General features: G+C 68.6%; 89 protein-coding genes, 1 tRNA gene, 1 other RNA gene and 1 pseudogene (1 of these 92 running past the window's edge). 57 read left to right on the plus strand and 35 right to left on the minus strand.

The window, feature by feature from the left end:
- Window positions 1–511: 511 nt before the first annotated feature.
- The 7 genes from B2515_RS09890 (at window position 512) to B2515_RS09920 (ending at window position 6,576) form a co-directional block, all read left to right on the plus strand.
- A complete protein-coding gene (locus B2515_RS09890) occupies window positions 512–2,683 on the plus strand; it encodes a sodium-translocating pyrophosphatase (RefSeq protein WP_293876049.1) in 2,172 nt (723 codons plus the stop codon).
- A 473-nt stretch (window positions 2,684–3,156) separates the two neighbouring features.
- Window positions 3,157–3,402 carry a translation initiation factor IF-1 gene (gene infA, locus B2515_RS09895; RefSeq protein ID WP_017977808.1) on the plus strand — a complete coding sequence of 82 codons (246 nt, stop codon included), beginning with the start codon at window positions 3,157–3,159 and terminating at the stop codon, window positions 3,400–3,402.
- Between the two features lie 32 nt (window positions 3,403–3,434).
- On the plus strand, window positions 3,435–4,004 hold the full coding sequence (locus B2515_RS09900) for a Maf family protein (protein ID WP_293876370.1): 570 nt from the start codon (window positions 3,435–3,437) through the stop codon (window positions 4,002–4,004).
- Entirely contained in the window at window positions 3,997–4,938 is a 942-nt protein-coding gene (locus tag B2515_RS09905) for a ribonuclease (RefSeq protein ID WP_293876050.1), read from the plus strand. Before B2515_RS09900 ends, B2515_RS09905 begins: the two co-directional genes overlap by 8 nt.
- Complete coding sequence (locus B2515_RS09910) at window positions 4,935–5,108, plus strand: DNA gyrase inhibitor YacG (RefSeq protein ID WP_293876051.1); 174 nt, start codon at window positions 4,935–4,937, stop codon at window positions 5,106–5,108. Before B2515_RS09905 ends, B2515_RS09910 begins: the two co-directional genes overlap by 4 nt.
- Before the next feature lie 41 nt (window positions 5,109–5,149).
- Window positions 5,150–5,225, plus strand: a tRNA-Phe gene (locus B2515_RS09915).
- Window positions 5,226–5,331: 106 nt separating this feature from the next.
- Entirely contained in the window at window positions 5,332–6,576 is a 1,245-nt protein-coding gene (locus B2515_RS09920) for an NAD(P)/FAD-dependent oxidoreductase (protein ID WP_293876052.1), read from the plus strand.
- Here B2515_RS09920 and B2515_RS09925 read toward each other — a convergent pair.
- Window positions 6,573–8,372 (minus strand): YhjD/YihY/BrkB family envelope integrity protein, encoded by a 1,800-nt coding sequence (locus B2515_RS09925; protein WP_293876053.1) that lies wholly within the window; start codon window positions 8,370–8,372, stop codon window positions 6,573–6,575. The genes B2515_RS09920 and B2515_RS09925 overlap by 4 nt on opposite strands.
- A 248-nt stretch (window positions 8,373–8,620) precedes the next feature.
- Between B2515_RS09925 and B2515_RS09930 the strand changes: the two genes are divergently transcribed.
- Entirely contained in the window at window positions 8,621–9,970 is a 1,350-nt protein-coding gene (locus B2515_RS09930; protein ID WP_293876054.1) for a DUF418 domain-containing protein, read from the plus strand.
- A gap of 9 nt (window positions 9,971–9,979) precedes the next feature.
- Here B2515_RS09930 and B2515_RS09935 read toward each other — a convergent pair whose 3' ends face one another.
- Entirely contained in the window at window positions 9,980–11,914 is a 1,935-nt protein-coding gene (locus B2515_RS09935) for a rhamnogalacturonan lyase (protein ID WP_414711383.1), read from the minus strand.
- A gap of 361 nt (window positions 11,915–12,275) precedes the next feature.
- Between B2515_RS09935 and B2515_RS09940 the strand changes: the two genes are divergently transcribed.
- The 8 genes from B2515_RS09940 (at window position 12,276) to B2515_RS09975 (ending at window position 25,021) form a co-directional block, all read left to right on the plus strand.
- Entirely contained in the window at window positions 12,276–15,497 is a 3,222-nt protein-coding gene (locus tag B2515_RS09940) for a TonB-dependent receptor (protein WP_293876056.1), read from the plus strand.
- A gap of 90 nt (window positions 15,498–15,587) precedes the next feature.
- On the plus strand, window positions 15,588–16,394 hold the full coding sequence (locus B2515_RS09945; RefSeq protein ID WP_293876057.1) for an IclR family transcriptional regulator: 807 nt from the start codon (window positions 15,588–15,590) through the stop codon (window positions 16,392–16,394).
- A gap of 17 nt (window positions 16,395–16,411) precedes the next feature.
- The gene (locus B2515_RS09950) at window positions 16,412–17,173 is read left to right on the plus strand and encodes an SDR family NAD(P)-dependent oxidoreductase (protein WP_293876058.1); all 762 of its coding nucleotides are present in this window, start codon (window positions 16,412–16,414) and stop codon (window positions 17,171–17,173) included.
- A 137-nt stretch (window positions 17,174–17,310) separates the two neighbouring features.
- A complete protein-coding gene (locus tag B2515_RS09955; protein ID WP_293876059.1) occupies window positions 17,311–18,822 on the plus strand; it encodes a rhamnogalacturonidase in 1,512 nt (503 codons plus the stop codon).
- A 73-nt stretch (window positions 18,823–18,895) separates the two neighbouring features.
- Entirely contained in the window at window positions 18,896–19,210 is a 315-nt protein-coding gene (locus B2515_RS09960) for an L-rhamnose mutarotase (protein ID WP_293876060.1), read from the plus strand.
- A gap of 19 nt (window positions 19,211–19,229) precedes the next feature.
- Window positions 19,230–22,238: a glycoside hydrolase family 35 protein gene (locus B2515_RS09965; protein ID WP_349676243.1), complete on the plus strand. Its 3,009-nt coding sequence runs from the start codon at window positions 19,230–19,232 to the stop codon at window positions 22,236–22,238.
- Window position 22,239: 1 nt separating this feature from the next.
- Window positions 22,240–23,355: a glycoside hydrolase family 88/105 protein gene (locus B2515_RS09970; protein ID WP_293876062.1), complete on the plus strand. Its 1,116-nt coding sequence runs from the start codon at window positions 22,240–22,242 to the stop codon at window positions 23,353–23,355.
- Between the two features lie 124 nt (window positions 23,356–23,479).
- Entirely contained in the window at window positions 23,480–25,021 is a 1,542-nt protein-coding gene (locus tag B2515_RS09975; protein WP_293876063.1) for an MFS transporter, read from the plus strand.
- A 172-nt stretch (window positions 25,022–25,193) separates the two neighbouring features.
- On the opposite strand, the gene ssrA is transcribed toward B2515_RS09975, so the two are convergent.
- Window positions 25,194–25,535, minus strand: a transfer-messenger RNA (tmRNA) gene (gene ssrA, locus B2515_RS09980).
- A gap of 42 nt (window positions 25,536–25,577) precedes the next feature.
- Here ssrA and B2515_RS09985 point away from each other — a divergent pair.
- The gene (locus B2515_RS09985; RefSeq protein WP_293876064.1) at window positions 25,578–26,009 is read left to right on the plus strand and encodes an RrF2 family transcriptional regulator; all 432 of its coding nucleotides are present in this window, start codon (window positions 25,578–25,580) and stop codon (window positions 26,007–26,009) included.
- A gap of 38 nt (window positions 26,010–26,047) precedes the next feature.
- Here B2515_RS09985 and mscL read toward each other — a convergent pair whose 3' ends face one another.
- Entirely contained in the window at window positions 26,048–26,491 is a 444-nt protein-coding gene (gene mscL / locus B2515_RS09990; protein ID WP_293876065.1) for a large conductance mechanosensitive channel protein MscL, read from the minus strand.
- 115 nt (window positions 26,492–26,606) lie between these two features.
- On the opposite strand from mscL, the gene B2515_RS09995 reads away from it, so the two are divergent.
- The 4 genes from B2515_RS09995 to B2515_RS10010 are packed head-to-tail and all read left to right on the plus strand — an operon-like array spanning window position 26,607 to window position 29,302.
- The gene (locus tag B2515_RS09995) at window positions 26,607–27,206 is read left to right on the plus strand and encodes a LemA family protein (protein ID WP_293876066.1); all 600 of its coding nucleotides are present in this window, start codon (window positions 26,607–26,609) and stop codon (window positions 27,204–27,206) included.
- A 5-nt stretch (window positions 27,207–27,211) separates the two neighbouring features.
- Entirely contained in the window at window positions 27,212–28,105 is an 894-nt protein-coding gene (locus tag B2515_RS10000) for a TPM domain-containing protein (protein WP_293876067.1), read from the plus strand.
- A 1-nt stretch (window position 28,106) separates the two neighbouring features.
- Complete coding sequence (locus B2515_RS10005; RefSeq protein ID WP_293876068.1) at window positions 28,107–28,778, plus strand: TPM domain-containing protein; 672 nt, start codon at window positions 28,107–28,109, stop codon at window positions 28,776–28,778.
- Window positions 28,775–29,302, plus strand: coding sequence for an NUDIX hydrolase (locus B2515_RS10010; protein WP_293876069.1), 528 nt, complete (start codon window positions 28,775–28,777; stop codon window positions 29,300–29,302). The genes B2515_RS10005 and B2515_RS10010 overlap by 4 nt, the downstream gene beginning before the upstream one ends.
- Before the next feature lie 223 nt (window positions 29,303–29,525).
- Here the strand turns inward: B2515_RS10010 and B2515_RS10015 are convergent, their stop codons facing one another.
- From B2515_RS10015 to B2515_RS10025, 3 genes are all read right to left on the minus strand, one after another.
- The gene (locus tag B2515_RS10015; protein ID WP_293876070.1) at window positions 29,526–29,807 is read right to left on the minus strand and encodes an ETC complex I subunit; all 282 of its coding nucleotides are present in this window, start codon (window positions 29,805–29,807) and stop codon (window positions 29,526–29,528) included.
- 11 nt (window positions 29,808–29,818) lie between these two features.
- On the minus strand, window positions 29,819–32,269 hold the full coding sequence (gene hrpB, locus B2515_RS10020; RefSeq protein WP_293876071.1) for an ATP-dependent helicase HrpB: 2,451 nt from the start codon (window positions 32,267–32,269) through the stop codon (window positions 29,819–29,821).
- Window positions 32,270–32,460: 191 nt separating this feature from the next.
- Complete coding sequence (locus B2515_RS10025) at window positions 32,461–32,658, minus strand: hypothetical protein (protein WP_293876072.1); 198 nt, start codon at window positions 32,656–32,658, stop codon at window positions 32,461–32,463.
- Between the two features lie 291 nt (window positions 32,659–32,949).
- On the opposite strand from B2515_RS10025, the gene B2515_RS10030 reads away from it, so the two are divergent.
- The 3 genes from B2515_RS10030 to B2515_RS10040 are packed head-to-tail and all read left to right on the plus strand — an operon-like array spanning window position 32,950 to window position 37,330.
- Window positions 32,950–33,468: a YfiR/HmsC family protein gene (locus tag B2515_RS10030; RefSeq protein WP_293876073.1), complete on the plus strand. Its 519-nt coding sequence runs from the start codon at window positions 32,950–32,952 to the stop codon at window positions 33,466–33,468.
- Window positions 33,465–35,525, plus strand: a complete 2,061-nt coding sequence (locus tag B2515_RS10035; RefSeq protein WP_293876074.1) for a TonB-dependent receptor plug domain-containing protein — start codon at window positions 33,465–33,467, stop codon at window positions 35,523–35,525. Before B2515_RS10030 ends, B2515_RS10035 begins: the two co-directional genes overlap by 4 nt.
- A complete protein-coding gene (locus B2515_RS10040) occupies window positions 35,525–37,330 on the plus strand; it encodes a methyl-accepting chemotaxis protein (protein WP_293876075.1) in 1,806 nt (601 codons plus the stop codon). Before B2515_RS10035 ends, B2515_RS10040 begins: the two co-directional genes overlap by 1 nt.
- A gap of 22 nt (window positions 37,331–37,352) precedes the next feature.
- Here the strand turns inward: B2515_RS10040 and B2515_RS10045 are convergent, their stop codons facing one another.
- Window positions 37,353–38,147: a FadR/GntR family transcriptional regulator gene (locus tag B2515_RS10045; protein ID WP_293876076.1), complete on the minus strand. Its 795-nt coding sequence runs from the start codon at window positions 38,145–38,147 to the stop codon at window positions 37,353–37,355.
- Between the two features lie 207 nt (window positions 38,148–38,354).
- Here B2515_RS10045 and B2515_RS10050 point away from each other — a divergent pair, with 207 nt between their 5' ends.
- Entirely contained in the window at window positions 38,355–40,532 is a 2,178-nt protein-coding gene (locus tag B2515_RS10050; protein WP_293876077.1) for a glycoside hydrolase family 88 protein, read from the plus strand.
- A 58-nt stretch (window positions 40,533–40,590) separates the two neighbouring features.
- Here the strand turns inward: B2515_RS10050 and B2515_RS10055 are convergent, their stop codons facing one another.
- The 3 genes from B2515_RS10055 to B2515_RS10065 all read right to left on the minus strand — a co-directional run bounded on the left by B2515_RS10055 (window position 40,591) and on the right by B2515_RS10065 (window position 46,010).
- The gene (locus tag B2515_RS10055) at window positions 40,591–43,557 is read right to left on the minus strand and encodes a TonB-dependent receptor (RefSeq protein ID WP_293876078.1); all 2,967 of its coding nucleotides are present in this window, start codon (window positions 43,555–43,557) and stop codon (window positions 40,591–40,593) included.
- 196 nt (window positions 43,558–43,753) lie between these two features.
- Entirely contained in the window at window positions 43,754–44,593 is an 840-nt protein-coding gene (kduI, locus tag B2515_RS10060) for a 5-dehydro-4-deoxy-D-glucuronate isomerase (protein WP_293876079.1), read from the minus strand.
- Between the two features lie 40 nt (window positions 44,594–44,633).
- On the minus strand, window positions 44,634–46,010 hold the full coding sequence (locus tag B2515_RS10065; protein ID WP_293876080.1) for a glycoside hydrolase family 88/105 protein: 1,377 nt from the start codon (window positions 46,008–46,010) through the stop codon (window positions 44,634–44,636).
- Window positions 46,011–46,130: 120 nt separating this feature from the next.
- Between B2515_RS10065 and B2515_RS10070 the strand changes: the two genes are divergently transcribed.
- From B2515_RS10070 to B2515_RS10090, 5 genes are all read left to right on the plus strand, one after another.
- Window positions 46,131–47,522 carry a glycoside hydrolase family 28 protein gene (locus tag B2515_RS10070; RefSeq protein WP_293876081.1) on the plus strand — a complete coding sequence of 464 codons (1,392 nt, stop codon included), beginning with the start codon at window positions 46,131–46,133 and terminating at the stop codon, window positions 47,520–47,522.
- Between the two features lie 82 nt (window positions 47,523–47,604).
- Complete coding sequence (locus B2515_RS10075; protein ID WP_293876082.1) at window positions 47,605–49,047, plus strand: Gfo/Idh/MocA family protein; 1,443 nt, start codon at window positions 47,605–47,607, stop codon at window positions 49,045–49,047.
- 115 nt (window positions 49,048–49,162) lie between these two features.
- Window positions 49,163–50,158: a sterol desaturase family protein gene (locus B2515_RS10080; protein WP_293876083.1), complete on the plus strand. Its 996-nt coding sequence runs from the start codon at window positions 49,163–49,165 to the stop codon at window positions 50,156–50,158.
- A gap of 55 nt (window positions 50,159–50,213) precedes the next feature.
- The gene (locus tag B2515_RS10085; RefSeq protein ID WP_293876084.1) at window positions 50,214–50,822 is read left to right on the plus strand and encodes a hypothetical protein; all 609 of its coding nucleotides are present in this window, start codon (window positions 50,214–50,216) and stop codon (window positions 50,820–50,822) included.
- Between the two features lie 34 nt (window positions 50,823–50,856).
- Window positions 50,857–51,729, plus strand: coding sequence for an MBL fold metallo-hydrolase (locus B2515_RS10090; RefSeq protein WP_414711384.1), 873 nt, complete (start codon window positions 50,857–50,859; stop codon window positions 51,727–51,729).
- 20 nt (window positions 51,730–51,749) lie between these two features.
- On the opposite strand, the gene B2515_RS10095 is transcribed toward B2515_RS10090, so the two are convergent.
- From B2515_RS10095 to B2515_RS10135, 9 genes are all read right to left on the minus strand, one after another.
- On the minus strand, window positions 51,750–52,067 hold the full coding sequence (locus B2515_RS10095; protein WP_293876085.1) for a 2Fe-2S iron-sulfur cluster-binding protein: 318 nt from the start codon (window positions 52,065–52,067) through the stop codon (window positions 51,750–51,752).
- A 108-nt stretch (window positions 52,068–52,175) separates the two neighbouring features.
- Window positions 52,176–54,572 carry a TonB-dependent receptor gene (locus B2515_RS10100; protein ID WP_293876086.1) on the minus strand — a complete coding sequence of 799 codons (2,397 nt, stop codon included), beginning with the start codon at window positions 54,570–54,572 and terminating at the stop codon, window positions 52,176–52,178.
- A gap of 236 nt (window positions 54,573–54,808) precedes the next feature.
- Window positions 54,809–55,759, minus strand: coding sequence for a YncE family protein (locus B2515_RS10105; RefSeq protein ID WP_293876087.1), 951 nt, complete (start codon window positions 55,757–55,759; stop codon window positions 54,809–54,811).
- Complete coding sequence (locus tag B2515_RS10110; protein WP_293876088.1) at window positions 55,759–56,652, minus strand: sterol desaturase family protein; 894 nt, start codon at window positions 56,650–56,652, stop codon at window positions 55,759–55,761. The genes B2515_RS10105 and B2515_RS10110 overlap by 1 nt, the downstream gene beginning before the upstream one ends.
- A 128-nt stretch (window positions 56,653–56,780) precedes the next feature.
- On the minus strand, window positions 56,781–57,122 hold the full coding sequence (locus tag B2515_RS10115; RefSeq protein WP_293876089.1) for a UrcA family protein: 342 nt from the start codon (window positions 57,120–57,122) through the stop codon (window positions 56,781–56,783).
- Between the two features lie 219 nt (window positions 57,123–57,341).
- Window positions 57,342–57,722 (minus strand): hypothetical protein, encoded by a 381-nt coding sequence (locus B2515_RS10120; protein ID WP_293876090.1) that lies wholly within the window; start codon window positions 57,720–57,722, stop codon window positions 57,342–57,344.
- Window positions 57,723–57,785: 63 nt separating this feature from the next.
- Window positions 57,786–59,363 carry a tetratricopeptide repeat-containing sulfotransferase family protein gene (locus tag B2515_RS10125; protein WP_293876091.1) on the minus strand — a complete coding sequence of 526 codons (1,578 nt, stop codon included), beginning with the start codon at window positions 59,361–59,363 and terminating at the stop codon, window positions 57,786–57,788.
- Entirely contained in the window at window positions 59,360–60,277 is a 918-nt protein-coding gene (locus B2515_RS10130; RefSeq protein WP_293876092.1) for a DNA-binding response regulator, read from the minus strand. Before B2515_RS10130 ends, B2515_RS10125 begins: the two co-directional genes overlap by 4 nt.
- Entirely contained in the window at window positions 60,267–61,850 is a 1,584-nt protein-coding gene (locus B2515_RS10135; protein WP_293876093.1) for an ATP-binding response regulator, read from the minus strand. Before B2515_RS10135 ends, B2515_RS10130 begins: the two co-directional genes overlap by 11 nt.
- A gap of 208 nt (window positions 61,851–62,058) precedes the next feature.
- Between B2515_RS10135 and B2515_RS10140 the strand changes: the two genes are divergently transcribed.
- From B2515_RS10140 to B2515_RS10190, 11 genes are all read left to right on the plus strand, one after another.
- Window positions 62,059–63,141 carry a putative urea ABC transporter substrate-binding protein gene (locus B2515_RS10140; protein ID WP_414711385.1) on the plus strand — a complete coding sequence of 361 codons (1,083 nt, stop codon included), beginning with the start codon at window positions 62,059–62,061 and terminating at the stop codon, window positions 63,139–63,141.
- Window positions 63,142–63,151: 10 nt separating this feature from the next.
- Entirely contained in the window at window positions 63,152–63,967 is an 816-nt protein-coding gene (locus B2515_RS10145) for an ABC transporter permease (RefSeq protein WP_293876095.1), read from the plus strand.
- Window positions 63,964–64,770, plus strand: coding sequence for an ATP-binding cassette domain-containing protein (locus B2515_RS10150; protein ID WP_293876096.1), 807 nt, complete (start codon window positions 63,964–63,966; stop codon window positions 64,768–64,770). Before B2515_RS10145 ends, B2515_RS10150 begins: the two co-directional genes overlap by 4 nt.
- Window positions 64,771–64,805: 35 nt before the next feature.
- Entirely contained in the window at window positions 64,806–65,249 is a 444-nt protein-coding gene (locus tag B2515_RS10155; RefSeq protein ID WP_293876374.1) for a CopG family ribbon-helix-helix protein, read from the plus strand.
- Window positions 65,246–66,064 (plus strand): urea amidolyase associated protein UAAP1, encoded by an 819-nt coding sequence (locus B2515_RS10160; RefSeq protein WP_293876097.1) that lies wholly within the window; start codon window positions 65,246–65,248, stop codon window positions 66,062–66,064. Before B2515_RS10155 ends, B2515_RS10160 begins: the two co-directional genes overlap by 4 nt.
- A gap of 10 nt (window positions 66,065–66,074) precedes the next feature.
- Entirely contained in the window at window positions 66,075–66,701 is a 627-nt protein-coding gene (locus B2515_RS10165) for an urea amidolyase associated protein UAAP2 (protein WP_293876098.1), read from the plus strand.
- The gene (uca, locus tag B2515_RS10170) at window positions 66,698–70,297 is read left to right on the plus strand and encodes an urea carboxylase (protein WP_293876099.1); all 3,600 of its coding nucleotides are present in this window, start codon (window positions 66,698–66,700) and stop codon (window positions 70,295–70,297) included. The genes B2515_RS10165 and uca overlap by 4 nt, the downstream gene beginning before the upstream one ends.
- Complete coding sequence (gene atzF / locus B2515_RS10175) at window positions 70,294–72,045, plus strand: allophanate hydrolase (RefSeq protein WP_293876100.1); 1,752 nt, start codon at window positions 70,294–70,296, stop codon at window positions 72,043–72,045. The genes uca and atzF overlap by 4 nt, the downstream gene beginning before the upstream one ends.
- A gap of 308 nt (window positions 72,046–72,353) precedes the next feature.
- Window positions 72,354–72,677 (plus strand): EthD family reductase, encoded by a 324-nt coding sequence (locus B2515_RS10180; RefSeq protein ID WP_293876101.1) that lies wholly within the window; start codon window positions 72,354–72,356, stop codon window positions 72,675–72,677.
- A gap of 4 nt (window positions 72,678–72,681) precedes the next feature.
- The gene (locus B2515_RS10185; protein ID WP_293876102.1) at window positions 72,682–73,785 is read left to right on the plus strand and encodes a CaiB/BaiF CoA transferase family protein; all 1,104 of its coding nucleotides are present in this window, start codon (window positions 72,682–72,684) and stop codon (window positions 73,783–73,785) included.
- A gap of 55 nt (window positions 73,786–73,840) precedes the next feature.
- Window positions 73,841–75,094 (plus strand): acetyl-CoA C-acetyltransferase, encoded by a 1,254-nt coding sequence (locus B2515_RS10190; RefSeq protein WP_293876103.1) that lies wholly within the window; start codon window positions 73,841–73,843, stop codon window positions 75,092–75,094.
- A gap of 58 nt (window positions 75,095–75,152) precedes the next feature.
- Here B2515_RS10190 and B2515_RS10195 read toward each other — a convergent pair whose 3' ends face one another.
- From B2515_RS10195 to B2515_RS10225, 7 genes are all read right to left on the minus strand, one after another.
- The gene (locus tag B2515_RS10195; RefSeq protein WP_293876104.1) at window positions 75,153–75,797 is read right to left on the minus strand and encodes a TetR family transcriptional regulator; all 645 of its coding nucleotides are present in this window, start codon (window positions 75,795–75,797) and stop codon (window positions 75,153–75,155) included.
- A 77-nt stretch (window positions 75,798–75,874) separates the two neighbouring features.
- Window positions 75,875–76,522: a TetR/AcrR family transcriptional regulator gene (locus tag B2515_RS10200; protein WP_293876105.1), complete on the minus strand. Its 648-nt coding sequence runs from the start codon at window positions 76,520–76,522 to the stop codon at window positions 75,875–75,877.
- 144 nt (window positions 76,523–76,666) lie between these two features.
- Window positions 76,667–78,469 carry a flavin-containing monooxygenase gene (locus B2515_RS10205; protein ID WP_293876106.1) on the minus strand — a complete coding sequence of 601 codons (1,803 nt, stop codon included), beginning with the start codon at window positions 78,467–78,469 and terminating at the stop codon, window positions 76,667–76,669.
- Between the two features lie 62 nt (window positions 78,470–78,531).
- Window positions 78,532–79,764 (minus strand): cytochrome P450, encoded by a 1,233-nt coding sequence (locus B2515_RS10210; protein WP_293876107.1) that lies wholly within the window; start codon window positions 79,762–79,764, stop codon window positions 78,532–78,534.
- A 20-nt stretch (window positions 79,765–79,784) separates the two neighbouring features.
- On the minus strand, window positions 79,785–80,687 hold the full coding sequence (locus B2515_RS10215) for an SDR family NAD(P)-dependent oxidoreductase (RefSeq protein WP_293876108.1): 903 nt from the start codon (window positions 80,685–80,687) through the stop codon (window positions 79,785–79,787).
- A 60-nt stretch (window positions 80,688–80,747) separates the two neighbouring features.
- Window positions 80,748–82,010: an acyl-CoA dehydrogenase family protein gene (locus tag B2515_RS10220; RefSeq protein WP_293876109.1), complete on the minus strand. Its 1,263-nt coding sequence runs from the start codon at window positions 82,008–82,010 to the stop codon at window positions 80,748–80,750.
- 29 nt (window positions 82,011–82,039) lie between these two features.
- Complete coding sequence (locus tag B2515_RS10225) at window positions 82,040–83,026, minus strand: phosphotransferase family protein (protein WP_293876110.1); 987 nt, start codon at window positions 83,024–83,026, stop codon at window positions 82,040–82,042.
- Between the two features lie 268 nt (window positions 83,027–83,294).
- On the opposite strand from B2515_RS10225, the gene B2515_RS10230 reads away from it, so the two are divergent.
- From B2515_RS10230 to B2515_RS10250, 5 genes are all read left to right on the plus strand, one after another.
- Window positions 83,295–85,715 carry a TonB-dependent receptor gene (locus B2515_RS10230; protein ID WP_293876111.1) on the plus strand — a complete coding sequence of 807 codons (2,421 nt, stop codon included), beginning with the start codon at window positions 83,295–83,297 and terminating at the stop codon, window positions 85,713–85,715.
- An 83-nt stretch (window positions 85,716–85,798) separates the two neighbouring features.
- Entirely contained in the window at window positions 85,799–88,138 is a 2,340-nt protein-coding gene (locus B2515_RS10235; RefSeq protein ID WP_293876112.1) for a TonB-dependent receptor, read from the plus strand.
- Between the two features lie 174 nt (window positions 88,139–88,312).
- Window positions 88,313–89,401, plus strand: a complete 1,089-nt coding sequence (locus tag B2515_RS10240; RefSeq protein WP_293876113.1) for a carotenoid 1,2-hydratase — start codon at window positions 88,313–88,315, stop codon at window positions 89,399–89,401.
- 44 nt (window positions 89,402–89,445) lie between these two features.
- The gene (locus tag B2515_RS10245) at window positions 89,446–90,546 is read left to right on the plus strand and encodes a carotenoid 1,2-hydratase (RefSeq protein ID WP_293876114.1); all 1,101 of its coding nucleotides are present in this window, start codon (window positions 89,446–89,448) and stop codon (window positions 90,544–90,546) included.
- A 91-nt stretch (window positions 90,547–90,637) separates the two neighbouring features.
- Window positions 90,638–92,272: a type II secretion system protein GspD gene (locus B2515_RS10250; protein WP_293876115.1), complete on the plus strand. Its 1,635-nt coding sequence runs from the start codon at window positions 90,638–90,640 to the stop codon at window positions 92,270–92,272.
- Between the two features lie 3 nt (window positions 92,273–92,275).
- Here the strand turns inward: B2515_RS10250 and B2515_RS10255 are convergent, their stop codons facing one another.
- The 5 genes from B2515_RS10255 to B2515_RS10275 are packed head-to-tail and all read right to left on the minus strand — an operon-like array spanning window position 92,276 to window position 97,526.
- Window positions 92,276–92,593 (minus strand): 2Fe-2S iron-sulfur cluster-binding protein, encoded by a 318-nt coding sequence (locus B2515_RS10255; RefSeq protein WP_293876116.1) that lies wholly within the window; start codon window positions 92,591–92,593, stop codon window positions 92,276–92,278.
- Between the two features lie 3 nt (window positions 92,594–92,596).
- Window positions 92,597–93,571, minus strand: a complete 975-nt coding sequence (locus tag B2515_RS10260; RefSeq protein ID WP_293876117.1) for an alpha/beta hydrolase fold domain-containing protein — start codon at window positions 93,569–93,571, stop codon at window positions 92,597–92,599.
- Window positions 93,568–95,106, minus strand: coding sequence for an acyl-CoA synthetase (locus tag B2515_RS10265; RefSeq protein WP_293876118.1), 1,539 nt, complete (start codon window positions 95,104–95,106; stop codon window positions 93,568–93,570). Before B2515_RS10265 ends, B2515_RS10260 begins: the two co-directional genes overlap by 4 nt.
- Before the next feature lie 34 nt (window positions 95,107–95,140).
- Window positions 95,141–96,730, minus strand: coding sequence for a long-chain-fatty-acid--CoA ligase (locus tag B2515_RS10270; RefSeq protein ID WP_293876119.1), 1,590 nt, complete (start codon window positions 96,728–96,730; stop codon window positions 95,141–95,143).
- A gap of 10 nt (window positions 96,731–96,740) precedes the next feature.
- Complete coding sequence (locus B2515_RS10275) at window positions 96,741–97,526, minus strand: enoyl-CoA hydratase-related protein (RefSeq protein ID WP_293876120.1); 786 nt, start codon at window positions 97,524–97,526, stop codon at window positions 96,741–96,743.
- 221 nt (window positions 97,527–97,747) lie between these two features.
- Between B2515_RS10275 and B2515_RS10280 the strand changes: the two genes are divergently transcribed.
- The 5 genes from B2515_RS10280 (at window position 97,748) to B2515_RS10300 (ending at window position 105,551) form a co-directional block, all read left to right on the plus strand.
- A complete protein-coding gene (locus B2515_RS10280; protein ID WP_293876121.1) occupies window positions 97,748–99,856 on the plus strand; it encodes a 3-hydroxyacyl-CoA dehydrogenase NAD-binding domain-containing protein in 2,109 nt (702 codons plus the stop codon).
- The gene (locus B2515_RS10285; protein ID WP_293876122.1) at window positions 99,849–101,024 is read left to right on the plus strand and encodes an acetyl-CoA C-acetyltransferase; all 1,176 of its coding nucleotides are present in this window, start codon (window positions 99,849–99,851) and stop codon (window positions 101,022–101,024) included. Before B2515_RS10280 ends, B2515_RS10285 begins: the two co-directional genes overlap by 8 nt.
- A gap of 30 nt (window positions 101,025–101,054) precedes the next feature.
- On the plus strand, window positions 101,055–101,840 hold the full coding sequence (locus B2515_RS10290; protein WP_293876123.1) for an SDR family NAD(P)-dependent oxidoreductase: 786 nt from the start codon (window positions 101,055–101,057) through the stop codon (window positions 101,838–101,840).
- Window positions 101,841–101,857: 17 nt separating this feature from the next.
- Window positions 101,858–103,018, plus strand: coding sequence for an acyl-CoA dehydrogenase family protein (locus B2515_RS10295; RefSeq protein ID WP_293876124.1), 1,161 nt, complete (start codon window positions 101,858–101,860; stop codon window positions 103,016–103,018).
- 136 nt (window positions 103,019–103,154) lie between these two features.
- A complete protein-coding gene (locus tag B2515_RS10300; RefSeq protein WP_293876125.1) occupies window positions 103,155–105,551 on the plus strand; it encodes a hypothetical protein in 2,397 nt (798 codons plus the stop codon).
- An 8-nt stretch (window positions 105,552–105,559) separates the two neighbouring features.
- Here B2515_RS10300 and B2515_RS10305 read toward each other — a convergent pair whose 3' ends face one another.
- Window positions 105,560–106,642, minus strand: a complete 1,083-nt coding sequence (locus B2515_RS10305; protein WP_293876126.1) for an SDR family oxidoreductase — start codon at window positions 106,640–106,642, stop codon at window positions 105,560–105,562.
- Between the two features lie 51 nt (window positions 106,643–106,693).
- Between B2515_RS10305 and B2515_RS10310 the strand changes: the two genes are divergently transcribed.
- On the plus strand, window positions 106,694–107,122 hold the full coding sequence (locus B2515_RS10310; protein WP_293876127.1) for a MerR family transcriptional regulator: 429 nt from the start codon (window positions 106,694–106,696) through the stop codon (window positions 107,120–107,122).
- Between the two features lie 343 nt (window positions 107,123–107,465).
- On the opposite strand, the pseudogene B2515_RS10315 reads toward B2515_RS10310, so the two are convergent.
- A pseudogene (locus B2515_RS10315) lies at window positions 107,466–108,074 on the minus strand (IS6 family transposase); the annotation flags it as partial.
- A gap of 183 nt (window positions 108,075–108,257) precedes the next feature.
- Between B2515_RS10315 and B2515_RS10320 the strand changes: the two are divergent.
- From B2515_RS10320 to B2515_RS17345, 4 genes are read left to right on the plus strand one after another with little or no spacing between them, the layout of a single operon-like run.
- Window positions 108,258–110,627: a TonB-dependent siderophore receptor gene (locus tag B2515_RS10320; protein ID WP_293876129.1), complete on the plus strand. Its 2,370-nt coding sequence runs from the start codon at window positions 108,258–108,260 to the stop codon at window positions 110,625–110,627.
- Between the two features lie 23 nt (window positions 110,628–110,650).
- Complete coding sequence (locus B2515_RS10325; RefSeq protein ID WP_293876130.1) at window positions 110,651–110,938, plus strand: hypothetical protein; 288 nt, start codon at window positions 110,651–110,653, stop codon at window positions 110,936–110,938.
- Window positions 110,935–112,539, plus strand: a complete 1,605-nt coding sequence (locus tag B2515_RS10330) for a PepSY-associated TM helix domain-containing protein (protein WP_293876131.1) — start codon at window positions 110,935–110,937, stop codon at window positions 112,537–112,539. Before B2515_RS10325 ends, B2515_RS10330 begins: the two co-directional genes overlap by 4 nt.
- The gene (locus B2515_RS17345) at window positions 112,536–112,823 is read left to right on the plus strand and encodes a DUF3325 domain-containing protein (RefSeq protein ID WP_366001920.1); all 288 of its coding nucleotides are present in this window, start codon (window positions 112,536–112,538) and stop codon (window positions 112,821–112,823) included. Before B2515_RS10330 ends, B2515_RS17345 begins: the two co-directional genes overlap by 4 nt.
- A gap of 127 nt (window positions 112,824–112,950) precedes the next feature.
- Here the strand turns inward: B2515_RS17345 and B2515_RS10335 are convergent, their stop codons facing one another.
- On the minus strand, window positions 112,951–114,372 hold the full coding sequence (locus B2515_RS10335) for a glycoside hydrolase family 28 protein (protein ID WP_293876132.1): 1,422 nt from the start codon (window positions 114,370–114,372) through the stop codon (window positions 112,951–112,953).
- 192 nt (window positions 114,373–114,564) lie between these two features.
- Here B2515_RS10335 and B2515_RS10340 point away from each other — a divergent pair, with 192 nt between their 5' ends.
- Window positions 114,565–115,343 carry the 5' portion of an SDR family oxidoreductase gene (locus B2515_RS10340; protein WP_293876133.1) on the plus strand. Its footprint extends 211 nt past the window's final position, so only the first 779 of its 990 coding nucleotides appear in the window; the start codon lies at window positions 114,565–114,567; the stop codon falls past the right edge of the window.

Genomic DNA, 115,343 nt, shown 5'->3' on the forward strand with positions numbered 1-115,343 from the left:
CGCCTTTGCCAAACGCCTCAACGACACACCCAGAAAATGCCTCGACTTCCAAACCCCCGCCGAGGCATTCCTCCATGCCTCAATCGGTGCACTTCAAACGTGAATCCACATCCCCGCCTGCGCGGGAATGACGGATGATTTTTCATGCGCGCAGACGATCGGTCGCCCCCGGAGGTTCGCTCGCGCGACGCCGTGGAAGGGAGAAGAGGGTTCACGCGGAGACGCGGAGACGCGGAGGGGTATCGTCCGGAGCTGGCGTGGCCCTGTCATTTGCATGGTGGATGGAAAGCGCCGCCAATGCGGCGGGCGCCACACCTCCGCGTCTCCGCGCCTCCGCGCGAACTTCCTTTCTTTCTATCCGGCAGCGCCACTTGCGCGCCACCCGCCGACCCGCGGCGGCCGCCCGCACCGCAATCGCTTGCGCTCCCCGCCGCATCGCCATAGCCTCCGGCCAAGCGCGTGGAACCGGGACACATCGGTCCGCGACGTCAACAGGAGAAGGAAGCGCTGAATGACCACGGTCACCATCGCCATCCTCTGCGGCGTCATTGCCGTGGTCTATGGCTTCGTCACCAGCCAGCAGGTGCTCCGGGCGTCGCCCGGTGACGCCAGGATGCAGGACATCGCCGCCGCGATCCAGGAGGGGGCGAAAGCCTATCTCGGCCGCCAGTATACCACCATCGCGATCGTCGGCGTCATCGTCGCGGTGATCCTGTTCGTCGCACTGGGCGCGATCTCGACGATCGGCTTCGTCATCGGGGCGGTCCTGTCGGGCGTTGCCGGCTATGTCGGCATGAACATCTCGGTCCGCGCCAACGTCCGCACCGCGGAGGCCGCGCGCACCTCGCTGCAGGGCGGCCTCACCATGGCGTTCCGCTCGGGCGCGGTGACCGGCATGCTCGTCGCCGGACTGGGCCTGCTCGCGATCAGCACCTTCTTCTGGTATCTGACCGGCCCCGCCGGCCACGCCCCCAACGACCGGATCATCGTCGAGGCACTGACCGCGCTCGCCTTCGGTGCCTCGCTCATCTCGATCTTCGCGCGGCTCGGCGGCGGCATCTTCACCAAGGCGGCGGACGTCGGCGCCGACCTCGTCGGCAAGGTCGAGGCGGGCATCCCGGAAGACGACCCCCGCAACCCCGCGGTGATCGCCGACAACGTCGGCGACAATGTCGGCGATTGCGCCGGCATGGCCGCCGACCTGTTCGAAACCTATGTCGTCACGCTCGGCGTCACGATGATCTCGATCGCGCTGCTGATCCGCGCCGATGCCGCCGAGCTGATGCGGCTGATGACCCTGCCGCTGCTCGTCGGCGGGGTGTGCATCATCACCTCGATCATCGGCACCTATATGGTCCGGCTCGGCAAGGGCTCGATCATGGGCGCGCTCTACAAGGGGTTCTGGACCTCGGCGCTGCTGTCGATCCCGGCGATCTATTTCGCCACGCAATATGTCCTCGGCGACCTCCACCGCACGATCGGCAGCGCCGGCTTCCTCGACGCGGTGTCGGACGACCTGACGACCGGCTTCGACCGTCCCGCCGCGGTGGCAGGCGCAATCCCGAGCTTCACCGGGCTGGACCTGTTCTGGTGCATGGTGATCGGCCTCGCGGTCACCGGGCTGATCGTCTGGATCACCGAATATTACACCGGCACCAATTATCGCCCGGTCAAATCGATCGCCGCCGCCAGCCAGACCGGCCACGGCACCAACGTCATCCAGGGCCTCGCGATCAGCCTCGAATCGACCGCGCTGCCGACATTGGTGATCGTCGTCGCGGTCATCGCCACCTATCAGCTCGCCGGCATCATCGGCATCGCCTTCGCCGCGACCGCGATGCTCGCGCTCGCCGGCATGGTGGTGGCGCTGGACGCTTACGGCCCCGTGACCGACAATGCGGGCGGCATCGCCGAAATGGCGGGCCTGCCCGACGACGTCCGCCAGCGCACGGACGCGCTCGACGCGGTCGGTAACACCACCAAGGCGGTGACCAAGGGCTATGCGATCGGCTCCGCCGGTCTTGCCGCCCTCGTCCTGTTCGGTGCCTATACCACCGATCTCCAGACCTATTTCCCCGACGTCACCGTGGATTTCAGCCTGTCCAACCCTTATGTCATCGTGGGGCTGCTGCTCGGCGCGCTGCTCCCCTATCTGTTCGGCGCGTTCGGCATGACCGCGGTCGGCCGTGCGGCGGGCGCGGTGGTCGAGGAGGTGCGCGGCCAGTTCCGCGACAATCCGGGGATCATGCTCGGCACCAGCCGGCCAAACTACGGCCGCACCGTCGACCTCGTCACCCGCGCCGCGATCAAGGAGATGATCGTCCCCTCGCTGCTTCCCGTGGTCAGCCCGATCGCCTTGTACTTCATCATCACCGCGGTCGCCGGACAGGCGCAGGGCTTCGCCTCGCTGGGCGCGATGCTGCTCGGCGTCATCGTCTCCGGTCTGTTCGTCGCCATCTCAATGACCAGCGGCGGCGGCGCCTGGGACAATGCCAAGAAGTATATCGAGGACGGCAATTACGGCGGCAAGGGGTCGGAGGCGCACAAGGCAGCGGTCACCGGCGACACCGTCGGCGACCCGTACAAGGACACCGCAGGCCCGGCGGTGAACCCGATGATAAAGATCACCAATATCGTCGCGCTGTTGCTGCTGGCGGCGCTGGCGGCAGGCGGCGGCGGGTAATGTCAGGGGCGGGGGCGGCCCACCCGCCCTCGCTGCCTCGCATCGTCACGCGCGCGGGTGGCAGTCTATCCGCGCGAGCCGTGTGGACAGGGCCGAAACGCCGGCGGTAATGAATTCCCGCCTGCGCGGGAATGACGAACAATTGTTTCACGCGCTGCCGGACCGCCCCCGATGCATAGGGCACGAGGGGCCGCAAATCCGCCCTGTCCTGCACGCCCGCCGTCCGCCGTCGCGCCGCCCGGATCGATGGCAAAACGGGAACGATGGGAGAGGTGCGTTCCCGCCGGGGTGTTCCTGGTGTTCACGTCGCGTCGAATGGCGGTCCGCACCCGTTGCCCTTGCGCGTTTCCGCCCCCATCTTGAGGCCGCTGGGCGGGTGCCGATGCCGGATGGACCGGCCGGCCCGCATTGCTTCCCTTTTTCGGCAGCTTGCGCTAAGGGCGCGGCCGATAGACGCGAATAGAGGTTGATTTTTGGCCAAGGAAGAATTGCTCGAGATGCGCGGCCGCGTGGTGGAATTGCTCCCCAACGCGATGTTCCGGGTGCAGCTCGAAAACGACCACGAAATTCTCGGGCATACCGCCGGCAAGATGCGCAAGAACCGCATCCGCGTGCTGGTCGGCGACGAGGTGCTGGTCGAACTCACCCCCTATGACCTCACCAAGGGGCGGATCACCTACCGCTTCATGCCCGGCCGCGGCGGCCCCGGCCCGCAATAAACGGCGGGGCGGCGATCATGCCGCCGGCTTCCTTGCACCTCGTCCTCGCCTCCTCCTCGCCGCGCCGGCGGGATCTGCTGGCGCGCCTCGGCTGCGTGCCCGATCGCATCGCCGCGCCCGCGATCGACGAGACGCCGCTGCGCGGCGAGGCCCCGCGCGTCTATGCGCTGCGGCTCGCGGTCGAAAAAGCGCGCGCGGTCGAACGCGCGGCGCACGAGACGGTGATTGCCGGCGACACCACGATCGCGCTCGGCCGTGCCATCCTGCCCCCCGCCGAGACGGAGGCGATCCAGCGCGACCTGCTCGCCCGCCTGTCGGGCCGTCGCCACCATGCCCTGTCCGCGGTCTGCGTGATCGGCGCCGACGGTATCGAGCGGACGCGGATCGCCGATACGATCGTCGCCTTCCGCCCGCTGTCTCAAGCCGAGATCGACGCCTATGTCGCCTGCGGCGAAGGGCTGGGCAAGGCGGGCGGCTATGCCATCCAGGGCCGCGCCGAGGCGTTCGTCCGCTTCATCCACGGCAGCCATTCGGGCGTCATCGGCCTGCCGCTGATGGAAACCCGCGCATTGCTGCGCGCGGCCGGCCTGCCGCTTGCCTGAGTGGCTGTACGAAGCGGGCATCGGTGAGGCCCGCGCCGCGCTGGTCGCCGATGGTGCGATCGTCGAGGCGGCGATCGAACGCCCCTCCCCCCTGCGTCTCGGCACGATCGCGCCGGCGCGGCTGGTCGAACTGACCGCGGGCGGCATGGGCCGGCTCGACCTGCTCGGCGAAGAGGCGGTGATCGCGCGCATCCCGCCCGGCGTCACCAAGGGCGCAACGCTCACGGTCGAGGTGGTGCGCGAGGCGATTCCGGAGCCCGGCCGCCCCAAGCCCGCCCGCGCCGCCGCCACCGACGCCGCTCCCGGTCCGGGCCCGGACCTGCTCGCCCGGCTGCACGCAAGCGGCCATCCCGTGCGCATCCTGCGGGCGCACGAACCCGATGCGCTGGAAGCGGCCGGCTGGTCCGAACTGCTCGAGGAAGCGACCGGCGGCGCCATCGCCTTCCCGCTCGGCGCGCTGCGGCTGTCGCCGACGCCGGCGATGACACTGTTCGACGTCGATGGCCCGCCCCCGCTCGAACCGCTCGCCGTCGCCGCGGCGCACGCCGTCGCCGCCGCGATCCGCCGCCATGGCATCGGCGGGTCGATCGGCGTCGACTTCCCGACGCTGGCGAACAAGGCGGCGCGGCAGGCGGTGGCCGACGCGATCGACGCCGCATTGCCGCCGCCGTTCGAGCGCACCGCGGTCAACGGCTTCGGCTTCCTCCAGATCGTCCGCCCCCGCGCCCGGGCGTCGCTGCCCGAACTGCTGCGCGCCGATCCGGCCGCGGCGGGGTTGCGCGCGACGCTGCGCCGGCTGGAGCGCGAACCGCCCGGCGCGCCGCTGCACCACCGCCTACCCGCCGCGCAGCATGCGGCGCTCGCGAATCGGCCGGAATGGCTGGCCGAACTCGCCCGCCGCACCGGCGTCACCCGTCAGTGGCACATCGCATGAACACCAGCGCCTGCCCGGTCTGCCGAAAGCCCGCCACGCCCGACGACGCCCCCTTCTGCTCGCGCGGCTGCCGCGATCGCGACCTGCTGCAATGGCTGAGCGAGGGATATCGCATTCCGGTGAAGGATGATGCGCAAGACGGGCTGGACAGCGTCGATCGGGCTGATTAAAGGCGCCCTTCCGAACGCGGTCTTCTTCCGCGCTTCGCCCTGCCCGGGTAGCTCAGTTGGTAGAGCATGCGACTGAAAATCGCAGTGTCGGCGGTTCGAATCCGTCCCCGGGCACCACTTCCTCCCCGACGTCCGAACGGCCTTGCGCGATCCCGCGCATCGGCCATGGTATGACACAGTCGCGAGCCGGCCTCATGCGTGGGCCGGCGGGAAAGAGGGTTCCATGTCGCAGCATTACGATGTCCTGATCGCCGGAGCGGGCCATGCCGGGGCGCAGGCGGCGCTGCTGCTCCGCCAGCGCGGCTTCGCCGGCACGATCGCGATCGTCGGGGACGAACCCGATCCCCCCTATGAACGCCCGCCGCTGAGCAAGGACTATTTCGCGGGCGAGAAGACGTTCGAGCGGATCCTGATCCGGCCGATCGCCTTCTGGGCCGAACGCCACGTGACGCTGCGACTGGGCCGGCGGATCGTCGCGGTCGATGCGAGCGCGCGCACCGTGACGCTGCAGGACGGCGACGCCATCGGCTATGGCATCCTGATCTGGGCGACCGGCGGCGCGGCGCGGCGGCTGACCTGCTCGGGCCACGACCTCAAGGGCGTGCACGCGGTCCGGACGCGGGCCGACGTCGACCGGATGATCGGCGAACTGCCCGGCGTCACCCGCGTCGCGGTGATCGGCGGCGGCTATATCGGCCTCGAGGCGGCGGCGGTGCTCACCAAGTTCGGCAAGCAGGTCGTCCTGCTCGAGGCGCAGGACCGCGTGCTCGCACGCGTCGCCGGCGAGGCGCTGTCGCGCTTCTACGAGGCCGAACATCGCGCGAAGGGCGTCGACATCCGCCTGTCCACGACGGTCGCCTGCATCGACGGACGCGACGGGGCGGCGAGCGCGGTGCGGCTCGAAACGGGCGAAGCGCTGGCGTGCGACATGGTCATCGTCGGCATCGGCATCATCCCCGCGGTCGAACCGCTGGTCGCGGCCGGCACGGCGGCGGGCAATGGCGTGATCGTCGATGCGCATTGCCGCACCAGCCTGCCCCACGTCTATGCGATCGGCGACTGCGCGGCGCATCCCAACCCTTATGCCGGCGGCGCGACGATCCGGCTCGAATCGGTGCAGAACGCCAACGACCAGGCGACCGTCGTCGCGCGGGACATCACCGGCACGCCGGCGCCGTACGATGCGGTCCCGTGGTTCTGGTCGAACCAGTATGACCTCAAGCTGCAGACCGTCGGCCTGTCGTCCGGCTTCGACACCGCGATCCTGCGCGGCGACCCGGCGACGCGGTCGTTCAGCGTCGCCTATCTGCGCGACGGCCGCATCCTCGCCTTCGACTGCGTCAATGCGGTCAAGGATTACGTCCAGGGCCGTGCGCTGGTGCAGCGCGGTGCGATCGTCGACCCCGCGCGCCTCGCCGACGCGGCCGTGCCGCTGAAGCTGCTCGCCGCCGAAACCGCGGACGCCTAGCGCGCCAGCGGCGACCGGTCGAAACCGGCGAGCAGCGCCGCGACATCGTCGTAGCGCGCGACCGCGCCCTTCAGCGCCGCGGCGTCGAAGCCGCCGGAGCGGACCGCGACGGTCGGCACCGCGCATTGTTCGGCGGCGGCGATATCGTAGGGCGTGTCGCCGACGACGATCGCATGGCGCGGCGTGACGCCCGCCTTGGCCAGCGCCGCGGCGAAGATGTCGCCGGCCGGCTTGGTGGTCGACACATCGTCGCTGGACGTGGTGGCGCTCACCAGATCCCGGGCGCCGAGCAGGCCCATATAATGGTCCAGTTCCTCGCCGCTCGCGGACGAGGCGAGCACCACCTTGCGGCCGCTGTCGCTCACCCGGCGCAGCAGCGCCGCGGCACCGGGAAACGGCCGGACCAGATCGAGGTAGCGCGCCTTGAATATCTCGCCGTGCCGCGTGCCGAGCCGTTCCTGCTGCGCCGCGGGCGCGTCCGGCAATAGCGCGGGCACCAGCAGGTCGCCGCCCTTGCCGATCTGCCCGGCGATCCGGTCGCGATCGATCGCATGCCCCGCCTCGCGGAACGCCCGTTCCCAGGCGTCGACGTGGAAGTCGTTGCTGTCGACCAACGTCCCGTCGAGGTCGAACAGCACCGCGCGGACCCGGACCCGGTCGCGCGTCAGCCACGCCGCGAGCGCGCTTCCGCCGAGCAGCGCCGCACCGGTCCGCGCATGGCCGCGCTTGCGCAACAGGCGCAGCCCCAGCGTCGCGGCCGCGCTGGTCGCCAGCCCCGCCTTGCCCAGACCGACGACCCGCGCGGCGTGCGCGGTGGCGCGGCTGGCGGCGAATTCGGCCGCCGCCCCCTGCTGGCGACGATGGCTCTCCGCGGGGGCGGCGCGCGCCACCTTGTCGCCGGCGACGTGATCCGCGACCCACGATCCGCGACTGCCGAGCGGCCGCGCCGTGCCGGTGGTCGTGTCATGCGCGGTCTGATGCTCCAGCTCGGCGTTGAGCTCGGCCCCGAAGATCAGGATATAGCCCGACAGGTACATCCACGTCAGCATCACGACGACCGCGCTCAGCGAGCCGTAGGTCGCGTTGTAATTGCCGAAATTGGCCACATAAAGCCCGAAGCCGAGGCTCAGCAGCAGCCATCCGAACGCCGCGAACAGCGACCCCGGCGTCAGCCACATCCAGCGCGCCCGCGCCCGCGACGGACCGAAGCGGTACAGCGTCGCCGCCGCCCCCGCGCCCGCCGCGAGCAGCAGCACGTACGACCCGAGCTTGCCGGCGACCACGACCACGCCGGGCGCGCCGGGCAACAGGCCCTGCAACGTGCCGAGCGCGGCGATCGCCACCGCCGCGACCAGCGCGACGGTCACCGCCGCGGCGGTGATGCCGAGCGCGAGCAGATTGACCTTGATGAAGCCGCGCTTCTCCTCTTCCTCATAGGCGACGTTGAGCGCGGTGACGACCGCCCCCGCGGCGTTGCGGGCGCCGAACAGGGCTAGCGCAAGCGCGAGCAGCAGGCCCAGCCCCTTCTTGCCGTCGGACGACTGGACGACGGTCAGCAATTGCTCGCCGACCAGCCGTGCGGCGTCGGCGGGCATCACCGATGCCAGCTGGTTGACGTGGGCGATCACCGTCGCACGGTCGGCGACGAGGCCATAGCTGAGCACGAACGCACCCAGCAGCGGCACCAGCGCGAGGAAGCCGTAGAAGGCGACGCCTGCCGAAATCAGCCCGACATTGTCGCTGCTCGTCTCCGCCCAGGTGCGGCCCAGCACCGCCTTCCATCCGCTCGCCGGCATCGCCCATGGGCTTTCCGCCCGATGTCCCCGATCGTCCATTACGCCCCCAACCTGTCAGATTTGTTCGAGAATTCTAATGCGAACAGGTGTCGGCGCAGGGGGTTCCGCGCACGCGCCGTTTCCGGCCCGATCCCGCTTTGGAACGTGATGCTGCCTTATTAAGCTCTGGCGGGTGCACACGCGAGCGCGCATCGGTGCCGGTGCCGGGGGGCCCATGTTTCGATTCATCCAATACGGCGCGCCCAATCATGTCTGATCCCCGCCAGCCGGCGTTTGCCGTTCGACCCGCCGCCGCCGCTCCGCCGGCGGAGCGGATCCACACGCTCGACGTGCTGCGCGGGATCGCGATCTGCGGCATCCTGCTGATGAACATCCACGGCATGGGCGATGTCGCCGATTATCCGCTGACCCGCTTCCCCGCCGCGTGGAACGGCGAATGGATCGCCTGGGGCATCCAGACCGTCTTCGTCCAGGGTGCGATGCGCGGGCTGTTCACCATCCTGTTCGGCGCGAGCATGCTCATCATGCTGCGCCGGGCGGAGGGGGATGCCGGCGGCGCCGGTGCCTCGCCGCGACCGCTCGACATCTGGGTGCGGCGGTCGATCGCGCTGATGGGCTTCGGCGTCGCGCAATGGCTGCTGTTCCTGTGGCCGGGCGAAATCCTGTGGAATTACGGGATCAGCGGGCTGTTCCTGCTCGCCTTCCGCAGCGCCCGTCCGCGTACCCTGCTGATCGTCGCGGCGCTGCTGACCATGGCGCTCGCCGCCAACACCGCGTTCTGGACGCACCAGCAGGTCGTGCAGCTCGAACAGGGCCAGGCCGCCGCCGCACGGGCGCAGCGCGGCCTGCCGGTCACCGCCGACGACCGTAGCGCGATCGCGGCGGAGCGCGCCCATCGCGCCAGCATCCGCCCCAGCACCGAACAGCGGGCCGAACGGATCGCGCAGCGCACGCATCCCCTCGGCCTGCTGCACTGGAGCGCGGGCTATTGGATGCGCGAAAATCTGACGATCACCGGCTGGGTCGATGTCGCCGAGAGCGTCAGTTTCATGCTGATCGGCATGGCCTTGTTCCGCACCGGCATCCTGACCGGGACGGCGCCCGCCGCCACCTATCGCCGGATGCTGGTCGGCGGCTATGCCGGCGGGCTGCTGCTGCGCGGGGCGCATGTCGCGCTGCTGGCGCGCACCGGGCTCGACATGGGATCGCCGCTCGCCCCCGGCTGGGCATGGATTGCGGCGGAGGCCGTGTTCGAGCCTGCGCGGCTGCTGATGACGATCGGCCATATCGGGCTGGCGGTGCTGCTGTTCCGCGCCGGCCTGTTCGGGCAGGCGGTGACGCTGCGCGCGATGGGGCGGATGACGCTGACCGTCTATTGCCTGCAGTCGATCCTCGGCGCCGCGATCTTCTATGCGGCCGGCTATGTCGGGCAATTCTCGCTGCCGCAGCTGTGGCTGATCGCCGCGGGGATCTGGCTCGTCTCCGCCATCCTGTGCCGCGTCTGGCTGGCGCGCCGCGAGATGGGGCCGGCGGAGACATTGCTCCGCCGGATCGCCTATGGCGGCCCCAAGGCGAAGGGGCATGCCGCCCCGCTGTGAGGCCGCGGCTTAGTCCGCGCCGTCGCGCGGGGTGAGGCTGCCCGGGAAATAGGACAGGTGCGGCGGCTGGTTGTACGCCGTGTTCTGCCACGCGACGCCCAGGCGATAGACCGGGTCCTGCATCAGCGTCACCAGCCGGTGCCGGGTTGGATAGGGCGTCACATAGATGCGCAGCTCGCGGTCGTCCGCGGACCGCCACATCACCTCCTCGCGCCAGTCGCCCAGCAGGTCGGCCTGCAACGCCGGATTGGCCTTGGTCCCGTTGTTCGAGGCGACGTCGTCCGGGTGGAGCAGCGGCGTCGCGGTGCCGGTCCGCCAGTCCCATTTGCTGATCGTCGTGCCGTCGAGCAGCTCCTGCAGCAGGTCGCCGTCCCAATAGAGCGCGAAATTGGTCTGGCGCGGCGCCGGGCCGATGCCGTTACCCTTAACGTCGAACAGGTCGCGGCTGTTCGATCCCCAGAATTCGGCACCGACATGGTGCGGATCGATATCGGCGGCGAGCCCGCGACCGGTGTCCTTGTCGGCGGGCTTGCTCCACAGCACCGCCCCGGTGCGCGCGTCGAGCAGGGCGGAGCCGATGCCGCCGTTGCGCCGGACCTCCTCGTGCACGCCCCATTTCTCGAGGCCCGGGCGCAGCGGATCGAGATCGGCGACGTGCATCGCATCGCCATGATAGAGCGGCTGCGTCCACAGCCCCTTGCCGGTGTCGTCGATCGCCATCGATCCGTAGATCACCTCGTCGCGACCGTCGCCGTCGACATCGGCGATGCTGAGCTGATGATTGCCGCGCCCGCCATACTCCTGATTGCCCAACGCGGCGCTGTCGAACAGCCAGCGTTTGGTCAGCTTGCCGCCGCGATAGTCCCACGCCGCCACCGTCGTGCGGGCATAATAGCCGCGGCCGAAGATCATGCTCGGCAACCGCCCGTCGAGATAGGCGACGCCCGCCAGGAACCGGTCCGACCGGTTGCCATAGCCGTCGCCCCAGGTTTCGCGCGCCTGCTCGAACGTCGGATCGCCGCCGGGATAGCGCGGCGGATCGTAGGGCGCCGTCGCCAGCGCCCGGCCGCTGCGCCCGTCGAAGACGGTGAGATATTCCGGGCCCTTCAGGATGCGGCCCTGCAACGGCGCGACCTTGGTGCCGTCGGCGAGCGTCTTCGCGCCGGTGCGGTCGGGCTGCGGCACCGTGCCGTCATGGCCGCGCCAATCCGCCCCGGCATCGCCGATCGTCCGGCCGACGCCGTCCACCGTCCCGTCCGCGGTCTTGACCGCGACCTCCGCCCGGCCGTCGCCGTCGAAGTCGAACACCTGGAACTGCGTGTAATGCGCGCCCGCGCGGATGTTGCGGCCGAGGTCGATCCGCCACAATCGCCTGCCGTCGAGCGTATAGGCGTCGAGGAAGACGTTGCCGGTATAGCCCGCCTGGCTGTTGTCGTGGCTGTTGGTCGGGTCCCATTTGAGCACCACCTCGTAGCGCCCGTCGCCGTCCAGATCGCCGACCGACACGTCGTTGGCAGTGTAGGTATAGCTCTGCCCGTCCGGGGTCGTGCCGCCCGGCGGCGGCGTCAGCGGGATCGACAGATAGCCGCGCGGCAGCATCAACGCCGCAGCGCTCGCCGCGCCTGGCTTGCCGCCGTTCACCGCGCGGATGGTATAGCGCGCCCGGGCGTCGCCCTGCGGATCGACGAAGGCGGTCGCGTCGGCGACGGGCCGGGCGTTGAGCTTGCGGCCGTCGCGATAGACGTCGAACCGCACCGACTTCGCATCGCTCGCCCGCAACCGCCAGCTGACCAGCCAACCGCCCCCCGTGGCCGGCGCCGCGACCAGCCCGCGATCGAGTCGCTCGCCGCTGCGGCCCGTCGCCGCCGACGCGCCACCGGCCGACGGCAGGGCTGCGCCGAGCAGAAATCCTGCTAACAACCTGATTCTGTTGGGCCGCCTCATCATGCTCTCCTTCGTGCCGTTTTTGTCAGGCTAAACGCATCTGTCTCACAAATCATGATTGCATTTCAAATTTTGGCAACCTAGGAACGGAACACCGGTCCAGTATGTGGACTTGGTATGTGAAACAGACGTTTCGGCACAGGATGCCGCGGTGACGGTAACAGCCGCACCGACAGCTGGAGGGGATGCGAATGACACGGCCGATGCAGCGACACTTCCGATCCGCGCCGCGCCTTCGCGCGCCCGCCGCAGGACCGACCGCCGCCGGGTAACGCCCGCCTCACATCACATGCACGGGCGACTGCGGCGACACGCAGCGCCGACCGACCGCGCCGCGCGGTCCATCCAGGGGAGAAGTTCCATGATCGCCAGCCGCCGCACCCTCGCGACGACATCCGCCCTCGCCATCGCGCTCGGCTGTGCCGCGACGCCCGCCGCCGCGCAGACCGGCCCGGTCCCCGGCGACCGCGCCGTCGCCCCCTCCTCCGCCGCGGTCGAGCCGAAGGCGCCCGCCGAAACGCCGGCCGCCAATCCCGCTCCCGCCGACGCGCCGGTGCAGACGACCACCGGTACGACCGATGCCAACGATCCCGAGGCCAGCCCCGAGGACATCCTCGTCGTCGGCACCCGCGCCTCGCTGCAATCCGCCATCGCCCGCAAGCGCAACGCCGGCACCGTCGTCGATTCGATCGTCGCCGACGACATCGCCAGCTTCCCCGACAAGAACGTCGGCGATTCGCTGTCGCGCATCACCGGCGTCCAGCTGAGCCGCGACTTCGGCGAGGGCACGCAGGTGTCGATCCGCGGCGTCGAACCCGACCTCAACCGCGTCGAGATCAACGGCGTCAGCCAGGCCTCGGCCAACGGATCGCGCGCCGGCGATTTCCGCGAACTAGCGACCGAACTCGTCAAGTCGATCGACGTGTTCAAGGGCTATCAGGCGAACCTCACCGAGGGTGGCCTCGGCGGCACCGTGTCGGTCGAAACCCGCAAGCCGCTGGAACTGAAAAAGGCGCTGGGCAGCATCGTCTTTTCCGAACAGCACCTCGACCTGACGCAGGACTGGCGGCCCCGCGCCACGGTCATCCTCGGCACGCCGAAATTCCTGATCGACGGTCTGGGCGTGCTGTTCAACGCCACTTACGACGACAAATCGACGCGGCAGGATTACGCAAGCAACACCGGCTGGACCCGCCTTGCCGACTTCGATCACTCCGATCAGAAGACGGTCGCCGATCCGCTCTATTCGAACTTCAACACCTATGCGAGCTGCGCCGGCGTCGGCGGGCAGAATGCCTCGAACGCCACCGCACGTCGCCTCGCCTGCGAGACCCAGTTCTTCGACTGGGCACCGAACGGGCCGCGCTATCGCAACCTCGTGCGGCGGGACAAGCGCCTGTCGGCGGATCTGACCGTCCAATATGAAGTCGCATCCAACTTCCGCGTGTTCGGCGAAGCGACGATCAACAACCGCAACCAGAAGCTGTTCGACACCAATTACTCGCTCGACCTCGGCCGCTTCCAGCGCTTCCCGCTCGATGCGACGCTGCCCGCCGGCCTGAACGGCGGCACCTCACGTCCGCAGGTCCAGCAGAGCAGCGCGACGGTCGACGCCAACCATATCGTCACGAGCTACACGACGGCGACCGGCCCGGTGAATATCGGCACCGCCGCCGCGCCCAACTACAGCGGCTCCGCCAACATCCTCGGCGTCCAGCGCCGCGACTTCCAGTACGACCAGCAGTCGCGCTATTACATCGGCGGGTTCGACTGGGACTTCGATCGCATCCAGATCAAGGCGATCGTCTCGCATTCGACCGCCAAGACGGAGGGTGAAACCAACCTGATCTCGCTGTCCACGGGCATTTCCGGCGTCAAGGTCGACACGCGCAACGACCTCGGCATCCCGGTCTTCACCTATCCCGACACGATCAATCCGGCCGACCCCAGCATCTACACGAATTTCTCGCGTCCCGGGAACAACCTCGGCGTGCTCGGGCCGACGGTCCAGTATCGCCCGACGTTCGCCAGCAACAGCGAGGACCAGATCAAGATCGACATCGATTGGGAAGTCGACGCCGGTCCGCTGAAGAGCATCGAATATGGCGGCCAGTTCCGCAAGCAGGACTATCTGCTCTACAACGGCGGCGGTTCGCGCCTGGTGTCGGGCGGCGGTACCACGACGCCGGTGTATCAGACCAGCGCCAACGTCTCCTATACGACCAACATCGTTCCGGTGGTCACGGCGCGCTCGACGCCGAGCGGCACGATCGGTGGCGGCGGTTTCACCAACCAGCTGACGCAGGCGGAATATGCCTCGCTGCTGACCGCGCTGGGCGCGACGAGCGGCGGTGCGCCGCTGTTCAGCGGCCTGAAGGGCGCGCCGTCGGGCATCCCCGGCCGCATCGCCTTCGCCAATTTCGAACCCAATATCATCAGCCAGTATTTCGACCTGTCCGGCTTCGACCACGATCGCTTGTTCAACTCCGACGGCCTGCCCCAGGTCCCGCAGGCGAAGATCACCGAATCGATCGCCGCGGGCTATCTCCAGGCGAACGTCGACACCGAGGTGTTCGGCATGCGCCTGACCGGCAACGCCGGCGTCCGCTACACCTACACCCGCGACAAGGGGACGGGCACCAACATCGCGCGCGTCACGCGCTTCACGGCAACCGGCGGGACCGAAACGGTGATTCTGGCGTCGCAGCAGCTGTCGCTCACGAACGACTATTTCGATGTGCTGCCGGCGTTCAACGCCGCGCTCGAGATCACGCCCAACCTCGTGTTGCGCGCCAATTGGGCAAAGAATCTTGCCCGCCCGAAGCCGCTCGACCTGGTGCCCAACATCAACTGCCTCGACGATGCGACCATCTCGGCGGCGAACGACATCTGCACCGCGGGCAACCCCGCGCTGAAGCCCTATCGCGCCGACCAGTGGGAGGCGAACCTCGCCTGGTATCCCAATCGCGATACGCTGCTGAGCGTCGGTTACTACAAGAAGTATGAGAAGAGCTTCGTCGTCCCCAACGTCACGCGCAGCGACGTCGATCTGTTCCAGGACGGCCTTCTCTATACGGTGCGCCAGCCGATCAACGGCTTCGGCGCATTGCTCGACGGGATCGAGGGCAGCGCGCAGACCGCCTTCACCTTCCTCCCCGCGCCGTTCGACGGACTGGGTGCGAGCGGCAACGTCACCTACGCCCGTGCGATCCGTACCAACCTGACCAACAGCGCGACCGGCTTGCCACTGGACGAATATCCCGGCCTGTCGAAGTGGACGTACAATGCGAGCGTCTTCTACGACAAGGACTGGCTGAACGCGCGCCTCAGCTACAATTACCGCTCCGACTGGCTGGTCGAGGCCGTCAATTCCGTGAACAGCAACAACCCGATCTATCGCAAGGGCGAAGGCTATCTGGACGGCAAGATCACCTTCCGCTTCCCGGAATGGCACTACAGCCTGTTCATGGAAATGCAGAATATCGGTAAGGAATATTCGAAGAGCTACATCAAGAATATCGGTACGGTGGAAGTCTACTACCCCGGACAGCGCTTCTTCGCCGGGTTCCAGCTCAAGTTCTGACGCGTTCCTCCCCTGGGCGGTCGTCGCATGTGCGGCGGCCGGTCGCTTGTTACGTTGCCAGGATGTAAGAGGGCGTCCTAAGGAGTGGACATGACGAGCACCGCCACCATCGAAAAGCCCGATACCTCCAACGGAGCCGCCGGCGCAGTCGGCGCGGGCAGCCAGACGCTGATGCGCGGGCTCGACCTGATCGAGGCGGTAAGCCACGAGGTGCTGACGCTGAGCGAACTCGCCGCCAAGCTCGACCTGACCAAAAGCACGACGCACCGGCTGCTCAGCGCGCTGGTCGATCGCGGCTACCTCGCCTTCACCCCGCGCGCCGGCTACCGGCTCGGGCCGAAGCTGCTGCTGCTCGGCACGCTCGCGCAGGCGCAGGCCGATCTCGTCCAGGTCGCGCGCCCCCATCTCGAGGAACTCGCCGCCTCGACCGAGGATACGGTGCATCTCGGCGTGTTCGACGGCGACTATGCGCTCTACCTCGACAAGGTGCCGGGCCGCCGCCGCATCACCATCTCCAGCCGCGTCGGCGACCGCCAGCCGTTGAGCTCGACCGGACTCGGCAAGGCGCTGATGATCGATTCCCCGCCCGCCTATTGGGACGAACGCTTCGCCGCCGACCAGGCGGGCGGCGCCCCCAAGGCCGACGCCCGGCTGTGGCGCGAGCGGATGGAGGGCTATGCCAGGGTCGGCCGCGCCTTCGACCTCGAGGAGAACGAGGACCAGATTCGCTGCGTCGCCGCGCCGATCCGCGATGCCGCCGGCAAGATCGTCGGCGCGATCAGCGTGTCGAGCGCCGCGCAATATATGAGCGACGATCGCATGACCGCGCTGACCGACGAGGTCCGCGGCACCGCCAATGCGATCAGCCACGAACTCGGCTTCGAGCCGCAAAGCTAATCCCCAAGGAGAAGAACATGTTGCTCGAAGGCAAGACCGTGCTGGTCACCGGCGCGTCGGCCGGGATCGGCCGCGCCGTGGCGATCGGCTGCGCGCGCCACGGTGCGGACGTCGCGTTGAACTTCAGCCGCGACGTCGCCGGCGCCCATGCCGCAGTCGCCGAGATCGAGGCGCTGGGCCGCAAGGGCATCGCGGTACAGGGCGACGTCTCCGACCCCGCCACCGCGACCGATTTCGTCGCCAAGGCGGTGGCGGCACTCGGCCGTGTCGACGTGTTCGTCAACAACGCCGGGATCTGCCCCTTCCACGCCTTCCTCGACATGCCGGTCGAGACATTCGAACGGACGATGCAGGTCAACCTCCACGGTGCCTATTTCATGGTGCAGGCGGCGGCGAACCAGATGGTGAAGCAGGGCGACGGCGGCTCGATCATCGCCATGTCGTCGATTTCGGCGCTGGTCGGCGGCGAATATCAGACGCACTACACCCCGACCAAGGCGGGGCTGCATTCGCTGATGCAGTCGGTCGCGATCGCGCTCGGCAAGCACAAGATTCGCTGCAACTCGCTGTTCCCCGGCACGATCCTGACCGACATCAACAAGGACGACCTCGCCGATCAGGAGAAGCGGTCGTACATGGAGGGGCGCATCCCGCTCGGCCGCCTCGGTCAGCCGGAGGACCTCGTCGGGCCGACCGTGTTCCTCGCATCCGACCTGTCGCAATATGTCACCGGCGCCTCGCTGCTGGTCGACGGCGGCGCCTATGTGAACCTGCAATAGGCCATGCCGCACCGCGCCTCCACCGCGTCCCCGGCGAAAGTCGGGGCCCAGCCGGGCAGGCGTTCGTGAATCGTCGCCCGCATCATCCCGACGGGACCCCGGCCTCCGCCGGGGAGGCGGACGGGGCAAGGGATCACATGACCATCACCCGCCGCGCCGCCGCCCTCGGGATGGGGTCCCTCTTCCTCCCCTTCCCCGCCCATGCCGCGACGATGATCGACGTCCGCGACCATGGCGCGAAGGGCGACGGCACGGCGCTCGATTCTCCCGCGATCAACGCCGCCATCGCGGCCGCCGCCGCCCGGCCGCAGGGCGGCACCGTCACCATCCCCGCCGGCCGCTATCGCTGCTATTCGATCCGCCTGCGCAGCCGCGTCACGATCGTGCTGGCCAAGGGCGCGGTGATCGAGGCGGCGACCGGCGCCGGCTACGACCTGCCCGAAGACAATGGCGAACAGCTCTATCAGGATTTCGGCCACAGCCATTGGCGCAACAGCCTGATCTGGGGCGAGGACGTCGAGGATGTCGCGATCACCGGCACCGGCCTGATCCATGGCATCGGCCTCACCCGCGACGGCCCCGGCGCGCGGTGGAAGGCGCAGACCGGCGAGCGCCCGCTGTCGATGCGGCAGATGACCGCGGAAGAGATCGCAAAGCTCGAACCCGACGCCACCCGCATGAACGGCCTTGGCAACAAGGGGATCGCGCTGAAGAACGGCCGCAACATTCGCCTGTCCGGCTTCACGATGCTGAAATGCGGCCATTTCGCCATCCTCGCCACCGGCACGCACGGCCTGCACGTCCACGACCTGTCGATCGACAGCGACCGCGACGGCATCGACCTCGATTGCGTCGCCGACACGATCGTCGAACGCTGCCGCGTCAACACCCCCAACGACGATGCGATCGTCATCAAGAGCAGCTTCGCGCTCGGCCGCGCGATCCCGTCGGAGAATATCGTCATCCGCCATTGCGCGGTCAGCGGCTACGACCTCGGCACGCTGCTCGACGGCAGCCACCGCATGACGCAGGTCGCGGCGCCCGATCGCGACCGCCCGACCGGACGTATCAAGCTCGGCACCGAGAGCAACGGCGGCTATCGCAACATCCTCATCGAGGATTGCACCTTCCACCATTGCCGTGGCCTCGCGCTGGAGACGGTGGACGGCGGCGTCATAGAGGATGTCGTCGCCCGCCGCCTGACGATGCGCGACGTCACCACCGCGCCGATTTTCCTGCGCATCGGCGACCGCCGCCGCGGCCCCGCCGGCACCGGCATCGGCGCGATCCGGGGCGTATCGATCGAACAGGTCGATGCGACCGGGATCGACCACCGCTTCGCCGCGACGATCGCCGGCCTGCCCGGTCACCCGGTCGAGGCGGTGCAACTGCGGCATGTCCGCCTGCGCTATGCCGGCGGCGGCACCGCTGCTGACGCCGCGCGCCGGCCGGAGGACCTCGCCACCGCCTATCCCGAACCCAGCATGTTCGGGGTCACGCCGGCATGGGGCCTGTGGGTGCGGCATGCGCGCGGACTGGCGATCGACCGCCTGACGCTCGCCACCGCCACGCCCGACGCCCGCCCCCCGTTCCGGGTCGAGGATGCCGCCGACGTGAAGGTCACGAACACGCCGTTCTGGCGCGCTTAGCGTTTGACCTCCGGGCGATAACCGCTTACCAAATCCTACATACCAATACCATATAATGGTCTGGAGGGGTTTGATGTCGATCCATGCATTCAAGATGCAGCTGAAGCCCGGCGTGATCGACGAATATCGCCGTCGGCACGACGCGATCTGGCCCGAACTGTCGGCGCTGCTGACGCAGAGCGGCATCGGCAATTATTCGATCTTTCTCGACGAGGGCACGCTGTCGCTGTTCGCGGTGCTGACGCTCGCCGAGGACAATGATCGCGACGCGCTGCCCGACCATCCGGTGATGAAGCGCTGGTGGGACTATATGGCCCCGCTGATGGAGGTCGAGCCCGACAACCGCCCGGTCGAGACGCCGCTGCCGATGATCTTCCACCATGATTGATTGCGCCATGCGCGCCTGCCTGCGCGGGAGCACGGCTGCGCTGGCGCTCGCGACCCTGCTCGCCACCACAGCGCAGGCGCAGGTGGCGAAGCCCACCGAGAATCTCGCTGCGCCGGTCAGGACCTTCGGTCGCGTCAGCTATGACGCGCGCTCGCTGATGATCGACGGCAAGCGGCAGGTGATCTGGTCCGCCGAATTCCACCCCTTCCGCCTGCCCAGCCCCGACCTGTGGCGCGACGTGCTGCAGAAGCTGAAGGCGAGCGGATTCAACACCGTCGCGCTTTATTTCGACTGGGGTTATCACAGCCCGAAACAGGGCGTGTACGACTTCACCGGCATCCGCGACATGGACCGGGTGCTGCGCGAGGCGGCGGAGGAAGGGCTCTACGTCATCACCCGCGCCGGGCCCTATGTGAATGCAGAGCTGTCGCGCGGTGGTTTTCCCGGCTGGCTGGTAAACCAGCGCGGCCGCGCCCGCACCGACGATCCCGCCTATATGGCGGCGGCGGACGAATGGCTGACGCAGATCGACGCGATCATCGCGCGCCACCAGATCAACGGGGACGGCAAGGGCCACAAAGGCACCGTCATCCTCCACCAGATCGAGAACGAGCTGGCGCTGACCACCCCGGCGCAGCGCCGCTACATGGACCATCTCTCCGCCAAGGCGCGCGCCGACGGCATCACCGTGCCGCTGTTCCACAACGACCAGGGCCGCAACGGCTATTGGGTGCCGGAATCGTCCAAGGTCGCCAACGTGGTGCACGGCCCCAACGACCTTTACGCCTTCGACGGCTATCCCGGCGGCACCTGCACCGTCGAGGGCAAGCCGACGCGCGGATCGGCGGCGCCCGACTGGGGCTATTACGGCCCCGGCGGCGCGAAGGGCGGTGCCTCCGCCTCGCCCGACACGCCCGCCTTCCTCGCCGAATTCGGCGGCGGCTGGTTCGACTATTGGGGGTCGAACGGCGGCTACGAATGCAACGCGATCCAGCGCGGCAAGCGCTTCCAGCGCGTCTTCTACGGCACCAACCTCGCCAACGGCATCGACATCCAGAGCGTCTACATGGGCTATGGCGGCACCAGCTGGGGCTGGCTGCCCGCGCCGGTGGTGTTCTCCAGCTACGATTACGGCGCCGCCATCTCCGAAGCGCGCGAACTGCGCCCCAAGGCGGAGGAGATGAAGCAGCTGGGCGGCCTGATCGCCGCCGTTCCCGACCTCGCCGGCATGGTGCCCGCCGGCGAGCCGCTCGTGTCGTCGCCCAACGTGCAGGTCTATCACAACCGGAATCCGGAGAGCGACGCGCGCTTCCTGATGGTGACGCACAAGCCGTCGAACGGGACCACCGACGACCGCTTCACGATCACCGCCGACCTGCCCGACGGCCGCTACACCTTCCCCGCCGCCGAGCCGATGCGCCTCAACGGCTTCGACGCCAAATGGCTCGTCGCGGGCGTGACCGTGGGCAAGCAGCGGCTGGTCTATTCGACCTCCGAACTGCAGGCCGCGATGAGCGCCGACGGCAGCGACCTGATGCTGCTCTACGGCCGCGCCCGCGAGACCGGCGAGACGGTGTTGCGCTACGCCTCCGCGCCGCAGGTACGCGTGCTCGAGGGACAGGCGACCAGCCGGTTCGATGCGGCGAAGGGCGACCTGCGCCTGAACTACCCGCATCAGGGCCGCGCCGTGGTGCGGATCGAGGGTGGCGGACGCCCGCCGCTGACGCTGATCCTCGCCGACGAGGCCGAGGCCGTCCGCTACTGGCGGCAGGGCCCGGCGCTGGTTCGCGGACCCGCGCTGGTACGGCATGTCGCGGTGAAGGGCGGCACGCTCGCCCTCACCGGCGACACGCGCGAGGGCACCCCGCTCGAACTCTGGGCGCCCGCGGCGATCCGGTCGGTGCGCTGGAACGGCACCGCCATCCCCACGACGCTCACGCCGATCGGCAGCCGCATCGCCACCCGCCCGCTCGCCGGCCCCGCCCCCGTCACCCTGCCGGCGCTGACGTGGCGCACCGCCTATGGCTCGCCCGAGGCGCAGCCCGGCTTCGACGACAGCACATGGCAGGCGGCGGAGGGCAAGCCCTACGCCAGCATCACCGCGCGCCCCGACGGCCAGCCCAATCTGTCGATGGACGCCTATGGCTTTCACGACGGCGACGTCTGGTATCGCGGCCGCTTCACCGGCACGCCCGATGCAAGGCAGATCGCGCTCTATTACGGCGCGGGCGGCTCCGGCATGGTGCAAGTCTGGGTCGACGGCCAGTTCGTCGGCCAGGACGAGCTGCCCGGCGGCCTGCCCCGCCCGATCACCACCGGCACCGCGCGCTTCGACCTGCCCGCCGCCGCGCAGGGCGCCGGCGAGCATGTCGTCAGCATCATGGTCCGCAACAACGGCCATAACTGGGACCTCGACAGCGACGACGCGCACAAGGAGGCGCGCGGCCTGATCTCCGCCTCGCTCGAAGCCCCCGGCGGCCGCAGCTTCGCGATCCCGATCGCGTGGAAGATCCAGGGCAAGCAGGGCGGCGAGGACCTGCCCGACCCCGCCCGCGGCGTCGCCAACACCGGCGGCCAATATGGCGAGCGCAACGGCTGGCACCTGCCCGGCTTCGACGACGCCGCATGGCAGGCCGCACCGGCCACCGTCCGGCCCGGCACCACCTGGTATCGCACCCGCGTCGACCTCGCCCTGCCGAAGGGGCAGGACACCACCGTCGCGGTCGCGTTCGGCGATACGGCCACGCCCCGCTCGGTCGCGAAATACCGCGCCCTGCTGTTCGTCAACGGCTGGAACATGGGCCAGTTCATCGCCCATGTCGGCCCGCAGCGCGTCTTCCCGATCCCGGAAGGCATACTCGACCACCACGGCCGCAACACGATCGCCCTCGCCGTCACCAGCGATGGCGCGCCCGGCGACGTGCTGGAACCCGTGAAGCTCGTCACGCTGCGCTCCGTGCGCGGCGGCCTGTCCATAGCCCCGGTCGCAGGGCCGTCGCGCCCCGACCAACTCATCCAGGAGAAGTAACTTGGCCGCCCTCACCCACGACATCCCCCGCGGGGAGGTCACGACCGCCATCCACAAGCTGATGGACAATCTCGTCAACATCAAGGACGAGACCGGCGAATTCCTGCTCCATCTGGAGGATGGCCGGATCATCGACACCAAGGGCTGGGCCGGCTGGGAATGGACCCACGGCGTCGGCCTGTTCGGGATGTGGCGCTATTACGAGCAGACCGGCGACAAGGCCGCGCTCGCGATCATCAAGCAATGGTTCGAGGATCGCTTCGCCGAAGGCACGCCGACCAAGAACATCAACACCGTCGCGCCGTTCATCACGCTCGCCTATCTTTACGAGCACGAGCCCGATCCGCGCTACATCCCGTATCTGGATACCTGGGCCGAATGGCTGATGGCGCCCGACGGACTGCCCAAGACCGAGGAGGGCGGGTTCCAGCACATCGTCTACAACGACGAGAATCCGGGTGAGATGTGGGACGACACGCTGATGATGTCGGTGCTGCCGCTCGCCAAGATCGGCCTGCTGCTGAACCGCCCGCAGTATATCGAGGAGGCGAAGCGCCAGTTCCTCGTCCACATCAAATATCTGTTCGACAAGAAGACCGGTCTCTGGTTCCACGGCTGGGACTTCAACGGCCGGCACAATTTCGCCGAGGCGCTGTGGGCGCGCGGCAATTGCTGGGTGACGATCGCGATCCCGGAGATCATCGAGATCCTCGATCTGCCGCAGGGTGATGCCTTCCGCACCTTCCTGATCGACACGCTCGAGGCGCAGGTGAAGACGCTCAGCCAGACGCAGGATGCCGAGACCGGCCTGTGGCACACGCTCATCATGGACCCGACCAGCTATCTGGAGGCGTCGGCGACCGCCGGCTTCGCCTATGGCATCCTGAAGGGCGTGCGGAAGGGCTATCTGCCGCGCCATTACGAGGCGGTCGGGATCAAGGCGGTGCGCGGCGTGCTCGCCAATATCGACGAGGCGGGCGAACTGAAGCAGGTCAGCTTCGGCACCGCGATGGGCGACACGCAGCAATTCTACAAGGATATCGCGCTCACCTCGATGCCCTACGGCCAGAGCCTCGCGATGGTCGCCCTGGGCGAGTTCCTGCGCACCTATATCTGACGCGAACACAAGCCCCTCCCCCTCGGGGGAGGGGTTGGGGGTGGGGGACGTCTCACCGAGACCGACGTTCACGACTCCTCCACCCCAACCCCTCCTCTGAAGAGGAGGGGCCAAAGGAGAGCATATGGCCACCGACCCGATCGCCGCAGCGCCCGTCCTGCCCACCGCGCCCGCGCGTCCGGTGCGCTGGTACAATCTGCTCGCCTATGGCTCGAACGACGTGCTCGGCGCGGGGTCGATGGCGGTCATCAGCACGTGGATCCTGATCTTCTACACCAGCTTCTGCGGCCTTTCCGCGGCGCAGGCGACGATCATCTTCGGCGTCGCGCGGGTACTCGATGCGTTCACCAGCCCGCTGATCGGCCATGTCTCCGACAATATCGGCCGGACGTGGCTGGGGCGCCGGTTCGGGCGGCGGCGGTTCTTCATCCTCGCCGCGATCCCGCTGCTGCCGTCGTTCGCGATCATGTGGGTCGCCGGGCAGAGCTTCTGGTATTATCTCGTCACCTACGTCCTGTTCGAGATGGTCTATGCGATGGAGATCATCCCGTACGAGACGCTCGCCAGCGAAATGGCGACCGATTACAAGACCAAGGCGAAGTTCGCCGGCGCGCGCATCCTGTGCGGCCAGTGTTCGGCCATCGCCGCGGCCTTCCTGCCCGCGTGGCTGATCGCGTATCTCGGTCCCGACAGCCCCGACACCTATCTGTACATGGGCATCATCTTCTCGATCCTGTTCATGGGCGCGGCCGGGCTGCTCTATACGTTCAGCTGGGAACGCCAGCGTCCGCCCGAGCTCGCCGAAGCGGAGGCGCGCGACAAGCCGACGCTCGCGGCGGCCTTCGCGGCCCTGTACCGCAACCTCTTTTCGACGCTGCGCATCCGCGCGTTCCGGCTGCACCTCGGCATGTATCTGGGCGGCTATATCAGCCAGGACATCTACAATGCGGCCTTCACCTATTTCGTGATCTTCGCGCTCGCCGGATCGACCGCGATCGTCGGGCAGCTGGTCGGCGTTACCTATATCGTCCAGCTGATCGCGGTGGTGCTGGCGATCAACTTCGCGCTGCGCCTGTCGCCCGCCGCCGCCTATCGCTTCGCGGCATTGAGCTTCGCGATCGGCGTCGTCATCTTCCTCGCCATGTATGCCGCCGGCTATACCGCGACCTCGGCGCTGTTCTGGCTGCCGGTGGTGTTCGCCGGGCTCGGCCGCGGCGCGCTCAACTACATCCCCTGGGCCACCTACAATTACATGGCCGACGTCGACGAGATCGTCACCGGCCGCCGCCGCGAGGGCGCCTTCGCCGGGGTCATGACCTTCGTGCGCAAGATGAGCCAGGCGCTCGCGGTGATCCTGGTCGGGCAGGTGATGCAGGCGTCGGGCTTCGTGTCCAAGGCGACGACGCAGAGCCCGCAGGCGATCGCCGCGATCGTCGGGGTGCTCGGCCTCGGCACGATCGCGATGCTGGTGTTCGGCGTGCTGGTGTCGACCCGCTTCCGCCTCGACCCGCGCACCCATGCGATCCTGCTCGACGAGATCGAACGCTTCCGCGGCGGCGCGCGCCAGCCGGTGGACGAGGATCATGCGCGGGTGGTGGTGGACCTGTCGGGCTGGTCGTACGACCGGCTGTGGGGGAACAACCCGGTGGCGGGCCCGCAACGCTGATCGGGCGAGCGCGTCGCTCGCCGTCCATCTCGTCATTGCGAGCGCAGCGAAGCAATCCAGGGCCGGACCAGGACGTCCTGGATTGCTTCGCTGCGCTCGCAATGACGAGGCGAGACCGGCCATATCGAAAATGAGGTGGGGAGCTTCTGTTGCCCGGTGCTCCCCGTACCGCTGGAATCCCTTCTGTTGCCCGGTGGGTCCAACCGCGTAATCTTGGAATAACCTCAGGCCGTTAGGCCCTCAGTTACGCCGCAATCGCGAGTGCTTCGTTATCGTTGGCACTTGTGTAATGGGCCGTTGCGGTGGTCCCATTCCGAGCGAAAGACAGCGCTTTTCAACACACGTCGATCCTAGTTCGGCCCCGTCATCGCATCTGATCGCTCAGCTGCGGTGGTGGAGCCGCCGGGTACTGCCCCCGGGTCCGCTGCGTCTATGCGACGCCACCGTTTATCGCCATAGCCAGCTGGAAGCCGGCACGCCCCATATAGGCCGGGGTTCAAGCCACTGCAATGCGCGCCTTTCGCTCGCCACATTATCGGGCCATAGGCCATCGATCATGTTGACCCAGCGTTCCCGCTACGCGCTGCGCGCGATGCTGTTCCTCGCCGAAGCACCCGCCGCCACGCCGCCGATCCCGATGGGGCGGATCGCGATCGCCGCGAACGTGCCGCGCAAGTTCCTTGAGCTGATCCTTGCCGACCTGCGCGACGCCGGACTGCTGACCAGCACGCGCGGCAAGATGGGCGGCTACGTCCTCTCCCGTCCCGCGCAATTGATCTCGCTGGGCGAGGTGATCCGCGTGATCGAGGGGCCGCTCGCGCTGGTCCCCTGCGTCAGCCGCACCGCCTATCGCCCCTGCCTCGACTGCAAGAGCGAGGCGGACTGCGCGATCCGCCACGCGATGATGCGCGTCCGCGACGAGACGGCGCGCATCCTCGACGGCACCAGCCTCGCCGACGCGACCGCGAAGCAGCTGGTCGCGGCGTAACCCTCGCCCCCCCGACTTACGGGGAACGAGGGACAGGATTAGACCCGCGGGCGCGCCTTCAGCTCGTCGCGGATCTCGCGCAGCAGCGTGACGTCCGCCGGTTCGACCGGTGCGGCCGCGACCGGCGCTTCCGCCTTCGGAATCAGCCGGTTCACCGCGCGCACGATCAGGAAGATGATGAAGGCGACGATGACGAAGTTCGCCGCCTGGGTGATGAACTCGCCATAGCCGAGCAGCGGCACACCCGCCTTCTTCAGCGCGGCATAGTCCGACAGCGATCCCGTATAGGTTGCCGGCACCGGCCCCATGCGCAGGAAATATCCCGAAAAGTCGAGCCCGCCGAACAGCTTGCCGATCACCGGCATGATGACGTCCTCGGTCAGCGAGGTGACGATCTTGCCGAAGGCGGCGCCGATGATGACCGCGACGGCAAGGTCGAGCACGTTGCCGCGTGCGATGAATGTCTTGAATTCCTTGAGCATGATCGCCGCTTTCCCTCGTTGCGTCCCCGGCGCGAGCGTAAGCGGCGATTCCCCCTTCGCCAAGCCCGTTCACTGTCCTATATGGATAGGACAGATCGTCCAGGAGGTTGATTTCATGTCGTCGCGTCGCCCCATTGCCGCCTTCGTGCTCGCCGCCACCGCGTCGGTGTCGCTGGCCGGCTGCGGCATCAATTCCGTGCCGACCGCCGAGGAAAATGCCAAGGCGCGCTGGGCCGACGTGCAGAACCAGTATCAGCGGCGCGCCGACCTGATCCCCAACCTCGTCTCCACGGTGAAGGCCGCGGGCGCGCAGGAAAAGGACATTCTGGTACAGGTGACGCAGGCGCGCGCCGGCGCCAACCAGGTCAAGCTCAGCGGCGACCAGCTGACCGATCCCGCCAAGATGCAGGCGTTCGAGCGCGCGCAGGGCGCGGTGACGCTGTCGCTGCAGCGGCTGCAGGAGGCCTATCCCGAGCTGAAGAGCCAAGGCAATTACACCACGCTGATGAGCCAGCTGGAGGGCACCGAGAACCGCATCACGATCGCGCGCACCGACTACAACACGGCGGTGCAGGCCTATAACACGCGCATCCGCACCTTCCCCGACGCGGTCGGCGCGCGCATCTTCTACGGTGCCAAGCCGCTGACCCCGTTCGCCGCGACGACGCCGGGCGCCGAACAGGCCCCGAGCGTCAACTTCGGGAATGCGGGCTGACGGGCATGACCCCGCCCCTCCGCATGCTCGCGTTCGCGCGGGCGGCGATGCTGCTGGTGCTGGCGTGGATGATCGTCACGCCGGCCACCGCGCAGACCTTCCCCAAATTCACCGGCCTCGTCGTCGACGCGGCAAACGTCCTGCCGCCGGAAGCGGAGGCCGCGCTGACCGCGAAACTGGAGGCGTTGCAGAAGGATACGAAGCGCCAACTGGTCGTCGCCACGATCCCCGACCTGCAGGGTTATCCGCTCGAGGACTATGGCTACAAGCTCGGCCGGGCATGGGGAGTCGGGCTGAACGACGTCAACAATGGTGCAATCCTGTTCATCGCGCCCAACGAGCCGGCCGGCGGTCGCGGTCCGCGGATCGAGGTGGGGCGCGGGCTGGAACCGATCCTGACCGACGCTCTGTCCAGCGTCATCATCAACCGGGACATGATGCCGCGGCTGAAAGCCGGTGACATCGCCGGCGCGATGACCGCCGGCACCGATGCGATCGCCCAGCAGTTGCGCGCCTCCCCGGAGGAAGCGCAGGCGCGGCTGGATGCGGCGACCCGGCAGTTCGACCAGACCCATCGCCGCTCCTCGGCGTCCAATGGCGGCGGCGTACCGTTCGGCCTGATCGCCTGCGCCATCATCCTGCTGTTCGTGCTGGTGCCGCTGTTCCGCGGCAAGCGGCGCGCCGGGCCATGGGGCACGCGCTATCGCAGCGACGACGGCGGCGCGCTGCCGATCGTCCTGTGGAGCATCGCCAACGAGATCGGCCGCTCGTCGGGCGGCGGTGGCTGGAGTGGCGGGGGCAGCTCCGGCGGCGGCAGCGACGGCAGCTGGGGCGGCGGCGGCTTCACCGGCGGCGGTGGCGGCGATTTCGGGGGCGGTGGCGCCTCGGGGAGCTGGTGACATGCGGCTGACCGACACGGATCGTGCCAGCGTCGCGGCGGCGGTGGCCGCGGCGGAACGCCACACCGCGGGCGAGATCGTCACCATCGTCGCGCGGCGATCGGACACATATCACGACGTCGCGCTGCACTGGACGGTGCTGGCGATGCTGTTCGTTCTCGCGCTGCTGGCGTTCCGGCCGGATGCGGCGATCTGGCTGCACGGGCTGGTCGCCGATCCCTGGGAGGGCGCACCGGCGCCGGGCGGCCTGTTCACCGTCGCGCTGGTGCTGCTGATCGTCACCTTCCTGCTCGTCCGCGTCGTCCTCGCCTGGATGCCGCTGCGGCTCGCGCTGACCCCGGGCAGCACCGAGGCCCGGCGCGTCCACGCCCGCGCACTGGCGCTGTTCCGCGCGAGTGCCGAGGCGCGCACCCGCGATGCGACCGGCGTGCTGCTCTATTTGTCGCTGGACGAGCACCGTGCGGAGATCATCGCCGACGCCGCGATCCACGCCCGCGTCGCGCCCGACGTCTGGGGCGATGCGATGGCGGCGCTGATCGCGGCGACGCGCGACGGCCGGCCGGGCGACGGCATGGCGGAGGCGGTGCGCCGGATCGGCGTCGTGCTCGCCGAGCATGTCCCGCCGCGCACGAACGACACCAACGAACTGCCGGACCGACTGATCGAACTATGACCATCGCCACCCCCTGGAAGGGCAAATATCTGTCGGTCCGCACCGCCGGCACGTGGGAATATGCCGAGCGCGTCGGCTCGATCGCCGCCGCGGTGATCCTCGCGATCGACGGCGAGGGGCAGTTGCTGCTGGTCGAGCAGTATCGCGTCCCGCTCGGGCGCAACTGCCTGGAACTGCCCGCCGGCCTCGTCGGCGACGAGAGCGCGGGCGAAAGCGTGGCGGACGCGGCGCGGCGCGAGCTGGAGGAGGAAACCGGCTATCACGCCGCGATCGTCGAGGAGCGCGGCGACTTCTATGCGTCGCCCGGCATGACGTCGGAAAGCTTCACCCTCGTGGTCGCGACCGGCCTGACCCGCACCGGCGACGGCGGCGGCGACGCGGACGAGAACATCACCGTCCATCGCGTCCCGCTGGACGCGGTCGCCGGCTTCGTCGCCGAAAAGCGGCGCGCCGGCGTGGCGATCGACGCGAAGATGCTGCTGCTCCTGGGTGGCGGCCTGCTGGCGGAACTCGGCGGGGAGTAACCACCCCCTTCCCTTTTCCGCGGGGAAGGAGGAGACGGCGCAGCCGACGTTGGGTGAGGCCAGCGAGGATTGTCACGCGAAGACGCGAAGGCCGCAAAGCCGTTCGACCCGTGACGACCGCATCGCCCCGTTCCGATAGGCTGGGACATTAGGAACAAAGAGAACCGCATCGACGCACGCGACCCCTTCGCGTCTTCGCGTCTTCGCGCGAACCGTCTCCTACCTAGCGGAAATTATCCGCATAGGCCTGCAGCTTGAGCTTGCGCTCCGGCGCGGCGGTCAGCTCGTAGTCGAAGCCCTGTGCCTCGCAGTACGCGATCGCCGCGTCCTGCGACGGAAAGCTCAGCTTCACCTGCTCGCGCGTGTCGCCGCTGCCGGCCCAACCGGTGAGCGGATCGGGCTGCTTGGCCTCGGCGGGTTCGAATTCGAGGGCCCACGTATGGGTCCGGGCTTTGCCGGACTGCATCGCGTTCTTGGGGCGCTGAAAGATACGGGCGGTAGGCATAGACTGGCCCTTTAGCGCGTCCCGGCGGCGCGCGCATCCGCCTTTTTGGTGCGCAGCGTCGCCGATGCGGCGGCAGGATCGTCGGGCCAGGGATGTTTGGGATAGCGCCCGCGCATCTCCTTGGCGACCGCGGTCCAGCTGCCCGCCCAGAAGCCCGGCAGGTCGCGCGTCGTCTGGATCGGCCGGCCGGCGGGCGAGGTCAGGCTCAGCACCAGCGGCACCCGCTCCGACCCGATCACGGGATGCTCGGCGAGCCCGAACAGCGCCTGCACGCGCAATTCCACCTTCGGCCCGCCCTCCGCCGCATAGTCGATCGCGTGCGTGCTGCCGGCGGGGCTGGTGAAATCGGCGGGGGCGAGGCAATCGACCTGCCGCATCGCGTCCCAGCCGATCAGGGCGCGGATCGCATCGGTCAGCGCGCCCGGCGTGATCGCATCCAGCCGCCGCCGTCCCGCCAGCAGCGCCGGCAGCCATTCGTCGAGCCGCTCCGCCATCATCGCGTCGAGCGGCACGCCGGCATAGGTCGCGCGCGCGCGCAGCGCCTCGGCCCCCGCGCTCCACGGCAGCAGCGCGAGGCCATGCGTCCGCACCCCCTCCAGCAACGCCGCCGCCACCGCCGCGGGATCGGCCTGCGCATCCGGGCCGGACGACAGCCGCAGCGCGCCGAGCCGGCGTTCGCGCAACGTCGTGACGCTGCCGCACGCCGGATCGAAGTCGGCGGTCCGCCGTGTCTCGATCCGGTCGCCGAACAGCCGCTCGATCGTCGCGAGGTCGATCGGGGCGGCGGCGAGAATGCGCGCACCCGATGCGGCGCCCTGCGTGTCCGCGACCGCGAGCCATTCGGCACGGGCCAGCACCGTCGTCGGGTCGAGCCGGAAGCCGCGCCCGCCGACCGAGGCCCAATGTTCGCCGCTCGCGTCGCGGCGCCGCGCGATCCGGTCGGGGAAGGCGAGCGCGATCGCCACCTCGACCCCCTCCGCATCGCCGCCGTCCCCGCCGACCAGTTTCGCCCAGCGCTCGGCAAGCTTGCGCGCCGCCACCGCCTTGGTGCCGCGCTCGCCGCGCCAGCGCCGCAGCCGCGTCTCGATATCGGCGTCGACCCCGCCGAGGCCGCGTTCGGACAGCAGCACCGCGACCTCCGCCGCGATCCGCCCCTGCCCCAGCGTCGCCGCGCGCAGCAGCATATGCGCCAGCCGCGGCGGCATCGGCATCGCCGCGATGCGCCGGCCGTGCGCGGTCGGCCGCCCGTCGCCGTCGATCGCCTCCAGGGCCGCCAGCCGCTCGCGTGCCTCCGCCACCGCCGCGGCCGGCGGCGGGTCGAGCCACGCGAGGTCGCGCGGATCGCCGACGCCCCACAGCGCCGCCGCCAGCACCAGCCCGGACAGGTCCGCCTCGAGGATCTCCGGCGGGTCGAAGCGCGGCAGGCCGCCGGTCGCCGCCTCTTCCCACAGGCGATAGGCGACGCCCGGCCCCAGCCGCGCCGCCCGCCCGGCGCGCTGCGTCACCGCCGCCTGGCTGGCGCGTTCGGTCACCAGCCGCGTCATCCCCGCCGCACGGTCGTAGCGCGGGCGGCGCGCCAGCCCCGAATCGACGACGATACGGATGCCGTCGAGCGTCAGGCTGGTTTCGGCGATCGACGTGGCGAGCACCAGCTTGCGCCGGCCGTCCGGCTCGGGCCGGATCGCCGCCCGCTGCGCGGCGGGATCGAGGCTGCCGTGCAGTTCATGGATGACGATATCCTCCGGCAGGGTCGCCAGTCGCTCCGCGGTCCGCTCGATCTCGGCGACGCCGGGCAGGAAGGCGAGCACCCCGCCCTCCGCCTCGCCCAGTGCACGCCGGATCGCGGCCGCCATCGCATCCTCGATCCGCGCGTCGCCGCTGCGGCCAAGGTGGCGCAGCGCCAGCGGATAGCTGCGCCCCTCGCTCTCGATCACCGGCGCGCCCGCCCCGTCCTCCGCCATCAGCGCCGCGAAACGCGCGCCGTCGAGCGTCGCCGACATCGCGACCAGCCGCAGGTCGGGACGCAGCGATCCTTGCGCATCCAGCGCCATCGCCAGCCCGAAATCGCCGTCGAGGCTGCGTTCGTGGACCTCGTCGAACAGCACGGCGGAAATGCCCGCCAGTTCGGGATCGGCCTGGATGCGCGCGACGAAGATGCCCTCGGTCACCACCGTCACCCGCGTCGCGGCCGATCGCCGGCTGTCCATCCGCGTCGCATAGCCATAGGTGCCGCCGGCCGCCTCGCCCGCCAGCGCCGCCATCCGCTCCGCCGCCGCACGCGCCGCGAGCCGGCGCGGCGACAGCACCAGCACCTCGCCCGTGCACCAATGCTGGTCGAGCAGCGCCGGCGCGACCGCGGTGGTCTTGCCCGCACCCGGCGGCGCGACCAGCACGGCATTGCTGCGCCGGCCCAGCGCGGCGAGCAGGTCGGGAAGGACGGCGAGGATCGGCAGGTCGGTCACGGCACCGCGCCCTTGCCATGGATCGGTGCGCGACGCGACCGGCGCGCGCCGTCGTGCTGCGCGATCTGCTTGGAGATCATGCCGCTGCGCCCGCATCGGCGATGTCGTTCATGTCCGGGCGGGGGCCGAATCCGTCGCGGGACCCTCGCCTGACGATGGGAAAACCGTGCGGCACTCCGCGCCGCCGGACATCACAGACTGATGTTGCGCTTCGCCATTTCGGCAGCAGCGATCGCCCCGAGCGGCGTCGGCGTATCGCCCGCGAAGATATCGGCGAGGTCGAGCAGGTCGTCGTCGGCCAGCGCCGCCACCGAGGCCCGTATTTCCGCGAGGCGAACGACCGCGCGTTCCGCCTCCGCCGTCTGTCGCTTGCGCCGTGTCCTGAGCATGGCGGACCGATAGCAGCATCCGCCGCGCGATGGCAGGCCGGAACATGGCTAACGGCCGCCTGCCCACGCCCCCGTCGACATTCCCCCCAAACGGATAATAGCGTTAACTGTCCATTATAGACATAATCGTACCGATGCGGACAGACGACCTCTCTGTGGATCACCGGACATGGCACGTGATGGAGACACCAGTACCCCATATTGCCGCGGCCGGTGGCGCATAGGGGACGGTCGTCGGTCCGTATCCCGCCGTGCGACGATCGCTCGTGCGCCCCGCGATTCCGCCGCGCTGTGAGGATCGCGCCTATCCTGCGGGCCGCGACGCTGATCCTCGCCTGCGCCGCGCCGCTGCGGGCCGAACTGAGCGTGCCGATCGCGACGCGCGTGCTGACCTTCCTCCTCCCCGCGCCCCGTGGCCCGACCCAGGTCGCCATCGTGGTCGCCCCGGATAACGCCGCCTCGCTCGCGGACGCGGTCGCGATCGAACGCGCGGTCGGCGGCGGCGTCGCCGTCGGTGGCGCGCTCGTCCGGACCCGGCGCGTCCCCGTCACCGCCCTCGAGGGGCTGCGCGGCTATCGCGCCGCCTTCGTCACCGCCGGCCTGCGCGGCGCGCACGACGACATCGCCGCCGCCGCGCGGCGCCATGCGGTGGTGACGATCACCTCCGATCCCGCCTGCGTCCAGGCCGCGCGCTGCGTCGTCGGCATCACATCGGGCACCCGCGTCCAGATCACCGTCAACCGCGTCGCCGCCCGCGCCGTCCATGCCCGGTTCGGCTCGGCTTTCCTGATGCTGGTCAAGGAGATATGACCGTGCACACTGTCTGCACCGCCATCGCCACCGCCGTCGCGGGGCTGCTCGCCTCCTGCGTGACCGCTTATGCGCAGGCGATCGATTATTCCGCGCTGCAGGACGTGATCGGCGAACCGGTCACGACCAGCGTCACCGGCAAGCCGCAGCGCGTGTCCGAACTGCCCGGATCGATGATCGTCATCACCGCCGAACAGATCGCGCGGTCGCCGGCGCGGGATGTGCCGAGCCTGCTCAAGACCTATGCCGGGATCGACGTGAACCGCTGGACCGCGGGGCAGAGCGACGTGGCGGTGCGCGGCGGCGTGCAGACCTACAATGCGCGGCTGCTGGTGCTGGTCGACGGCCGTCAGGTCTATCTCGACCATTACGGCATGACCAACTGGAACCTGCTCGGCGTCGCCAGCGAGGATATCCAGCAGATCGAACTGCTGCGCGGCCCGGCGAGCGCCTTGTACGGTTTCAATGCCTCCACCGGCGTCGTCAACATCATCACCCGCAGACCCGGCGACACGACTGCGTTGCGGACGGAGGCCAGCGCCGGCAACCATGGCATGAACCGGGTCGCGGCCTCGCTGTATGTGCCGGTGACCGACCGGGTCGGCGCGAAGGTGACCGCGTCGCGGCTGCGCGAGGACGAGCGGCGGGTGCCCGCGACGATCCTCGATCGCCCGCGGTTCACGGTCGCGGCGGATCATGTCGCAGCCGCGCTGGACGCCGCATCGGGCGCGACCACGGCCACCCTCGGCGGCGGCTACGACCTCAGCCGCCAGGTCGAGTTCCTGCCGACGCAGCTGCTCTCCAACCAGCTCTACCGCAGCTACAACCTGCGCGCGGGGATGACGCACGATACCGAATGGGGCGGCCTCGCGTTCAGCGGCTTCGTCGACTGGCTGGATGCCGATTACGGCACTGACGGCAGCATCGGCGGCCTCGCGCGCGGCCTGACGCTGTCCAACCGGATCATGGTCGGCAAGGCAGCGGGACTGTACCGGCTGGGCGCGGACGACACGCTGCGGCTGGGCTTCGAATTCCGCAACAACCACCTCGCCAGCAATGCCCAATATGCGGATATCGTCGGCTATAACGTCGCCTCGGCGAATGCGATGGTCGACCTGCATCCGACCGGGCGCATGACGACGACCGCCGCGGTGCGGCTCGATCAATTGTGGCTCTACCAGTCCGGCGCGATCGCGCGGCCGGCGGTGGACGATCCGGCAAGCTACCGGCAGGCGTTCCACCGCGTCAGCTTCAACGCCGCGGTGCTCGTCCGCACCGGGATCGAGGGCCAGCTGCGGATCAACGGCGGGCTCGGCTACCAGTTGCCGTCGCTGACCAATTACGCGTTCCGGCTGGAGGTCGCCCTGCCGGAGCCGCTGCCCGCGTCGCTGATCGTCGCCGGATCGCCCAACATCCGCCCGACGGGCACCTGGAGTGCCGAGATCGGCTACAGCGACCGGCGCGGCGGCATCCGCGGCGAGGCGACGGCTTTCTACGCGCATACGAACGGGGCGATCGCTCCCCCGTCGGAGGTCCCGTCCGAACTGACGGAGGTGCAGTTCCTGCCCGGTCCGGTGATCGTCGAACGCTATTATGCCGCGGGCGACTACACCACCTTCGGCACCGAACTGACGCTGTCGGGTCGCCTCGCCCTGCTCGACTGGCGCGCGAACTACACCTGGACCACCACGCGCAGCGACCTCGACAACCGGAATGCCCTGTCGCCGATACTGGTCCAGCCCGCGCTAACCACGCCGACGCACAAGGTCAACGTGCAACTGGGCTATGACGGCGGCGCTCGCTGGCTGGCGACGGGCATTCTCCGCTACACCAGCGCGACGCAGCAATTCGCCCTCGCGCCCGAAGTGCCGCTGGCGGTGGTGAAGCTGTTCCACGTCGCCGATGCGATCGCGCTGGACGCACGGCTTGGGTTCCGCCTGTCGCGGGGGATCGAGGTGTTCGTGGCCGGCGAGAACCTGACGCTCGCCGGCGGTGCGGCCGTCTCGCCGATCCCGGCGGATCGCCGCGTCCGCGGCGGACTGCGGGCGACGTTCTGATGGACCCCGTTCCCGATCCGCCGCCGCGGTCCGTCCTGGCGGGGTATGCGGACCGGATCGAACGGCTGACCCGGCTCGCCGATCGCCCGATCGTCGCGAAGGTGGCGGCAGCGCCGGCGCTGATGCTGGCGCTGGTCGTGTTCATCGTCGCGATCGGCAGCACCGCGCTGCTCATCGCCGATCGCAGCGTCGACCGGATCGTGCATGGCGACATGCGCGACGTCAGCCGGCTAAGCGCGATGACGCTGCGGTTCGAATCGGTCGATTCGGCCGTCTACCGCCTGCTGGTCGCCAAGGCCGCTAACCAGTCGACCGACGTCGGGCGTCAGGCGGCGATGATCGCGCGCGACCTCGATACGGTCCGCAGCAGCCTGCGCGCGTTCCGCAGCCACCATGCCGACCACCGAGCATCGGTCGACGCCGTGCTCGCCGATCTGGATCGCTACGGCGAGACGGTGCGGGTCATCACGTCGATGCTGGAAATCGATTTCGCCAGCAGCGCGGCGATGGTCGCGCCGTTCCGCGTGCATGCCCGCCGCGTCGAACAGCGGATCCGCGGGCTTGCCGCGACGGGGATGGAGCGCGCCGAGGCCAATGCCGCCGACACCGCCTTCACCACCCGCGTCACGATGCTGGCGATGATCGGCGGCGCGCTGATCGTCGCGGCGCTGGGCATCGTCGTCGCCTATGTCATCAGCCGGTCCACCGTCCGATCGATCACCGGCATCGCCGCGGCGACCGATGCGGTGATGCGCGGCGAGGCACCGGATTTCGCCGGCCTGCGCCGCGGCGACGAACTCGGCCAGATGGTCACCGCGCTGCAGGGCTTTCACCAGCATCGCTGCGAGGCCGAACGGCTCGAGCGCGAGGCGGTGTCGCTGCGCGAGGAGGCGTGCCGGCAGGAGGAGCGCCGCATCCTGTCGGTCCGTCGCGCCCGCGAGGAAGCGGCGGAGATCCGTCGCCGCGACCTCGCCGAACTGGCGCAGGCGTTCGAGGACAAGGTGTCGGGCGCGATCCATCAGGCGCAACAGGCGATGGCGCAGCTCGACCGGCATGCCGAGCAGCTGAACAGCTCCACCGACGGCGACCGGCGGCTGGCGAACGATCTCGACATGATCGCCCGTCTGTTCAGCGAAGAGATGCACGACGCCAGCGCGGCGACCGATTCGCTGGCGCGCACCTTCGTCGATATCGACCGCGAGGTCGCCGGCACGCGGCAGGCGGCGCGCGCGATCACCCGCCACGCGGAGAGCGCCACCGACGCGGTCGGCCGGTCGCAGGACAAGGCCGTCACCATCACCCAGATCGTCGACGTGATCGACGCGATCGCCAAACAGACCAACCTGCTGGCGCTCAACGCCTCGATCGAGGCGGCGCATACCGGCCCGGCGGGTGCCGGGTTCGCGGTGGTCGCCGCCGAGATCAAGGCGCTGTCGGGCCGCACCGGCGTGTCCACGCACGAGGCCCGCGACAAGATCGAGGCGATGCAGGAACAGATCGCCGACGTCGTGTCGAACACGCGCAGCCTGACCGCGCTGATCGCCGGCATGGACCAGATCACCGAACGCGTCGCGACGATGTCGCGCGAGCAGACGACGTCGATCGACCGCCTCAACGACCGGATCGGCGAGGTGCGCGAACAGACCGCCGCGCTGGCCAGCGCCAGCGAGCGGATCAATACGTCGGTGCAGGACAATCTGGATGCGGTGCTGCAATTGCGCGCCGCCAGCGCCACGCTGGATCAGGCGCTGACCACGCTCGCGACCGACGCGCAGGCCTTTACTCACCGGCTGCTGGCGGGCTGAACATGGCGAGCCGCGCGCGCGGTCAGCGGTCGTTGGCGCCGACCGCGCGGGGGGCGGCGAAGGCGGCGCTGAGCCGCGAATGCCGCGTCAGGCTTTCCTGCATGTGGCGCCGCGCCGCCTCGCGCGCGGTGACCGGGTCCATCCGGATGATCGCATCGAGGATCGCCTCATGCTCCGCGCGCACCAGCGCGGCATAATCGGCATGCGCCTGCGGCGGCTGGTCGCGCAGATAGAGGTCGCGCGCGGGCACAAGCCGCAGGCCGATGAAGTCGATGAGGCGGACGTAATAATCGTTCTGCGTCGCGCGGGCGATCCCGGTGTGGAAGTCGCGATCCGCCGCGGCGGCGGCTGCCGCGTCGTCGTGGCAGGCGTCCATCCGGCGCAGCGCGTCGAGCAGTGCGGTGATGTCGGCGGTGGTGCGCCGGGCCGCGGCATAGGCCGCCATCTCCGCCTCGATCGCGAGCCGCATCTCCAGCAGCTTGATGACCTCCGACAGTTCGGCCAGTTCATCGGGCATGATCTGGAACGCGCCATAGGCGGCGTTGGACGACACGAAGACGCCCAGCCCCTGCCGCGACCGGGTCAGTCCGCGCGCGGTCAGCCGCGCCACCGCCTCGCGCACCACGGTGCGGCTGACCCGTTCCTGTTCGGCGATTTCCTTTTGCGTCGGGAAGCGTGAATCGGGTGGCATCGCGCCCGACTGGATGCGGTCGAGCAGCTTGTCGAACAATCGGTCCGCGAGCGATGGATCCCCTGCCGCCACTGCATTCCCCTCCCCGCGCTTGTCGTACGACCGCGCCGGAATATCATCGGCCATCGCCAACGTCCACCAGACCCGCCGGGCGCCGATCGCACGGCAAGAAATATGACAACTTCGATTGCAGCCCCCCGGGGCGGGTCATATGGTCCAGGGCGATGACCGGCGACGCGACGATCGCCGGATCCGGACGGAGGGACCCCATTTATGCACGCTTCCCGTATCGGCCTGACGGGCGCGATTGCCCTGCTGCTTGGGTCGAGCATTATGGCCGCGCCCCTCGCGGGCGCCCCGCAATCCGCCGCGACGCCGCGCTTCGACCCTGCGCGCCTGCCCGATCGCGCACAGGTGCTGGCGCTGCTCGATCGCACCGCCGCCGCGCAGATCGCCGCGTTGAAGGCGCAGGGCCTCGACCTGCCGACCGCCCACCGGCAGGTAACGACCAACTGGATTTCCGCGACCTTCCTGATCGGGCTCGGGCGGCTGACGCGGGTGTCGGATGCCAGCGGCGGGCGGCGCTACCTGCGCGACGTCGCCGAGCATTACAATTTCGGGCTGCTGGGGGCGTGGTCCGCGCACAACATGCTGGATGCCGACAATCTCGCGATCGGCGAGGTCTATCAGGAATTGTACGCCCGGTCCGGCGAGGCGGGCGAGATCGCGCCGCTGCGTGCGCGGCTCGACTATACCGGGCAGTATCTGGGGGTGGAGCCGGCGCCCAAGCAGCTCGTCTGGTGGTGGGCGGACGCGATGTTCATGGCGCCGCCGGTCTTCGCGCGCGCCGCGGCGCAGCTGCACGACCACAGCTATCTGACCGCGATGGATGCCGGCTGGTGGCGCACCTACGACCGGCTATGGTCGAAGGAGCATCGCCTCTATTATCGCGACGAACGCTTCGTCGGGCGCCGGACCGCGGGCGGCAAGCCGGTATTCTGGGCGCGGGGCAATGGCTGGGTCGTCGCGGGCCTCGCGCGCGTGCTCGACACGATGCCCGCGAAATTCCCCAGCCGGCAACGCTATGTCGAGACGTTCACCGCGATGATGGCGGCGCTGGCGCCGTTGCAGCGTGCCGAGGACGGGCTGTGGACCGCCAGCCTGCTCGACCCAGAAGATCCGCCGGGACCGGAAACGACGGGCTCCGCCTTCTTCACCTATGCAATGGCGTGGGGGATCAACCATGGCGTGCTCGATCGCGCGACCTGGCTGCCGCGGGTGCAGCGCGCCTGGGCGGGACTGGCGGGCAAGGTCCAGCCGAACGGCCTGCTCGGTTTCGCGCAGCGGGCCGGCGACCAGCCGGTGCCGTCGACCGCGTCGGACCATGCGCTGTACGGCAGCGGCGCCTTCCTGCTCGCCGGGCTGGAGGTGATGGACCTTGGCAGGCCGGTCATCACCCTGCCCGTCGCCGAGCCGCAGCGCGACCCCGCCGGCCCGGCACGCCTGCCGATCGCCCTCGCCCCGCGGCCTGCCGACCCGGCGCGGATCGCCGATTGGGAGCGCGCGATGGCGGAGCGGCAGGCGATGATCGACCTCGCCTATGATCCCGCGACGGTGGCGCAGGCGGGAGCGGCACCGGCCGGTCCCGATGGCGTCGCCATGCCGAAGATCACGCTGCCCCTCACCCCGCCGCCGCCCGACCAGCGCGCGGCGCGGGCCAGCGTCGCCTATGCGCCCTACCGGTTCGACGACCTGTTGTGGGAGAACGACCGGACCGCGCATCGCATCTACGGCCCCGCGCTGCAGCGCGAGGAACCGCCGTCGAGCAGCGCGATCGACGCCTGGGGCAAGCATGTCCCCTGGCCGTTCATGGAACGCCAGCTGAAGACCGGCAAGCAGCATGACTATCACGGCGAGGGCATCGATTTCTACAATGCCGGCACCACCCGCGGCGCGGGCGGGCTCGGCATCTGGTATGACGACAAGCTCTGGGTGTCGCGCAACTGGGCGACATACCGCATCCTCAAGAACGGCCCCGACGCCGCCGATTTCGAGGTCGATTACGCCCCCTGGCCCGTCGATGTCGTGCGCAAGGTGTGGGAGACGCGGCGGTTCACCTTGCCGGTCGGCACCAACTTCACCCGCATGGTCTCGACGCTGCATTCCGACAAAACGGGGCCGCTGGTGGTCGGCATCGGCATCCAGAAGAAGCCGACGACGACCACGGCCGGCACCTTCACCGCGGATCGCGCGCGCGGGCGGTTCAGCCTTTGGACGCCGACCGACGCCGACAAGGGCGCGATGGGGGTCGCGGTGATGGTCGATCCCGGGCAGATCGCCGACGTGGTCGAGGATGCCGACAATTATATCGTGCTGGTCCGCGTGACGCCCGGCCGGCCGCTGGTCTATTATATGGGCGCGACGTGGAGCAAGAGCCGCGACTTCCACGATCGCGCCACTTGGGACGCCTATGTGATGGCGCAGAAACCCGACTTCACGCCGCCACGCTGACATGAAAAGGGCGCCGGCATCGCTGCCGGCGCCCGAGGCTGCGCGGGGGGAACGCGCGTTAGAACTTGACCGTGGCACCCGCCGTGAAGGTGCGGCCGAGGCGGGTTTCGAACAGCGTGTCCTGCCGCTTGCTGTCGATATACAGCGTGTTGCGTTCGTCGGTCAGGTTCTGCGCCTCGAGGATCAGCTTGAAGTTCTCGGTCAGATTGTACGAGGCGGAGGCATCGACGAAGAGCGTCGAGGCATTGGCGCGCACGTCGCTATCGTTGGCGCCCGACGGGATGCCGCGGTTGAACCGGTCGCGGAAGCTGGCGGTGCTGCGGATGCTGAAGCGCTTGTCCTCGTAATAGAGCGTGCCGCTCGCCGCGTGCGGCGACAGGTCGATCAGGTCGTCGGTCGTCGTCTGCGTCGGCACGCCATTGGCGCTGGCGAGGATGTAGTTGATCCGCGATTTGACGTAGGTGTAGCTGCCGAGCACGCCGAGGTTGCGCAGGAAGCCGGGCAGGAAGCGCAGCTGCACCTGCGCGTTGACCTCGACGCCGTTGAGCGGACCGCCCGGCGTGTTGGTCGAGCGGTTGACGGTGAAGATGTCGGCCGGCGTCGATGGCGTACCGTCGAGCAGCGCATCGGGCAGGCCCAGCGAATTGTACGGCACCTGGCTGGAGATCGACTGGATGTACGAGCCGATGTTCTTGTGGAAATAGGCAACCGACAGCAGCGAGCCGGGCGCAAAATACCATTCCAGCGCGGCGTCGAAGGTGTTGGCGCGGATCGGGTCGAGGAACGGATTGTTGACCGTGCCGGTGCGCGTCGCGACGGTGACGCCCGACGTCGGGGTCAGCTGGCCGAGCTCGGGACGCGACATCACGCTCGCCGCCGACAGGCGCAGCAGCAGGTCGGGGGTGAGTTCGCCGACGACGTTGATCGAGGGCAGCCAGTCCGAATAGGAGCGGCTGACGTCGCCGCGGCGCCCCACCGTCGGGAACGGCGCACCGGCCGGCGCGGTGACCGGGATGTAGCCGAACGAATCCTGTTCGGTGTGGACGTAGCGCATGCCCACGTCGCCGCGGATCGGGATCGGGAACGTGTCCTCGGTGTTGAACGTGGCCATCAGATAGCCGCTCTTGATCCGTTCGCGCACGCCCGAGCGCGCAGCGCCGCATTCGATGCCGCAATATTGGAAGCTGTCGAAGCCGAAGGCCTCGCGCCATTTCTTCGAATCGATCGCCGAGAATTCGGCTGGCGCGCCGCCGCCGAGCAATTTGCCGAAATTGGTGATCTGTTGCGTGATGCTGGCCAGCGTCGTGCCGGCGGGCAGCGCGCGCACCGCGACCTGGCTGGGGATCAGGTTGGCGCCGGTGACCTGGAAATTGCTCTCGCGGAACTGGCCGCCGGCCTTGAAGGCGAAATTGTCGACCAGATTCCATTCGAGGTTCGCCTCGAACGTCTTGTTGCGGGTGTTCTGGCGCAGCGGGCGGCCGGCGGTGCTGAAGCCGCCGAGCACGGTGAAATTGCCGTCCGGGCTGGGCGCGTAGCTGAAGTTCGCCGGATTGGCGACGTCGGTGCCGAAGCCGATCTTCGGGATGTTGCCGCCGTCACGGAAATCGATCGAGAAATTGTCCGCGTCGATGATGTCCATGAACGTCTGCAGACGCAGCGGGCTGTAGAAACGCGAATTGGAGATGCCGGCGAGCGCGGTCAGCTTCAGCTTGTCGGAGAAGCGATGCTCGATGTTGAGGTTCGCCTGCTTGAAGGTCGAGATGAACTGATCGACCAGCCCTTCCGAGCGGATGTCGACGCCGTCGAACAGGCCGTAGGTCAGCGAGCCGAGCGGGTCGAACGCGATGTCGCGCACCGAGGTCATCGGCTTGCCGCCGTTGGTGGCGGTGCGGCCGAACGAGATCGCGCCGATGTAATTGTCGCGGCGCTCGACGTCGAAGCGCGAATAGAGGCCGTCGAGCGAGATGTCGGTGTTGACGCCCGGCTTCCACTGCAGCGACAGCGTGCCGCCCATCCGCTCGGCATCCTGTTCGGAATTCACGTAGCGCGGGATGCGCGGCAGGAAGGCGCCGCCGCCGGGCTGGTTGGTGATGCCGCGCAGGCTCTGGATCGTGTTGTATGCCGCCGTCGTGCTGGTGCGCGGGTTGTTGGTGCTGCAATTCGCCGCATTGGTGCCGCGCGCGGCGTTGGTCGCGGGATTCTGCGGCGCGAAGCCGACCGGCGAACAGAAGCCGCCGTCGATATAGGCGGGCAGGATGTTGACCGCGGAATAGCCGACCTCGCGCAGGTTGCGCTTGCCGTAGGCGAACGAGCCGAGCACGCCCAGCGTCCCGTCGGCGAACTGCTTCGACACCAGCACCGAAGCGCGCGGATCGACGGTCTTGCTGACCTGGTTGTAGATGCCGCGGCCGGTGGCGGTAAAGACGAAGTCGGTCTTGAAGTCGAGCGGATGCGGCGCCTTCAGGTCGACGGTCGCGCCGAGCGATCCCTCCTCGACATCGGCGGACGGCGTCTTGCGCACCGCGAGCGCGGAGAAGATTTCGGTCGGGAAGGCGTTGAAGTCGAAGCTGCGGCCGGAATTGCCCGCGCCATAGATGTCGGCAGCGCCGGTCTGCGACGTGCCCTCCATGCCGTTGATGCGGACGCGGGTGAAGGACGCGCCGAGGCCGCGGACCGAGATGTTCTTGCCCTCGCCGCCGTCGCCGCGCGACAGTGCGACGCCCGGAATGCGCTGCATCGATTCTGCGAGGTTGGAATCGGGGAACTTGCCGATGTCCTCGGCGACGATGCTGTCGACCGCGGCGGTCTCGTTGCGCTTGATATTGATCGCGCTGTTCAGCGACGCGCGGAAGCCGGTGACGACGATGTCCTGATCTTCACCCGGCAGGGTCGGCGTGGTCGTGCCGGTCGGCGTGTCGGTCGGCGGCGTGACCGGATCGGTGCCGGTCTGCGGCGCGACGGGTGGCGCGGTCTGCGCGGCGACCGGCGCGGCGGCGAGCGCGATCCCCATAGCCAGGCCCGACACGGTGCCGCATGCGACCATCGCAACTCGACCGAAAGACGTATTCATTCGTCACTCCCCTTATGCACGGAGTGACCGGGGCCTTAGCGACCCGACAATCCCCTCCGACCCTGAATCATTGTTTTTATGCCACCGGTATCATCGACTTTTTCGTGCGTGTAAAGTGGCTTTAGAACATTATACCAACAAGTGGGACAGACTAGCTTAACTGGCAGATATCAAGGACATCCATATCGCCGTAATCCTGATTCTCACCCGCCATCGCCCAGATGAAGGCATAGGCGCGGGTGCCGGATCCCATGTGGACCGACCAGGGTGGCGAGATCACCGCCTGTCCATCGGACAACGCGATATGCCGCAGCGCGTCCGCCTGCCCCATATAATGGAAGATTCGCGCCTCCGGCCCGCCGAGCTCGAAGTAGAAATAGATCTCCGAGCGCCGTTCGTGGATGTGCGGCGGCATCGTGTTCCAGACCGATCCCGGCTTGAGGATGGTCAGCCCCATCACCAGTTGCGCCGAATCGCAAACGCCCGGAATGATGAGCTGGAAGATCGACCGGTCGTTCGAATCCTCCAGACTGCCCCGCTCCAGCCGGTTGGCGTCGGCGATCGACAGCTTGCGGGTGGCGAACGCGCGATGCGCCGGGGCCGAGACGAGGTAGAAGCGCGCACCCGCGCCGTCGAACACGACCTCCGCCGCCCCCATCGTGACGTAGAGGCAGTCCTTGTTGCCGAGATCGAAACGGGCGCCGTCGACGGTGACGCTGCCTGCGCGCTCCCCGACGTTGATGATCCCGAGTTCGCGCCGCTCGAGGAAGGGATGGCCGGCGGCGGAGGCGGGCTCGACCTGATCGGGCAGGCGCACCGGCGCATCGGCGATCTCCACCCCGCCGATCACCATCCGGTCGGCATGCGTATAGTTGAGCAGACAGGCGCCGGGCCGGAACAGCGCGTCGATCAGATAGCGGTCGCGCAGGTCGGCGTTGGAGGCGCCCGCCATCATGTCCGGATGCGTGGCGTAATAGGTGCGTTCGAACATGCGGGTCCTTTCGCGAAGATAGCGGGCGGGCGCGCGGCGATCAGCGGAAGATGACGCCCTGCCCGTTGCCGGGCTTCATCGGCGCGCCGTTGCGCAGCATCGCGATCACCTCCGCCCCCGCGAGCAGCACCGGGCCATAGCCGTGCGCCGCGCGGACGTGGCGCGGGCGGTAGTAATAGAAAGCGGGATCGAAGCCGACGCCGGTGCCGACGCAGACATCCTCGACCTCGCCCGCCGCCGACACCTTGGTCGAGACGCCCTGCCAGGCGAGCAGCGCGACGGGCGCATAGGCGCGCCGGTCGATCCAGCCATGGTTGATCGCGCGCGCGATGGCATAAGCGTACATCGCGCTCGCCGAGGTTTCGAGATAGCTGTCGGGCCGGTCGAGCAGCTGGTGCCACAGGCCGGTGCCCGATTGCACCCGGGCGAGGCCGGCGACATGCGCCTTGAGCTGCGCCAGCACCGCGGGGCGGCCGGGATGATCGGCGGGCAGCACGTCGAGCAGCTCGACCATCGCCACCACCGCCCAGCCGTTGGCACGGCCCCAGTGGAAGGCGGGGTGCGGGTCCATCCCCTCCACCCAGCTGTGCATGTACAGCCCCTTGTCGGCGACGAACATGCGTTGCGAGAATTGCAGGATCTGGCGGACGGCATCGTCGTAATAGCGCCGCTCGCCGGTCAGCGCGCCCATCTGCGCGAGGCCGGGGACGCTCATGTAGAGGTCGTCGAGCCACAGGGTGACGGGCAGCGGCCGCTGCCGCGCCAGCGTGCCGTCGGGCATGCGGAACTGGCGGTTGGCGATCCAGTCGAGATAGACCTGGATCTGCGGCCGGACGTTGCGGTTGGCGAGACCCGCCCGTTGCACCTTGATGAGCGCCGCCGACATCGCGCCGGAATCGTCGAGCCGGTCGGGCGCGAGCATGTTGCGCACCGGCGTCGCCTCCGCATCCGCCCGGGTCGTGCGATAGCGGGCGGCGACATCGGCGACGAAGTTGACGCGATCGGCGGCGTAGCGGGTGTAGCGCGCATCGCCCGTCACCTGTCCGGCGAGCAGCGCGCCGGCATAGGTGACGCCCCATTCGTAGCTGGTCAGGCGGAACCCGGGCTTGAAGACGCTGGCGGGCACCAGCCTGCCGACAGCGACCGGCGTGCCGCGCGCATCCACCATGCCGATCGGCGCCTCCCGCTCGATATAGCCGAGCACGCGGTCCATCACCGCCTTGATCGCGGTGGCGGACGGGTCGCGATACGGCATCGGATAGGCGGGCGGCAGGCGTGTCGGGGCGTCGCCGACATCGGTCACCGCGGCGGTGCTGGCAGGCGGCGCGACCGGCACCAGCTGCGCGATGGCGGGCACGGCCAGCAGGGCGGCGGCGATTGCCGCCATGGTCGTCGCGGCTCGATGTGCGGCAGGCATCGCCCTCTCCCTGTCCCGTCCCTGTCACGGCCGGCTTGCCGCCGGCTCGGTCAGCTTGTCGTACAACAGCCGTTCGTTTAGGAAAAGAGCCTTGCTGCCGAACGCGGCCGGGAGTTGCGAATGACCTATCTGCTGGACCGTCGCGCCGTCCTCGCCGCCGGCACCGCTCTGGCCGCAGGGGCGTCTGCCCGCCCCACGCCGGACGACGACTGGGCGCGTGCGCGGGCGATCGCGACGCGGGTCCGCGTGCCGCGGTTCGCGCGCCGCCTGTTCGACATTCGCGCCTATGGCGCGACGCGCGGCGGCGCGGTGTCGTGCACGCAGGCGTTCGCCGATGCGATCGCCGCCTGCGCCGCGGCGGGTGGCGGGCGCGTGCTGGTGCCGGCGGGGCGCTGGCTGACCGGTGCGATCCGGCTGCTGTCGCGCGTCGAACTGCATCTGGAGGCGGATGCGACCATCCTGTTCAGCACCGATCCCGCGCATTACCCGATCGTCGCGACCCGGTTCGAAGGCGTCGAGCTGATGAACTATGCGCCGCTGATCCATGCCAGCGATGCGCAGGACGTCGCGGTCACCGGCCGCGGCACGATCGACGGCCGCGGCGCCGCCTGGTGGTCGTGGAGCGGCGGCAAGCGGTACGGCTGGCGCGACGGGTTGCCGAGCCAGCGCGCGGCGCGCGACCGCCTGTTCGCGATGGCGGAGGCGGGCGTGCCGGTGGCCCGGCGGCGGTTCGGCGCGGGCGGCTATATCCGGCCCAATCTGATGCAATTCCAGCGCTGTCGCAACGTGTTGATCGAGGGGGTGAGCTTGCGCGATTCGCCCTGCTGGAACGTGCATCCGGTGCTGTCGCGCGACATCACGATGCGCAGCGTGACGGTCACCGGGCTCGGTCCCAACAACGACGGCTGCGACCCTGAATCGGTCGACGGCATGGTGATCGAGCGCTGCACCTTCGATACCGGGGACGATTGCATCGCGATCAAATCCGGCCGCAACGCCGACGGGCGCCGGCTCGCGGTGCCGTCGCGCGACATCCTGATCCGCGGCTGCACGATGAAGGCCGGCCATGGCGGCGTCGTGATCGGCAGCGAGGTGTCGGGCGGCGTCGCGCATGTCTATGCCGAGGAGTGCACGATGAGCAGCCCCGATCTGTGGTATGCGCTGCGCTTCAAGACCAATGCGGTGCGCGGCGGGCGGATCGCGCATATCCGCGCCCGCGACATCACCGTCGGGCAGGTCGGCCGCGCGGCGCTGACCTGCGATTTCAACTATGAAGAGGGTGCGAACGGCCGATTCGTCCCCGAACTCGACGATGTCGTGGTCGAGCGGCTGAGCGTCGCCGACACCGGCCGCGTGCTCGACTGCCAGGGCCTGCCGCAGGCGCCGGTCGGGCGGCTGACCCTGCGCGATTGCCGGTTCGACAAGGTGCGCGCGCCGAGCATCGTCGAACGGATCACGCAGCTGCGGCTGGAGCGCGTGCGGGTCAACGGCCGGCCCGCCACCCGCCTGTAATTCCCGCCACTTGTCATATAAGCCCGGGCATCCTAGCATCCGCCCGATACACGAGGACAACGATCCTCGGGAGGAGGATGGGATGCAGGCGGACGATCACGATCCGGGCCGGCGCGCCGTGCTGGTCGGCATGGCGGCGAGCGCCGCGGCGGTTGCGGGGCGGGTATCGGCGGCGACGGACCGGCCCCGACGCTATGTCCAGGTCGGCTGCGGCAGCCGGGCGCGCATGTATCAGGATGCGATCTGGGGGCCGCACAAGGCGCACGCCGAGCTAGTCGGCATCTGCGACACCAATGCGGGGCGGCTCGCGCTGGTCGGACGGCGCGCGGCGCAGGCGGGCGCGCGACCGCCGAAAGCATATGCCGCGGCCGATTTCCGGCGGATGATCGACGAGCTCAAGCCCGACGGCCTGATCGTCACCACCCCCGACGTCAGCCATGTCGACTATATCGTGCGCGGGCTCGACGCGGGGCTTGACGTCGTCACCGAGAAGCCGATGACGATTGACGCTGCCCGGACGCAGGCGATCATCGATGCGTGCAAGCGCAACGACCGGCACGTCCGCGTCAACTTCAACTATCGCTATGCCCCCTACCGCAGCCAGGTGAAGACGCTGCTGATGTCGGGCGTGATCGGCGACGTGCTGTCGGTCGATTTCCACTGGCTGCTCAACACCGTGCACGGCGCGGACTATTTCCGCCGCTGGCATTCGCAAAAGCCGGTCTCGGGCGGGCTGATGGTGCACAAGGCGACGCATCATTTCGACCTGGTCAACTGGTGGCTGTCGGACACGCCGGTGTCGGTCGATGCGACCGGCAAGCGCGAGTTCTACACGCCGGCGATGGCGAAGCGGATGGGGCTGAGCGGTGCGCACGACCGCTGCCTGACCTGCCCGGAAAAGGCGCAATGCAGCTTCTACCTCGACCTCGCCGCCGATCCGGGGCTGAAGGCGCTGTTCCTCGATAACGAGGCGCTCGACGGCTATCACCGCGACCGCTGCGTGTGGCGGCCCGACATCAGCATCGAGGATACGATGAACGTGATCGTCGGCTATGCCGGCGGCACGACGCTGAGCTACAGCCTCAACGCCTTCAATGCCTGGGAAGGCTATCACGTCGCGTTCAACGGCACCAAGGGGCGGCTGGAGCATAGCGTCGTCGAAAGCGGCGGCACCGCCGGCGCGGCGGAGCGGGAATCGCGCGACGTGGTGACGACGCGAATCATCCCGATGCGCGGCAAGCCGCAGATCATAACCCCCGACGAGGGCGCGGGCGGCCATGGCGGCGGCGACGCGGTGATGCTCGCCGACATCTTCGACCCGAACCACGCGCCCGACCCGCTGCTGCGCATGGCGGACGAGCGGGCGGGTGCGGCGTCCTGCCTCGTCGGGATCGCCGCCAACCGCTGTTTCGAGACGAAGCGACCGGTGCGGATCGCGGATCTGGTCACCGGCCTCGGGCGGCCGGACCAGACGCGGATGCCGCTCCACACCGCCCCGGTGCCGATGCCGATGAAGCGGACGTAAGGCGCAGACTAACCCGGAAGTCCCGCACCGGGCGGCCATGTACGTTCAATGACGTATCACGCCCGCGCGGGGTTTTGCATACCGTCCCGGCCATGCTCGATTCGCGGGAATGGTCATGAACGGTACACTCGTCGGCAAACGGCTCATCGGCACGCAGGCGCCGGTGACGGTGGGTTGGGAGAATCTGCCCAGGGTAGAAGGCGGACCGGTCAAGCTGTTCGTCTTCACCTGGTTCCAGCCGGCGATGCTGCTCGGCCTGATCGCCTTCTGGTTCTATGCGCCCAATTCGATCGCCAAGGCATCGACCGCGATCGGGATCGGCATCGGGTTCAAGGCGCTGCTGCTCGCGCTCGAATGGGTCAATCCGCGGTTCGACAGCTGGCGCCTAACGTGGAAGGAGGCGGTGACCGACCTGTTCTACGTCGGGCTGGGCTACACCGTCCTGCGCCTCGTCGACGATTATATCGGCAGCGATGCGGTCGCCGACTATATCCAGCAGGGCCTGCACTGGGACAAGCTCAACTGGTTCATGACCCTGCCGCTGCTGCTGCAGGCGTTCATCATCTCGTTCGTCTTCGACTTCGGCCAATATTGGATGCACCGCGGCATGCACAACTGGCAGCCGCTGTGGCTCACCCACGCGCCGCATCACTACATCACGCAGCTGAACATCAACAAGGGCGCGGTCGGCAACCCGGTGGAGCTGTTCCTGATCGGGCTGGGGATCGGCGGCTTCTTCGACTTCCTGCCGCGCGCCGCCCTGCTCGCCGGCACCTTCGGCCTCGCGGTCGGCACCTACCAGCATATCAACGTGCGCTTCAACAGCCCGCGCTGGTGGCGCTTCCTGTTCAACACCACCGAACATCACAGCGTCCACCATTCGCAGGATTACGAGGCCAGCCGCAGCAACTATTCGGGGACGTGGATCATCATCGACCGCCTGTTCGGCACCTGCGTCGACGGCGAGGCGGAGCTGCTGGGGATGGAGGGCGGACGCCCGATGTCGATCCGCGAGACGATGAGCTATCCCTTTACCGAGGGCTGGAAGTCGATCCGGGAACGCTTCGCCCGCCCCATCGCCGGCGAACCGGTGGCCGTTCCCGCCGAATGATGCGCGCGTCCGCCACCGGGTGAATGCGCGTGACCGGCCGATATGAGGAGATCACGTGAACCTGCGCTTCATCGACTGGATCTGGCATGTCCGCGGCAGCATGGCGCTGTCACCCGATTTGTCGCGCGATGATGCCTTCGACCGGCTCGATCCCGTGTTCCGCCAGAGCGGCACCCGCCGGGAGCGCAGGGACGATACGCTGGTCTTCACCAAGCGGGACCAGGAGGCGCAGGACAAGATGTCGGTGTTCGACAGCGGCGTCCTGCGCCTCGAACAGGGCGTCGCCGGGATCGTGCTGCACTATCGGCTCATCAGCCGCGCATTGCTGTTCTGCTTTCTGGCGCCGTTCCTGTTCCTCGGCATCGCGCAGCTGACGATCGCGATCGGCAACCACCAGAAGGCGGCGGCCGAGGCCGCGGCCAAGGCGGGGACCGCGCCCAAGAAGAAGCCGGAGAAAGCGGTGTTCCCGCTCAATCCGATCGACAAGGCGCTGGGCGCGCCCGAGCCGGAAGATCCGAAGAAGAAGAAGGACGAGGACAAACTGCCCTCCCCAACCCCGGCCTATGTGTTCGCGGGGCTGTTCGCCGCGCTCTACGTCATCGGGCGCGTGCTGGAGGATCGGCTGGTCCGATCGCTGTTCCGGAAACGGCTGGCGGGTGCCTAGCCGGACCAGCCCGACCTGGTCCGGCAGGTTGTGCGTGACCGTGCTCGCCATGCTGCTGTCCGCCTCGGCACCCGCCACCGTCGGCCCGCCCTTCGCGCACTGGATCGACGGCACCGGCGCGGACGAACCCGAAACGCAGGTGCAGCGGATCGACGCCGACACCTTCGTCATCCGCCAGTCGGTGCGCACCAATTTCGAGGCGCCGTTCCTCTACCTCCTGTTCGGCACCGAGCGCGCGTTGCTGATCGATACCGGTGCGGGCGGCCTGTCGATCCGGCCAACCGTCGACCGGGTGATCGCGGCGTGGCGGGCGCGGCACGGCGGCCGGCCGGTCCGGCTGATCGTCGCGCATTCGCACGGCCATGGCGACCATCATGCCGGCGACGCCGAATTCCGCGCGCGGCCCGGCACCGACATGGTCGGATTGACACCGCAGGCGGTGGCGGCCTTCTTCGGCATCGCCGACTGGCCGGACGGGATCGGCCGGTACGACCTCGGCAAGCGCGTGGTGGAGATCGTCCCGACACCGGGCCACGAGCCGGCGCATATCATGGTCTATGACGCGCGCACCCGCCTGCTGTTCTCGGGCGACATGCTCTATCCGGGTCGCCTCTACGTCCCGACCGACCGGATCGCGGTCTTCCGCGCGAGTGCCGGTCGGCTCGCCGCCTTTGCCGCGACCCGCCCGATCCGCGCCCTGCTCGGCGCGCATATCGAGATGACGACGACGCCGCGGCAGGATTATCCGAGAGAGGCGGCGACCCATCCGTCCGAACATCCGCTCGCGCTGCCGCCCGCCGCGATCGAGACGCTCCGGCGCGCCGCGGCCGCGCAAGGGGCGACGCCGGGGATCGACGCCCACCCCGATTTCATCCTCTATCCCGTCCCGCCCCGACCGGCCTCCTGACTCCGGACGGGCACGCCGGATCAGTCGCCGGGGGCGATCCGCACCGACAGGCCGTCCAGCGCGGGCACGAAGGCGATCTGGCACGACAGGCGCGACGTCGCCTCCCGCTGGTCGCTGGCGTCGAGCAGCGCGTCCTCGTCCGCGCTCATCGGCGACAGGCGGTCGGCGAAGGCGGGATCGACATAGACGTGGCAGGTCGCGCACGAACAGCAGCCGCCGCACAGCGCGGCCAGCGATTCGAAGCCGGCATCGCGGATCACCTCCATCACGCTCAGCCCGGCCTGCGCATCGATCGCGACAGGGTCCCCGGCCGGCGGCGTGACAATCATCTTCAGCATGAGATTCGGTCCATTCGAATGGGTAGCGTGGAAGCAGGGACGGGCCGAGCGGCCGCGTCATCATGACCCGATACGGCCGCCGGTCGCGGACGACCGGCGGGGTGGCGCTCAATAGTGGAAGCGGAACTCGATCCCGCCGCGCCGCGGGGTCAGCACCGATCGGGCGTAATAGCGTTCGACGACGCCGGTCCGCACCTGATTGAACGAGCTCAGGTCGTTGCTAACGCTGGTATAGGCATATTTGTCGAAGATGTTGTCGATGAAGAAGCCGACGTCGAACGGCTTCGTGCGATAGGTGACCGCGGCGCGGTGGGTGACATAGCCGGGGATCTTTTCGCCGGAACCGCGCAGGCCGACGCGCGAATAGATGTTGCCGGTATAGGTGCTCGCCCAGCTCGCCTCGATATCGGTGCCGTCGCCCATCGGGCGGGTGTAGATCAGCTGCGCGCTGCCCGAATTCTTCGCGGAGCCGGGCAGGCGATCGCCGTCGAGCGCGTCGTAGCGCACGCCCTGGCTGACGACGAGGCTGGGGAAATCCTCCGTCAGATGCGCATCGACATAGGAATAGGTCCCCTGGAACACGAGTTCGGGCACGATCTTGAACGACCCGGACAGCTCGACCCCCTGCGACACCGCGCCGCCGGCGTTGGTGGTGATGCCGACCGCGCCGTTGACCGTCTGGCTCGGCACCTGGACGTCGCCCCATTTGACGCGGAAGCCGCTGAGCGTGAACTGCAGGCGCCGGTCGAACAGGCCGGCGCGCAGCCCGACCTCGAGGTTGCGCGTCTTGTCGGGGCCGTAAACCAGCTCGTTCGCCAGCGCGCAGACGTTCTGCCCGGCCGGCAACGGCACGACGCAGGGCGCGACGCGGTTGACGCCGCCGATGCGATAGCCGGTGCTGTAGGTCGCATAAGCGAGCAGATCGGGGCTGAACTTGTATGAGGTGTTCGCCTTCCAGACGAAGCCGTCGTCGCCGGTGCTGCCGGACCGGACGCGGCTCGGCGCGAACTGGATCAGCGGATAGGGCGTACGGGTCAGGCCGCCACCGAACAGCGGCGTATCGGTGCCGCCGGTCGCGGTGGCGTCATATTTGAAATAGCGCAGACCGCCGGTCGCCTGCCATGCTTCGGTGACGTGCAGCGTCGCCTCGCCATAGGCAGCCTTCTCGACCGTCTTCGTCTTGACGAAGGAGATATATTCGAGGTCGTCGGGGCGGTTCACCCCGGCGAAGGCGGCGAAGCCCGGCGTATATTCCTGCCGGTCGCTGTCGTATTTCAGGCGGTTGTAGAAGCCGCCGAGCACCCAGCTGAGCGGCCCGCCGTGCGACGAGACGAGCCGCACCTCCTGGTTGAGCTGTTTATAGTCGCGGTTGCCGTTCGAGAAGGACGAGAAGGCGGGAAACGCCTCATAGCCGTAATCGAGATCGAGCAGCAGATCGGTGTTGTCGTCGTTGCTCCGGATATTCTGCTTCGTATAGGCGGTCGTGCTGACCAGCTGCGCGACGTTGAACAGGTTGAGGTTCACCTCGGCCGAATAGAGGTCGGCGCCGCGACGGAACCGCTCGAGATAGCGCCATGGCCCCTCGTAGCGGCCGGTGCCGAGCACGCCGGCGCCATTCGCCTGCCGGCCGTCGGTCCTGGTCTCCTGATGCGCGTAGGTGAAATAGGCCTTCACGTTCGGATTATATTCGAGCAGCAGCGTGTTGCGGGTGGTGAACGTATGTTCGAAATTGACGTCCGCCACGCGCCGGAAGTTGGCGGCATAATCCGCGGTCGATCCCAGCGACCCCTGCGCCGCGGTCGCGCCCCGCACCGGCTGCGCATTCGACACGCCGGGCTTTTGCAGGATGTAATTGTAATCGATGAAGCCGGGATTGTCGTAATAGCCGACCACCGAGCGCAGCGCGATATGGTCGGCGAGGATCGGGATGTTGACGGTGACGTCGCCGATCGCGCCGAAATCGCCGCTGTGCGACTGGGCATAGGCGCGACCGTGCAGATCGACCGAGACGCGGCTCGTGTTCGGCCGGTTGGGGATATAGCGCACCGCGCCGGCCAGCGTGCCGAGGCCGTACAGCGTGCCCTGCGGCCCGAGCAGGGTTTCGACGCGGGCGATGTCGAGCAGCTTGAAATCGAGGTAGAGCGGCACCTCGCCCAGATAGACGCCGACGGCGTTGTTCTCGGCCGATCCGAACACGCTGGTGTCACCCGATTCGATGCCGCGCAGGATGATGTTGCCGGTGCTGGCCGGGCCGGTGTCGACGACGGTGACGCCCGGCGTGAAGGCGGCGAGCCCGCGGATATCGTCGATGCGCTGGCGCGCGATCGTCTCTTCGGAGACCGCGCTGATGTTGATCGGCGCATCCTGCAGGGTGACGGTGCGGCGGCTGCCGGTGACGACGATGTCGTTGCTGCTGCCGTCCGCCGACGCCTGCTCCTCGGCCGGCACCGTCTGCGCCACCGATGGCGTCGCGGCGAACCCCGCCAGAACCGTCGCACCGAGCAAAGCCGCGCGAGAAATCGATCGAGCCAAACTGAACCCCCTTCAAAACCGGGACGCCACACACGCGCGCGTCCCTGTGCCGTCAGCCACGCCGTTTTTGTGCATGTGCTAACGCGCACCGTTTGGGGAAACGGGCCGGACCGCCATGGGGTGTTTGACGTAGCGCCACGGCGACGCCCCCGTTTGCGCCGCCCTGCCGGAGCGTCCGCGACCATCGGCCATCCACCACGGAACGTTGCTTATTCTGGCGGTGCAGCAGGCGCCGTGGCGTCCGGGGTCAGGCTCCACCAGGACAGGGTGTGGACGTCGTGCGCGCTGGTCCACAGGCCGCCGGCGGCATAGCGCAGCGCGCCGCTGCCGCTCGCCGCGCCGAGCCGGCCGAGGATCGCGAGCGACGCCGGATCGATCATGACGAAGCTCTGGTCGGCGGTGGTGCGCAGCCACACCGCGCCGCCGCCGGTGTCGATATCGCCGTAGAGCAGGTCGGCGCCGACCTTGACCCGGCCGGACACCTTGCCGTTGGCGGGATCGATCCGGGCGAGCGTGCCGTCGCCCTGCTCCTGCACCCAGACCGCGCCCTCCCCTACCGCGAGGAAACCGGGCTGCCTGCCCAAAGCGGTGCGGCGAACGACGGAATTGGTGGCGGGGTCGATCCGTTGCAGCGACTGCCTGTCGCTGCTGACCGCCCAGAGCGCGCCGGACCCGAAGGCGAGGAAGAAGGTGCCGGGATCGACCGCGATCGAGGCGACAACGCGATTGCCGGCGGGGTCGATCCGGGCGACCTTGCCCCCGGCGTCGCTCGCCACCCAGATCGATCCGGCACCGGCGGCGACGTTCAGCTCGCCCTTCGGGTTGGCGATGCCGGTCGGTATGGCGGCGATCAGGCGCGCGGTCTTGAGGTCGATGCGGTTGACCGTGCCCTGCTTGCAATCGGCGACCCAGAGCGAGCCCATGGCGATCGCCATCGCGCCGCACGGGTGCGCCATCGCCACCTCGGCCAGCTTGCCGGTGCGCGACCAGCGCTCGACGCGCCCCTTGTTGGTCGCCCAGACGCTGTCGCCGTCGACCGCGAGGAAATCCGCGAAGCCCGGCACGGTGATGACCTGCGCCTCGCGCGGCTGCGGCACGGTCGTGGTGGCGGCTATGGCGACGGAAAGCAGGGCGCCGATCGTCTGGAGCAGCATCGCCATCAGCCGGCCACCGCGTCGGTGGAGGTCGCGGCGACGCCGCGTCGGGCGGTCAAGCGGTCGAGGAGCGGCCGGGCGGGGAACAGGAATTGTTCGGGGATCGACAGGCGGCGCCGGTCGTCCTGCCCCACCACGCTGGCCTCGCCGTCGCGATAGGTGCCGAAGATACGATCGAGCAGGATCAGCGAATTGCCGTAATTGCAGCGCGTGTCGTCATAGGCGGTCGAATGGTGCAGGCTGTGATGGCGGATCGTGGTGAAGACGAAGCTGTACCAGATCGGCGGATCGGCGCGGACATTGGCATGCGCGAAGCTGGAGACGACACCCAATACGTTCAAGCCGCAGAACACCGCGGTCAGCGGCAGGTCGAACAAAGCCACGACGCTGAGGCTGATGAGGAACAGTTCGACCGGATTGCCGACATAGCCCTTCATCGCGTTGAGCTGCGTGATGTGGTGGTGTGGCGCGTGCACCAGCCAGAACGGCAGGGCGTTGTGCATCAGCCGGTGCATCCAATACTGGCCGAATTCGATCAGCACGACGACCAGCGCGACCTGCACGAGGAACGGCAGCTGCATCGCCCATGCTGTGGTCAGCCCGAGCGATTCCTTGAGCGCGTGGAGCGGCGCCTCGGCCAGCGTCGTCGTCGCCCAGGCGATCGCGGTCGATCCCAGCACGACGTAGAACAGGTCGGTCAGGAACTCACGCCGGTCGAGCCGCCAGCCGCTATGCCGCTCGGCGACCCATTCGAGCGCCTGGACGAAGGCGGTTATCAGCGCCGAGGTGACGACGAGCAGCCAGGGTTTGGCGAGCAAAGCCGCCGGCGCGAAGGCCCAGAAACAGACGACGGCCGCGACGGTCAGTGGCGGCAGCAGGTTGACGACGGTCTTTTTCATGGTTCGCCCCGGTCACATGTGCACGGACGGGGCGTCGCGATCCTGTCTGGACGATCGCACCCGCTCCCCCGTCACCCGCGATCATAGGATCGCGGGTCGGCGCGCGCAGGTGGCCGAATGACGTAGGACTAGCGGAGCGAGGCGACCTGAATGGCGGCGGGCGCCGTCGTCTGCGCGGTGCGGGTCTCGATCCGGGCGCGGACCTGTTCGGCGACATCGGCGCGGCATGCGCGGGCGCGGGCTTCCAGATCCAGATGGATCGTCGCGAGATTCTGTCCGCAGATCGTGCGCGCGGCCTGATCGACGCGGATCGCAAGGCGCTGCTGGCCGTCGGCGGTGGCGAGGTCGATGCCCTGCAAGGTCACGACGGCGGACGGCTTGCCGAACGGACTGCGGGCGGCGGGGCCATCGCTGGCGACGGCGGCGGACCCGAGCGAAAGAGCGGCAACCGCCGCGAAAACCATCTTCATCCTAATCTCCTGCAACCAAGGCCCGCCTCTTCGTGCGGCGCACCGGTCATATAGGCGCAGGCGGACGGACGCGCAACAATGCACGTCCATGTCGGCGACAATTATACTTGCCGGGAACAGATGATGTCGTCGGTATTACGGTTACGTTGAGTCTTCGTACCGACCTTTCTTTGCTGCGAGACGCAGTTTCCTGGATTTACCCGGTTCTGTTATTACGGATCAGTGCGCCCGTACTACCAGCGACGCCAGCTCGACATCATGGCCGAGCATGCCGACCGGCAGGCGGACGGTGTCGCTGCGCTCGACCGTGCCGGCCGGATCGACCACCGCGACGTGAATGCTGCGCGCGAACGGCGCGGACCAGCCGCGCAGCGTCGCGACCGGCACCTGCACCGACCAGGCGCGGCCACCGGTGGGGGCGATCAACCGGTCGTTGATCCGGATGCGGGAGGCGGTCGAGGCGCGGTGGCCGCGCACCAGCAGGCAATCGCCCCCGCCGCAGGAGACGATCTGCGTCGTGGCGAGCGGTCTGGCGGAGGCCGCGGCGCCCGGGATCGCAAGCGCGGCGAGGAGGGTGAGCCGGGTGACGGATAGCTTCATGCCGTTCAGGATGGCCGGCATCGCCACGCCCGGCCATGAGGCGTTTGACGTAGCGCCCGCCGGTCAGTCGATCGCGATCCCGCGTTCGGCGAAGAAGGCGGCGACCGGTGCGAGCGCCGCCGCATGCCGCCGCCACCGCGCCACCGAATCGCGATAGATCGGGCGCCGCACCTGCGCGGCGCTGGGCGTGGAAACCGCCGCCGTGTTGGTGTGGAAATCGAGGCAGCCATCGAACCAGTCGAGCCCGCAATGCGCGAGCAGGCGGCGCGTCTCCCCCTCCTGATCCGCGACCAGCGCCTCGTAGCGCAGTTCGAGGATGCGGCCGGGAAGCGCGCGGTGCCAGACGGCCATCAGCGCATCGAACGCAGCATAATAAGCCGCGATGTCGAGCAGGTCGTAGCTATAGTCGTAATAGCGCGAGCCGATCGCGAACAGATTGCGGAAATTGGCGAGCACCGTGTCCATCGGGTTGCGACGCAGGCAGACCAACGTCGCATTGGGCAGCGCGCGGGCGGCGATGCCGGCATAATGGAAATTGCCGGGAAACTTGTCGACGAAGCGCCGGTCCGGCATCCGCCGATGATGGTCCGCGCGCGCCAGATAGTCGCGGCCGATCGCGGCAAGGTCGGCGCCGGCGGCGGCGCGGATCGTCTCGGGGTCGAGCACCGTCCGGCTGCGGGTGCCGGCCGCCGCCTTGACCGCGAGCGGCAGCGCCTGCAATTCGCCGACGCTCTCGACGTCCGGATGCGAGGCAAGGATGCGATCGACCAATGTCGTGCCGGTCCGCGGCATGCCGATGACGAGGATCGGCGCCGCCGGCGACGGATCGCCGATCGGTGCCGCCGCCATCGCCGGCCACGCCGCCTCGATCGCCGCGAAGATCGCCGTATCGCGGCCAACGTCATAGCCGAGCACGGCGCGGTGCGCGGCGTTGACGCGAGTCAGCCGGGCGAGCGCCTCGTCGCCGCGACCGATATCCTCCAGTTCCTTGGCGAGCGCATAGCCGGTCAGCAGCCGGTCGCCGTCCGCGCTGGCGCGGTCGTGCGCGGCCGACAGGCGGTCGATATGGTTGTGGGTGGCGGTCTGCTTGCGCAGGCCGGCGAGCAGGTGATGCGCACGGGCATCGTCGGGCGCGCGTGCGATCAGCGTCTCCAGCGCCGCCTCTGCCGCGTCGGTCAGCCCGAGGAAGCTCAGCGTCGCCGCCTGGTTGTAGAGAAACCGGTCGTTGTCGGGCGCCAGCGCGACCGCGACCGTGAAGTGGGGCAGCGCGGCGTGGTGATCGCCCAGCCGGGCATAGACGCAACCGATCGTATCGCGCGACAGCGCATCCTGCGGCGGATCGTCCTCGGCGGCGCACAGCACCACCGCCGCGTCGCCCTCGCGCCGCACCAACGTATAGAGCCGGGCGAGCTGCGCGCGATATTCGCCGGCGGGCGCGAGCGCGACCGCCCGTTCGATCCACTCGATCGCCGGCCGGATCCGCCCGCTTTCCGCCTCGACGATGCCGAGCAGGAACTGCCCCTCCGCCGCGCCGCCGGGTTCGGACAGGCGGATCGTCGCCAGCCGCGCCGCATGGGCGAGGTCGCCGCGCCCGAGCGCCGCCCGCGCCGCCGCGGCGGTGGAGGGCCGGTCCGCGGTCATTGCGCCAGCGTCGCCACCGCGATCGCCGTTGCCGAGGCGCGATTTTCGACCCCCATCTTCTGGAAGACCTGTTCCAGATGCTTGTTCACGGTGCGCGGACTGATGTGCAGGATCTCGCTGATCTCGCGGTTCTGCTTGCCGCGGCTGATCCACACCAGCACCTCCGCCTCGCGCGAGGTGAGGCCGTGGCGCTCGGCGAGCAGGCGCTCGGCATCGCCCTCGCGCTTCTCGGTCAGCCGGAACAGCCATTCGCTGGCGCTGGTCTGGCGCAGGATCGTGCACTGGATCGTCGTGTCGCCGATCGTGAGCGACGCGAGCGCGCCGGCCGGCACATGGGGCTCCTGCAGGCGGCGGATCGTCGCGGCGAGCGCGTCCGGCAGGCCGACGTCGCGCGCCGTCCAGCCGGGGAACAGCCGCTCGATCGTCGCGGCGGCGAGCGGGGTGAGCCAGCTCGTCCGCCCCGCATCGTCGACCGCGAAGGACGGCCGGCCGGCGGTGTCGAGCGCGAGCTTGCTGCTCTGCGAGATGCGCGCATTGGCGAGGTGGACGGAGACGCGGGCGAGCAGTTCGTCGACGACGATCGGCTTGTGGACGTAATCGACCGCGCCGGCGTCGAGCCCGCGCACGACATGTTCGGTATCGGCGAGCCCGGTCATGAAGATGACGGGGACATGGCGGAACCGCCCGTCCTGCTTGATCCGCCGCGTCGTCGCGAAGCCGTCGAGCCCGGGCATGACCGCGTCCATGAGGATGAGATCGGGGACGACATGTTCGAGCAGGTCGAGCGTCGCCAGCCCGTCGATCGCGATCAGCACGGTCATGCCCGCCTGTTCGAGCGTCGCGGTCAGGAAGCGCAGCGATTCGGGAGTGTCGTCCACCACCAGGATCGTGGCACCGGTGTCGTCAGGCCGCATCGTCGAGCGTCCGGGCCAAAGCGCGCAGGTCGAAGGCGTCGAGCAGGCGGCGCAGCTCCGCGACCCGCGCCGCGGTGTCGGGAACGGCGGCCTCGAGATCGTCGAGCACGGTTTCGATCGCGCGGACATGGCCGAGTTTGATGAACCGGCGGATATCCTCGACATAGGGCGCGGCCGCGGCCGGCAGGGCGGCGGGGCGCGCGACCGGCGGAACGCCCGGCGCGTCCGCGGCGAGGACCCAGTCGAGGCCGAGCTGGCGGGCGATCGCGTCGAGCAGCGCGTCGAGATCGACCGGCTTGGTCAGGAACGCATCGTGCAGGCCGCGGCCGTCCTGCCCGGCGCGGAATTCGTGCGCATTGGCGGACACCATGACGATCCGCACCGACCGGCCGAACCGTTCGCGCAGCTGCGCGGCGACGTCCCACCCGTTGCAGCCGGGCATCTGGATGTCGAGCAGGACCAGATCGGGCGCGCAATGGTCGGCGAGCGCCAGCCCGTCCGCGCCGCCGGTGGCCTCGAACACGGCAAAATCGAGCGGGCGGAGCAGATGGTTCACGATCGTGACCTGCGCCGGATTGTCGTCGATCACCAGAATTGTCTTGCGCGCGCCGTGATAGCCGGTGACCCGCGCATAGGTCGGCGCGCCGGCCGGGGCGGCGGTCGGTTCGGGCAGCAGCATGCGCAGCAGGAAGCGGCTGCCCTGCCCCGGCTCGCTCGTCACGGTCACCTCGCCGCCGAGGATGCGGGTCAGCACGCGCGTGATGGCGAGGCCCAGCCCGATCCCCGGCTGCATCGCCGCATCCGGTGCATGGCCGCGTTCAAACGGTTCGAAGATGCGCTCCAGATCTTCGGGGGCGATGCCGATGCCGGTGTCGCGCACCTCGATCGTCGCGGTCTGGCTGCGATAGCGCACGGTCAGCGTCGCGCCGCCGCGATAGGTATATTTGATCGCGTTCGACAGCAGGTTGATGAGGATCTGCCGCAACCGCTTTTCGTCGGTGCGGACGAAGGCGGGCAGACGCCCCTCGACGACATAGTCGAGCGACAGCCCCTTGGCATCCGCTTGGGTGCGGAACATCGCGACGACATGGTCGAGCAGCGCGGGCAGGCGGACGATGTCCTGCCGCACCTGCAGCACGCCGCTTTCGACGCGCGAGATGTCGAGCAGCCCTTCGACCAGATTAGTGAGATGCTCCGCCGATCTGCGGATCACCCCGCCCGCCTCGGTCGCCCGGATCGGGTCGCCGCGCTCGAGCAATTGCGCATAGCCGAAGATCGCGTTGAGCGGCGAGCGGATCTCGTGACTCACCGCGACGAGGTAGCGCGTCTTGGCGGCATTGGCCGCCTCCGCCGCGTCCCTCGCATGCGCCAGATCGGCCTCGGTATCGCGATGCGCGGCGATCTCCTGCCGCAGGCGGTCGGCGTCGCGGCGGCTGGCGTCGCGGGCGTTGCGGAACAGGCGGGCGAACGCGAGGGCGGCGACCAGCGCGAGGCCGGAACCGATCGCCCAGAGCATGTCCGCCGCCCCGTGCGTCATCGCATCGGGCGCCCCGGCGGCCGGCGGCAAGCGCATCCGCGACGCCCGCCGGGACGGTGCCGAAGCACCGTCGACCCGGCCACGACAGTGGTCGAATGACGCATTGCAGCATCACGAAATGGGGTGACACATGCCATGGCCCCAGTCTATAAGTCGTATTACTGGATTGAGCAAACGTAATATCGGAAGCGCCATCCAGCGGCTGGAACTCGCGCGTTTCGCGCTGCGCAACAGGGGGTCGAACATGGCAGGCTGGGTTTCGAGAACGCGCCTTGCGATCGCGGCGGTCGCGATGATGGCCACCGGTTCCTGCGGCGATGGCGGCGGCGCACAACAGGCGAAGCGGACCGACTTCACCATCGGCTGGTCGATCTATGCCGGCTGGATGCCTTGGCCCTATGCGCAGCAGGCCGGGATCGTGAAGAAATGGGCCGACAAATACGGGGTCAGGATCAACCTCGTCCAGGTCAACGACTATGTCGAATCGGTCAACCAGTTCAACGCCGGCAAGCTCGACGGCGTCACGCTGACCAACATGGATGCGCTCACCATCCCCGCCGCCGGCGGCAAGGACACCAGCGCGATCATCCTCGGCGACTATTCGAACGGCAACGACGGCGTCGTCCTCAAGAACGCGAAGAGCCTGTCGGAGATCAAGGGCCGTACCGTCTATCTGGTCGAGCTGTCGGTGTCGCACTATCTGCTTGCACGCGGGCTGTCGTCGGTCGGGCTGAAGCTGTCCGACGTGAAGACGGTCAACACCTCGGACGCGGATATCGTCGGCGCCTTCGCCAACCCGGCGGCGACCGCGGTCGTCACCTGGAACCCGCAGCTGGGCGAGGTCGCCAAGCTGCCAGGCGCGGCGGTGGCGTTCGATTCGCACCAGATCCCGGCCGAGATCCTCGACCTGCTCGCGGTCGATACCGCGACGCTGAAGGCGAACCCGAACCTCGGCAAGGCGCTGGCGGGCATCTGGTACGAGACGATCGCGCTGATGCAGCGGCAGGACGCCGGCGGCGCCGCGGCGCGCGCGGCGATGGCGAAGATGGCGGGCTCCACGCCGCAATCGTTCGACGCGCAGCTGTCGACCACGCACCTCTACGGCACGCCCAAGGATGCGGTGGCCGCGATCCGATCGCCGACGCTCGGCAGCACGATGACGAAGGTGCGCGACTTCAGCTTCTCCAAGGGGCTGTTCGGCCAGGGCGCGAGATCGGCCGACGCGATCGGCATCGGCCTGCCCGGCAAGACGCTGGGCGATGCCAAGAACGTCAAGCTGCGCTTCGACTCGACCTATATGGAACTGGCCGCGGCCGGGAAATTGTGAGGGGGCGGCGATGCGCTGGGTAAACGTCCGGCCGCGCCGCGGCACCGCCCTCCTGCTCGGCGCCTTGCCGCTGCTGCTGGTGCTGCTGCTCTACGTCACGGTGTCGGCGGCGCATCATGCCGCCAACCCGTCCGACAAGGTGCTGCCGACGTTCGGCGCGATGACCGCGGCGATGCATGGCCTGCTCGCCGAAGCGGACCCGCTGACCGGCCGGCTGATCTTCTGGGCCGACACCGTCGCCAGCCTGCAGCGGCTCGGCCTTGCGCTCGGCATCTGTGCGCTGTCGGCGCTGCTGGTCGGACTGGTGCTCGGCGTGCTGCCCGCCGCCCGCGCGACGCTCGGCGGGCTGGTGACGACGATCGCGGTGATCCCGCCGATCGCCCTGCTGCCGGTGCTGTTCATCGTCTTCGGCCTCGGCGACACCGCCAAGGTCGCGCTGATCGTCATCGGCGTCGCCCCCTTCCTGATCCGCGACCTCGCCGATCACATCGCAGCCATCCCGCAGGAACAGCTCATCAAGGCGCAGACATTGGGCGCGAGCAGCTGGCAGCTCGCGCTGCGCGTCGCGCTGCCGCAGGCGCTGCCCCGCCTGATCGCCGGGCTGCGGCTGTCGCTCGGGCCGGCCTGGGTCTATCTGATCTCGGCGGAGGCGATCGCGTCCGACGTCGGGCTCGGCTATCGCATCTTCCTCGTCCGCCGCTATCTGTCGATGGACATCATCATCCCCTACGTCGCTTGGATCTCGCTGCTCGCGATCGTGGCGGATGTCGCCCTCGCCCAGCTCAGCCGGCGCGCGTTCGCCTGGGCGCATCAGGCCGGCCGATGAGCGACCTCCTCTCCTTCCGCAACGTCTGGCTCGAATATGGCGACAAGATCGTGCTCGAGCGCGTCGATATCGACATCGCCGAGCGCAGCTTCGTCTCGATCGTCGGCCCGTCGGGGGCGGGCAAGAGCAGCTTCCTGCGCCTCGTCCTGGGTCAGGAGGCGCCCACCCGCGGCCGTATCCTGCTCGACGGCACGCCGCTGACGCCCGAATGCGGCCCCGACCGCGGCGTGGTGTTCCAGCGCTATTCGGTGTTCCCGCACCTGACCGCGCTGCGCAACGTCATGTTCGGCGCGGAATGCACGCAGGCGCCGCTCACCGCCCGCCTGTTCGGCCGCGCCCGCCGCGATGCCGCCGATGCCGCCGCCGCGATGCTGCACGAGGTCGGGCTGGGCGACGCGCTCGACGTCTACCCCGCGCAATTGTCGGGCGGGATGCAGCAGCGGCTGGCGATCGCGCAGGCGCTGATGGCGCGGCCGCGCGTGCTGCTGCTCGACGAACCGTTCGGCGCGCTCGATCCGGGCATCCGCCAGGACATGCACCGGCTGATCCTGCGATTGTGGGAGGAGCATGAGCTGACCGTGCTGATGGTGACGCACGACATCGGCGAAGCCTTCGGCCTCGGCACCCGGGTGCTCGCCTTCGACAAGCGCCGGCACGATCCGCACGCGCCGCACCGGTTCGGCGCGACCGCCACCTACGACCTGCCGCTGACGCGCAAGACGCGCGCCGACGCCGTCGAGGTTCCGGAGGAAGTATTACGTTTGACAGAATCGGTAATAACTGGGACACCTGCCGCATCGTGAAGGACGCCTCTCCCTCCAGCCTCGCGCGGCTCAGCATGAGCCTGCCCGCCGAACTCTTCCGCCAGCTCGACGCGATGGTGGAGGATCGCGGCCTGCCCTCGCGGTCGCAGCTGATCGCCGAGCTGATCCGCGACGAACTGGCCGAACACGGCGCCGCCTCGCGGCCGGAGGACATGCTCGCGGGGACGATCACGCTCGTCTATCGCGCCGAATTGGGCCGCGTCCGCCACCAGCTGGCGCAGACGCAAAGTGACTATCTGAAGGAGGTCATCTCCTCGCAGCATGTCTTCCTCGAGGACGACCAGTCGCTCGAGGTGCTGCTGGTACAGGGGCCGGCCCGGCGGCTGCGCGACCTGTGCGATGCGCTGCGCAAAGTGCGCGGCGTCCAGCAATTGCGCCTGTTCACCACCACCGCGCTGCTTCCCCCGCTCCACGAACAGGACGAGGTCGCGCCGCACAGCACAGGAAAAGCGGCATGAACACGCTTGCAGATCCCAATGCCGCCCGCGCGCATGCCCGCGCCATGGGCGGCACCGTCGTCGAGGCGATGCCGGTCCTGCCGCCCCGCGCCGACGACCTGCCCGCCGACATCGCGCCGGACGATCTGCTGTGGGAGGAGACGGTCGCCGCGGGCGGCTATGCGACGCGCATCCTGCGCCGCGGCACGCGGTTGCGGCTGATCGACCTTCAGGGCGATGCCTGCGCCTCGCTGCTGCTGTTCAATGCGACGATGCCGACCGAGCGGCTCAACATCGCCGACACGGTGAAGGTACAGTGGAACGCCTATCCCGGTGCCGGCAGCCTGCTGCTGTCCGACATGGGCCGGGTCATGGCGAGCATCGAGACGGACGAGGCCGGCACGCACGACGCGTTCTGCGGTCCCTCCACCCCCGCGTCGAACGCCTTGCGCTACGGTGACGGCAGCAATGCGGGCGCGCATCCCAGCGCGCGCGACCGGCTGTTGCTCGGCGCGGCGAAGCACGGCCTCGGCCGGCGCGACATCCATCCCTGCATCAACCTGTTCAAGGGCGTGGCGATCGCGGCGGACGGCGGCGTCGCGGCACGGATCGGCCCGTTCGCGCCCGGCCGCGCGCTGGTGCTGCGCGCCGACATGGACGTGATCCTCGTCCTCGCCAATTGCCCGCATGTGCTCGACACGCGGCCGTGGAGCGTCACGCCGCTGCGCGCGACCGCATGGCGCGGCGCGGTCGCCGGCCCGGACGATGCGATCCGCAACGCGACGCCGGAACGGCAGCGCGCCTTCCTCAACACCGACGATCTGTACCGCTGCTGAGATGGACACCATGGCTCACACGCAGGACCTCACCGGCCCCATCCTCCACGACGCGATCGTGCCGGCACGCGCCCCCTGGCTGCACCGGCTGACGGCGGGGCAGACGCTGCGGATCGTCGATCTGGAGGGCAACCAGGCGGTCGATTTCCTGCTCTACGCGACCGACGACGATGCCGAACGCTACAGCGCGCAGGATACGATCGCGGCGCAGCAGAACATCTTCCTGCGCACCGGCAGCGTGCTGCGGTCGAACGAAGGGCGCGCGATGATGACGATCGTCGCCACCTCGGTCGACTATCACGACACGATCGGCGGCGCCTGTTCGTGCGAATCGAACACGCTGCGCTACGGCATGCACACCAAGGCCCAGCACGCCTGCGTCGACAACTTCCTTGAGGCCAATCTGCGCGACGGCCGCGGCAAGCGCGACATCGTGTCGAACATCAACTTCTTCATGAACGTGCCCGTCGAACCCGACGGCGCGCTCGGGATCGTCGACGGCATCTCCGCGCCGGGGCTGACCGTGGACGTCCGCGCCGAGATGGACGTGACCGTGGTCGTGTCGAACTGCCCGCAGATCAACAATCCCTGCAACGGCTTCAACCCCACCCCCGTCCGCATGATCGTCACCGCATGACCGTGGGCACCGTCCTGATCGCCAACCGCGGCGCGATCGCCTGCCGGATCATCCGCACGCTCCGGCGGATGGGCATCCGTTCGGTCGCGGTCTTCTCCGATGCGGACGAGGCCTCGCGCCACGTCGCCGAGGCGGACGTCGCGGTGCGGATCGGCGCCGGGCCGGCGGCGGAGAGCTATCTCGACGTCGCGCGCATCCTCGCGGTGGCGCGCGAGACGGGCGCGGACGCGATCCACCCCGGCTATGGCTTCCTGTCCGAAAATGCCGGCTTCGCGGAGGCGTGCGAGGCGGCGGGCATCGCCTTCATCGGGCCGACGCCGGACAGCATCCGGGCGTTCGGGCTGAAGCACAGCGCGCGCGCGCTGGCGGAGGCGCAGAACGTGCCGCTCGCCCCCGGCACCGGCCTGCTCGACAGCGTCGAGGCTGCCCTCGAGGCGGCGGCGCGCATCGGCTATCCGGTGATGCTGAAGGCGACCGCGGGCGGCGGCGGCATCGGCATGCGCGTCTGCACCGACGAACAGGCGGTCCGCGACGGCTATGCCGCGGTCGCGCGCCTGGGCGCGGGCAATTTCGGCGACGCCGGCCTGTTCCTCGAACGCTTCGTGCCGCGCGCGCGCCATGTCGAAGTGCAGATCTTCGGCGACGGCCAGGGCCGCGTCGTCGCGCTCGGCGAACGCGATTGTTCGCTCCAGCGCCGCAACCAGAAGGTGATCGAGGAGGCCCCCGCCCCGCACCTGCCCGACGCGATCCGCGCCGCGCTGATCGAGGCGGCGGTACGGCTCGGCGAGGCGGCGCGCTACCGTTCGGCGGGCACCGTCGAGTTCCTCTACGATCCCGAGCGGCAGGACTGGTTCTTCCTCGAGGTCAACACCCGGCTGCAGGTCGAACATGGCGTCACCGAAGAGGTGACCGGCGTTGATCTGGTCGAATGGATGGTGCGCGGTGCCGGCGGCGACTTCGCCTTCCTCGACCAGCCCGTGCCGCCTCCGCGCGGCTGGTCGATCCAGGCGCGCCTCTATGCCGAGGACCCCGCGGTCGATTTCCGCCCCGCGGCGGGCACGCTGACCCGGGTCGCCTTTCCCGACGACGTCCGCGTCGAAAGCTGGGTCGAATCCGGCTCCGACGTGTCGTCCTTCTACGATCCGATGCTCGCCAAGCTGATCGTCCACGCCGACACCCGCGAGGCCGCGGTGGCGGCGATGCAGGTCGCGCTCGACCGCACGCAGTTCGCGGGGATCGAAACCAACGTGCGCTGGCTGCGCGACGTCACCCGCAGCGGCGATTTCACCAGCGGCGACGTATCGACCCGCTCGCTCGAAAGCGTGGTCCACCGTCCGCAGAGCATCGTCGTCCGCTCCGCCGGCACCGCGACCACGGTACAGGACTATCCCGGCCGCGTCGGCCTGTGGGACATCGGCGTGCCGCCGTCGGGGCCGATGGATGCGCGCGCATTCCGGCTCGGCAACGTGCTGCTCGGCAACGATTCCGATGCGCCGGGGCTGGAGGTGACCGCGACCGGCCCGACGCTGCAGTTCAACGCCGCGGCGCGCATCTGCCTGACCGGCGCCGATTTCGCCGCGACGCTGGACGGCAAGCCGGTGCCGCGCAACGCGCCCGTCGTCGTCGGCGCCGGCCAGTCGCTCGCGCTCGGCCGGGTCGGCGGCGGCGGCATGCGCGGCTATATCCTGTTCGCGGGCGGGCTCGACGTGCCGACCTATCTCGGCAGCGCCAGCACCTTCGACCTCGGCGAGTTCGGCGGTCACGGCGGGCGGCGGCTGCGCGTCGGCGACACGCTGCACCTGACCACGCACGCGCCCGCGGCGATCCCGGGTCCGCGCGTTGTCGAACAGCCTGCCCTCGGCCCCGACTGGACGATCCGCGTCCTGTACGGGCCGCATGGCGCACCCGATTTCTTCGCGCCGGAGGACGTCGACACGATCCTGTCGGCGGAATGGCGCATCCATTACAACAGCAACCGCACCGGCGTGCGGCTGGTCGGCCCCAAGCCGCGCTGGGCGCGCAAGGATGGGGGCGAAGCGGGGCTGCACCCGTCCAACATCCACGACAATCCCTATGCGATCGGCGCGCTCGATTTCACCGGCGACATGCCGATCATCCTCGGCCCCGACGGTCCCTCGCTCGGCGGCTTCGTCTGCCCGTTCGTGGTCATCGCGGCGGACCTGTGGAAGGTCGGGCAGCTCGCGCCGGGCGATCGCGTCCGCTTCGAACAGGTCAGCCTCGCGCAGGCGGATGCGGCGAGCCAGGCCGAGGAGGCGTGGATCGAGCATCGCCCCGTCGCGCCCGTCGCCGGCGCGCCCTCGACCGGCCATGACGCGATCCTCGCCGACATGCCCGCCGACGGACTGCGCCCGCGCGTGCTGTTCCGCCGCCAGGGCGACCGCAACCTGCTGGTCGAATACGGGCCGATCACGCTCGACCTCGAACTCCGCCTGCGCGTCCATGCCGCGACCACCGCGCTCGCCGCGCTGGCGCTGCCCGGCATTCTCGACATCGTCCCCGGCATCCGCTCGTTCCAGGTCCATATCGACGGCGTCCGCCTGAAGGAGGCGGCGCTGATCGAGCGGCTGACCGCGATCGAGCACGACCTCGGCGATCTCAACGACTTCGTCATCCCCTCGCGCGTCGTCCACCTGCCGCTGAGCTGGAACGACCCCGCGATCCGCGAGACGATCGACCGCTACATGCGCGTGGTCCGCGACGATGCGCCCTGGTGCCCCGACAATATCGAATTCATCCGCCGCGCCAACGGGCTCGCCAGCGCCGACGACGTCCACCGCATCATCTTCGACGCCAGCTACCTCGTCTACGGCCTCGGCGACGTCTATCTCGGCGCGCCGGTGGCGACGCCGATCGACCCGCGCCATCGCCTCGTCACGACCAAGTACAATCCGGCGCGGACGTGGACGCCGCCCAACGTCGTCGGCATCGGCGGCGCCTATATGTGCATCTACGGCATGGAAGGCCCGGGCGGCTACCAGCTGTTCGGCCGCACCATCCAGGTGTGGAACACCTATCGCCAGACCGGCGCCTTCGCCGACGGCAAGCCGTGGCTGCTGCGCTTCTTCGACCAGATCCGCTTTTTCCCGGTCAGCCACGACGAGTTGACCGAATGGCGCCGCGACTTCCCGCTCGGCCGCCGCGACATCCGGATCGAGGAGACGGAGTTCCGCCTCGCCGACTATCGTGCCTTCCTCGCCGAGAACGATGCGTCGATCACCGCCTTCGAGGCGCGCCGCAACGCCGCCTTCGCCGACGAGCGCGCGGAATGGGAACGGCGCGGCGAATTCGACCGCGTCGCCGACCTCGCCGGCGCCGACGGCGACGTAGCGACCGATGCCGTCGCGGTCCCCGATGGTGCGGCACTGGTCGAGGCACCGTTCGGCGGCAACGTCTGGAAATTGCTGAAGGCGGTCGGCGATCCGATCGCGGCGGGGGAGACGATCGCGGTGCTGGAGGCGATGAAGATGGAATTTCCCGTGCTCAGCCCCGCCGCCGGCACCGTGGCGGCGCTCTACGTCGCCGAGCAGCAGACGGTGACCCCCGGCGCACCGGTGCTGGCGCTGATGCCGGCATGACCGCGCTCGACCGGCTCCCGATCGCCGGCATCGCCGCCGATGTCCGGGCGGGTCGCTGCACCGCCGTCGCGGTGATCGAGGACGTGCTGGAACGGCTGGCCGCCTATGACGCGGTCCAGTCCGCGATATGGATAGCGCGCCACGATGCCGACGCGCTCCGCGCCGCGGCCGCGCATGTCGATGCGCGCCTCGCCGCGGGCGAGGCACTGCCGCTCGCCGGCGTGCCCTTCGCGGTGAAGGACAATATCGACGTCGCGGGGCTCGACACCACCGCCGCCTGCCCCGCCTTCGCCTATCGCCCCGACCGGTCCGCGACCGTCGTCGAGCGCCTCGTCGCCGCGGGCGCGATTCCGGTGGGCAAGACCAACCTCGACCAGTTCGCCACCGGCCTCAACGGCACGCGCAGCCCCTATGGCATCCCGCGCAATGCCTATAACCGCGACTGGATCAGCGGCGGATCGAGTTCCGGATCGGCGGTCGCGGTCGCGGCGGGGCTGGTCGCCTTCGCGCTCGGCACCGACACCGCCGGATCGGGCCGCGTTCCCGCCGCGTTCAACCATCTCGTCGGATTCAAGCCCACCCGCGGCCGCTGGAGCAGCCATGGGCTGGTCCCCGCCTGCCGCACGCTCGACTGCATCACCGTCTTCGCCGGTTCGCCGGACGATGCCGCGCTGGTCGACGATGCCGTCGCCGGCTTCGACTCGGACGACGCGCTGTCCCGCCCGCTCGCCGACGTCCCGCGTGCGCGCCGCCGGATCGGCATCCCGCGCGCCGACCAGTGCCGCTGGTTCGGCGATATCGACTCCGAATTTCTGTACCGGCAGGCGCTGGCGGGCCTCGATGCGGAGATCGTGACGATCGACCTGGCGCCGCTCGATGAGGCCGCGCGCCTGCTATACGACGGGCCATGGGTGGCGGAACGCACGGCGGCGCTGCAACCCTTGCTCGACCGCGACGCCGATGCGGTGCATCCGGTCGTCCGCGCGATCGTCGAACAGGGGAAGGATTACAGTGCGATCGACGCCTTCAACGGCGGCTACCGCCTCGCCGAACTCGCCCGCATCGCGGCGCGGATGTGGGCGGAGGTCGACCTCATCGTCCTGCCGACCGCGCCGACCAGCTATCGCGTCGCCGAGATGCTGGCCGCCCCGATCGCACTCAACGCGACGCTCGGCGCCTATACCAATTTCGTCAATCTGCTCGACATGGCGGCGATCGCGGTGCCGACCGGCACCTATGGCAATGGCGTCGGCTTCGGCGTCACGCTGATGGGACCGGCCGGCATCGATCGCGCGCTGATCGATGCGGCAAGGACCCTGTTTCCCGCGTCGGCCTCCCCGCCGCCGCTTGACCTGGAGGGACGGATGGACAGCGTGAAACTGGCGGTGGTGGGTGCGCACCTCAAGGACATGCCGCTGCACTGGCAGCTCACCTCGCGCGACGCGCGCTTCGTCGGCGCGACGACGACGGCGCCGACCTATCGCCTCTACGCGATGGCGGACAGCGTGCCGCCGAAGCCGGCGCTGGTGCACAGCCCCGACGGCGCCGGCATCGCGGTGGAGGTCTACGAACTCGACATGGCCGCTTTCGGCAGCTTCGTCGTCGACGTGCCGCCGCCGCTCGCGATCGGCACGGTGACCCTCGCGGACGGCAGCCAGGTGAAGGGCTTCGTCGCCGAACCCCGCGCCCTGACCGGTGCCGAGGATATAACTGCGCTCGGCGGCTGGCGCGCCTATATCGCCCGATGAGGCTGCCGACACGCTGACGCGCGCCGCCGACGCCGCGTGACGTGCCGGCATGTCATGCGATGCCGGGTCCGATATCGCTGCCCCAAGCGGCCGGCCGTGTGCCGTGCGAAGATCGTTCGCGCGGCCACGGCTCGCATCGTGCCGCTGCGCCTGCCGAAGACCCGCTTCCGACATCCTTGACCGCCACGGAGCCGGCACCCCGCCCCGCCGGCGCGGGCGGTCGCCGTCCCATGCCACTCGCAAGCCCCTTGCCGTCAGTTAATTACACGATTAAGTACCACTCATCCCCACCGGTAGGATGAGTGAACATGCCGTCGCGCCCGATCCTGACGCTCCTGTATCCCGCCGCTGCCGACGGCTTCGATTTCGACTATTATGCCAGCCGGCACCTGCCGCTGGTCGATCGAATCTGGGGGCCGTTCCTCGACCGCGTCGAGGTGCTGCGCGGGATCGCGTCGAGCGTCCCGGGCGACGCGCCGCCGTTCACCGCGATGACGATCCTGCATTTCCGATCGAACGCCGATCTGCAGGCCGCCGTCGCCCATCCCGATGCACCCCTGCTCCAGCAGGATATCGCGCGCTTTTCCGGCGTCGCGCCGGTCGGGCAGGTCAATATCGCGGTGAAGGGCTGAACGGATGGCGGGACCTTTGGCAGGGCTGCGGATCGTCGAATTCGCAGGGATCGGACCGGCGCCGTTCGCCGCGATGATGCTCGCAGACCATGGCGCGGAGGTGATCCGCGTCGAACGCCCCGAAGACCTGACCGATGCGGCGATCGCCATCCGCCGGCGCGACGTCACGCTGCGCTCGCGCGCCTTCGTCGCGGCGGACCTCAAGTCGGTGGAGGATCGCGACCGGGTGCGCGACCTCGTCGCCGGGGCGGACGGCGTGATCGAGGGGTTCCGGCCGGGCGTGATGGAGCGGCTCGGCCTTGGCCCCGCCGAGCTGCTCGCGCGCAATCCCCGGCTCGTCTACGGCCGGATGACCGGCTGGGGGCAGACCGGTCCCTATGCGCAGGCGGCGGGGCACGACATCAACTACATCGCGCTCAGCGGCGCGCTCCACGCCTTCGGCCGCGAAGGCGACAAGCCGACGCCGCCGATCAACATGGTCGGCGATTTCGGCGGCGGTGCGATGATGCTCGCCTTCGGCATAGTCAGCGCGCTCTACCATGCCCGCGCGACCGGCGAGGGCCAGGTGATCGATTGCGCGATGACCGACGGCAGCGCGCTGCTGATGAGCGCGATCTGGAGCATGCTGGCGGTCGGCATGTGGCGCGACGAACGCGGCGTCAACCTGCTCGATACCGGCGCGCATTTCTACGACACCTACGAAACCGCCGATGGCAGATTCATCGCGCTGGGATCGATCGAACCCAAATTTTATGCGCTGCTGCGCGAAGCGGCCGGGCTGACCGACGCGGACTGGGACGACCATTTCGACCCGGCGCGCTGGGCGGCGCTGAAGCCCCGGCTGGCCGCGATCATCCGCACCCGGACGCGCGATGCCTGGACCGCCGAGATGGAGGGCAGCGACATCTGCTTCGCCCCCGTGCTGTCGATGGCCGAGGCGCCGCTCCACCCCCACAATGCGCAGCGCGCAACGTTCGTCGAGATCGACGGCGTGATGCAGCCCGCGCCCGCGCCGCGCTATTCGGCGACCCCCCTGCCGCGCCCGCGCATGTGGGACGGCGTACCGCGCCCCGGCATCGCCTTCGACGCCACCGCCACCCCACGCTGATCGCCGCCCCATCGGGCGCGATCGCCCTTCAACGCACGAGACAGGACAGCACAGCATGTCGGAAGCATGGATCATCGACGCCGCCCGCACCCCCCGCGGCATCGGCAAGCCGGGCAAGGGCGCGCTCGCGGGGCTGCATCCGCAGGTGCTCGCCGCCACCGTCCTTGCGGCATTGGTCGAACGCAACGCGATCGACAGCGCGACGATCGACGACGTCATCTGGGGCACCAGCGCGCAGCGCGGCGCACAGGGCAACGACCTCGCGCGCATGGCGCTGCTCGACGCCGGGCTGGACATCCGCGTCAGCGGCGTGACGCTCGACCGGTTCTGCGGGTCGGGGATCACCGCGGTCGGCCTCGCCGCGGGCATGATCGCATCGGGGTTCGAGGAGGCGATCATCGCGGGCGGGACCGAGATGATGTCGCTGACCGCGACGATGGCCGCACAGGAAGCGGCACGCGGCGAGCCGCCGATGATGATGGATGCGGGCAACCTGCGGCTGCGCGCGCGCCATCCGCAATCGCACCAGGGCGTCTGCGCCGATGCGATCGCGACGATCGAGGGGATCACGCGCGCGGACGTCGATGCGCTCGCGCTCGAGAGCCAGCAGCGTGCCGCCGTCGCGATCGCGGAGGGCCGGTTCGCGCGCAGCCTCGTGCCCGTCCACAATCCCGACGGCACGATCGCGCTCGACCGCGACGAATTTCCCCGCCCGGGCACGACCGCCGAGGGGCTGGCGGCGCTGCGCCCGTCGTTCGCGGTCATCGCCGACGTCGCGGTGGACGAGGCGGGCACGACCTATCGCGTGCTGGTCAACGCCCGCTATCCCGACCTCTCCATCCAGCACATCCACCATGCCGGCAATTCGTCGGGAGTGGTCGACGGCGCCGCCGCGCTGCTGCTCGCCTCGCCCGAATATGCCCGCCGCCACGGGCTGACGCCGCGCGCGCGCATCGTCGCCACCGCCAATGTCGGCGACTGTCCGACGCTGATGCTCAACGCCCCCGTCCCCGCCGCGCGCAAGGCGCTGGCCAGGGCGGGCCTGAGCGTGGACGACATCGACCTGTGGGAGATCAACGAGGCGTTCGCGGTCGTCACCGAAAAGTTCATCCGCGACCTCCGCCTCGACCGGTCGCGCGTCAACGTCAACGGCGGCGCGATCGCGCTCGGCCATCCGATCGGCGCGACGGGCGCGATCCTGATCGGCACCATCGTCGACGAACTGGAACGCCGCAACCTCCGGCGCGGGCTGGTGACGATGTGCGCGGCGGGCGGCATGGCGCCCGCGATCATCGTCGAGCGGATGTAGCCCCCGATGCCAGCGGGGGGCGCGCGCGCGCCCCTCCCCGCCGGTCACGCCCCGCCCGTCAAGCGTCGTCGGCGAGCACGCCCTTGAGGAAGATCGTCACCACCTGATCGATATATTGGCGCTTCAGCGCATCGTCGACGACGGTGATGCCATAGCAATATTTCAGCGACACGCTCGACGAGAAGAGATGATCGCACATGCCGATCACGTTGAAATAGAGCAGTTTCGGATCCACGTCGCGGAATTCGCCGATCGCCCGCCCGTCGCGCACGATCACCTCATAGGCCGCGGCGATCGGCTTCAGGAAGCGGTCGGCGATCCGCTGGCGCTCCTCTTCCGTCCCCTCCTGCAACAGCTTTATCATCAGCCGGCTGAGATAGGGGTAGTTGTGATAGGTGTTGATGAGGCCGGCGAGGTGATAGCGCAGCTTCTTCGACGGGCGGATGTCCATCGCCAGCAGATGCTCCAGCTCGGCGAGGTTGTTCTCGGTATCCCGCTCCAGCAGCGCGCGCAGCAGGCCGTCCTTGCCGCCGAAATAATAGCGGACCAGCGCGGCGTTGAGCCCCGCCTTGGCGGCGATGTCGCTCAGCGGCACGTCGAGATTGTCCGCCTCGCGCATCGCCACGCTCGTCGCCTCGAGCAGCCGTGCGCGGCCCGACGCCGGGGCCTCCACGTCCTGGTCGATCGCCTTCCTCCCCGCCACGCCTGTTCCTTAACCGATTGATGAACCAATCTATCGCGAAAGTCCGGGCGCGCCAAGCGATGAATGGCATTCGGGGATCAGGCGGAAACGGGCAGACGTCCGCGCAAGGCGACGACGAAACGCTCCTTCAGCAGCGCCAGCGACGCGGTCGCCAGCGTCTTGTTGCCGGTCAGGTCGCGTCCGATCGCCAGCCCCTGCGTCGCCGCGATCAGCAGATAGACCTCGTTGAGCAGCCCCAGCGGATCGTTCATCGCGAATTGCTCGGCGACCTGCATCACCTTGCCGCTCGCCAGCGCGCTGACCGAGCGCATCGCGCGCTGCAGCCCCTCCTCGAGGCTGACGTCCCAACGGCTGGCGAGCTGGATCTCGGTGAAGGCGCGCGCGGGCAGGTCGGTCTGCACCCGCCACAGGATGCTGGGAAAATCCATCATCCCTTTCAGCAGGTCGCTATGCCGCAGCAGCCCGCTCTCGACCGCGGCGAGCATCCGCGTCATCGCCTCCTCGGCGGTCGCGACCATCAACAGATCGCGGGTCGGAAACTGGTGCAGCAGCGACCCCCGGCTGACCCCGGCATCGTCGAGCACCGCCTGCGTCGTGGTCGCGGCATAGCCCTGCAGCGCGACCAGCTTGATCGCGCTCGACAGCAGGATGTCGCGCGTCGCCTTGCCGCGGGCGCGCGTCGCGACGTTTCGCTCGCCGCTGGGGGCAACAGGCGTGGCAGGCACATCATTCATCCCGGACGGTCGCGACTGGCGCGCATTGTAGGGAGGCGCGGGCACCGCTGTCCATCCATCGGCGCGGCAGCGGACGGAATTTCCTTTGTTCCGATAGGCATCCGGCCTCGTCGGGCCGATGGCGGCGGCCCCGTGTCAATGCGTCGAAAAGACCAGCCCGTCGAACTGGCCGTCCGCCAGCCACCGGTCCTTGAGCGCGAAGAAAGCCGCGGCCCCCGCACCATAGCCGAATCCCTGCGCCGCCTCCTGCGTCAGCTTGCCCTCCAGATTGTAATAGCCCGGCGTGCATTGCTCGAAGAAGGGGACGAGATTGGCCGCCACTTCGCCGCAATGCGCCACCCAGGCGTCCTCGGCCGCCTGCGTCGCCTCGACGACGGGGCGGTCCGCCCGCCGGGCATGGCCGACCACCGCCGCGATCGCCTTCGCCCCCTCGGCGAGGCCGTGGCAGAAATTGGCGGGCAAGGCGGCCTGCGCATTCTGGTGCAGGAACAGGTTGGGGAAGCCGTGGACGTGCATGCCGTGGAAGGTGGAGAACCGCCGCGACCATTTGTCCTGCAACGACAGGCCGTCGCGACCGACGATGTCGTACCCAGCGCGGCGGACGTAATCGGTCCCGACCTCGAACCCCGAAGCGAAGACGATGCAATCGACCGGATATTCGACCCCGCCGACGCGGATCCCCGTCTCGGTCACCGCCTCGACGCCGCGCCCGTCGGTGTCGAGCAGCGTGACATTGGCGCGGTTGAAGGTTTCCAGATAGCCGTCGTGGAACACCGGCCGCTTGCAGAAGCGGCGATACCAGGGCTTGAGCCGCTCGGCGGTGGCGGGATCGGCGACGATCGCGTCGATCCGGGCGCGGATCTCCTCCATCTTTTCGGCATCCGCGACTTCGGCGGCGTGCAGGATCTGCAGTATCGCGTCGGGCCCGCTGGCGCTCGCCGCCGCCGCCGCGATCTTCTTGAACAGGAACGTCCAGCCATCCTCGATCAGATCGCGTTCGGCCGGCGCGCCGGACGTCAGCGCGTTGAAATTGTCGATCCATTCCTGCTGCCAGCCGGGCTGGAGCGAGGCGACCCAGGCGGGATCGGTCGGCACCTCGCGCCGGACGTCGACGCCCGACGGTGTGCGCTGGACGACGTAGAGCCGCTCGGCGTGCGCGGCGAGATGGGGAATGCACTGGATGCCGGTCGCGCCGGTGCCGATGATCGCGACGCGCTTGCCCTTCAGTCCGGTCAGCTCGCCGCCGGGGCCGCCGCCGGTATAGGCATAGTCCCAGCGGCTGGTGTGGAAGGTGTGGCCCGCGAAGCCCGCGATGCCGGGAATGCCGGGCAGCTTCGGCCGCGATAACGGCCCGTTGGCGGTGACCAGATAGCGCGCCTCGATCACGTCGCCGCGATCGGTCGACACCCGCCAGCGGCCGGATTCCGCGATCCATTCGGCGCGGGTCACCAGCGTCTGGAACAGCGCCCGCCCGCGCAGCGACCAATGGTCGACGATCCGTTCGGCATGCGCGCGGATCTCGGGCCCCGACGCATAGGAGCGCGGCGGCATATAGCCCGTCTCCTCGAGCAGCGGCAGATAGACGTAGGACTTCATGTCGCAGGCGAGGCCGGGATAGCGGTTCCAGTACCAGGTCCCTCCGAAATCGCCGCCCTTCTCGATCATCAACACGTCGTCGATCCCGGCATCCTTCAGCTTCACCGCGGTCAGGATGCCGCCGAAGCCCGCGCCGACGATCGCCACCTCGCACGTCCGCACCACCGGCGCGCGCTCGACGCGCGCGACATAGGGGTCGTCGGCGAAATAGGAAAAGTCGCCGCCCGTCCCGATATACTGGTCGACGCCGTCCGTGCGCAGCCGCTTGTCGCGCTCCTCGCGATAGCGGACGCGCAGGGCTTCGAGATCGACCGGGGCCGCCCCGGCATCAACAACGGACATATCCAGCTCCTTGTCATCCCCGCGGCCGACCGGCGCAGGCGGGGTCGTGGCGTCTTGGTGACTCAGGCGGGCTTGACCCAAAAGCTGTCGAGCCCGCGAAAGCCGGGATTCATCGTATAGACCGCCTCATGCGCCGGATCGGCGACCAGCGTCGGGACGCGGGCGACCATCGCCTTCAGCAATTCCTGCGCCTCCAGCCGCGCGAGCGGCGCGCCGAGGCAGGTGTGCCGCCCCCCGCCGAACGAGAAATGCTTGACCGGCTTGCGCGCGATGTCGAACCGATCGGGATCGGGATTGACCGCGGGATCGTGGTTGAGCGCGGTCAGCATGACCGAAATCTGGTGCCCCCTCGGGATGGCGACGCCGCCCAGTTCCATGTCTTCCGCCGCGATCCGGTCGGTCGAGAAGATCGGCGGTTCGAACCGGATCGCCTCGTCCACCGCATTGGGGATCAGGCCGGGATCGGCGACCAGCCGCGCCCAGCTGTCGCCGGTCCGCAGGATGTTGCACAGCGTCGTGCCGAGCAGGTCGGTCGTCGTCTGGTTGCCCGCAATCAGCAGCACCTGCGCATGTTCGACGATCTCCGGGTCGCTCAACCGTTCGCCCTGATGCTCGACGGTCATCAGCGCGGTGATGAGATCGTCGCCGTCCATCGGGCCGGCGCGGCGCAGGGCGATCTCCGCGCTGAACAATTGGTAGAGGCTGACCGCCGCGGCGGCCCCCTCCTCCTTCACCGCCGGCGGCGCGAGCGGGTTGAGCATCGCGGCGACCATCCGGTCCGACCAGACCTTGAAATCGTCGTGATGGCGCGAATCGATGCCCAGGATGTCGGCGATGGTGATCGTCGGCAGCGGGCGCGCGATCGCGTCGATGAAGTCGAACCCGCCGCCGTTCGCGCCCGCCGCGTCGATCAGCTGGTGGCACAACGCGGCGACGCGCGGCCGCGCCCGCTCGATCCGCTCGGCGTTGAAGGCGCGGCCGACCAGCCCGCGCACGCGCTTGTGCAGCGGATCGTCCATGAACATGATCGGCGGATCGCGCGTCAGGTCCTCGCCGCGCAGCCGCCGCGTCGACGTCTCCACCGTGTTGCGCGGGTCGCTCGGCAACTGGCGGTCCGCCAGCACCTTGCGCCCGACCTCCGCCGACAGCACGACATAGTCGCGCAGCACCCCGTCGTGCAGCACGGGGCATTTGCCGCGCGCCGCGTTGAGCACGGCATGCGGATCGGCGCGGAACGTCGGGGACAGCGAGGTGAGTTCCAGCCCGCGCGGCAGATCGTCGGGGACAGCGGTCATCATGGGGCCTTTCGCGGACATCAGGTGAGGGGCTGGAGATTGAGGATCTGCTTCGCCAGCGCGAGCAGCGCGACGTCGCTGGCCGGTTCGCCGCGCACCGCCGCCTCGATCTGGCGGTGGCGCGTCGCGATCTCGTCGCGATACTCGGGGTGGGTGACGACGTAGGACCGCCGCTCCGCCAGCGCGGCGAACGCCTGGTCGGCGACCGCCGCGGGGGTGATGCCGTTGTCGACGAACGAGCGGGTGAAGGCGCGCTCCTCCGCCGCCGCGCTGGTCAGCGCATCGTGCCCGACGTGATCGGGCAGATTGCGGTCGGCATCGGTGATGTTGGTGGCGACGCTGCCCGGGCACAGCACCGCGACGTGCAGGCCGAGCGGGCGCAGTTCGTGCGCCAGCGTTTCGGAAATCGCGACCACCGCATGCTTGCTCGCCGAATAGACCGCCGATCCCCCCGGCGAGACGATCAGCCCGGTGATCGACGCGGTGTTGAGCACATAGCCCTGCGCGCCGCTGGCGATCATCGCGGGCACGAACAGGCTGATGCCATAGCCCAGCCCCAGCACGTTGACCGAGATCGTCCAGCGCCAGTCCTCGGGCGTCGCGGCGCTGGCAGGCGCCTTCCACGCGATACCGGCGTTGTTGACCAGCAGATACGGCGCGCCATGATCGGCGATCACCTGCGCCGCGACGTCGCGGTAGCGGTCGAGATCGGCGACATCGAGTCGGTAGGTGACGACGCTTGCGCCGCCGGCGCGCAGATCCTCGGCCGCCCGCGCCAGCGCGCCCTCCTCGATATCGGCGAGCAACAGCGTCATGCCCTCCGCCGCGCAGCGCTGCGCGATGGCCAGGCCGATCCCGCTCGCGCCGCCGGTGATGAACGCCGTCTTGCCGCGCATGTCCATGCCGCTCCGCTCCTTCGTCATCGGGTCCGTCCGACTCGCTTTTGTCGTTGCTATTAGTCTATACTGACTATTATTGGATTGCTAGCCGTGATCGGCGACGGGCGGCGTGTAATAGAGCGCGCGCGCACCCGGATCGCGCTTGATCCGGCCGATCTCGTTGCGCGCGATCATGCGCAGATGGACCTCGTCGGGCCCGTCGACGAAACGCAGCGCGCGCGCCCAGCCGAGGAAGCCGGCGAGCGGCGTGTCGTTGGTCAGGCCCATCGCGCCGAACACCTGCACCGCGCGATCGATCACCCGCGTCTGCAATCCCGCCGCGACCACCTTGATCGCCGACACGTCGATCTTCGCCGCCTTGTTGCCGAGCCGGTCGAGCACCGACGCGGCACGCAGCACCAGCAGCCGCGCCTGGTCGATCTCGATCCGCGACAGCGCGATCCAGTCCTGGATATTGGCGTAGTCCGACAGGTAGCGGCCGTAGACGCGGCGTTCGAGCGCGCGCTCGCACATCAGGTCGAGCGCCAGTTCGCACTGGCCGATCGTACGCATGCAATGGTGGATGCGACCCGGCCCCAGGCGCGCCTGCGCCAGCGCGAACCCCGCCCCCTCCTGCCCGAGCAGGTCGGTCACCGGCACGCGCACGTCGCGGTACAGCAATTCGCAATGCCCCTCGACCGCCAGATGGTTGAGGACGGGCACGTTGCGCACGATCGTGAGGCCCGGCGTGTCCATCGGCACGATCACCATCGAATGGCGCGCATGCGGCGAGGCGTCGGGATCGTCGTCGGTGACGCCCATCACGATCGACATCCGGCAATGGGGGTGCAGCGCGCCGGTCGTGAACCATTTGCGGCCGTTGATGACATAATGGTCGCCGTCGCGGCGGATGCGCGTTTCGAGGTTGGTCGCATCGGCGGAGGCGACGTCCGGCTCGGTCATCGCGAAGCACGACCGGATATCGCCGCGCAGCAGAGGGTCCAGCCAGCGGCTGCGCTGCTCGGGGGTGGCGAACAGGTGGAGCAATTCCATGTTGCCCGTGTCGGGGGCGCTGCAATTGAACACTTCGGCCGACCAGGGCATCCGCCCGATCTGTTCGGCGAGCGGCGCGAATTCGAGGTTGGTCAGCCGCGTGCCCGGCTCGTCGTCGCGCAGCGCGGGCAGGAACAGGTTCCACAACCCCTCGTCGCGCGCCAGCTGCTTGAGCGGCTCCATGATCTCGGAGGGATAGCGGCCCGCCTCGGTCGCATGCGTCCAGGCGCGATTCTGCGGCAGGACATAGGTGTCGCGGAACGCCGCCATCCGGCCCCTCAGGTCCTCGACGCGCGGCGAATATTCGAAATCCATGGGATATCCTTTGGAAAGAGAGCTGCGGCTCAGGCGACCTGTTCGACCGCGAGCCGCGCGAAGCGTCCCGCGAGCCGGCCGACGTCGGAGGCATTGTCGGCGCTGGCGGTGCCCTGCCGCGCGCGCGCCGCAATCCCTTCGAAGATCACCGCGAGGCGGAACAGCGAGAAGGCGGTATGGAACGGCGCGACCGCGAAGGTCTGCGTCGCGGCGGCGCGATAGCGGTCGAGATAGTCGCGCTCGCTCGGGATGCCGAGTGCGGCATGATCGAGATCGGCGATCCCCATATAGTCGGCGGCGTTCAGGTGCCAGCCGAGCGCACTATAGGCGACGTCCGCCGCGGGATGGCCCAGCGTCGACAATTCCCAGTCGAGCACGCCGACGACGCGCGGTTCGACGGGGTGATAGATCAGATTGCCGATGCGGAAGTCGCCATGGGCGATCGTGCTGACGTCGCTCGCCGGAATGTGGCGCGGCAGCCAGTCGATCAGGAAATCGATGTCCGCCGACGGCGCGCCCTCGGCCAGCTGCCATTGCCGCGTCCAGCGTCCGACCTGCCGTTCGAAGAAATTGCCCGGCCGTCCGAAATCGGCGAGGCCGCACGCCGCCCAGTCGACCGCATGCAGCGCCGCGAGCGTATCGGCCATCGCGAGATACATCGCGCGCCGGTCCGCGGGCGACACGCCGGGCAGCGAGGGATCGTTGAACACCCGCCCCTCGATCCGCTCCATCAGATAGAAGGGCGTGCCGATCACCGCGCGATCGTCGCAATAGAGCACCATGTCGGGCACCGGCACCGCGCTGCCCGCCAGCGCCGCCATCACCCGATATTCGCGATCGATCGCATGGGCGGAGGGCAAGGCGTTGGGCGGCTGCTTGCGCAGCACGAGCCGCCGGTCGCCATAGGTGAGGAAGAAGGTCGGGTTCGACTGGCCGCCGGGAATCGACTCGATCGCCAGCGTTGCGGGCGCGCCGGGCAGCGCCGCCGTCAGAAATTTTTCGAGTGCCGCTTGCATAGAATTACGTCCGCCCCTCCCGCTTGTGCGATATTCTGGTCTTAGGTGACTGATTCATCCGGGATAAATCGCGCCTTTCGGCGAAATCCCCTCGTAAACCCGCCGTTCGGGCATCTGCATACGGGATGCACAAACCACTATCCGCTTCGTATTTATACGTGTAGTTAAGACCGCGAGTGAGGTAAAGCGCTTCCTGAGAAACCGGCAAAACGGTTCCGGGCCACGCCGCCCCGCACGATCGTCGAACGAAGAATCCTGAGGAGGGGATATGTCGAAAAGGGCTTTGCTGGGGACGGTGTCCCGCATCACATTCGGGGTCTGCGCGGCAGCGACCGCAGCCACCGGCGCCTGGGCGCAGACCGCCGCGCCGGCGCCCGCCCGGACCACGCCGGCCGCCACCGCCACGACCGCCGCCCCGGCTACCGCCCAGACCACCGCAGACGACGCTCCCGACATCATCGTCACCGCGCAGAAGCGCAGCGAGAGCATTCGCGACGTCGGCATGTCGATCCAGGCGCTGTCGACCCGGTCGCTGATCGACGCCGGCGTCGCCGCGCCGCAGGATCTGGTCAAGGTCGTGCCGGGCTTCGCCAGCAACCCGACGCCCTATGGCGCCAACGTCTATACGCTGCGCGGCATCGGTTATCAGGAAACCACGCTGTCCGCTGCGCCGACCGTCACCGTCTACAGCGACGAGGTGCCGATCCCGTTCAGCCCGGAAACGATCGGCGTCGCGCTCGATCTGGAGCGGGTCGAGGTGCTCAAGGGGCCGCAGGGCACGCTATACGGCCAGAATTCGACCGGCGGCCTCATCAACTTCATCGCCGCCCGCCCGACCGACCGGCTCAGCGCCGGCGGCCAGCTCAGCTACGCCAGCTTCGGCGCGGTCGATGTCGAGGCCTTCCTGTCGGGGCCGGTCACCGACACGCTGAAGGCACGCGCCGCGTTCAAGGTCAGCCAGGGCGGCGCATGGCAGAAGAGCTACACGACCGGCGCCAAACTCGGCGAGCGCGACCTGCTCAACGGCCGGCTGCTGCTCGACTGGAATCCCGGCAGCCGCTTCCACGCCAGCCTCAACGTCAGCGCATGGCGCGACCATGGCGAGACGCCGGCGCCGCAATTCTTCGGGCTGCAGGTGCTGACGCCGGGCGCGACCGCGCTGATGCCGCCCGGGCTGGTCGCCTATCCCGTCGCGCCGCACGACAATCGCTACGCCGACTGGGACCAGGGCGTCGACTATCACCGGCGCAATTCCTTCGTCTTCACCTCGCTCCGGCTCGGCTATGACGTCACCGACGACGTCAGCCTGACGACGCTGTCCTCCTATCAGCATTTCCGGCGCGACCAGCCGGTCGAGGGCGACGGCACCTCCTTCGAGGATTATTCGACCGTCCAGCAGGGCGACGTGAAGACCTGGTATCAGGAGGCGCGGCTCGCCGGCACGTTCGGCGGTCGCGGCAACTGGATGCTGGGCGGCAATTACGAACACGACACGGTGTTCGACCAGTTCCAGATCCTCGACAAGGATGGGTCGCTCAGTCACGTCCTGCTTTCCGTATCGCCGCTCGTCATCCTCAACCTGCCGGGCAATTACGAGCGGACGGACCAAAGGATTTCCACGGGCGCGGTGTTCGGCAACGTCGAATATCCGCTCACCCCGACGCTGAAGCTGCAGGGATCGGCGCGCTATACCAAGACCACCCGCAACTTCTTCGGCCAGGCGTTCGATGGGGTGAACGGCAACACCGCCTTCTTTTTCACGCTGCTGCAGGCGCAGCTGCGTGCGGCCTATGGCGTCTTCACGCCCAGCGGGCAGACGCCGGGGCTGAAGGACTGCCTGTCGCTGGGTGCGGCGCCGACCTTCCTGATGGGATGCCGCACCGACACGCTGAAGGAGGACAATGTCAGCTGGCGGGTCGGCCTCAACTGGAAGGCGTCGGCGGACACGCTGCTCTATGCCAACGTCAGCCAGGGCTACAAGGCGGGCAGCTTCCCGACGATCATCGCCTCCACCCAGGCGGAGATGGACCCGGTGACGCAGGAAAAGGTGGTCGCCTATGAAGCGGGCGTGAAGACGGCGCTGTTCGACCGCACGCTCGACCTGACCGCGGCGGCCTTCTACTACGACTATCGCAACAAGCAGACGATCGGCCGCTATGCCGACATCGCGTTCGGGACGCTGCTGAAGCTCATCAACGTGCCGAAATCGCGCGTCGCCGGCGTCGAGCTGTCGGCGGCGTGGCGTCCGGTGCCCGGGCTGACGATCAACCCGGTGCTCTCCTATATCGATACGAAGGTGCGCGGCCGCTTCCTCAACTTCGACTATCTCGGCCAGCCGCAGGATTTCGGCGGCCAGGCCTTCCCGCTCGTGCCCAAGGTACAGGGGTCGCTCGACGCGCAATATCGCTGGTCGATCGGCGGCGGGGCGAAGGCGTTCCTCGGCGGAAATCTCGCGGTGCAGGGCAAGACCTATTCGGGCTTCATCCCCAACGACAACGAAAAGGTGCCGTCCTACACGCTGCTCGACCTGCGCGCCGGGGTGGAGAAGGACGGCTGGCGGCTGAGCGTGTGGGGACGCAACGTCACCGACAGCTGGTACTGGACCTCGGCCACGCGCATCAACGACGCGCTGGTCCGCCAGACCGGCATGCCGCGCACGATCGGCGCAACGATCGGCTTCGCCTACTGACCCGCGGCGGGTGGAGGGGATCGCCCTCCCCCGCCGGCGGCATGCACATTCCATCCTAACTCGGACGGGGGTTCCTTACCGTAATGACGACACGCAGCTATCGGCTGGCGGGTGTGGCGCTGCTCGCGCTGATGCCGGCGCCAGCATGGGCACAACCCATCATCCAGCAACCGCCAGAGCCACAGCAACAGGAGCAACAGCAGGAGCAGAAGGCGCCCGCAGCCACGGCGGCGGCGGAACCCGGGGATATCGTCGTCACTGCGCAGCGCCGCAGCGAACGGTTGCAGGACGTGCCGATCGCGATCACCGCGGCGACCGGCGAGCAGCTGGCGCAGGCGCATGTCGAGAACATCACCAACATCCAGAGCCTGTCGCCGAGCATCCAGTTCCGCTCGCAGGCGAACGGGGCGTCCTCGGCCAACGTCATCATCCGCGGCCTCGGCACGACCGGCACCAGCCGCGCGTTCGAAGGCGCGGTCGGCATCTTCGTCGACGGCGTCTATCGCACCCGCGCCGCCGCGGTGGTGCAGAACTTCCTCGACATCGATTCGCTCCAGATCCTGCGCGGGCCGCAGGGGACGCTGTTCGGCAAGAACACCTCGGCGGGCGCGGTGCTGCTGACCAGCACCCGGCCGGAGGCGACACCGACCGCGACCGGCGAATGGACGGTCGGCAATTACGGGATGGTGTCCGTCCGCGGCGCGGTGGGCGCGGGCCTGTCCGATACCGTCGCGGTGCGCGTCGCCGGCCTCTACAGCGGCAGCGACGGCTTCTACACCGACCCGAACGACCGCCGCGCCATCGCCGACAGCGCATCGCATGCGGTGAAGGCGCAGATCCTGTGGGAGCCGTCCGACCGCCTGTCGTTCCAGCTGATCGGCGACGATGCGAAGAGCGTCGGCCATTGCTGCTTCGCGACGTCCAGCTACAGCCCCGGCGCGGTGCAGCCGCTGATCGACGGCCTGATCCGCGCGCGCGGATTGCGCACGCCGTCGCCCCGGCTCAGCGATTTCGAACAGGTGCTAAGCAATCCGGGCCGGCAGGTCGTCCGCGACTATGGCGGCACGTTGCTCGCCTCGCTCGCGATCGGCGGCGACACGATCAAATCGGTGTCCGCGATCCGCAAGTTCGTGATCGACCAGCGCAACGGCGATGCCGATTTCTCCGGCGCCGACATCCTCAACCTCGACGAACGCTTCGCCAGCCGCTTCCTGTCGCAGGAGCTGACCTTTAACGGCAAATCCGCCGCGCTGCACGCCGATTACGTGCTCGGCGGCTTCGTCTCGGACGAACAGCTCGATCTCGGCCGCAACCTGCGCTGGGGCAGCCAGGCGCAGACCTTCTGGAACACCCTGCTGGGTGCGGGGCGGGTCTATGCGGCGCCGGGCCTGTGGTCGAACGAGATCATGACCGGATCGGCGCAATCCTATGCGCTATTCGCGCATGCCGACGTCGAACTCGGCAAGGGGTGGAAGCTGCTCGGCGGCCTGCGCTATTCGATCGAGCGCAAGCGCGGCGCGTTCGCCAACGGCTTCTACCGCAACCGCCCCGACGACACGTTCCGCGTTCTCGGCCTGATGCCCGCACCCGCCTATGACGTCGCGACGACGGACCGCGCGCTGTCGGGCACGCTCGGCGCGCAATATTCCTTCAGCCGCGATGCGATGGTCTATCTGACCTACAATCGCGGGTTCAAGGCGGGCGGCGTCATCCTCGACGCCAATGGCGCCGGCGGCGCCGCCAACAACCCGGCGATCGTCGCCGGGGCGCGGCCACTGTCGCCGATCTACCGCCCCGAAAAGGTCAACGCCTTCGAGTTCGGCGGCAAGTTCAGCTATCTCGACCACCGCGCCCACACCAACGTCGCGATCTTCTACAACACGGTCTCCGACCTTCAGGTCGCGCAGTTCATCGGCGTCCAGTTCACCGTCCTCAACGCACGGTCCGCGAAGACCTATGGACTGGAGCTGGAGAACAGCATCAGGATCGGTCAGGCCCTGACGCTCAACCTCGACGGAACGTGGCTGCCGCATGCGCGCTACGGCGTCGATCCGTCGCTGTCCGCGATGCTGTCGGGGCAGAGCGTCCGCTTCGTGCCCCGGCTGGGTGGCAACGCCTCGCTCAACCTCGACCAGCCGCTCGGCGACCGGCTGGCGCTGACCGGACGGGTCGAAGTCCAATATACGGGCCGCGAATATCTCGACAATTCCAGCAAGATCACCCGCCCCCCGGTGACGCTGCTCAACGCCAATCTCGGCGTCGACATTGCCGATGGCGGCGTTCGGCTCGAGCTGTGGGGCCAGAACCTCACCAACCGGATCTACGCCAATGCGGCCTTCCTCGCGCCGCTGCAGGGGACGACCGAGAACGCCTATATGGCCCCGCCCCGCACCTTCGGGCTGCGGACGAAGTTCCGATACTGAGCGACCGACACCATAATCTTTCTGGTCAGTGTTGACTATTACTTGCGGTGTGCAACACTTGCCATCTTATGCGACGCTGAGTCGCCTGACGACACGCCCCGCAACCGACGGGGAACAGGCGGCGAAGCCCACGACGAACAGCAGAACAACCAAGGCTTTAGGAGAAGGCTGGCCATGAAACCCGTGCTTACGCGCGTGCTCGCTTGCGCGCTTGCCCTGTCGGCGTCCCTGCTCGCGACCCTCGCCGGCCCGGCGCCCGCGTTCGCCCAGGCGATCGGCAACTTCCCCCCGATCGAAACCGGCATCGTCCTGCCCAGGGACGAGGCGTCGCACCGCCAGCCGGCGGAATGGTGGTACATGACCGGCTTCCTCGACGGCACCGATCCGGCCGGCGGCAAGCGCTCCTATGCCTATGAGATGGTGGTCTTCCAGATCGCCCCCGTCGCGGGCCTGCCGCCGGTCTACGACGCGCATTTCGCCATTTCCGATCTCACCCGCGGCACGTTCCACTTCGAAAAGCGCGTCCTGCCCGGGCCGTTCACCACCACCGCCAACCGGTTCGACCTCAACGTCCTCGGCTTCCGGATGGGCGGCTCGATGGGCGCTTATTATGCCAAGGCGAGCCGCACCGACCTGCAATATGCGATCGACCTGACCGCGCAGGCGACGCAGCCGCCGACGCTGAACGGGATCAACGGCGTCGAAACCTACGGCACGTGGAAGTCGCCTTATTATTCGTTCAACGTCAACAAGACGAGCGGAACGGTCTGGGACCATGGCGTGCCGATCCGAGTCACCGGCACGACCTGGTACGACCACGAATGGGCGACCGGCGCGCCGGGTCAGGCGGACAGCGGCTGGACCTGGTTCGGCGTCTCGATGGACGACGACACCCAGTATAACCTCAGCTTCTTCATGAAGGGCGACGGCACGATCGATCACGCGATCGGGGTCAAGACCGCGAACGGCACCTATACGCCGATCCCCGCCAGCCAGCTCGTGCTCGAACGCATCGGCAGCTGGCGCAGCCCGAACACCGGCTACACCTATCCGGCGAGCTGGAAGGTGACGCTGCCCGAGGGTGCGATCACCATCGTGCCGATCATCCAGGACGCCGAGCTGCACGCGCCGGCTACCCAGAAATTCTATTACGAGGGACCTGCCCGCGTCACCGGCACGCTCGGCGGCAAGCCCGCCACCGGCAAGGCCTTTGCGGAGATGAACCCCTGGGGCGTCGACTGGGGCCTGCGCATCCTCCCCTGATCGCCCGCGCGATCCACCCTATTGCAACCACAAGGAGAGCAAGGATGATCTGGAGAACATCACGGCGGAAACTGGCCGCCATCGCCAACGGCCTCGCCCTGCTGGCGATGCCGACCGGCATCGGCGCGACCGCGGCGCAGGCGCAATTGTTCGAGCAGCCGGCACCGGTGTCGCTGGCCAAGGACGAAAGCGCGCACCGCAGCCAGCTGGAATGGTGGTATTTCGTCGGCCATCTCTACGGCACTGACCCGAGCGGCGCGAAGCGCGAATATGGCTATGAGGTCACCGTGTTCCAGCTGTGGCCGCTGCCGCTCGGCCCCGCGATATATTCGTGGCATTTCGCGATCACCGACGTGAACAACAACGTCCACCGCGTCGAGGAACGGGTCAAGAGCGACACCATCCCCGCGCAGACCGGCAGCTTCACCTTCACCAACAAGGACTGGTCGATCGGCGGATCGCGGCAGAATTATGCGATCAAGGCGATGCTGTCCGACGGCCGGTTCGGCATCGACCTGACCACCAGCAGCCGCATCCCGTTCACCGTCCACGGCACCAACGGCGTGGTCGACTACCGGCCGATCGGCCGGACCTCGGCCTATTATTCGTCGACCGCGCTCGATACCGTCGGCACGATCTACGACAATGGCGTGCCGATCCGCATCACCGGCACCTCGTGGCAGGATCGCCAGTGGTTCGTGAAGGGCACCGCGATCAACCAGGGCGGGTCGATCTTCGGCGGCGGCTGGAACTGGTTCGCCGTCCAGCTCGACAACAACACGCAGTACATGCTGTATTATCTGCAGGACCCGCTGACCGGCGCGATCGTCAACAAGCTCGGGACCCGCGTCGTCAACGGCGTGTCCAGCCCCGTCCCGGGGCAGCAGATGGACCTGCAGGTGCTGTCGACCTGGCGCAGCGCGCAATCGGGCTACACCTACCCCTCGAAGTGGAACGTCGTGCTGCCCGAAGGGACGCTGACCGTCACGCCGCAGGTCGCCGACCAGGAAATGGTCTGGCCCGGCCACCGCACCTATTGGGAGGGGACGTCGGCGGTCGTCGGCACGCTGAACGGGCAATCCGTCACCGGCCGCAGCTATGTCGAGGTCAATCCCTACAACCAGCCCTACGCATCGCTGCCCTGACCGATGCGCACGGCCGGCGGCCCGACGGATCGTCCGATCGGGTCGCCGCCCGGCGCGCCCCCTCCCCCCGTGTTCCTTCGAAAGTGATCCCATGGTCCGGTCGAACGATCGACGCCGGCATCGGGCGTTCGCGCCAGCCCCGTTCCGCCTGATCGCGCTGCTGCTGGTGGTGACGACCGCCCAGCCCGGCCGCGCGCAGACGGGCGGCGAGACGCTCACCTATCTGACCGCGATCACCGTGGTCGAGGATACGCCCGCGCGCACGGTCCTCAAGCTCCAGCTGACGCCGCGGATGAACACGCACGTCAGCGCGACCGACGCCTCCGGCACGCCCGCGGTCGCCTTCACGCTCACCGCGCGCGGCCGGCAGCTGACCGTGCCGGACCATTTCACCGGCCCGCTGAAGGCGATCCGCGTCGAGGAGAATCCGGGCTTCCTGTTCCTCCGCCTCGATCCCCGATCGCCGGGCGTGCAGATCGGATCGATCGACAATGCCGACAACAGCGTGACGGTCACGCTGTCCGATCCCGCCGGCCGCGCGACCGACGCCGCCGCGACCCCGCCCGACACCGCCGCCCCCGGCCTGTCGGCGAGCGCCGCCGGATCGGTGCCGCCAACGGCGGACTTCTCGGCGATGGGGTTCGAGCTGGTGATGCTCGAATATGCCGACGTCAGCGAGGTCGCGGGCCTGCTCACCGACAGCGCCGCGATCAAGCCCAACGACACGTTCGTGCCGCGCTCGCCCGGCTTCGGCTCCGCCAACACCAACGGCGTCAGCAGCAGCTACAATCCGGGGCCGCAGACGCAGAACACCGATCCCGAACCGCTCGGGCGGTCGATCAACGCCAATATCGGCGTCGACCGCCGGCTCAACGCGATCTGGCTGCGCGGCGATCCCGCGACGATCGCGCGGCTGAAGGCGCAGATCGCGGCGATCGACCAGCCGATCGACACGGTCATGCTCGAAACGCAGATCGTCGAGCTGACCCAGACGGGCGCGCGCAACCTCGGCCTCGACATCGCCAATGCCAACGGCCAGATCGCCACCGCGACCGCCACCTACGGCAACATCTCCTCGGCGGGATCGTCCTTCCCGCTGACCACGCGCCAGCTCAGCGGCGGCGTCAATCTGCAGGCGTCGCTCTATGCGCAGATCCAGAAGGGCGAGGGCCGCATCCTGTCGCGTCCGCGGATCTCGGCGCAGAGCGGATCGGCGGCGCGGATCGTCACCGGCGATGCGATCCCGATCCTCACCTCGATCACGCTGTCGGGGGTCAACGGCGTGTCGCAGCAGGTGCAATATGTGAACGTCGGCGTGACGCTCCAGATCGCGCCGCGCGTGACCGACGACGGCATCGTCTCCAGCCACATCTATTGCGTCGTATCGAGCGTCACCGGCTATCTGCAGGGCTATCCGACGATCAGCCAGCGCGAGGCGGAAACCTATGCCGCGGTGCGCGACGGCGAATCCTTCGTGATCGGCGGCCTGTCGCAGGAAAGCAGCATGAAGACGCGCACCAAGCTGCCGATCCTCGGCGATATCCCGATCCTGTCGATCCTCGCCGGCGCCAGCAAGATCAGCAAGCAGACCACCGAACTCTATATCATGGTCACGCCGCACGTGATCCGCCGGCTCAACCTCAAGACCGCCGGCGGGCGCGCGGCGGTACCGGCCGGCACGCTGGTCGCTGCCCCCGCCCCGGTGCTCGCGCCCGCCGTGCCGTGATCCTCAGTCGGCGTCGGCGATCGTCACGACCATGCCGTCGAGCGCGTCGGTGACCGTCACCTGACAGGACAGCCGCGATCCGGCGTTGCGGCTGCCGGTCCCGTCGAGCAGGTCGTTCTCGTCCTCCGACATCGGCGGAAGCCTGCCGAGGAAGTCCGCCGCGATATGGACGTGGCAGGTCGCGCAGCTGCAACAGCCGCCGCAGAGCGCGGCGATTTCGTCGATCCCCGCATCGCGCAACGCCTGCATCAGCGTCGTGCCCGCCGGCACCGCGATTGATCGTTCGCCCTGTTCGCGCGTCATGACGGAGATATGCGGCATGGTTCAGCCTGTCTGTCGGGGGAGGGAGGCGTCGCCGCGCAGGAACGTGGCGATACGGGCGCGTGCCTGTCGGGCTTCGCGGAAATCATAGGCCTGGAAGACGTGCGGCATGCCCGGCCACACCTCGACCCGGACCGGCACGCCCGCGGCGATCGCCGGCGCCGCCAGCCGCACGCCGTCGTCGCGCAGCCGCTCGGTGCTGCCGACCTGGACGAGCAGCGGCGGCAGCCCGAGCAGGTCGGCGAACAGCGGCGAACAGCCGGGATCGGCCGGGTCCGCATCGCCCAGATAATAGGCCGGCGCCGGCATCGGCTGCCCGCCGAGCATCGGATCGCGCTCGGCATTCTCCGCGATCGACGCCCCCGCATAGCTGAGGTCGGTCATCGGCGACATCAGCGCGACCGCACGCGGCAGGCGCCGCCCGCGATCCCGCGCGCGCAGCAGCATCCCGAGCGCCAGCGCCGCGCCCGCGGAATCGGCGGCGACGACGATATCGCCGGCATCGACCCCGTCCGCGAGCAGCGCATCGTACACCGCGAGGCAATCGTCCTGCGCGGCGGGATAGGCATGTTCCGGCGCCAGCCGGTACAGCGGCAGGACGACGCGCCCGATCCCGGCGGCCCGCGCGATCCGCGCCGCCATCAGCATATGGCCGTGGATCGAGCGGAAGAAGAATCCGCCGCCATGGACGAACAGCAGCACGTCGTTGGCGCGGCGCGGCGCGACCGGATCGACGATCGCGAGCGTCTTGACCGCGACGCCCGCGATATCGGCGTCCTCCGCCGTGAACGGCCGCGACGCGCGGCGCTGCAGCCGCGCCATCCCGGCATCGAACCGGTCGAGCTTGCCGCGCGCCGCGATCAGCGCCGCGGGATCGCCGACGTCGAGCGGCGTCTTCGCCCGCGTCGCGCGCAACAGCGCGTTGGTCAGGCGCGCACCGAACCCCGGCCGGCCCGCGATATGGTCGATACCGGTCATGCCGCCGCCCCCGCCGCCTGCCGATAGGCGTCGCGGATCAGCCGCTTGTAGAGCTTGCCGGTCGGCTCGCGCGGCAGCTGCGGCATGAAGTCGATCTGCCGCGGCACCTTGATGCCCGACAGCTGCCCCCGCAGCCACTGGCGGATTTCCTCGGCGAAACCCTCGTTGGCGTCCGCCCAGTCGACGGGCTGGATCACCGCGACCACCTTTTCGCCGAAATCGGGATCGGGCGCGCCGACCACCGCCGCATCGGCGATCCGCGGATGCGTCACCAGGACGTTCTCGATCTCCTGCGGATAGACGTTCACCCCGCCCGAGATAATCATGAAGCTCTGCCGATCGGTCAGGTAGAGATAGCCGTCCTCGTCCAGCCGGCCGACGTCGCCCAGCGTGGTCCAGCCGTGCACGTTGGCGACCGCCGCGGTCTTGGCGGGATCGTTATGGTAGGAAAAGCGCGGGCCGCCCTCGAAGTAGATCGCGCCCTCGCGACCCGGCGGCAGGTCGTTCGCGGCGTCGTCGCAGATGTGCGGCGTGCCGATCACCGCGCGGCCGACCGATCCGGGCTTGCGCAGCCATTCGGCCGAATCGATCATCGTCCAGCCGTTGCCCTCCGTCCCCGAATAATATTCGAACAGGATCGGCCCCCACCAGTCGATCATCGCCCGCTTGACCGGCACCGGACAGGGCGCCGCGGCATGGATCGCCACGCGCAGCGACGACAGGTCGTACGCGCCCCGCACCGCCTCGGGCAGCTTGAGCAGGCGCACGAAATGCGTCGGCACCCACTGGCTGGCGGTGACCCGGTAGCGCGCGATCGCACGCAGCGCCTCCTCGGGATCGAAATGCTCCATCACCACCACCGTCCCGCCCAGCCGGTGGACGGTCATCGACCAGTGCAGCGGCGCGGCGTGATAGAGCGGCGCCGGCGACAGATAGACGGTGTCGCCCGTAAAACCGAACCGTCCGGCGGCGAGTTGCGTCAGCACCGGCGGCGCCGCGATCGACGGGTCCTCGGGCAGCGCCCAGCGCACGCCCTTGGGCCGCCCCGTCGTCCCCGACGAATAGAGCATCAGCGCCCCTGCCGATTCGTCGGCGATCGGCGTATCGGGCATCGCCGCCGCCGCGCCGTTCCAGTCGCGAAAGCCGGTGGCGGGGGTATCGAGCATGAACATCGCGACCCCCGGCAACCGCGCCGGCAGCTCGCCCGCCACGGCGGCGAGACAGGGCGAGGTCACCAGCAGCTTCGCCCCGGAATCGGTCAGGATATAGTCCGCCTCCGCCGCGGTCGCGCGCGACGACAGGCAGACGAGATACAGGCCGCTGCGCTGCGCCGCCCAGGCGAGGTCGAAGAAGCGGGGATGGTTCTCGAGGAACACCGCCACCACGTCGCCGCGCACCAGCCCCGCCGCGCGGAACAGATGCGCGCCCTGGTTGGAACGGCGATCGAGCGTCGCATAATCGATCGTCTCCCCGGTCGCGTGCAGGACGACCGCGGCCTTTGCGGGATGGGTGCGGGCATGGACACAGGGATGCATGGCGGCAGACGTCCGGGACAGAGGAAGCACGGGATCAGGCAAGCGCGGAATCGGAGGCGGTGCGGTGCGCGGCGCGCAGCTCGCGCTTGAGGATCTTGCCCGACGCGTTGCGCGGCAGCGTCGCGACGAAGTCGACCGACCGCGGCACCTTGTAGCCCGCGATCGCGGTCCGCGCGTGCGCGACCAGCTCCTCCGCCTGCGTCGCGGCGCCGGGCTTGAGGACGACGAACGCCTTGACCGATTCGCCCCAGCGTTCGTCGGGGATGCCGATCACCGCCACCGCATCGACCGCCGGATGGCTGGCGAGCGCCTGTTCCACCTCGATCGGATAGATGTTCTCCCCACCGGAGATAATCATGTCCTTGATCCGGTCGCACAGGAACAGATAGCCGTCGTCGTCGAGATAGCCGGCGTCCCCGGTGTGCAGCCAGCCGTCCGCGTCGATCGTCTCGCACGTCGCCTCGGGCATGTTCCAATACCCCGCCATCACGCCGGGGGTGCGCACGCACACCTCGCCGACGACATGCGCCGGCACCGCCGCACCGCCGGCGTCGACGATGCGCAGCGCATGGCCCGTCATCACCCGCCCGGTGGAGCCGAGCCGGTTGCCGACCGGTTGCAGGTGATCCTCGGGCGACAGCGCGACGAAGCTGCCGCACGTCTCGGTCATCCCGTAATATTGCACGAAATCGCACCCCAGCAGGGCGAGGCAGCGGTTGAGCAGGACCGGCGGCATCGGGCTGGCGCCATAGACGATCTGCCGCAGCGATCCCGCCTGCGCCGTGCCGCGTTCCCAGCTGTCGACCAGCATCTGCAAGGCCGCGGGCACGATCATCACATGGGTGACGCCGTCGGCGGCGATCGCCCGTTCGACGCCGGAAATCGAGAATTCGCGCAGGATCACCGATCGTCCGCCGCCATGGAACGCCCCCAGCGCCCAGCCGGAGCCGGAGACGTGGAACACCGGCATGGCGACCAGCGCGGTGAGGTCAGGGGTCCATTGCCGCCACGGCTCCGCCCCCTCCCCGGCCAGCTCCAGCGCGCCCAGCACGGAGCCATGGGTCAGCATCACGCCCTTGGGCCTGCCGGTCGTGCCGGAGGTGTAGAGCTGGAGGAAGACATCGTCGCGACCGACCGCGACCGCGGTATCGGCGCCGGTGTCCGCCGCGGCGCCACGCACGTCGCGCCACGCGGTGAAGTGGCGGTCGGGATCGTCGCCCGGCTCGATCTCGACCAGCCGCCGCACCCCGAGGGCGTCCAGCGCCAGCCGCCCCGCCGCCGCGGCGAAGTCGGCGGTGGCGAACAGCAGATCGGCGCGCGCATCGGCGAGGATCTGCTCGTGCTCCGCCGGCGCCAGCCGCCAGTTGAGCGGCACCGTCACCAGCCCGACCATCCCGGCGCCGAACAGCAGTTCGAAGAACAGGTCGCTGTTCTTGCCCAGAAAGGCGACGCGCGCACCGGGCCGGCAGCCGTCCGCGACCAGCGCCGCGGCGACCCTGCGGCACCGCGCCGCAAATGCGCCGAAGCTGGTCGTGCGCCCTTCGAAGGCGAAGGCGATGGCATCGGGCCGTTCGCGCGCATGATGCGCCGCGACCTGTCCCAGATTGACGAACGGCCCGGTCACGCGACTCCCCTCACGCGCCGGTGAAGACCGGCGCCCGCCGGTCGACGAACGCGCGCACGCCCTCGGCGAAATCACCGGTGAAGCCCGCCGCGCGTTGATCGGCACGCTCGCGGGCGAGCGCCTCGGTCAGCCCGCTCTCCAGCCCCGCGCGTGCCGCACGGCGCAGCATCGCATAGGATTGCGTCGGACCGGCGGCGAGCCGGGCGGCGAGCGCGCGCGCCGATTCCAGCAGCGCGTCATCCTCCTCGACGCGATAGATCATGCCCCAGTCGAGCGCGGTGTCGGCGGACAGCCGGTCGCCGAGCATCATCAGCGCCATCGCCCGCCCGCGTCCGATCTGGCGCGGCAGCAGCCAGGTCGATCCCACGTCGGGAACCAGCCCGACCTTGACGAACGCCTGGATGAAATAGGCCGATCGCGCCGCGAGGATGACGTCCCCGGCGAGCGCGAGCGAGAATCCCGCCCCCACCGCCGGGCCGTTCACCGCGGTCACCAGCGGCTTGGGCATCGCGAAGAGCGTTTCGAGCAGCGGGTTGAAGAAACGCTCCAGGCTGTCGCCGACGTCGGTCGCGCCGCCACCGGCATCGCCGCGCAGGTCCGCGCCGCTGCAAAAGGCACGCCCGGCCCCGGTCAGCAGCACCGCGCGGACCGCCGGATCGCCCGCGATCCGTGCAAAGGCGTCGCGCAGCGCCGCGGCCATGTCCAGCGTCAGCGCATTCAGCGCCGCGGGCCGGTCGAGCGTCACTTCCGCCACGCCGTCGCGCACGACGATGCGGATATCCGTCTGATCGGTCATCGCTCTCCCTTTCTCGCCCTATGTATACGCATAGTTAAATGCGATTGCCAACCCCGGACGAACGACGCCGATGCCGCCGCAGCGACAAATCCAGCGGTGATATATTGCTATTATATGTTCGTATAATTACCCCTTCCCATCGTCTGCGTCCTGAGGCATCAGGCAGCGCGAACGCCGCGCCAGGGATGCGGCCGTCACGACGGGAACGAGGGAGAATCAGCATGCCGACAGGCACGTTCGGAACGCGCGGCAGCATCGGCCTGCTCACGATCGATTCGCCGCCGGTCAACGCGCTCGGCCTCGCCGTGCGGCAGGCGATCATCGACGGCATCACCGCGGCGGAGGCCGACGCCTCGGTCGAGGCGATCGTGCTGCTCTGCGCGGGGCGGACCTTCTTCGCCGGTGCCGACATCACCGAATTCGGCAAGCCGCCGATGCGCCCGGACCTGCTCGACGTGCTCGCCCGGATCGAGGGCGCGACCAAGCCGGTGATCGCCGCGATCCACGGCACCGCGCTCGGCGGCGGGCTCGAAACCGCGCTCGCCTGCGATTACCGGATCGCCAGCCCCACCGCGCGCGTCGGGCTGCCCGAGGTCGCGCTCGGCCTGCTCCCCGGCGCGGGCGGCACGCAGCGCCTGCCGCGGATCGTCGGCGCCGCGGCCGCGCTCGACATCATCACCGGCGGCAAGCCGATCGCGGCCGCGCGGGCGCTGGCGCTCGGCATCGTCGACCGCCTCAGCGCACCCGACGACCTCGTCGATGCCGCCGTCGCCTTCGCGCGGGAGGTCGTCGCGGACGGTGCCGTCCGCCGCCGGGTGCGCGACCGCGAGGACAGGATCGCCGCCGACCGCGCCGAGCCGGGGCTGTTCGACGCCTTTCGCGCGAACAATCCGGGCCTGCTGCGCGGGGTCAGGGCACCCGCCAACATCATCAAGGCGATCGAGGCCGCCGTCACCCTGCCCTTCGATCAGGGCATGGCGCGCGAGGCGGAACTGTTCGCCGAGTTGCTCCACAGCCGCGAATCCGAGGCGCAGCGCTATGCCTTCTTCGCGGAGCGCGAGACCGGCAAGGTACCCGGGCTCGCCGCGGACACGCCCGTCGCGTCGATCGCCACGGTGGGCGTGATCGGCGCGGGCACGATGGGCGGCGGCATCGCGATGAACTTCCTCAACATCGGCCTGCCGGTGACGCTGGTCGAGACGCGTCAGGATGCGCTCGATCGCGGCATCGCGACGATCCGCCGCAATTACGACGCCAGCGCACGCAAGGGCCGGCTGGACGCGGCCGAGGTCGAACGGCGCATGGCGCTGCTCACCGGCACGCTGGCGATGACCGACCTTGCCGGCTGCGACCTCGTCATCGAGGCGGTCTTCGAGAGCATGGCGCTGAAGCAGACGATCTTCGCCCAGCTGGACGCCATCGCCAAACCGGATGCGATCCTCGCCTCGAACACCTCCTTCCTCGATCTCGACGCGATCGCCGCGGCGACCCGCCGCCCCGATCGCGTGGTCGGGCTGCATTTCTTCTCGCCCGCCAACGTCATGCGTCTGCTGGAGGTGGTGCGCGGCGCGCGTACCGCGCCCGGCGTCGTCGCGACCGCGATGCGGCTCGCCAAGCGGATCGGCAAGCTGCCCGTCCTGTCGGGCGTGTGCGAGGGCTTCATCGCCAATCGCGCGATGGGCGTGCGCATGGCGCAGGCCGACGCGCTGGCGATCGCCGGTGCCTCCCCGCAACAGATCGACCGGGTGCTGGTCGATTACGGCTTTCCGATGGGCGCGTTCCAGATGCTCGACCTGATCGGGCTGGACGTGATCGGCCGCGATTCGACCGGGCGGACGCTGATGGGCGACATGGTCGCACGCGACCGGCTGGGGCAGAAGAAGAACGGCGGTTTCTACGATTACGACGCGCAGCGCCGCGCCACCCCCTCGCCCGTCGCCGATGAGGTGATCGCCGCGCTCGCCGCCGACAGGGGCATCGCCCGCCGCGACTTCACGAATCGCGAACTCCTTGAACAACTCCTCTACCCCATCATCAACGAGGGCGCGAAGATCCTCGACGAGGGGATCGCGCTGCGCGCGTCCGACATCGATATGGCGCTGATCGCGGGCTATGGCTGGCCGGTCCACACCGGCGGACCGATGTTCTGGGCCGATACCGTCGGACTGCCCGCGATCGTCGCCGCGCTGCGGGCGCTGGCTGCGCAGCATGGCCCCGCCTTCGCGCCCTCGCCGCTGCTCGAACGCCTCGCCGCCAGCGGCGGCGTGCTGCATCGCGCGGTCGCCACGCCCTCGCCATCCCTCACCCTCGAAAGGGCGGACCATGCCTGAAGCCTATATCGTCGAAGCCATCCGCACCGCCGGCGGGCGCCGCAACGGCGCGCTCAGCGGCATCCATCCGGCCGACCTCGCCGCCGTCGTCCTCGACGCGCTCGTCGCGCGGACCGGGATCGATCCCGCCGCGATCGAGGACGTCATCATGGGCTGCGTCGGCCAGGGCGGCGAGCAGAGCACGCAGGTCGGCCGCAACGCCGTCCTCGCCTCGACCCTGCCCGACACGGTGCCGGCGGTGACGATCGATCGCCAGTGCGGATCGTCGCAACAGGCGATCCAGTTCGCCGCGCAGGCCGTGCTGTCGGGCACGCAGGACATGGTCATCGCCGCCGGCGTCGAGAGCATGTCGCGCGTGCCGATGGGCTCGACCGTGTCGCTCTACGCGCAGGCGGGCATCGGCACCGGTCCGTGGAGCGAGGCGGCGAAGAGGCGCTACGGCGTGTCGTCGTTCGACCAGTTCACCGGCGCGCAGATGATCGCCGACTCCTACGGCATCACCCGCGACGCCGCCGACGCCTTCGCCCTCACCAGCCACCGCAAGGGCGCCGCGGCGGTCGCCGCCGGCGCGTTCGATCGCGAGATCGTCCCCGTGCGCATCACCCGCCCCGACGGCAGCACCGCGCTGCACGTCGCCGACGAAGGACTGCGGCCCGATGCCTCGCTGGAGGGGCTGGGCGGCCTGAAGACGGTGATGGACGGCAGCATCATCACCGCGGGCAATGCCAGCCAGATCTGCGACGGCGCGTCGGGCGTGCTGATCGTCAACGCCCGCGCGCTCAAGGCCCATGGCCTGACCCCGATCGCGCGGATCGACAATCTGACCGTCACCGCCGGCGATCCGGTGGTGATGCTGGCGGAGCCGATCACCGCGACGCGGACCGCGCTCGAACGCGCCGGCCGTTCGATCGGCGAGATCGACCTGTACGAGGTCAACGAGGCGTTCGCCCCGATCCCGCTCGCCTGGCTGCAGATGCTGGAGGCCGATCCGGAGCGGCTGAACGTCCATGGCGGCGCGATCGCGCTCGGCCATCCGCTCGGCGCATCGGGTGCGAAGCTGATGGCGACGCTGATCCACGCGCTCGGCCGCACCGGCAAGCGCTTCGGCCTCCAGACCATGTGCGAAGGCGGCGGCATCGCCAACGTGACCATCATCGAGCGGCTGTGACCGTTCCTGCTTCCTGAAGGACACCCCCACGTGAAACTCGATTCCTCCATCGCCGCGGTCGTCACCGGCGGCGCCTCCGGCCTCGGCGCCGCGACCGCCCGGGCGCTCGCCGCCAGGGGCGTCCGCGTCGCCCTGTTCGACCTCAACGCCGAACTGGGCGAGCGCGTCGCCGCCGAGATCGGCGGGATCTTCTGCGCGGTGAACGTCACCGACGACGCCTCGGTCGATGCCGGCTTCGCCAGCGCGCGCGCGGCCCACGGGCAGGAGCGCGTGCTGGTCAATTGCGCGGGCACCGGCAATGCGATCAAGACCGTCGGCCGCGACAAGGCGACCGGCGCGCTGCGCCACTTCCCGCTCGCCGAATTCGAGAAGATCATCCAGATCAACCTGATCGGCACGTTCCGCTGCACCGCCAAATCGGCGGTCGGCATGGCCGCGCTCGATCCGGTCGACGAAGCCGGCGAGCGCGGCGCGATCGTCAACACCGCCTCGGTCGCCGCGGAGGACGGCCAGATGGGCCAGGCCGCCTATGCCGCCTCCAAGGGCGGCGTCGTCAGCCTGACGCTGCCGCTGGCGCGCGACCTGATGGCCGAGGGGATTCGCGTCAACACGATCCTGCCCGGCATCTTCAGCACGCCGCTGCTGCTCGGCGCGCCCGATCATGTGAAGGCGGCGCTGGCGGCGTCGGTGCCCTTCCCCAAGCGACTGGGCGATCCGGCCGAATATGCCGCGCTCGCGCTGCTGATGGTCGAGAACGGCTATTTCAACGGCGAGGACGTGCGGCTCGACGGCGCCATCCGCATGGCCCCACGCTGATCCCCGGAGAGACAGAGATGCGCCAGTTCACCGACGACCAGATCATGTTCCGCGAAGCCTATCGCCGCTTCCTCGACGGCGAGATCGCGCCGCATATGGAGGCGTGGCGCGAGGCGGGGATCGTCGATCGCGACGCCTTCAAACGCGCGGGCGACCAGGGGTTCCTGATGGTCTGGCCCGACGAAAGCTATGGCGGGCTGGGCGACGAGGATTTCCGCTACGAACAGATCATCATCGAGGAAACCGTGCGCGCGGGCTGCGCCAGCTGGTACAACACGCTGCACAGCCGCCTGGTCGGCCCCTATCTGCAACGCTTCGGCAGCGAGGAATTGCGTCGCCGGGTGCTGCCCGGCTGCGTCAGCGGCGACACGATCCTCGCCATCGCGATGACCGAGGCGGGCGCAGGTTCCGACCTCGCCGGGATGCGCTCGACCGCCGAGGACAGGGGCGACCACTTCCTGCTCAATGGATCGAAGACCTATATCTCCAACGGCATCAACGCCGACCTGATCGTCGTCGCCGCAAAGCTGGCGGGCGCGGAAAAGAAGCATGCGCTGGTGCTGCTGCTCGTCGAACGCGGCATGGCGGGCTTCGAACGGGGGCGCAATCTGAAGAAGATGGGCATGTCCGCTCAGGACACGGCGGAGCTGTTCTTCGACAACGTCCGCATTCCCAAGGACAATGTGCTGGGGACCCCCGGCAACGGCTTCTATCATTTGATGGAGGGGCTGGCCGAGGAACGGCTGATCGCCGCGGTCGGCGCCGCCGCCAATGCGCGCCGCGCGTTCGACATCACCCGCGATTACGTCATGCAGCGGGTGATGTTCGGCAAGCCTTTGTCCGATCAGCAGAACACCCAGTTCCGCATGGCCGAGATGGATGCCGAGATCGACCTCGTCCAGACCTATGTCGACCATTGCGTCGTCGAGCACAACGCCGGCCGCCTGACCGGCAACATGGGTGCCAAGGCCAAGATGCTGACCACCGAGGTCGAATGGAAGATGATGGACCTCGGCGTCCAGCTGCACGGCGGCGCGGGCTATATGGACGAATATCCGATCAGCCACATGTTCACCGACGCGCGCATCAACCGCATCCTGGCGGGCAGTTCGGAGGTGATGCGGCTCATCATCGGCCGCGACATCTTCTCGCAGAACTATCGCAGCCTGCTGGCGTAACGGCCCCGAGCCCCGTTCCGCCGCCATCGCCCGACGCGCCCCGGCACCCGGCGCGTCGGGTCACATTCTGACCACATGACTGCGGCACATCCGCATCCTCTCCGCTGTCCTCGAAGCCGGGTTCGATCTCAGCCCTATGTCGCGCATCATCCGTAACCTCGTCTCCCTCGCGCTCCTGCTCACGGCGATGTCCGTGCAGGCCGCCCCCTCGTCGTTCGATCTGGTCGGGCCACGGCTGTCGGTCGCCGTCACCCGCGACGGATCGACCCTGCCGCTGGAATGGGTGCCGAACCTCGCCGAGGGCGACCGCGTCGCGATCAAACTCGACCTTCCCGCCGGCCAGAGCGACCGGTTCCGCCTCGTCGCCGCCTTCCTGCGCGGGGCGGTCGACCGCCCGCCGGACGCGTGGTTCCACGACACGGTCAGCGGCAAGACGAAGGGCGGCGACCTGTCGCTGGTTGTCCCGAAGGGCGCGCAGCAGCTCGTGCTGTTCGTGCTGCCCGAACGGGGCGCGGGCAGGAATGCGATCGTCAGCGCGGTCCGCAAACAGCCCGGCACCTTCGTCCGCGCGGTGCAGGACCTCAACCAGGCCGCGCTCGACCGGGCGCGGCTCGATACGTTCCTCGACCTGCTCTTCCGGATCGGCCGGCAGGACCCGGACAGCGTCAATGCCGCGTCGCAGGTGCTCACCCGCAGCCTTGCGATCAAGCTGAAGACCGAATGCCTGCAGCAGCCGCCCGAGCTTCAGGCGGCCTGCCTGACCGGGGATCGCGAAACGCTGCTGTTCGCCGACACGCACAGCTCCGCCCTCGCCGATACGCTCACCGGGGCGCCCGTCGATCTGGCCTTTCAGCTCAGCGCCACGCCGCAGGGCGGCTATGGCTCGTACAGTTCGTACATCGGCGTGGTACGCGACATCCTGCGGCTGTTCGGCGCCTTCCAGTCGTCGCAACTCCGCTTCGTGCCGGCGCTCGCCCGGATGGGCGACGGCCGGTTGACCTTGCTGCTCAACACACCCTTGTCCTTCGCCAAGCCCGCGTCGGTGATGGTCGTCGGCCTGCCGGCGATCGAGGCGGCCAAGCCGCCGCCGCTGCAGGCCGCGGCCGGCGTGCCGCTGTTGTGCGCCGCGCCGGACACGGTGCTGCCGGTCGAGGGCGCGCCGCTCGTCTATGCGACGCGCTACGCCCACGACATGGTGCTGCGCGTCGCGCCGGACGGTGCCGCCGGTTTCGACCTGCCCGTGCACGCCGATGCGCGGCGCGGCGGCTTCGTGCTCGATCGTGCGTTGCCCGACCGCAGCGCCGGTGCGACGATCGACGCGCGGATCGCCGGCCGGTGGGGGTTCACCCCGTTCGACGGACCGCGGTTCAAGCTGTCCGATCCCCGGGTCAACCGCTGGACCGCCGCCCCGCGGGCCTCGCTGGTCGTCGGGCGGAGCAACGCGGTGACGCTGACCGGCGAGGGTGCCGGCTGTATCGACGGCATCACGATGCAGCGCGGCGATGCAGCGGCGCAGGCGGTGTCGTGGAAGCAGGACGACGCGAACACGATCGTCGTCGACGTGCCGCTGGACAAGGCGACGCCGGGCACGGTCACGCTGACCGTCACCGCGCGCGCGCCGGCACCGCCGGTCAGCATCGTCCTGCCCGCCTTGCAGGAGGTCGGCCGCATCGACGGCGTGGCCTATGCCGCGGGCGACGAATCGGCGGTGCTGACCGGATCGCGGCTCGATCAGGTGCGCGAGGTCCGGGCGGGCAAGGCGACGTGGCGGCCGGGCGCCCTCACCCGCGCCGCCGGTGCCGACCGGCTGACGCTGCTCCCGGTCGATCCGGCGGCGGCGCAGGTGCTGACCGCGGGCGAACGCATCGTCGCGGACGTCACCTTCACCGGCGACCGGCACCGGACGGCGGCGCTCGTCGTCGCGCCCGCGCGGCCGGTGCCGACGCTGCTGCACCGGAGCGTCGCGCCGCGGCCCGCCGCCCCGGGCACGCTGCCGATCGCGCTGCGGCCCGACGATGTCGTCCCGCAGGACAGCCGCGTCACCTTCGCCTTCCGGCTCGATCCGGGCACGCCCCTCACCGGGCGGGAGGTCATCGAGGTCGCGACCGTCGCGGGCGACGCCGTCGCCCGGATCGCGAGCGGCCGGGGCTATGACCTGCAGGATGACACGACGGGGATCGTCGCCTTCACCCCCCGCGACGCGCTCGGCGCATCGGTGCACGGCCCCCTGCGCTTCCGGGTCATCCGCGACGACGAACCCAGCCGCTGGTCCCCCCTCGCCACTGCCGTCCGCCTCCCGGTCATCACGGCGATCGCCTGCCCTGGTCCGACCGGCTGCACGATCACCGGCGACGCCCTCTTTCTCCTCCGTTCGATCGCCACCAACGACCGGTTCGAGGCCGCGGCGGCGGTGCCCGACGGCTATACCGGGCCGGCGCTCGATATCGTCCTGCCTGCACCGGCCAGCGCCGGTGGCCCCCTCTTCCTGCGCCTTCGCGATGCGCCGGACGCGGTGGGCGTCGTGATGCGGTAAACACCCCGTCACGCCATGGTCGGCCGACCCCGCACGCGATCCTGCGGGCTGGCCAGAACGCCGTTCGCATAGAACCACGCGACTTCATCGCGGATGGTCTCGGCAAGGGGGCGGAACGTCAGGCCCAGTTCGCGCGCGCTCTTGGCGGGATCGTAGCGCGAGCGGTCGTTTTCGGTGGCGATGGTGCGCGCCATCGCCCAGCTGACCAGCACCGGCCTGCCGGTAAGGCGGGCATACACCTCGTTCCACGCCCCGATCAGGTGGAGCAGCGCCAGCGGGATGCGGCGGGTCGGCGCCGTGACCCCGACCGCCTGCGCGACGAGCGGCAACAGGTCGGCCATGGTGCTGTGCCGACCGGCGGCCAGGTAGCGCTCGCCGCGGCGGCCCAGCCGGTCCGCGAGGATCATCGCCCGCGCGACATCGCGCGCATCGACCACCGAAAAGGAACCGGGCGGTACCCCGGGCAGGCGCCCCATCGCCACGTCCAGCACGGTCTGCCCTGCGGCGGTCGGCCCCATATCGCCGGGCCCGTGCATCCAGCCGGGCAGCACCAGCACCGCCCGGGCCTCGGGATGCGCGTCGAGAAACTCCAACACCACCCGATCCGCCAGGATCTTGCTGCGATAATAGTCATCGGCCTCTCCCTCATCCCGCAACATGCTCTCATCGATGACCTGTCCCTTCGCGCCGCGCAGCACCGCGACCGAACTGGTGTGGACGAAGCGCCGCACGCCGGCGTGCCATGCGTGATCGAGCAGGGCGCGGGTGCCCTCGACATTGGCCGCGTGGAGCGCATCCCAATGACGGCCGCCCTTGTAGGAATCGCGAAAATAGGCCGCGGCGTGGAACACCACGTCCACCCCGTGCAACGCCGCGGCGAAGCCCGGCACGTCGAGCATGTCGCCGCCGACGATCTCCAGATCCAGGCCTGAAAACTGCCGGGCGGCCTTTTCGCGCGAGCGCACCAGGGCCCGCACCCGCCAGCCGTCGGCGATCAGTTCGCGTACGAGATTGTTGCCCAGAAGTCCCGTCGCCCCCGTCACGAAGGCGAGAGGCGGGGAGGAAGAAAGGTCGGTCGGTTCGCTCGACATGGCGTGCTCCACATTCATGGGAGCACGCCCTATAAGGCTGGAGCAAGGTCCATGGTCAAGCGATCGGATAGCAGCATGCAGATTGGGGAGTTCGCCCGACTCACGGGTCTGAGTCAGGACACCGTCCGCTTCTATGTGCGCAAGGGTCTGCTCGCGCCGCAGCTCGGCTCGCGGGGTGGCCGCAACCCGTATCAAATCTTCTCTCCGCGAGAGGCATCGACCGCACGGATGATCCGCTTCGCTCAGGCGCTTGGCATGACGCTTAAGGAGATCGGTACCGTCGCCACCGAATTGCAACGCGAGGGGCTGTCGCAGACGCGCGAGATCGCGATCATGGACGACCAGCTGGCCAGGCTGGAGCGCAAGGCCGCCGAACTGGCCGAACTGACCGATTATCTGCGCGCGAAGCGCGACTGGGTCGCACGTGGCAAACCGGGCGATGAGCCACGGTTCACCGGGGAGACACCCTGCCGGGCGTGAAGGGCCATTGATGCGCGGCGGGGTGCGTGGAGATCGACGCTACGGCAGGCGACGCTGGAGAACACCAGCGAACGGTCGATCACGCCGGAGACGGCAGGGCGGCTGTCAGATGCGACGCGCGATATCACGGCGATCGGCGGGATGACCTGTGCGCGCATCGAGGTCGGCAACGACAAGATCCGCATCATGGGATCGAAGACTATCGCCTCAGAAGGCTGGTGGCCGCGCAGAAAGGGAGATCGGCGGTAATCGGCTCGCCCGGCCGTGGACCCAAAGTGGCGGTGCTGTCAGTTTAAAGCGGACGCGTCTCGGGTCGTCGCAGGTCGGCCTTTGAGGGCAGGACCTAGGTCGCAAGCATCTGCCACTCCGCCAGCGCAGCGCAGCGTCGTGTTCGGTAGGTCTCGCGGTCAATGAGGTGGCGTTCCAGATTGAAGTGATTGTGGATGTTGGCGTGGACGGAGGCGAACTTTTGCAGCGTCTTTCTCTGCTTGAACCAGAGCATCGCGCGCTCTCGCCTTCGGAATGGCAGGTGACTGTTTTCGACCCGGTTGTTGGCCCACCGAGCCACCTCCTGCCATTCACGGCAGCCCATCTCATCCATTGCAGCACCGTAACCGCGTAAGCCATCGGTGGTGATCGTATTCGGCGACCCGTGTCGCTTCAGCGCCTTTTTCATGAACGCCAGAGCTGCCGCCTTGTCACGGCTCCTGGTGACGTAGCTTTCCAGTACCTCGCCCTCGCGGTCTACTGCTCGCCAAAGGTAGACCATCTCCCCGTTCAGCTTCACGTACATTTCGTCCAGATGCCAACGCCAATGACGGAAGCCACGCATGTGGCTGACCCGCTTGCGCCGCACCTCGCCGGCGAACATTGACCCAAACCTGTTCCACCACATCCGCACCGTCTCGTGACAAATGTCGATCCCGCGCTCGAACAGCAGGTGCATTTGGTTTGACGCAGCCCCTAGCGGAGATGAGGAATTTTCGGGTGGCGCTTTAAGCGATTTGCCGGCGATCAGTCATGCTGATCGTGGGTCGCCTTATGGGTCAGCAAGCGTAACGCAATGACACATTATTGATAGTGACTTGCAATTGCGATCTTGTTAGCTAACCCTGAAATCGAAGGGGAAGTGACAGTGCGTTTTTCAACGATGCTGCTCGCCACCACGGCCGTGGTGGCGATGGCGCCTACGTGTGCATTCGCGATGGGCAAGGACGAGCCGACCGATGCAGCCGCTCGTGCGGCCGATGCCGAACCGGTGGCGACCGATCAGGTCCGTACCGGCGAGCGCGACGAGCGGAACCAGAGCGAGATCGTCGTCGTCGGCAAAAGCTATGGCAGGGAGGTGGGCAAGACCGTCACGCCGTTGAAGGACGTCGCGAACACCGTCACCGTGATCGAACGCGAGCAGATCGAGGCGCAGAACCTGTTCACGCTGGAAGACGCGCTCACCGCGACCAACGGCATCACCGTCAACGGCATCGGGAGCGAAGACCCGTCCTATTTCTCGCGCGGGTTTGCCATCTCCAACTATCTCGTCGACGGCGTCCCGACGCTGTCCTTCAACTTTCCCGGCGTGGTGCCTGACCTGTTCGCCTATGACCGGATCGAGGTCCTCCGGGGGCCGGCCGGATTGTTCAGCGGCTCGGGCAATCCCTCGGGCAGCATCAATCTCGTCCGCAAACGGCCGCTCGACGCCTTCCGGATGCAGGGGTCGGCCGGGTACGGCAGCTACGACAACCTCCGCCTAGAACTCGACATGTCCGCCCCCCTCGGCGACCGGGCCGGCGTCCGCATGGGCGTGATGGCGCAGGACCAGGATCAGTTCTTCGATTACGCCCATCGCAACCGCGTCAACGCATTTGCCGTGGGCAGCGTCGAGATCGGCGATCGCACCACGGTCACCATCGGCGGTTCCTACGACCGCTTCCGTCCGTCGATCCAGTCAGGCCTGCCGGGCTATGCCGGCGACAGTGCGGGCAACGAGGGCCGGCTGCTCGACGTGCGCCGGTCGACCTATCTGGGCGCCGACTGGAACCGGTTCGAATCCACGACCTGGACCGGCTTCGCCGAGATCGCCCATCGTATCAGCGACCGCTGGACGTTGCGTGCCACCGGTCTCTTCACCGACGTCGATCGCGTCGACATCTATAGCTACGTCGGGAATGCGGCGGTGACGACGGCCGCGAACGCGGTAACGCCGGCGCTCGCGAACAACGGCACGACGACCCAGATCGCCTATCGCGGCGACAGTTTCGCCAAAACGCGGTCGTTCGACTTCAACGGGGTCGGCAGCTTCCCCCTGTTCGGGCGGGACCAGACACTGATCCTGGGTGCCGATTACCAGGCGCAGGATTACGACAGCTATTACACCCGCCTCAACGGCTATGCCCGGATCAACGTCTTCAATCCGGTGCCTCCGGCGGAACCGCCCCTCAACCCCTATGCGGCGTCGCCCTATTACCCCGTGCAGGGCACGAACGCCGTCTGTCCCGACCGGACGACGCCGGTAACGCCCGCGCCGGCCAATTGCGTCATCCAGAGCTACGGCGGCACGAACACGATCATCGAGCAATATGGCATGTACGGTCAGCTGCGCCTGCAGCCGGTCGCCGGGCTGACGCTGGTCGGCGGCGGTCGCCTGACTTGGTGGGAACAGACGATCGACACGCTGCTGCCGACCCCCGCGCGGGGCCAGCCGCAGAACATCGACAATCGGTTCACGCCCTATGCGGGCATCGTCTGGGACGTGACGCCGAACCTGAACATCTATGGCAGCTATGCCGACAGCTTCACGCCGCAGGCCGCGCCGGCCAACCGCGTCCGCGACGATGGCGGCAAGGTTCAACCGCTGATCGGTAGCCAGTATGAGGTCGGCACCAAGCTGGCGCTGATGAACGACCGGCTGCTGTTGTCGGCGGCCGTCTACCAGATCGAGCAGACCAATCGCATCTTCAATCCTCCGGAACTGACCACGGTCTACCTGCAGGTCGGCAAGGTCCGTTCTCGCGGTATCGAAGCGGAGGCCACCGGCGAAATCCTGCCGGGGTGGCGCGTGAACGGCGGCTATACCTATACGCGCAACGAGTATCTCGAAGACACGCAGCCCCAGTACGAGGGTCTGTCGTTGACCCCGATCATTCCCAGACACATGATAAAGGCATTCACCAACTACACGGTCCCGGCCGGGATGCTGCGCGGTGCGAGCGTCGGTGGTAGCGTCACTTGGTTCAGCGAGACGTTCGGTGGCACCCCGTCGATCGTCGTTCCGGTCAGCGTCGCCACGCCCAACGGCCGTTCGATCTCCTCGGTTGTCCGCCAACCTGCCTATGCGGTCGTCGATCTGCGTGCCGGTTACAAGGTCAGCGAGCAATTGTCCCTGTCGGTCAACGTCGCCAACGTCCTCGACAAGACCTATTATGCCCGCATCTCCTCCACCGGTCGTGGCAACTATTATGGCACGCCGCGAACCGTGTTCGCGACGCTGCGGTTTGCCTACCCGTGATCGCGCCGGCTACCGGTCGCGCCGTGATCTGGCGACGGCGTGGCGACAACACGCTGCGTTTCGTCGCCGCCGTGCCGCTCGGCTATGCCGTCGCCAGCCTGTGGGCGGCCGCACTGGCGCGTGTGCTGCCGATGGCACGGTCTGAAGCAACCATAACCGGTACGCTGGTCGCGTTGCTGCTCTGCGCGCTGTTCGCAATGTACGCTTATGGCGCGCGCAGCGGCTGGCGGGCGACATGGGTGTTGGGTCTCGCCGGTGCGGCCGCCGGCGGGATCGTCTGCTGGTCGGTCATGATGACGGGGCGGGTATGAGCAAAAGCATCCGACAGTCGCAATCGACGCTCCATACCTGGTCGGGCCTGCTGCTCGGCTGGGTTCTGTTCCTCGTCTTCCTGACCGGCACGATCGCCTTCTGGCGCGAGGCGCTCAACCGCTACATGCGGCCCGAACTGGCGCGGATCGAGCAGCCGATGCGAGTTCTCGACGGCGCACAGCGTTTCCTCGGCCGCAAGGCACCCGACGCGAAAGGCTGGTTCATCGCCATGCCCAACGCTGCGATGCCCGGTGCGCAGGTCACGTGGCAACCGCAGCCCAAGAAGGGCGAGCATGGCGGACGGCGGGGAGGCGGAGGACGCGGTCGGCGCGACAATCAGGCGCTGATCGGTGCGGACGGCATGCCGAAGCACGCCCGGGACACACGCGGCGGCGAGTTCTTCTATCGCTTCCACTTCGACCTCTACTATCTGCCGGTGATCTGGTCGCGCTGGCTGGTCGGTGTCGCCGCGGTGATGATGCTGGTCGCGATCCTCACCGGCATCGTCACCCACAAGAAGATCTTCCGCGATTTCTTCGCCCTGCGCCGTCACAAGGGCCAGCGGTCGTGGCTCGACGGGCACAATGCCACCGCCGTGTTGGCACTCCCCTTCCACCTCATGATAACCTACACCGGCATCGTGACGCTCATGGCGTTGCTCATGCCCTGGGCGACCGTGGCCAATTACGCCGACGAGACCAGGATGTTCGCCGACCTGTTTCCCGAAGCGCCGGTGGTGGAGCGCACGGGTCGGCCGGCGCCGATCCTGTCGCTGTCGGCGATCGCCCAAGACGCGGAGCGTCGGCTCGGCGGCCCGATCGGTACGATACAGGTGAGCGAACCCGGCGACGCGGCGGCGCGTGTGACCTTCTATCGCACCCCGGCCTCGCTTCTCAACACGCGCGCGCCTGCCATCACCTATGACGGCACCACCGCGACCCCTGTCTGGCGCTCTCCCGCCCCGGGCGGGGCGGCGGCGACCGCCGGGGTGATGATCGGACTGCACGCCGGCAGATTTGCCGACCTCCTGCTGCGCTGGCTCTATTTCCTCTGCGGCATCGCGGGCACGCTGATGGTTGCGAGCGGGCTGGTGCTGTGGACGGTCAAGCGCCGCGAAAAACTTCCTGACCCCACCCGCCCGCATGTCGGGTTCCGCATGGTCGAGCGGTTCAACGTCGCGGTCATCGGCGGCTTTCCACTCGGGATCGCAGGATTGTTCTGGGCCAACCGGTTACTGCCGGTAGCCATGCCGGATCGATCGCGATGGGAGGTGCACGTCCTGTTTCTGGTTTGGGGTGCGGCGTTCATCCCGTCGCTGGTGGGGCGGCCGGCAAAAGTCTGGACAATCTTGTTCGGCCTGACCGGCGCCGCGCTCGCTGCACTGCCGATCTACAATCTGCTGAACACGCGCTGGAATGCCTGGACATCCCTGCTGGCAGGCGACCTGCTGCCGCTCGGCATCGACGCCACCATGATCGTGTTCGCAATCGCCTTCCTGTGGCTTGCTCGTCGCGTTGCGCGCTACCGGCCTGCCGTGCGTGCAACCCGACGCGCACGGGCTGCAGCGATTCCGATGTCCGAGATGGAGGTGATGGCATGACGTGGCTGGCCTTTGCGCTGTCACTGCTGGCGTTCGCATGCTTCGGCTTCGCCACCGATGACCATCATCATCGATTGACCGGGCGCCGACTTGCACCTGACAGCAAGCTGAGATGGCAAGCATATGCATGGTTTGCCCTGATGGGGGCCTTCGGTACGGCCGTAGCATCACGAGGCTGGGCATTCGGGCCTGTCCTCTGGTTGGGCGCCGTCATGCTTTCGGCCGGTATCGTATTCCTGTCACTCAACCTTCGGCCTCAACGGGGTCGCGGAACGCGGCAATAGTTGGCGCTTGCCTGCGGATCGGGTGCGCCTACGATGCAGGCCTCCCGGCTGCGCACTGCTGGTGCTCGGACTGCCTTTATTATGTTCTTGTACGCATGTTTTTGGAGCGCCGGTAAGGTACGAATGGTTATTGATATGCATTGGTCGCATGGTTTAAGTTGATCACATTTTCCGTGACGACGGGCGCGCCGGTGGTTCTTTTTACCTTGATCCGATCGAGCCGCACGTTCCGCACCGGCATCTCGCGTTCGGCTTTGATGCTTGAGACGAATTTGGCCTGATTTACAGCCACATCGCTGACATACAGCCCTTCGATCGGCGTCAAGCGACGCACATAGGTCGGCAGCAGCGATTTCCACTGATAAAGCACATCGGTTTCGACGGCGAGCACGCCGCCTGCGATCGTCGTCGCGCTGACGTTGGTCATATGGATGTTCTTCACGAAACCACCGCGACGCTCGTTGGTCTTCACGAAGAGCAAATTGTTGATCGGGACCGCATGGTCGTCTGCCCCCTTCCCGCTTCCGATGAAGTGACAATCATCAACGAGGACGTTCTCGATGCCGGCCGACAGCTCGCTGCCAATGGCCATGAGCTGGTGCCCGTTGACGATGCGGCAGTTGCGCACGACGACGTTCCGGCAGGGCTTGGCCAGACGCCAGGCATCCATGTCACGGCCTGATTTCACGGAAATCGCGTCATCCCCCTGATCGAACTGGCAATCCTCGATCAGTATGTTTTCGCTCATCTCGGGATCGACACCGTCGTTGTTGTGCCCATGAGCCCGGATGCTGACGCGACGGATCACAACGTCCCGGCACATCAGCGGATGAAGCGTCCAGAACGGACTGCCATCGATCAAGATATCCTCGACCAGCACGTTGCGGCATCGATTGAACTGGATGAGATGCGGCCGCAGATTGTTGGCGCCCACCGCCATCTGGCGCTCGCGTACCGGCACGTTGCGATAGGCCATGTTGTAGAGCGCAACCAGCGCATCCATGTGCGGCTTGGGCCTGGCCGACCAGATTAGCCAGCGATCCAAGACCGGCTCCAGCCTCCCCTTGCCGGTGATCGCGATATTCTCGCACCCGAAAGCATAGATCAGGGGCGAGTAGTTGAAACACTCGATACCTTCCCACGACGTCTGCACCGTAGGCAGATAATCGGAAGGCTGGTCGGAGAAACGGAGTGTCGCGCCCTTGTCTAGGTGCAAGTTCACGTTGCTCTTCAGATGGATTTTTCCGGTTGGCCAGATGCCGGCCGGAACGACGACGATGCCGGATCCAGCTGCGTTCGCTGCGTCGATCGCCCGCCGGATCGCCGCATTCGTCGCTGCCCTGTCACCTTGCGACGCGCCAAAGTCGGTGATGAGGAATGTCCGGCTTGCCCTGAAATCCGGCACGGCGATGGTCGGCATATCGAAGGGTGCGGGTACGGTGACCCTTTGCATCGGCAACGACGCAGCACGGACATTCGCCCTCACATTGACGAGGGGAAGCCCACACGCGGTCAGGAGAAGTGAGCGGCGGTCTACCGAGATCGTCATCTGCTGCCCTGTGTCATGTGCGGGTCGATGACGACATGTCTGAACGAGTGGCGGATGTCGGGCAATGTTCGATGTTGGCATTCGCTCGCAGGAGCAGCGGTTTAGACCCGATCCGAAACCTTGTAACGGGTAACTTCGGAACAGATGCAATCGTTGGCGCTTGGGGTGGTGACCATTCCGGGAGCAATAATGATGACCGATACGACGCGCCGTACTTTCGTGACGGGGGCGACCATTACAGCCGGGGCTGTCGCCGTTACGGCGGCGAACGCCGCGACGCAGAGTGGTGGCGGCCCCGCTGCGACGACACCTGCGGCCGCGGCCTACCCCAAGCCCCCCTACCCCGTACAGCGCCAGCCTTGGCCCGGTCTCGCGTCCAAGATGACGCCGCGGCCAGACCACGGGGAAACGAGCTACAAGGGATCGGGCAAGCTCGCCGGCAAGAAGGCGCTGATCACCGGAGGAGACAGTGGCATCGGCCGCGCTGCGGCCATCGCATATGCGCGCGAGGGTGCGGATGTCGCCATCAACTACCTGCCCTCGGAAGAACCCGACGCGCGCGAAGTCATCGCGTTGATCCGGGCAGAGGAACGCAAGGCGGTTGCCATTCCCGGCGATCTGCGCGACGAGCGGTTTTGCCGCCGGCTGGTACAGCAAGCGAGCGAACAGCTTGGCGGCCTCGATATTCTAATCAACAACGCGGCCCGTCAGCAGACCCGTCCCGGTATCGCAGACATTTCGAGCCAGGATTTCGACGATACCATGAAGACCAACGTCTACGCGCCGTTCTGGCTGACGAGGGCGGCACTGGAACGCATGGGTGCCGGCGCCGTCATCGTCAACACATCCTCCGAACAGGCAGGCAATCCCTCGCCTGACATCGTCGACTATGCCCTCACCCGCGCAGCCGTGTTGAACTTCACCAAAAGCATGGCCAAGCAGCTCGCCAGCCGCGGTATCCGCGTGAACGC

The sequence above is a fragment of the Sphingomonas sp. UBA978 genome, from assembly GCF_002292295.1.
GTDB lineage: Bacteria > Pseudomonadota > Alphaproteobacteria > Sphingomonadales > Sphingomonadaceae > Sphingomonas.

Coding starts and splice junctions, on each gene's coding strand:
- B2515_RS09940 (WP_293876056.1), top strand. CDS start 12,276: ATGATCGCCAGCCGCCGCACCCTCGCGACGACATCCGCCCTCGCCATC.
- B2515_RS10285 (WP_293876122.1), top strand. CDS start 99,849: ATGCCTGAAGCCTATATCGTCGAAGCCATCCGCACCGCCGGCGGGCGC.
- B2515_RS10300 (WP_293876125.1), top strand. CDS start 103,155: ATGTCGCGCATCATCCGTAACCTCGTCTCCCTCGCGCTCCTGCTCACG.
- B2515_RS10080 (WP_293876083.1), top strand. CDS start 49,163: ATGAACGGTACACTCGTCGGCAAACGGCTCATCGGCACGCAGGCGCCG.
- B2515_RS10225 (WP_293876110.1), bottom strand. CDS start 83,026: ATGCAAGCGGCACTCGAAAAATTTCTGACGGCGGCGCTGCCCGGCGCG.
- B2515_RS10255 (WP_293876116.1), bottom strand. CDS start 92,593: ATGCCGCATATCTCCGTCATGACGCGCGAACAGGGCGAACGATCAATC.
- B2515_RS09975 (WP_293876063.1), top strand. CDS start 23,480: ATGGCCACCGACCCGATCGCCGCAGCGCCCGTCCTGCCCACCGCGCCC.
- B2515_RS09930 (WP_293876054.1), top strand. CDS start 8,621: ATGTCTGATCCCCGCCAGCCGGCGTTTGCCGTTCGACCCGCCGCCGCC.
- B2515_RS10010 (WP_293876069.1), top strand. CDS start 28,775: ATGACCATCGCCACCCCCTGGAAGGGCAAATATCTGTCGGTCCGCACC.
- B2515_RS10070 (WP_293876081.1), top strand. CDS start 46,131: ATGACCTATCTGCTGGACCGTCGCGCCGTCCTCGCCGCCGGCACCGCT.
- B2515_RS10110 (WP_293876088.1), bottom strand. CDS start 56,652: ATGAAAAAGACCGTCGTCAACCTGCTGCCGCCACTGACCGTCGCGGCC.
- B2515_RS10330 (WP_293876131.1), top strand. CDS start 110,935: ATGAGCAAAAGCATCCGACAGTCGCAATCGACGCTCCATACCTGGTCG.
- B2515_RS10095 (WP_293876085.1), bottom strand. CDS start 52,067: ATGCTGAAGATGATTGTCACGCCGCCGGCCGGGGACCCTGTCGCGATC.
- B2515_RS09910 (WP_293876051.1), top strand. CDS start 4,935: ATGAACACCAGCGCCTGCCCGGTCTGCCGAAAGCCCGCCACGCCCGAC.
- B2515_RS09950 (WP_293876058.1), top strand. CDS start 16,412: ATGTTGCTCGAAGGCAAGACCGTGCTGGTCACCGGCGCGTCGGCCGGG.
- B2515_RS10065 (WP_293876080.1), bottom strand. CDS start 46,010: ATGCCTGCCGCACATCGAGCCGCGACGACCATGGCGGCAATCGCCGCC.
- B2515_RS10335 (WP_293876132.1), bottom strand. CDS start 114,372: ATGACGATCTCGGTAGACCGCCGCTCACTTCTCCTGACCGCGTGTGGG.
- B2515_RS10120 (WP_293876090.1), bottom strand. CDS start 57,722: ATGAAGCTATCCGTCACCCGGCTCACCCTCCTCGCCGCGCTTGCGATC.
- B2515_RS09890 (WP_293876049.1), top strand. CDS start 512: ATGACCACGGTCACCATCGCCATCCTCTGCGGCGTCATTGCCGTGGTC.
- B2515_RS09955 (WP_293876059.1), top strand. CDS start 17,311: ATGACCATCACCCGCCGCGCCGCCGCCCTCGGGATGGGGTCCCTCTTC.
- B2515_RS10135 (WP_293876093.1), bottom strand. CDS start 61,850: ATGCGCTTGCCGCCGGCCGCCGGGGCGCCCGATGCGATGACGCACGGG.
- B2515_RS10045 (WP_293876076.1), bottom strand. CDS start 38,147: ATGGCCGATGATATTCCGGCGCGGTCGTACGACAAGCGCGGGGAGGGG.
- B2515_RS10005 (WP_293876068.1), top strand. CDS start 28,107: ATGCGGCTGACCGACACGGATCGTGCCAGCGTCGCGGCGGCGGTGGCC.
- uca (WP_293876099.1), top strand. CDS start 66,698: ATGACCGTGGGCACCGTCCTGATCGCCAACCGCGGCGCGATCGCCTGC.
- B2515_RS10075 (WP_293876082.1), top strand. CDS start 47,605: ATGCAGGCGGACGATCACGATCCGGGCCGGCGCGCCGTGCTGGTCGGC.
- B2515_RS10210 (WP_293876107.1), bottom strand. CDS start 79,764: ATGACCGCTGTCCCCGACGATCTGCCGCGCGGGCTGGAACTCACCTCG.
- B2515_RS10050 (WP_293876077.1), top strand. CDS start 38,355: ATGGCCGCGCCCCTCGCGGGCGCCCCGCAATCCGCCGCGACGCCGCGC.
- atzF (WP_293876100.1), top strand. CDS start 70,294: ATGACCGCGCTCGACCGGCTCCCGATCGCCGGCATCGCCGCCGATGTC.
- B2515_RS10155 (WP_293876374.1), top strand. CDS start 64,806: ATGAGCCTGCCCGCCGAACTCTTCCGCCAGCTCGACGCGATGGTGGAG.
- B2515_RS10000 (WP_293876067.1), top strand. CDS start 27,212: ATGACCCCGCCCCTCCGCATGCTCGCGTTCGCGCGGGCGGCGATGCTG.
- B2515_RS09985 (WP_293876064.1), top strand. CDS start 25,578: ATGTTGACCCAGCGTTCCCGCTACGCGCTGCGCGCGATGCTGTTCCTC.
- B2515_RS10310 (WP_293876127.1), top strand. CDS start 106,694: ATGGTCAAGCGATCGGATAGCAGCATGCAGATTGGGGAGTTCGCCCGA.
- B2515_RS17345 (WP_366001920.1), top strand. CDS start 112,536: ATGACGTGGCTGGCCTTTGCGCTGTCACTGCTGGCGTTCGCATGCTTC.
- B2515_RS10260 (WP_293876117.1), bottom strand. CDS start 93,571: ATGACCGGTATCGACCATATCGCGGGCCGGCCGGGGTTCGGTGCGCGC.
- B2515_RS10025 (WP_293876072.1), bottom strand. CDS start 32,658: ATGCTCAGGACACGGCGCAAGCGACAGACGGCGGAGGCGGAACGCGCG.
- B2515_RS10185 (WP_293876102.1), top strand. CDS start 72,682: ATGGCGGGACCTTTGGCAGGGCTGCGGATCGTCGAATTCGCAGGGATC.
- B2515_RS10145 (WP_293876095.1), top strand. CDS start 63,152: ATGCGCTGGGTAAACGTCCGGCCGCGCCGCGGCACCGCCCTCCTGCTC.
- B2515_RS10150 (WP_293876096.1), top strand. CDS start 63,964: ATGAGCGACCTCCTCTCCTTCCGCAACGTCTGGCTCGAATATGGCGAC.
- B2515_RS09945 (WP_293876057.1), top strand. CDS start 15,588: ATGACGAGCACCGCCACCATCGAAAAGCCCGATACCTCCAACGGAGCC.
- B2515_RS09960 (WP_293876060.1), top strand. CDS start 18,896: ATGTCGATCCATGCATTCAAGATGCAGCTGAAGCCCGGCGTGATCGAC.
- B2515_RS10040 (WP_293876075.1), top strand. CDS start 35,525: ATGGACCCCGTTCCCGATCCGCCGCCGCGGTCCGTCCTGGCGGGGTAT.
- B2515_RS10250 (WP_293876115.1), top strand. CDS start 90,638: ATGGTCCGGTCGAACGATCGACGCCGGCATCGGGCGTTCGCGCCAGCC.
- B2515_RS10275 (WP_293876120.1), bottom strand. CDS start 97,526: ATGACCGATCAGACGGATATCCGCATCGTCGTGCGCGACGGCGTGGCG.
- B2515_RS10220 (WP_293876109.1), bottom strand. CDS start 82,010: ATGGATTTCGAATATTCGCCGCGCGTCGAGGACCTGAGGGGCCGGATG.
- B2515_RS10160 (WP_293876097.1), top strand. CDS start 65,246: ATGAACACGCTTGCAGATCCCAATGCCGCCCGCGCGCATGCCCGCGCC.
- B2515_RS10105 (WP_293876087.1), bottom strand. CDS start 55,759: ATGGCGATGCTGCTCCAGACGATCGGCGCCCTGCTTTCCGTCGCCATA.
- B2515_RS10215 (WP_293876108.1), bottom strand. CDS start 80,687: ATGACGAAGGAGCGGAGCGGCATGGACATGCGCGGCAAGACGGCGTTC.
- B2515_RS10305 (WP_293876126.1), bottom strand. CDS start 106,642: ATGTCGAGCGAACCGACCGACCTTTCTTCCTCCCCGCCTCTCGCCTTC.
- B2515_RS10015 (WP_293876070.1), bottom strand. CDS start 29,807: ATGCCTACCGCCCGTATCTTTCAGCGCCCCAAGAACGCGATGCAGTCC.
- B2515_RS10130 (WP_293876092.1), bottom strand. CDS start 60,277: ATGCGGCCTGACGACACCGGTGCCACGATCCTGGTGGTGGACGACACT.
- B2515_RS10165 (WP_293876098.1), top strand. CDS start 66,075: ATGGCTCACACGCAGGACCTCACCGGCCCCATCCTCCACGACGCGATC.
- mscL (WP_293876065.1), bottom strand. CDS start 26,491: ATGCTCAAGGAATTCAAGACATTCATCGCACGCGGCAACGTGCTCGAC.
- B2515_RS10230 (WP_293876111.1), top strand. CDS start 83,295: ATGTCGAAAAGGGCTTTGCTGGGGACGGTGTCCCGCATCACATTCGGG.
- B2515_RS10180 (WP_293876101.1), top strand. CDS start 72,354: ATGCCGTCGCGCCCGATCCTGACGCTCCTGTATCCCGCCGCTGCCGAC.
- B2515_RS10240 (WP_293876113.1), top strand. CDS start 88,313: ATGAAACCCGTGCTTACGCGCGTGCTCGCTTGCGCGCTTGCCCTGTCG.
- B2515_RS10265 (WP_293876118.1), bottom strand. CDS start 95,106: ATGCATCCCTGTGTCCATGCCCGCACCCATCCCGCAAAGGCCGCGGTC.
- B2515_RS10190 (WP_293876103.1), top strand. CDS start 73,841: ATGTCGGAAGCATGGATCATCGACGCCGCCCGCACCCCCCGCGGCATC.
- B2515_RS10245 (WP_293876114.1), top strand. CDS start 89,446: ATGATCTGGAGAACATCACGGCGGAAACTGGCCGCCATCGCCAACGGC.
- B2515_RS09920 (WP_293876052.1), top strand. CDS start 5,332: ATGTCGCAGCATTACGATGTCCTGATCGCCGGAGCGGGCCATGCCGGG.
- B2515_RS09935 (WP_414711383.1), bottom strand. CDS start 11,914: ATGAGGCGGCCCAACAGAATCAGGTTGTTAGCAGGATTTCTGCTCGGC.
- B2515_RS10125 (WP_293876091.1), bottom strand. CDS start 59,363: ATGACCGCGGACCGGCCCTCCACCGCCGCGGCGGCGCGGGCGGCGCTC.
- B2515_RS10035 (WP_293876074.1), top strand. CDS start 33,465: ATGACCGTGCACACTGTCTGCACCGCCATCGCCACCGCCGTCGCGGGG.
- B2515_RS10280 (WP_293876121.1), top strand. CDS start 97,748: ATGCCGACAGGCACGTTCGGAACGCGCGGCAGCATCGGCCTGCTCACG.
- B2515_RS10235 (WP_293876112.1), top strand. CDS start 85,799: ATGACGACACGCAGCTATCGGCTGGCGGGTGTGGCGCTGCTCGCGCTG.
- B2515_RS10295 (WP_293876124.1), top strand. CDS start 101,858: ATGCGCCAGTTCACCGACGACCAGATCATGTTCCGCGAAGCCTATCGC.
- B2515_RS10205 (WP_293876106.1), bottom strand. CDS start 78,469: ATGTCCGTTGTTGATGCCGGGGCGGCCCCGGTCGATCTCGAAGCCCTG.
- B2515_RS10115 (WP_293876089.1), bottom strand. CDS start 57,122: ATGAAGATGGTTTTCGCGGCGGTTGCCGCTCTTTCGCTCGGGTCCGCC.
- B2515_RS09995 (WP_293876066.1), top strand. CDS start 26,607: ATGTCGTCGCGTCGCCCCATTGCCGCCTTCGTGCTCGCCGCCACCGCG.
- B2515_RS10140 (WP_414711385.1), top strand. CDS start 62,059: ATGGCAGGCTGGGTTTCGAGAACGCGCCTTGCGATCGCGGCGGTCGCG.
- B2515_RS09925 (WP_293876053.1), bottom strand. CDS start 8,372: ATGCCGGCGAGCGGATGGAAGGCGGTGCTGGGCCGCACCTGGGCGGAG.
- kduI (WP_293876079.1), bottom strand. CDS start 44,593: ATGTTCGAACGCACCTATTACGCCACGCATCCGGACATGATGGCGGGC.